Source organism: Clostridia bacterium, assembly GCA_017405765.1.
GTDB lineage: Bacteria > Bacillota > Clostridia > Oscillospirales > RGIG577 > RGIG577.
Window position 1 is genome coordinate 1 of the sequence record JAFQZS010000005.1, and the last position, 89,539, is coordinate 89,539.

An 89,539-nucleotide genomic window follows, 5' to 3' on the forward strand; every position below is an offset into this window, starting at 1 on the left:
GTTGACGGAAATGCGCGCTAGATGCTAAACTGGTCATGGAAATTCATCTCTTTCACGGTTGATTTGGTGTGGTAACTTCATCATACCATGTTCGAGTTGAATTTCCATTCTCTTTTGTCACATATCATTTGTACCATAACAAAATAGTTCATGTATTTTACAAAAGGCGCTATTATGTGTATAATAAAAATAAACTTAGCTTCGTACATAAAGGGGAGAGATTATTATGACGAAGAATATTACGGAAGTAAAAATACTGGGTCAGACGTATAAAATATGTTCCGAAGAATCGGCGTCCGATACGGCCAGGTTCGCGGCCAAAGTAACAGAAGACATAACGGCGAGCATACAAAACAACAAAAGCGCGGGATCGCTTACTGCAGCCGCTTTAGTAGCTATGGATTATCTCAGCCTGCGCGAAAAGGCAGAGCGTGAGCTTGCGCGAATAAAAAACGATACCTCTTCCGGCGCAGGCGAGGCAGACCGCCTTAAAGAGCAGATAGACGCTTTAAAAAAAGAAAACGAGCTTGCCAAAGAGGAGCTTTCGCGCGCAAAGGAAGAGGTAAGCGAATATAGGGCGCGTATAGTTGTGCTTGAGGACAAGCTCAGCCACGCAAAGAAAAAAGGTGCAAAAAAAGGTGAATAAACCGGAGCTTTTATCGCCGGCAGGCTCGCCGGAGGCGCTTCGCGCCGCCGTGGCGGCGGGGGCCGACGCCGTATATTTGGGAGCGCCGGGCTTTAATGCGCGCGCAGGCGCGCGCGGATTTTGTGAAGAGGAGCTTTTTTCGGCTGTTAAATATGCGCACAAATACGGCGTAAAGGTGCATATAGCGATCAATACGCTGTTTTCCGATATTGAGAGGGACGCTTTTTTAAGCGCCGTGCGTCTCTCGTGCGAGGCGGGGGCCGACGCGCTGATCGTTCAGGATCTCGGAGGGATCTCGCTCATACGAAAATGCGCGCCTAATATGCCCGTTCACGCAAGCACGCAGGCGTCGGTGCATTCGCTTGACGGCGCGCTTGCTTTAGCAAGATTGGGCGCGTCGCGCATTATCCTTGCGCGCGAGCTTTCGCGCGGCGATATTGCGTATATCGCGGCGAACTCTCCCGTAGAAACGGAGGTCTTCGTACACGGCGCGATGTGTATGTCGCATTCGGGTCAGTGCCTTTTTTCCGCTATGATAGCGGGCAGGAGCGGCAACCGCGGACGATGCGGCCAGCCGTGCCGCCTTGCGTATGAAAGAGAGGACAAAAGGCGAGGGGATTTTTTAAGCCTCAAAGATATGTGCCTTGCCGCGTATATAGGCGAACTTTCAAAAACGGGCGTCACTTCTTTAAAGATAGAAGGCCGCCTGAAGCGGCCCGAATACGTTGCGCTTGTAACTGCAGTTTACAGACGCATAATAGACGAGGGCACGCCGCCCACCGAAAAAGAGATGCGAGACCTTGAAACGATATTCTCGCGCGACGGCTTTACCGACGGATATTATACGGGCAAAAAGGGCGCTCATATGTTCGGTATGCACAGAGACAATTCGGATACGCCCGAATACAAGGCGGTGCTCTCCCGCGCGAAGGCTATCTGCGAAAGGGAGCGCGAGGAAAAGAAGAAAAGCATAGATATGAGCTTCAGCGTCAAAGCCGGGCAGAACGCAAGCCTTACCGTGTGCAGCGCGGACGGCCTTGCGGCAAAGGTATCCGGCAGTGTGCCCGAACCGGCAAAAACGCGCGCGCTTTCAGCCGATACGGTGCGCGCTCAGCTTATGAAAACGGGCGGCACGCCTTTTTCGGCAAAAGAGATAAGCCTAGATATAGAAGATGGGCTGTCTATGAAGCTTTCGGAAATAAACAGTATGCGCCGAGCCGCGCTGTCAAAGCTTGAACGCCCGACAGACGATCTTTCAAAAAGCTTTTTTGAACTGCCGTCCGCGGCAGCGCATAAAAGACAAAAAAGCGGGAGCGGCGCTTATGCCGTTTCCGTTTATATAGACGATATAGAACGGCTGCCGAAAGCCTTGGCGGCGGAAGCGGACATAATATATATGCCGCTTGAGACGATATTTGAAAAATGCGAAGCGGCAGAAGATCTTGTGCGAGCCGGACGCCGCGTATTTGTAAAGCTGCCGCGAGTATACTTCGACCGCGAAAAGCCCAAAATAGAAAAAATGCTGTTGTGCGCTAAGAGAATAGGTGTTCAAGGCGCGCTGACCGGAAACATAGGCCAGATACAATTTGTGCGCGCGCTCGGATTTGAAGCACGATGCGGCTTTTCTTTGAACGCATACAATTCATATACGCTGGAAGTTTTAAAGGATATGGACATAAGCGGAGTTATGCTTTCATACGAGCTTACTTTACCGAAAATACGCGCTATGGCAAAGCCCGTTGACACGGAGATACTCATATACGGCCGTCAGGAGCTTATGATAACGGAAAACTGCTTAAACGGCGGCGACGGCGCGCACTGCAATATGTGTAAAGAATACCGCACGCTTACCGACAGACGCGGAGAAAAGTTTTTTGTGCGCGGAGAGTTCGGCTGCCGCACGACTCTTTTAAACGGCCACGTGCTGTATATGATAGACCGCCTGAAAGATTTGGAGAGGCTGGGCGTTTCTCATGTCCGCTTTGACTTCACGGATGAGACCTCGGAACAGATCGAAGCAATATATAAACGATTTAAAGAAAAAAGCGCGGTGCGGCCTTTAGATTTTACACGCGGCCTTTATTATAAGGGCGTGCTGTGACGGAGGATACGATGAAAGAACTTGAAGTAAAATTCGTAAAGCTGAGCAAACGCGCGTGCGTTCCGAAGTACGCGACAGAGGGCGCGGCGGGCGCGGACCTCTTCGCCTGCCTGGATGCGCCTATGACTCTTTCACCGCGTGAGCGCGCGCTCGTACCGACGGGGCTGAAAGTAGGGCTGCCGGAAAATACGGCTGGCTTTGTGTTCGCGCGCAGCGGCCTTGCGCACAGAAAGGGCCTTTCGCTTTCAAACGGAGTGGGCGTTATAGACTGCGACTATACGGGCGAGCTTAAGGTCGCCGTGGTCAATTTGTCCGACACGGCCGTGACCGTGGAGGACGGCGAGCGTATCGCTCAGCTTGTCGTAGCGCCCGTATACCGCGTGGAGTTTAAAGAGACCGACACGCTTGAAAAGACAAAGCGCGGCAGCGGAGGATTTGGCTCAACGGGGACGAAATAACAATATAGACCAAAGGCAGAAAAGGCATTTTTTAAATTTTACGTTTTTTCGTAAAAGATATTGACAAACCTGCGCGGATATATTACAATAACACTTGCCTGTTTTGCAGGTTGGGTCATGGCGGCATAGCTCAGTTGGCTAGAGCATTCGGTTCATACCCGAAGTGTCGTTGGTTCAAATCCGACTGCCGCTACCATTTTTGCGGGAAAGCCGTGCGCTTTCCCGCAAAAAAAGTATAATACGGCCCGTTGGTCAAACGGTTAAGACACCGCCCTTTCACGGCGGAGATAGGAGTTCGATTCTCCTACGGGTCACCATCGGGAGCTTAGCTCAGCTGGGAGAGCATCTGCCTTACAAGCAGAGGGTCACAGGTTCGAGCCCTGTAGCTCCCACCAAAAAAACCTCGTCGTCTGACGAGGTTTTTTTATCATGCGGCCAAAAGGCTTGCGCATAGATCATTATGATGCCATAACTACCTGCGTTTTTAAATACCACGCGATAAGCAGATCGGCAAGCTCGCCGTAGCTTGCGGTGCCGTTCTCCTGTCCCTGAGATTTGAGATACGTGTCGTTTACGCTTTCCGAAAAATCGGAAGCTTTGCCCACATATTTTATGGTATGCTCGCGGTAGAGCTGTATATCGAAGGCCACGCGCTTGTCGAGCGTTTTGGAAAGCTCGTAATACTTATTTAGATTAGTATAATAGAGGCGGTTCGAGAGCACCTGATACGCTTTTACAAGCGCTGAATATCGGAAATCCTCATCCGTAGATTCCATGCATGCGAGAAATGCAAGAAAGCTCGCCTCGTCCTCACGCATGACGCCGTACTGGTGTGCCTTCTCGTGACACGCCGTATACGGGAAGTAAAGGCGTCCGTCCCGAACGTTAACATTTGCCTCGCCCGTATAAGGGAAATAAAAGCCCGATATGAGCAGATAGTTCATAAGCTCGCTCAATTCAACCGTTTTAGGCGTTGTGTAATGTCCGTGAAGGAAATATATATGGTCGGCGTAAGTTTCAAAGACCTCCTGAGATGCGGCCGTAAGCTCACGCGCGCTGCGCGAGGGCGTAAAAGCGCCCTTTTGATCGCGCGCCACCGTGTCGGCGGCGGCGTTGAGCTCGCCCTGTATGTACAGTGCCGTATCGAATAAGACCTGCGCGCTTTGCGGCCTGGTATCGAGCCCCATTTGCTCCTTTATCGGTGTGCGCGCATAATCCACGCCGCAGAACACGAGAAAGAAAAGCCTTATAACAAGCACGAGCGCCAAAAGAAAGACGATATAATTAACAAAAAAGCGTCCCTTGCGGCGCACGCGGATAAAGCGCACGATAAGATAAATAACTGCGCACACGGCGAACACAGCCGCTGCAATTATAAACATTTCGGCAAAGCAAAGCTTGGGATTTGAAAAGACGGAAAACATACGGCCCTTAAGCTCAGCCATTCTCTCCAAGGGGAAGATAGTTTCTGTGAACCGCGTATAATGCCTTCCTGCGTCGATAACGGTACAAAGCACCATTGAAAATATAAATACGATAAAGCGCGGTCTTTTGAAAAATCGCTCTTTCATAAACTCACCTGTCAAAATATTTTATAGCCCGCTTCATATCGTCGGGCATATCGCATTCAAATTTGAGCTGTCGGCCCGAAACAGGATGCGTGAATTCTATCTTATAAGAATGAAGCGCATGGCGCGCGATTATCCCGCAGTCTTTACCGTAGAGGAAATCGCCTGTAAGCGGGTGGCCTATGTGCGCCATATGAACGCGGATCTGATGTGTGCGCCCTGTTTTGGGCGTCACCTCCAAAAGTGTGGCCCCCGAAAACCTTTCAAGCACCCGAAAGTCCGTGCGCGCATACTGTCCGCAAATGTTGACCTCGCGCTTTATTACCGACTCTCCAGCCCGCGCGATAGGCGCTTCCACAGAGCCTGAGTCTTCGGCGATCATGCCGTCGGCTATTGCAAGATACTTCCTTATTATAGCGCCCTCTTTGTGCAGGCGCGCCGCCATATCATGCGCGTAGCTGTTTTTTGCAACAAGCATAAGCCCCGATGTGTTTTTGTCAAGCCTGTTTATCGGGCGAAAAGTGAACGAAAGCCCCTTTGTCATGTAATAATACGCCGTGTGATTTGCAAGCGTATCGTAAAAATGGTCTTGGCTGGGATGCGTAGGAACGCCGGCCGATTTGTTTACAAGAAGTATATCGTCGTCCTCGTAAACAATATCTATACTGCCTTTTACGGGCACGATATTTTGCGAACGCTCGCTTTGGTCGGATATTTTAAGTGTGAGCACGTCGCCCGCTTCGACTTTTTTGACCACATACGCTTTTTCTCCGTTTAAAAGTATGCCGTCCTCGCGGTTCTTTAGCTTGGAGATGAGCCTGGCGGACATAAAAAGCTTCGTTTTTAATATATACTTTATCTCGTGCCCCGAGAGGCTGTCGTCTATGACCAGCGAGACGGTCCGTTCCATTTATTCCACCGCCGCAAGCGCGCCTGTGACGGAATCCATCACAAAGCCGTAAAATTTAACGTCCTTCGGGATAAGCGGATGATTCTTTAAAATATCCAAAGACTGCCGGACCGAGGTTTCCACGTTTTCAAAGCCGGAGAGCCACTTTTCAAAGTCAACGCCGCAGTAGCGCATAAGCTCTATATGCTCGTGGTCAACACCGCGCGCCTTCATGTGCTCTATCATCATTTCGGCATTTACTCCCGAAACGCCGCAGTCGGTATGGCCGATCACCATGACCTCTTCGACGCCCAGCTCAAATATGGCAATGAGCAGACTTCTTACGGCGCTTCCGAAGGGATGTGTAACAACGCCGCCGGCGTTTTTTATTATTTTTACGTCGCCGTTCTTTATGCCCAGCGCCGCCGGCAGAAGCTTTGTAAGCCTCGTGTCCATGCAGGAGAGTATGGCAACCTTTTTGTCGGGATACTTGCTCGTAACATACGGCTCGTACATCTTGTTTGCGACAAAGTTTTTGTTATATTCAAGCATTTCACGTACCATTTATTTTTCTCCCTCCGCTTTTTTCAGAGATTTGGCAAAAGCGACGGCCAAAGCGTCGCAGCGTTCGTTATATTCGTTGTCGGAGTGACCCTTTACCCATTTAAAGTTCACATTGTGTTTTTCCAAAAGGGGAAGCATCTGCTCCCACAGGTCCGTATTGAGCGCGGGAGATTTATCGGCCTTTTTCCAGCCGTTATTCTGCCATGAATATACCCAGCCGCGAGTTACGCTGTCAATAACGTATTTTGAATCGGAATACAGCTCCACGCTGCACGACTCCTTTAAAAGAGAAAGCGCCTCTATAACGGCGCGCATCTCCATACGGTTATTCGTAGTATGCGCCTCGCCGCCCGATATCTCTTTTTTGTGCTCTTTATAGAACAGTATCGCGCCGTATCCGCCGGGACCGGGATTACCGAGGCTCGACCCATCGGTATATATTGTGACTTTTTTCATGATGCTCCGATAAAAAATAAAAAATATTACTTATGGTATATAATCATATCACATGACGCGATATAAATGCAAGACTTACATAAACCTTTAGCGACTGTCCCGTTCCCTCCGAAAGTATGGTTTAAAAAATTCGTCTTGTCTGCAAAGGAAGAGAAGCATATCAAATGAAGTTTTAAAAACCGTGATTCTAAAAGCGGGAGACGCCGTGTTCCCATGTCACAGCTCAATGATCGAACCAACGTCCAAAAGAGGATACCCCGCAAACGAAACGGATCTGACGCCGCGTTCGTTTAAAAAGGCCGCGATCTTTTCGCCGTCGGGATGGGCGTACAGATCGCCGTTTATTATAAGTTCGCCGCCTGTGTACCCCGTGCAGCCGCCGAAAAAGCCGTAGGGCAGGCCGGGGAGCGACACGTGTCCCTCGTGTATTTTTAAGACGGGCAGCTTTCCCGAAAGAGCTCTGAAAATGCCCTCGTCCGCCGTTATCACGCCGCCGGGGAAGACGGCGGCGGAGCATTTCGCATATCCCTGGCGCACGTTTACGGGTACGAGTCCGCGTTCTTTTATGAAGGCGAGCAGGCTTTCCTCCGTATATTTAAGATTATGCACGAAGTATCCGTCCGCTTCGAAAGCGTTGTACGGCACGTCGTGCGGATAAGCCGCGCCGGGGCTTTTGCCGCTAACGTGCCCGACCCCCGCCGCCGAAAGAAGCGGCGAGACCTCGGGCGCGGCGAAAACGCGCCCGCCCGCGCGGCAGACGTATATATCGGCGTGGCTTGCCACGGCAGCGCTCACGGCGGAAAAATCTTCGATCTCCAAAAGCATATGGCCTCTTTTTTTAAGATACTCCTTTACCGGAGCGTACGTTTTATGAGATAATATAATATATGACAATGATATACACCCCTTTTGACCATTCTAACACGAAAGGAAGAATTATGACAGCGCTTCGTGACGAGATAACCGCCCTTTGCCGCTCCCTCGGCGCGTGCGATGTGGGCTTTTTCGATACGTCGCTCGAGCTCGGCCACGGCATAACGGTGGCCGTAAGGCTTTCCGATGCGATAATCGACGAGATAGACGGCGCGCCCACGCTTACGTACTTCAATCATTACAGGAGCGTAAACGCGCTCATAGACCACATACTTCTGCGTGCGGGGCTTCTGCTTTCGGAAAACGGATACCGTTATATAACGGTCGCGGCCTCGCAGAGTATGCCGAACTTAGGCAAATACCGGGGCAGGTTTTCTCATAAGACGGGCGCTGTGCTCTCTGGCATGGGACACGTGGGGCGAAACTGCCTTTTCATACATGAAAAATACGGTCCGCGCGTGAGGCTTGGTACGGTGCTCACCGATTTTGACGCGGGCGTAAAACGCGAAAGCACAGACGCGGCGTATATCTGTACATCGTGCAATAAATGCGTAAGCGCCTGTCCGGCGCAGGCGCTCTACGGTATAGACTTCGACCCCGAAGACCCGGACACGCCGCTCATGGACTACCGCGCCTGCAGCGAGCATATGAAAAAGGCATATCAGCATATAGGACGCGGCGCGGTTTGCGGGATCTGTATGCGCGTATGCCCGAAGGGCGAAAAGAGCCGCGCGAAAAAGAACGATAATAAACGATAATATATAAATATTTTAAGGAGGCATAAACATGGCTACGATGACTTACTTCGACCACGCGTCGCTGAAGCTTAGATCCGATAAGGGAACGGTGATCTATATAGATCCGTTCGCTCCCGGCGATTATTCGGAGCCGGCCGACGTAATTTTAGTCACGCACGACCACTTCGACCACAACCAGACCTCGCTCGTCACGAAAAAGGCGGGCTGCAGAACGATAACCTTCAAAGAGGCGCATGAGGGAGGCGGCTACGGCACGTTCGAAGCGGACGGCGTAAAGATCGAGGCCGTTGCCGCATACAACAAAAATCACAAAAAAGAGGAATGCGTCGGCTTTATCGTAACGCTTGACAATGTGACCGTTTATCACGCGGGCGACACGTCGAAGATCCCCGAGATGGCGGCTCTGGCTGCGCGCAAACTTGACTACGCGCTTCTCCCGATGGACGGATACTACAATATGGGCGCGCCCGAGGCGTCGGAATGCGCCGCGATGATCAAGGCGAAGCATACCGTGCCGATACACGTAGTGCCGCGCGGTCCCGACTCGAAGGGCGTGACCTTCTCGCGAGAAGCCGCCGACAGGCTTTCGTGCGAGGGCAAGCTGATAGTTGAGGCGGGCGAGACGATCACTTTATAAGGAGCAAACAAAATGGCTGTGCTTGATACGATATCATACAAAGACGGACGGCTTCATATAATCGACTGTACGAAGCTTCCGACAGAGCTTAAAATAACGGAGCTTAAAACGCTTGAGGAATGCTTTGACGCGATACGGACGCTTAAGGTGCGCGGCGCGCCGGCTATCGGCGTGGCGGCGGCGTATTCCCTCGCGCTCGTGTCTAACGCGTTGAAAGCGAATACGGCCGAAGAGTATTTAAAGGAGCTCAAAGCGGCGGGCGAATATCTTAAAACGTCGCGTCCGACGGCCGTAAATCTGTTCTGGGCCATAGACAGAGTAACGAATAAGGCGCTCTCTTATGCGGGAGAAAACGTGGCCGCCCTTAAAGCCGCAGTCGAAGCGGAAGCCGTTTCGATACAGCGCGAGGATATAGAGATGTGCCGCATGATAGGCGAATATGGACTTACGCTTCTTTCCGACGGCGACGGCGTGCTCACGCACTGCAACGCGGGCGTGCTTGCGACCTCGAAATACGGCACGGCGACTGCGCCGATGTATCTCGCGCACGAGCGCGGCATGAAGCTTAAGATCTACGCCGACGAGACGAGGCCGCTGCTTCAGGGCGCGCGCATGACCGCGTTCGAGCTTAAAGAGGCGGGACTTGACGTGACGCTCATCTGTGACAACATGGCGGGAATGGTCATGAGCCAAGGAAAAATACAGAAGGTGATAACGGGCGCCGACCGCATCGCGGCGAACGGCGACACGGCAAATAAAATAGGCACGTATTCCGTGGCTGTGCTTGCACGGTATCACGGCATACCGTTTTATATAGCCGCGCCGTCCTCTACGATAGACCTAAACACGCGCACGGGGGCGGACATAAAGATAGAACAGCGAGCGCCCGAGGAGATAACGTGCGGATTCGGACGGCGTACCGCGCCGGAGGGAGTAAAAACGTACAATCCCGCGTTCGACGTGACGCCTCATTCGCTGATATCGGGGATAATAACGGAAAAAGGCGTGATTATGCCCCCGTTCGGCGAAAATCTTCGGAAGATCCTGAAGGGATAACGGCGTTTTTTTAAAAAAATGCACGTCAGGGGCTCGTTTTAATTGACAAAACGTCACGCTTTAGGTTATTATATATGATATAAGGAGGGCTTGTGCCTTGCTTTATAAATTGTGCGCTGAATATTATTTTAATATTTTTAAGGAGGAGATATAATTATGCTTCGTACAAGACAACAGTACTATGAGAAACTTAAGGGAATGAGAGACAACGTTTACATCGGCGGCAAGCTTTTAAACAGAGCCGATCCGCTCGTAAGAGGCGGCGTTAACGTTATCGGCGTTACTTTCGACGCAGCTTTCGATCCCGAGACGAAGGACCTCGTAACCACCACCTCGCACTTAAACGGCGAGCCGATCTCGAGATTCCTTCACGTTTACCAGACTCAGGACGACCTTTACAAGAAGCAGCAGATGCTCCGTAAGCTCTGCCACGTTGTAGGCGGCTGCATCCAGCGCTGCATGGGTACCGACGGTTCGAACGCACTTTATGTTACCACGAAGGAATGCGACGACAAGTACGGCACTCAGTATCATGAGAGATTCAAGAAGTGGCTCGACTTCGCACAGAGAAACGACCTCGTTGTAAACTGCGCGCAGACCGACGTTAAGGGTGACCGTTCCAAGAGACCGTTCGAGCAGGTCGACCCGGACCTCTATGTAAGAATAGTTGAGAGAAGAGAAGACGGTATCGTTGTATGCGGCTGTAAGGCACACAACACCATCGCTCCGTACGCTGACGAGATCCTCGTTATCCCGACCCGTCTCATGAGCGAGAACGATAAGGACTGGGCAGTTGCATTCGCGATCCCCGCTGACGCCGAGGGTGTATCGCTCGTTTGCCGCTCGACCTCGAGCCGTCCGAGAAAGCACATCAAGGCTCCTTACAACTACTATGGCATGTGCGACTCCATGACCGTATTCGATCATGTATTCATCCCGAACGAGAGAGTATTCATGAACGGCGAGTACAAGTTCGCAGGCCGTCTGGCACTCTCCTTCGCAAACAACCACAGATTCAGCTACTGCGGCTGCAAGCCGGCTGTTACCGACGTTATCATGGGCGCTACCGCACTCGTTGCTGACTGCAACGGTATAGCTAAGGCGGGCCACGTTAAGGATGAGCTCACTGAGATGGCTATCATCGCAGAGCTCGTTTACGGCGCAGGTATCGCATCGGCTGCTACCTCGAACGTAACCTCGTCCGGCGCTTACGAGCCGAACTTCCTCTACACCAACTGCGGCAGATACCATGCAGGCATGAACATCTACCATGAGTATGACGTTCTTGCTTCCATCGCAGGCGGATTCCCGGCAACCATGCCGCCCGAGGACGACTACTTCAACCCGGCAACGAAGGAATACATGGACAAGTACATCATGAGAAATCCCGAGTTCACCGCAGAGGATACTCACAGACTGTTCAGATTTATCTCCGACCTGTCCGTATCGGCACACTGCGGCGTATCCCAGTATGCGGGCGTACACGGCGGCGGCTCACCTGTTATGGAGAGAATCGGTATCCGCGGCTTCTATGATTTCGAGTCCAAGAAGCAGATCATAAGAGACCTCGCAGGTATCACCAACAAGAACAGCCTCCACAAGGGCGTAATGGAAGACAATAAATAATTGATTTGATAGTCAGCATGCTACATAATCCGACAGGCGAAAGCCTGTCGGATTATGGCATTAAAAAATTAAATATCAGGAGGTAGATTCCAATGTACATTCCCAAGTTTGATCTTACCGGCAAAGTTGCCATAGTTACCGGCGGCGGCCGCGGTATCGGCCTCGCAATAGCTCAGACCTTCGCGGCATACGGCGCAAAGGTAGTTATCGCCGAGATCCTCGAAGATATCTGCGACAAGGCCGCTGCAGACATCGCCAAGGAATTCGGCGTTGAGACGCTGGCAATTCACACCGACGTAAGAAAGATAGCAGACCTTGACAACATGGTAGCAAAGACCATGGAGAAGTTCGGCAGAATAGACATTCTCGTAAACAATGCAGGCGTAGGCATCACGAAGAAGATCGTAAAGGCTAAGCCGGACGGCGACAAGTACGCTGTAAAGGATATGCTCAACGAGGAAGAGTGGCATTATGTTGTTGACACCGACTTAAAAGCTGTTATGTTTGCAGCTCAGAGAGTCGTTAAGGCCATGATAGAGAACGGCATCCAGGGCAACATCATAAATATCGCATCCGTTGGCGGTATCGTTGCATCCTCCGCTATCAACCCGTACCTCGCGGCTAAGGCAGGCGTTATCCACATGACGAAGGGTATGGTTCTTGAGTGGGCAAGATACGGCATTCGCATCAATGCGATCGCACCCGGCTACGTAAGAACTCCCATGACCGAGGGCACCCTCCAGAACGAGAGAGCTTACAACTCGATCACCTCGCACGTTCCGAGCGTTAAGAAGATCGGCGAGCCTATGGATATTGCTGCAGCCGCACTTTATCTCGCATCCGACGCTGCAGAGTGGACTAACGGTATCACCATCCCCGTTGACGGCGGCCGCGTAGTTTGGTAAGACATGATTTTGTCGGCAGAGGCCGACGTTATATGAAAAACGCAAAGCGAAAGCTTTGCGTTTTTTGTTTTTATGCGGGGGCGGGGTGTGTTTGGCGCATAATGAGCGGAGCTTGGGAAAGTGAATCAAATAATTAAACTTTGTAGTTTGTTCCAAAGTTTGCTTTCAATATGCGCCCGTAAATGCCTTTATTTAGTTATAATAAACAAAAAATCATGAATATCTTCAAAAACATATACGCAATTAAAGCAAAAAAAACGATGGAAAACAACTTTTTGCATAAAAATACCAGAAACGACAAAGATTTTGAGATTGACAAAAGTATATCATATACGTTATCATAATGACACGATACGGCAGTATCCCATGTTTGCAGTGTGCGCAAACGAAAACCTATTATTATTTTTAAGGAGGAGATATAAGATGCTTCGTACAAAAGAACAGTATTTTGAGAAACTCAAGGGAATGAGAAAGAATGTTTACATCGGCGGCAGACTCTTGGAAAGAGACGACCCGCTTTTGGAGGGCGGCGAGAATGTTATAGGTATGACCTTTGACACTGCTCTCGATCCCGAGACCGAAGACCTGGTAACCGCAACTTCGCATTTGAACGGTGAAAAAATCTCCCGCTTCCTTCACATTTATCAGAATAAGGAAGACCTTTACAAGAAGCAGCAGATGCTTCGCCAGCTCTGCCACATCGTTGGCGGCTGTGCACAGCGCTGCATGGGTACCGACGGTTCGAATGCGCTCTACGTTACCACGAAGGAAATCGACGATAAGATGGGTACCCAGTATCATGAGAGATTCAAGAAGTGGCTTGACTACGCTCAGAAGAACGACCTCGTTGTAAACTGCGCGCAGACCGACGTTAAGGGCGACCGCTCCAAGAGGCCTTCCGAGCAGGTCGACCCGGATCTCTATGTAAGAGTTGTTGAGAGAAGGGAAGACGGCGTTGTGGTATGCGGCTGTAAGGCACACAACACCATCGCTCCCTATGCAGATGAGCTTCTTGTAATACCGACCCGTATGATGAAGGAAGACGATAAGGACTGGGCTATCGCATTCGCGATCCCCGCTGACGCCGAGGGCGTATCGCTCGTTTGCCGCTCGACCTCCGCCCGTCCGAGAAAGCACATCGACGCTCCGTACAACCACTACGGTATGTGCGACTCCATGACCGTTCTCGATCATGTATTCGTACCGAACGAGAGAATATTCATGAACGGCGAGTTTAAGTTCGCAGGCCGTCTGGCACTCTCCTTCGCAAACAACCACAGATTCAGCTACTGCGGCTGCAAGCCGGCTGTTACCGACGTTCTTATGGGCGCTACCGCACTCGTTGCAGATTACAACGGTATAGCTAAGGCGGGCCACGTTAAGGACGAACTCACTGAGATGGCTATCGTGGCGGAGCTCGTATACGGCGCGGGCATTGCGTCGGCTACGACCGCGAATATAACATCGTCCGGCGCTTACGAGCCGAACTTCCTCTACACCAACTGCGGAAGATACCATGCGGGCATGAACATCTACCACGAGTATGACGTTCTTGCTTCCATCGCAGGCGGATTCCCGGCAACCATGCCGCCCGAGGACGACTACTTCAACCCGGCAACGAAGGAATACATGGACAAGTACATCATGAGAAATCCCGAGTTCACCGCAGAGCAGACTCACAGACTGTTCAGATTCATCGCTGACTACTCCGTATCGGCAGCATGCGGCGTTCACCAGTATGCAGGCGTACACGGCGGCGGTTCGCCCGTTATGGAGAGAATCGGTATCCGCGGCTTCTACGATTTCGAGTCCAAGAAGCAGATCATAAGAGACCTCGCAGGTATCACCGAGAACTGCAAGTTCCACAAGGCAGTAATGAAGAAGTAATTGATTTAATAATCGGAACAGCACATAATCCGACAGGCGAAAGCCTGTCGGATTATGGCATTAAAAAATTAAATATCAGGAGGTAGATTCCAATGAACATTCCTAAGTTTGACCTTACGGGCAAGGTTGCAATAGTTACCGGCGGCGGCCGCGGTATCGGTCTTGCAATAGCTCAGACGTTTGCGGCATACGGCGCAAAGGTAGTTATAGCCGAGATCTTAGAGGACATCTGCGACAAGGCTGCAGCGGACATCGCAAAGGAATTCGGCGTTGAGACGCTGGCAATTCACACCGACGTAAGAAAGATAGCAGACCTTGACAACATGGTAGCAAAGACCATGGAGAAGTTCGGCAGGATAGATATTCTCGTAAACAACGCAGGCGTAGGCGTAACGAAGAAGATCGTAAAGGCAAAGCCGGACGGCGACAAGTATGCCGTAAAGGATATGCTGAGCGAAGAAGAGTGGCATTACGTAGTTGACACCGACTTAAAGGCCGTAATGTTTGCGGCACAGAGAGTCGTTAAGGCTATGATAGAGAACGGCATCCAGGGCAACATCATCAACATCGCCTCCGTAGGCGGCATCGTTGCATCTTCGGCGATAAACCCGTACCTTGCGGCTAAGGCAGGCGTTATCCACATGACGAAGGGCATGGTTCTTGAGTGGGCAAGATACGGCATCCGCATCAATGCGATTGCACCCGGCTACGTAAGAACTCCTATGACCGAGGGCACGCTCCAGAACGAGAGAGCATACACCTCCATCACTTCTCACGTACCGAGCTTAAAGAAGATAGGCGAGCCCATGGACATCGCTGCGGCAGCGCTTTATCTTGCATCCGACGCAGCAGAGTGGACGAACGGCATCACGATACCGGTAGACGGCGGCCGCGTAGTTTGGTAAGAACAACTTATCTTCAAAAACGATATGCGAAAAAACGCAAAGCAATCGCTTTGCGTTTTTTATTTGGGGATAAAACCTCTAAAAGCAGCGCTTTTGCGTCGAAAGCACGCCCCGCCGCAGACGGCAGGGCGGCGCTCGGCACGGTCACGTCCGCCGCGCGTGAGCATCTATGCAAAAAAGCAAAAAACATTAAAAAATTACCTCTTTATATTTATATATGGTATGCTATAATATATAAATATAAAGGGCTTTGCCCAAATTTCGGAAAGGAGAAGATATTATGCTTGACAACATCGGAGGAGACGTAAAGAAACTTTTGCTCGCATCGCTCGGAGCGGCTGCAATGACGGCGGAAAAGGCAAAGGATATAACCGACGAGCTCGTTAAAAAAGGAGAGATCACGCTGGAACAGGGCAAAACGCTCAACGAGGAGCTTTCGCGCCGCCTAAAGCGCGACAGCGCGCCTGCTTCCGACAGCGACGAGCCTACTGCCGACGACGTTATGAAAATGCTCAAAAAGCTTTCGCCCGAAGAGCTGCTCACGCTTCAGGGCAGGCTTGACGAAGTTTTAAACGGCGATGAGTGATACCGGCGAAAAGACTCAGGTAAGCAATCGCGCCCGGATACGTGAAATAATCGCGATACTTGCCCGCCGGGGAGTAATATCGGGCATGACGCCCGAAAAACTGCGGCTCGTTATCGAGGATATGGGCCCCGGCTTCGTAAAGCTGGGGCAGATACTTTCGATGAGGAGGGACATCCTGAGCGCGGAGTACTGCGAAGAGCTGTCACATCTTCGCACCGACGTGCGCACGCTCGATTTCGAGGCCATGCGCGAGGTCATCGAGCAGGATTACGGTATGCCCATCGAGAAGCGTTTTTCCTCGTTTACGACGGAGCCGACAGGCAGCGCGTCTATAGCGCAGGTATATCCGGCCGTAACTAACGGAAAAAATCGTGTAGTCGTTAAGGTGCAGCGTCCCGGCATGCGCGACGCCATGCGTCGCGATATCGAGTTTTTAAAGAGAATAACGCGCCTGCTTTCGCTAGACAGGCGCGCCGGAAACGTATTCAGTATAGAAGATATTCTTGACGAGCTTCTTTTTGCGGCCGAGCAGGAGACCGATTTTATACGTGAAGCCGAAAACATGCGCGAATTTGCCGAATTGAACAGCGATGTAAAATTCATATCGGCGCCGAAGGTGTATAAAAGCCTCACGACTCAGCGGGTCATCGTTATGGAGCGCATTGACGGGATAAAGATCGACGACCGCGAAGCGCTTTTGGAGGCAGGCTACGACCCTGAGGAGATAGGCCATAAGCTCGCCAGCAATTACATAAAGCAAATGTTCACGGACGGCTTTTTCCACGCTGATCCGCATCCCGGCAACATATATATCCGCGACGGGCGTATAGTGTATATCGACATGGGCATGATGGGGCGCCTTACGGAAAGGGACCGCCGCCTGTTTCGAAACGCTGTTTTTGCCATTGTACAGGGCGACGCCGCAGAGCTTAAAAGCCTTTTGCTTCTTTTGGGTTCGGCCCAGGGCGAAATAGACCACGCGAAGCTTTTGGCCGACGTGGGAGACCTGCTCGCGCGCTACGCCGCAGTAGATATGGGAAAGATAAATATAGGCCAGGCCGTGGAGGATTTTGTTGTTATGGCGGGCTCGCACGGGATAACCATGTCGCGCGGCATAACGATGATAGGGCGCGGACTTCTCACGCTTGAGGGCGTACTTACTCAGCTTTCGCCCGATATAAGTATATTGAACATTGCGGCTGAGTATATGCAGAGCGATATCGTTAAGGATATCGACGTAAAAAAGACGCTCATGTCGATTGCAAAGTCGGCGTATTATATAGCGAAGAAGTCTGAAAGCATACCCGTGAACACGGCGGAGCTTTTAAGGCTTGCGATCACTGGCGAGGCAAAGATAAACATAAAGAATACCGAAAGCGAAGAGTATCGGCGTGAGATATCGCGCGGCTCGGGACGCATTGCCGCATCCGTCGCGGCGGCGGGGCTTTTTATCGCTGCAAGCATACTCTGCTTTTCGTCGCTTCCGCAGGTGTTGTGGGGAATGAGCGTGCCGACGCTGGTGGGTTACGCGCTTGCGCTTTTGCTTATGATACGAGTCATAAGAAGATAAAGGATATCGGGCTTTTTTAAAGCGCGGTGTCCTTTATGATTTTAAAGAGAGAAAAAGTATCTCACCACAGGGAAGGCGACAAGAAGCATTTAAAGAGGCGACCCAAAACCGCCGATGCGTTCCAAAGCGGTTTGGCGGCGATCATACGCCTTATATGAAAATAGGAAAAAGTTTCAACTGCAAAATCAAAACTTTTTTCTTAAATTTTTCGTCAGAATATCCGAAAAAGCATTTGCGTGCGTATTTGGCTTGACGGACAAATATTTTTCTGATAAATTACTTATGCCGCAGTATTGCGCGGCAGACGCCTTTTTGCGATAATCAGAGAATAAGCGATGTTTTTTTAAACTAACGAATGGAGCTGATCATCATTAAAGCAAAGAAAAAATCGAAAAAAGTTGTAGGTATAATAATACTTATAATAGTAGTGATCTTGGCGGTGCTGCTTATTGCGAACCGCGATATGTTTGAATATTTTAAGTACGCCCGAACGGATGAAGCCAAAATCGAAGCTGAGCAGGAACGCCTGACAGAAGAGCAGAACCAGATGAAAGAAGATTACGACATCCCCGACATTGCGCTTTCCGATGAAGAGATAGCCGCTATAGAAAGCGGCGAAACGACTGCCGAAGAAGTGGCGCAGGGCATCATCTCCGGCTCGTCTTCATCGGCTCAGACTGACGAAAGCGGCACATCGTCGAATTCGGGCACATCGTCTAACACAGGTACGTCGTCCAACACAGGCACGTCGTCCGGCACAGGCACGTCCGAGGGACAGACCGACGCGTCACAGACTCAGACTGACGAAAACGACGCATCTTCAAACGATGATACGTCGGAACAGGATAGCAGCGATTCGCAAAACAGCGAAAAAGACGAGACACAGGCGCAGATACAGTCGCTCCTTACGCAGATCTATGTGCTTCAGGCCTCGTTCGAGAGCCGCACCGGCGCGCTTATCGAACAGATGAAGCATGAGTTCTGGTCGCTTCCGAAGGATGAACAGACAACTGCGAACAAGATGAAGGTGGTAAGATCGTATATGTCCCAGGTCTCCGCCGTTGAAAACGAATGCGATTCACAGATGAGTTCGCTCATATCAAAAATAAGGGAGCTTGACCCCGATCTCGCTTCGCAGATAGAAAGCAACTACGAAGACATAAAAGCAAACACGAAAGCAAGCCTTATTTCGCAATATTCATAAAAATCGGGCTGAAAATTTGCACATTTGTAACATAATTGTAACTTGATATTTATGACAGTATTATGTTAATATAAAATATATCTCTGTATTATATGATATCAGGGCTTTTTTGACGCGTATTGACGCGTCGCTTATAACGGTTTTTAAAGGATCGAAAATGAAATCGCCGGCGATCCTTTGAAAATATATCAAAAAAACGGATACGCTTTCGCATTACGGAGGCGACCGAATATTAGGGAGGATTTAGTATGAAAAAGAATTTCATGCGAGTTCTCTGCATAGTGTTGACGATAGCAATACTTGCAGTCGTACCTGCAATGGCGGCTGGTCATGACCAGTTTACGGACGTTGTAGACGATTCTTGGTATGTGCCTTACGTTGACTTCGTTGCAGAGCACAATTACATGAACGGCATTTCGGCAACCGAATTTGCACCCGACATGAACATGACCCGTGCAATGTTCGTAACAGTTCTTTCGCGTCTCGAGACTGAGACGGTGAACCCGCAGGCGGAAACTCAGTTTACCGACTGCGAAGTAGGTTCCTGGTACAACGGCGGCGTTGACTGGGCAGTAAGCAAGAGTATAGTAAACGGTACGTCCGATACTACGTTCTCGCCCGATCTCGCTATCACCCGTCAGGAACTGGCAACCATGATCGGCCGCTATGTTTCTTACGTTGAGAAGCAGTACAACAAGAAGCACGTTGACGAAGGTACGGTTATCAACTTCGGCGACGCAGCTCAGATCGCCGAGTGGGCAAAGAATGATGTAAACATCGCAGTTTCCAGAGGCCTTATCGTCGGCGACGAAAACTCCAACTTCAGACCTCTTGACAACGCTACCCGCGCAGAAGTTGCAGCAGTAGTTTACCGTCTGCACTGGTATAAGGTTTCCGTTTCCTCCGGCGGCGGCGGAGGCGGCGGTGGCGGCGGCGGTGGAGGCACCACCTACTACAAGACCGAGTTCACCTTCACTCACCCCGTATCCGGCGTTCCCATGATCAATCTTTACGTGAACAACACCATCGGCGATAACCTCTTAAAGGGCACCGATACCGTAAGAACGGGCGTTGAAGACCTTCTTAAGGACGTTAGCGGCGCAAAGAAGGACTACGACAACCAGACTTATATCGACAACTCGATAAACACTCTTCTCAATAAGACGAAGAGCCGCACCGAGTCCATCACGGCACAGCTTCCCGATGATTTCGGCAAGACGACCGCAACCGTTCCGGCAGGCACCGTTGTTGCTGACGGCACCGTAGCAGCCGACACTGACATCACCATTACCATGAGCGACAAGCGCGCAGCTATCGCGGTTGCGACCGACGCTTCCAACCTCGTTTCCGCTAAGGCATACCTCGAGGTTGACGTAAGCGCTATGACGCTTGCAGACGTTGCTGCAGACAACACCTCTAAGGCAACGCTCGCTCCCGCAAAGCTTGATGCAAACTGCAACCCCTCCGCAACTGCTATCGTTGCAGCGAAGGACGTTGACCTTGCAAAGTACTTCAACAAGCTCGACTCCAAGATCCAGACGGGCATCGATGAAGTTTACGATTACATGACCGACAGTACTGTTGTTGCAGGATCCTTACAGGGTATCATTAAAGAATATGCTAGCAATGCAGACATAAAGACAGCTGTAAACGCACTTTCTGCCGACTTTGTAGTTACCGAGTTCATGCAGTATTCCGGCACCGGCGTTAAGCCGCTGACCGCAGCCCAGTATGAGGCTTGGGCAAATAAGGTGCTTGGCGACATCGAGGCGCTTGCAGACGCTTTTGAAACGGCAGAGAAAGACAAGACTGTCCGCCAGGCCAAGATCCAGAGCATCCTTGACGAGCTGCAGACCGAGCTTGCAAAGGGCGGCGTTACCGTTACCTACGCTCCCAACAGCGCAAAGGTAGCTCAGATAATGGCTGACAAGACCACGAATATGGCTCAGGCGTCCGGCACGACCATAACCATAACTTACACTGCAGCAGGTACGCTTTCGACGGCAACGACCGACAACGGCGTTCTTGCAGATGCAAAGAGCATCCCTGTATTCAATAAGGCATACAACAAGGTAAAGGCTTCTTACGGCCCCGGTCTTGACAACCTTATGAACGCAGTATGCGACGCATTGTTCGATACGACCGGTACCGTTGCAGGTGCAGGCACCTATACTGCTACGCTGGTTATCGACAAAAACTAAATATTGATTGCCGCTTGGCAGCATAGTAAAATCAGAAATATGACATGAAGGCTGGCCGACACTGTTTAGAAGCTAATAAAGATTCAAATGGTGTCGGCTTTGCTCAAAATTGGAGGAAAAACATAACATGCGTAAAAAAATAACGGCAGTTATCGCCGGCGCTGTCTGTGCAGTAATGCTTGCAGGCACGGCGCTTGCGGCCGATCTCCCCTTTACGGACGTGCCGGGCGACGCTTGGTATACGGAAGACGTAACGTATGCATATGAAAACGGACTCTTCTCGGGCACCACAGAGGACACTTTCAGCCCCGATAATTACATGACGCGCGGCATGTTTGTGACCGTATTAAAGAGACAGACAGACAATATGGGCATGAGCACAGAAGTTTCTTCTGCTGCGGGCTTTAACGACGTAGCTTCCACGGCCTATTATTACGACGCAGTCAACTGGGCCGCCGCAAACGGCATAGTTACCGGCAAGGACGCCGCTACCTTTGCTCCCAATGAGAACGTGACCCGCGAGCAGATGTGCGCGATCATCGTGCGCTACATGAGGGATTACTTAAAGCTCGACCTTTCGCAGTACGAGGGCGACGTTTCTTTCGCTGACGCAGCCGACATTTCGTCTTATGCCGCTTCGGCTGTTGCAATAGCTCAGAATGCCGGTATCGTAAACGGCTATGATTTAAACGGCGAGCCCGTATTCAATCCCCGGGGCAACGCTACGCGCGCTGCAGTTGCAAAGGTGATCCACATAGAGAGCCAAGTTGTTGCAGCATTAAACGGCACGGCAAGCGAGGACACGAATAATACAGATACCGAGAACAACACCGACAATAACGACAATAACGACAATAACGACAATACCGATAAAACCGACGCGAAGGATAACTCCGGCTCAAGCTCCGGAGGCGGCGGCGGAGGCGGCTCCGACGAACCGAGCAACGCACCGACTGCGGAAGACATAGCTCAGGAGAAGGTCATCGCCGATTACCTCCAGCAGATCGTTAACAAGTATCCCCGTCTGGCTTCTACCGACGATACCGCATATGCATGCCTCGGCAAGCTTGTAGAGACTTTGCAGGCAGCGCTTGATGCACACAATAACGGAGTATTCCTCGATCGTGCATACATTGACTTGCATTACGGCGCTCAGATGGCCAATGTGAAGGCTGAATACAGATCAATGACCGAGGACCAGCAGGGCGCATTCAAAAACATGGGCGCGCGCCTTGCGACTACCGAGGTGCTCGAAACCTTATTTGATTATTTCGGTTTCAGCACGGCGGCAATATCCTAAACGTATAGAGTTCTCTTGGGGCTGCGCGGGCAGCGCGCGGCCCCAATTTGAACGGCAATGAATTGGACTGATTACAATGGCAGATACGAGCGTACAGATAACCGTTATCGTTACTGTGTTCAATAAAGAAAACGAGATCGAAGCGTGTATTGAAAGTCTTAAAAGGCAAGGTGACAAGCGTTTCAAGGTCATTGTTGCTGATGACGGCTCTTCAGATAGAAGCCCGGAAATAATACGTGCGTCGGCCGAAGGATGTGAATGGATACGCACCGTATTCATGCCGCACAGCGGTGTTTTTGCAGCCCGCAATGCGGCGCTCGCTATGACAGATACGCGGTACGTCGTGTTTTTGGACGGAGACGACCGCTTGACTGAGAACGCAGTATCTCTTCTTAATTCGCTGATTGCCGAGGGTCAATTCGACCTTACGGTTTTCGGCTTTTCTCACGTTATGCCCGACGGAAGCATGTACGCCTGTCCCAAGTTCGAGCGCGAATTTAAAACAAGAGAAGAGATCCTTGATCACTTTGTTGAGATGTGGGATACGGGCCTTATGTATTCCGCGTGCAACAAGCTGTTCGACATGGATATCGTTAAACGTATAGGCCTCTCTTTCGAGCCGATCGATTTCGGTGAGGACGTGGCCTTTTGCCGCAGTTATCTGAAAGAGTGCCGATCGCTTCGTTTCACAGCGCAGAACGTATATCTTTACACTTATCACAAGAGCGGTTCGCTCAGCACGAAATACAGAGACGACCTTTTTGAAAGAAGGCTTAGGGAGCACAAAGAAATGACGGCCTTCTTTAACGAAATGGGTATTCCCCGGAGCGTTTATCGCGAGTTTCTCTCGCGCCGCCATATCGAGCGCGTAGTAGGATGTATAGAAAACGAGAACTCCCCGGCGAATACTCGTTCACAGAGCGAGAAATACAGGCGCGTAAAGCGCATGGCCGCGGACGAATATACGCAGGAATGCGCAAAATACGCCGAAAAATCCGGCAAAAAAATGAAGTTTATTATAAACCTCATAAAGAAAAAGAAATTTTTGATGGTCTACATGATGGGCGTCGTTATGGCGTTCAGCCGCAGCCGACTGCCCCGAATGTTTGCCCGTCTGAAATATACGTCGCGCGCATAAGGCGCGTAAAAACCTGTTAAACGGAAGGAGTAATTATTATGAGCAAACCTTTGGTAAACGTAGTAGGTCTGGGTTATATTGGCCTGCCTACTGCCATGATGATGGCGTCTCACGGCGTAAACGTGGTGGGCACCGATTTTAAAAAGAGCTTGGTAGACACTTTGAACAGCGGGAAAATGACCTTCCAGGAGGACGGTATAGACGAACTGTTTAAGAAGGCGCTTGCAAGCGGAATAAAGTTTTCAACGGAATATCAGAAGGCGGACGTATATATCATCTGTGTTGCAACGCCTTATGATAAGGACACAAAGCGCGTTGACGCATCGTTCGTTGTCGCTGCGGTAAAGAATGTGCTTGAGGTTTGCGACAAGGGTGCGATAGTCGTAGTTGAGTCCACCGTTCCGCCCGGAACAATGGACAAGTACGTTCGCCCCGTTTTAGACCTTTACGGCTTTATCGACGGACAGGACATTCACCTCGTACATGCTCCCGAGCGTATAATCCCGGGCAATATGGTCCGCGAGCTCGAGGACAACTCTCGTACGATAGGCGCGGACGATCCGGCAATAGGTGAAAAGGTTAAGGATATCTACAAATCGTTCTGTAAGGGAGATATCGAGGTCACCGATATCCGCACTGCAGAGATGACTAAGGTCGTTGAGAATACGTACAGAGATATAAACATCGCTTTCGCGAACGAGCTTTTGAAGATCTGCAGAAGCGACAATCTCGACGTATACGAGATAATCCGTATAGCGAACAAGCATCCGCGCGTTAATATCCTTTCGCCGGGCCCCGGCGTAGGCGGTCACTGCATCTCCGTTGACCCGTGGTTCCTCGTTGGCGATTATCCGGAGCTTGCAAACATGGTGCGTATGGCAAGACATACGAACGATGGCATGCCCGACTACGTTCTCGAGCGCGTATACGCGCTGCTTCGCGCGCATAAGCTCACGCCCGACCGCGTTGGCTTCTACGGTCTTACCTATAAAGAGGACGTTGACGACGTTAGAGACAGCCCGGCACTCCAGCTCGTTGAGCTTATGCATCAGCGTCTTGCGGGAACGCCGAAGTGCTTCGACCCCATGCTCGAAACCGAGATAATAGAAGGACAGTATCTCGATTTTGACAAGTTCTTAAAAGACATTGATGTGCTCGTTGTAATGGTAAGACACGCGCATCTTCAGAAAAATCTTGATAAGATAAAGGGCAAGATAATACTCGACACGAGAAAGTGCCCCTTTGATTTCCAGGAGAGCAACGTTGTTACCTTGCTTTAAGTATAGGCGATAGCTTAGGGCAGATGTAGAATTAAAAACTAAAAGGTGAGGAGGGACTGCTATGGCGGCCTTTTCTGCGCCGATAATAGAATTTTGCAGAAAAAACAAGCTGCTCAACACGCTTATGCAGTCCCTCTATTTATCGGTTTTAAAGCCCCCGTCATATTGGGAGAATAAAGCGCAGGGTCAAGAACCTGCAAGTTATCCGCCTGACGGACCGGTACATAAAATAAAAGCGGCGTTTGTATGCGATGAGATGACATGGATCGATCTGTCAGGTCAATGTGAATCCATATTTGTGCGCCCCGGATCATGGAAGCTTCAGTTTGAAGCTTTTCATCCAGATATATTCTTTTGTGAATCGGCATGGAGCGGAGTTGCTCCCTTCGACGGGTGCTGGCGAGGCAGAATATATAACAACCGAGAGGTGTTTTTTGAAAATCGCAGAATCCTGTTTGATATACTCGACTACTGCAGGCAAAAGGGGATACCTACGGTTTTTTGGAACAAAGAAGACCCTATAGGCGCGCTCGACACGCGATTTGACTTCGCCGATACTGCGCTGCACTTTGACCACATATTTACTACGGCGCAGGAGAGTGTGGACGAATACCGCAGACGCGGCGGCGAGAGCGTTCATGTTTTGCCTTTTATGGTAAACACGGCTGTATATTATCCCGATAACGAGATAAAAGACGACAATCGTGTGCTTTTTGCAGGCGCATGGTATGACGACTTGCCGAGGCGCTGCCGAGATACGCGCGCTTTGTTTGATTATGTGCTTTCTTTGGGCATGGATCTGGATATTTACGACAGGCATTCGGAAAGCGTAGAGGAACGATTTAAGTTTCCCGAAGAATACAGAGAGTATATACATAAGTCGATCCCGACAGACCGCGTTCCGGCTCTTATGCGTAAGTACAGTAAAGCGATAAACGTAAACACGATAACTGATTCAAAGACGATGTTTTCACGCCGCGCACTGCAGCTTGCGGCGTGCGGACTGAGTGTAATAAGCAATCCGTCGGAGGCTATGCAGCGCGCTCTGGGCGGGCGAAAAGTTACTGCACCGAACGGCGAATTTCTATTGTCTATTGAGGCAAATTCGGAGATGGTGCGAAGAGAGCACGCGGCTTCAAAAGCGTTTGACTATGTGTTAAACACGCTTTTGAAGGAGGGCGTTTCTATACCCGAGGAAGTGTATGCATAGTGGATATTATCCGAAAGTTATACAGATCTTTTAAGAAAACTATATACTGTGTACGAAGGTTTTTCGTGCTGAAAATGCGTGATGAAACGGAGTATGCGCGCCTTTTGGAGAATCGGGAAAACTTCCTGACAAGTAACGGCTCGCGTTTTTATGAGCGATCGACTTACAATATCGGTATCGTTGCCGACAGATTTATATACGACGGATATAAAGACACATGCACTCTTAGGTATCTCACTCCCGATTGGGACGAAAACGACCTTGCCGATTTAGACCTTTTGCTTATCGTTTCGTCATGGCAGGGGTTGTCAGGCGAGTGGAAAGGCGTTACTTGGGAAGGCTCGAAACAGATGGAGAGACTTGCCGAGCTTATGCGCGCCGCGAAAAACAGAAAAATACGAACGGCATTTTATTCAAAGGAAGATCCGCCGAATTTCAGTGTATTTTTGACATTTGCGAAGGAAGCGGAGATAATTTTCACGTCAGCAGAGGAATGCATTCCGAAATATAAAAAAGAATGCGGACACGATAATGTGCATCTGCTGAGATTTGCGGTGAATCCGCATCTTTACAATCCCATCGGGATGTATAATTCAGACAGGGACAGAGACACTGTGCTTTTTGCCGGTTCATGGATCAAAAAGTACCCGCAGCGTATGCGCGAACAGGATATGCTGTTTGGGCTTATAACAAAAAACGGACTGAAGCTGCACATTTTAGACAGAAATGACAACCGAGGCGAGCTTACATATGAATATCCGATGCGGTGGCAGAAATACGTTATGCCGGCGGTAAAATATGACGACTTGCCTTATATATATAAGCAGCATGGATGGATCCTGAACTTAAATTCGGTCTATGACAGCCGCACGATGTTTTCTATGCGCGCTTATGATGCGCTTGCATGCGGATGCCTTGTCCTTTCTAATCCAAGCGAGGGCATGGAGCTTACGCTTCCCGAAGTGCTTGTAGTAAGAAATGAAGATGATTTTCATATTGTGACCGCGATGAGCGAGGACGAAAAGGAGTCTTTGAGGCTTGCCGGCATATCGAGAGTCATGAATGGAAATACAACATACGATCGCATGGAGTATATACTTGAAAAATGCGGTCTGGACGTTAGTCCGACCAAGAGAACGGCTGCGGTGATCGCGCTCGGCAGCGATGAAGAGATAAAGCGCCTTAGAGAGCAGTTTGATGCGCAGACATATCCCGATAAAATTTTTCTTACTCTAAAAGAAATCACATCAAGAAGCGGTGGATATGACGCCTTTGCGTTTTGGGGCGGCGGCTTAAATTACGGGGCGTACTATCTTGAAGATATGATGAACGCCTTCAAGTACACGTTGTGTTCGTATGTGACGGTTAAAAACAGAGACGGCCATTCTTATACGGATACGGCGGAAGATATTTATAAAACAGTATTTTGGGGCGCATGTTTTTCTCCCGACGAAGCTCTGAAGCTGTCACGTCAGGGAGTACATGCCGAAGGCGGATATGTTGTGCCGATAAACTATATAAAAGATATATGAGTGAAATCAAATTATGGGATATTTTAAATTTTTAAAAGAATCTACGCTTGATATTTTCCGCAACATGCGGCGAATATGGTCGCTTGCGGTATTTGAATATAAAAGAGCCAATACCGATATGTTTTTGGGCGGGCTTTGGAAGTTTTTATCCCCGCTTTTGCAGATAGGCGTGTATTGGGTCGTTTTTGGAATAGGGTTGAGGAATAATTCCGATATGAACGGGTTCCCGTTTGTGCTTTGGCTCACCTGCGGCCTTACGCCGTGGCTTATGATGAATCAGGGCGTGAATACAGGCGCGGCGTCTGTCTTCAGAAAGGCGGGACTTCTTACAAAGTCGAATTTAAAAATGTCTATGATACCCGTAAGTTCGGTGCTGTCGGCGATCTTGAATCAGATATGGACGGTGCTTATTCTGTTTGCAATATTTCTCCTTACGGGAGGCAGGATCTGGTGGACGTGCCTTGACCTGATATACTACGTTGTGTTCATGTTCGTGTTCGTGTCTGCTCTTTCTCAGGTCACGGCGGCATTTGTTGTGCTTGCGCGTGATTTTCAGAAGGTAGTGCAGAATGCAATGCGATTTCTGTTTTTCTTAAGCCCTATATTTTGGGAGGCTAATCCCAATATGCCATATGTGTTCCAGGTTTTTGACAAACTCAATCCTTTCGCATATGTTATAAGAGGCTTCAGGAACGCCATGCTCTATCACGTGCCGTTTTGGCACGAGATGAAGCTCGTCTGCGCATTCTGGCTGGCCGCAATAATTCTTCATATGATCGGCATTGCGCTTCAGATGAGGCTTCGCAACAACGTATTGGATTACGTATAAGGATTATATTATGGACGAATATGTAATAACAGCAAAAAATATTGAAAAAGAATATAAAATATATAGTAAAAAATCGCAGAAGTATCTTGATTTTTTTCTGCCGAAATCCTTTGGCACATCATTTTATGCGCTTGACAACGTTTCCTTTAATGTAAAAAAAGGGGAGTCGCTTGCGCTTATCGGTCTAAACGGCAGCGGGAAAACGACGTTGGCAAATATACTTGCAGGTGCGGCGGAGGTGTCGGGCGGAGAGCTTGAGACAAAGGGCAAGGTATCTATGATAGCCGTAAACGCGGGCGTCGATCAGTTTCTTACCGGTATGGACAACATAGTCCAAAAGGGCCTCATGCTCGGCCTGGATCACAAACAGATACAGGAGCGCATACCCGAGATACTGGAATTTGCCGACCTGGGAGACTTTATCCATCAGCAGGTAAAGACATATTCGAGCGGTATGAGGGCAAGGCTCGGATTTGCCATTTCGATAAATATAGACCCCGATATAATGATAATAGACGAGGCGCTTTCCGTGGGCGACCCCACGTTTACTGAAAAATGTCTTGCGAAGATGAATGAATTCAGAAAAAACGGTAAGACGATAATATTTGTGAGCCATTCGATACCTCAGGTGCGAATGTTTTGCGATACGGCGCTGTGGCTTGAAGGAGGAAGAGTTAGAGAAGCGGGAAACTGCATGGACGTTACGTCGAAATATGTAAAGTTTGTACGCGATTTCAACTCGCTTGATAACGCCACGAGAAAAAAATACGTAAACAGCATTCGTGAGCGTCAGAGAAGAAAGGGCGACGGCGCGGTCGCAAAAGAGATACTCGAAAGCATGGAGGGCAAAGTCGAAGAAGGCGATATCACGGAGGCAAATCCCGAGGCTTACGTTGATATACCGGAATACGAGCTCGAGCTTGAGCATAAGGATAACGGAGAGCTCGTGATGCGGGCGGCGGGCGAACGCTGCGACAGCGTGCGCTTTGCCTGGTATATATATAAAAAAGGAGAGAAGAACCCGACAGTCAAAATGCCATACAAGTATGAACAGGAGAGCACATATACATTTGAAGAATCCGGAACATACAGGGCAAGGCTTTTCCTTTTGGCAAACGGCGAGATCAATATGATCACATCCGATTGGTTTGAGGTGGAGTTGTAAAGAAGGGTAATGTTTTCTTAATTAAAGAATACTGTCAACATTGAAAAAGTCTTATTAAACATACAATATTTTCTCATTATGTGTTAAGGAGAACGATATGTCTTATAACGAAAACGATACCATTAATAAAACGGAAGTCGAATCAGGCAATGAACGCAATATGCAGAGTATTTCTTCGGAAGAAAAAGAACTTGACACTTTAAGAAACGCCTACGCCGAGCTTTTAGATAAAATAAGCGCGCTTAACAACGAAAATTTGCGTATGCAGGCGCAGCTTAAAAAATCAGATGCACAGATGAGAAAACTGCTCGATGAGAACGGCCGTATTAAGAAGCGTCTGTCGCAGGAAAAGGCTGCTGCGGAAAAAAATCTGCGCCGCTATGAGCAGGTCAATGCAAAATATGAAGCGCTTGCGAACTCGAAGCTTGGCAGGCTTACCTTGAACCATTGGGCGAAGCAGTCAAAAAAGAAAGGCGCAGGCAAGGGGATAGCAGGACTTCCCGCAGTGGAGAAGTATTTTGATAAGCTGCCGACTGCGCAGGAGCTTGATCCGGAAATTGCTGCCTTGGATGAAGTTCCTGTAAGCGCGGACGACGCCAATATAGACAGAAATGCGCTTGAAACTTGGGTATATAAATATGATGAGGCGATAGAAGCACTGCCGGACAGCAACGGCATACGATATTACAATAAGGCGCAGTGCAGTATAGGAATTATTGCGGACGAGTTTTTTTACGAGTCCATAAGCGACGCGGCCGATTTCGTTTATGTTACGCCCGAAAACTATGAGAGCGTTATAGCGGGAAAAGAAATCGACGTCTTGCTTTTTGTATCTGCTTGGCGCGGGCTTAACAATGAGTGGACAGGCATGGCTCAGTTAAACTCCAATCGGCGCAGCGTTGCCCTTGACCTTATTGCAAAGTGTAAAGAAAACGCCATACCGACCATATTCTACTCAAAAGAGGATCCGCCAAACTACGAGCGGTTTATTGAATATGCAAAGCAGTGCGACTGTGTTTTCACGTCCGCATCGGAATGTATACCGTATTACAAAGAAGATTGCGGGCATGACAGAGTATATGAGCTTATGTTCGGTATAGATCCCGCCGTACATAATCCCATAGGATTCTATAAAGAAGAAAAAGATAAAACCGTGCTCTTTTCCGGTTCGTGGATGGAGAAGTATCCCAATAGATGCAGGGAGCTTTCTTTGATATTTAACGGTATACTGCGCTCGGATTATGACCTCCATATAGTTGACCGTAATTACGGCAATGAAAGGTATCAATATCCGCCGCAGTACAATCGCTATGCATCTCCCGCCGTAGATCATAAAAAACTTCAGAAGCTGCACAAGCAGTTTGACTGGGCCGTAAACATCAATTCCGTAACGGACAGCGAAACAATGTTCGCAAACCGCACGTTTGAGCTTCAGGCTGCGGGCGTACTTCTTTTATCAAATTACAGTGTCGGCGTAAACAATGTGCACCCGACGGTGTTCATGGCTCATGAATCGCTTGAAGTCGATAAGATACTGCAAGGATTTACGGATGAGGAGCGTTACGAACATCAGATCGCGGGCATACGCTCCGTTATGACAGGGCATACATGCTTTGACAGGATCGAGTCGTTATTGGCGCCTATAGGTATAGACGCCGCTCAACCCAAAAGAAAGATACTTGTAATTGCACAAACGCTTGACGACGGCGTTAAGGCGTCGTTTGAGCGTCAGACGTATGAGAACAAAACGCTTATGCTGCAGTCAGAAATAAACGGCGAAGTTTTATCGCAGTATGATATGGTAACATGGTTCGACGCCGGCGCATATTACGGAGAGTTTTATCTTGAGGATATGATAAACGCCTTTAAGTATACGGCCTGCGACTATATTACGAAGGACGCATATTTTAAGGACGATATATTGAATGCAGGCACAGAACATAATTATGTAAATAAAATGCGCAGTGCTTACCGCACCGTATTCTGGCGTGAAGCGTTCGATTCAGAATTTTTCTTAAGCGTACCCTCCGAGTGCGAGCTGCCAGGCGGATATTCTATAGACCGCTTTTCTTACCGCGAAGGCGCGCACGAGACGCCTGTCCGCGAAAAACCGTATCTTTTATCGGTGATAATTCCTGTATACAATAACGGCGCGCACCTTTACGGCAAGTGCTTTGCAAGCCTTAGACGCAGTTCGATGTTTGACGACATGGAGATAATAATGGTGGACGACGGCTCCACCGATGAGCGGACATTGAAAATTGAAACGTATCTTTCCGACCGATATGCGAATGTAAAAAGATATGCCTTTGAAGACGGCGGAAGCGGTTCGGCTTCCCGTCCCAGAAATAAAGGCGTTGAGCTTGCTTCGGCTGAGCATATCACTTTTTTGGACCCCGACAACGAGGCTATTGATGACGGTTACGCTCAGCTTTATACATATGTGTGTGATGAAAACCTTGACATAGCGTTCGGAAATATATATCGCTGCACAGAAAAAACGCAGTTGTTTAATTATTATTACAATATCGGCAGACGCGCGGGAACGACCTTCTTTGAGCATGGGCTTAAGGAATATATGGCTCGCACCGATTTTTATGCGGTCAGCATTCAGGCCATGATAATACGCCGTGAGATCATTATGAAAAACGGTTTTGAACAGGTGCCGGGCGCAGCCGGTCAGGATACGCTCTTCTGCTGGCAGCTTTTCTCTTGCGCAGACAGAATACGCGCTTTGGAGTTTCCAATACATATATACTATGCGCAGACGAGCGGTTCGGTAACCAATGCCGTAAGTACGAAGTTCTTTGATAAGCTTATGCTGCTTCAGCAGCCAAAGATAGACTGGTTAATAAGTGAGAATCTATTAGAAGATTATATGCGTACGCGTCACGATACATACGTTAAGGGTTGGATATTCCAGAAGCTGAGCCGTGCGAGAGAGGAAGAGCTGTGTACAAAGAAGGTCAAGGAAATACTGGATCTGTACGAACCGTATTATAAGCGGACAGATGAGCTTATAAATGAGTTTATTAAGGATTGCGAAGACGAAAAGTATAACGATGCATTTTCGCTTGTAAAAAAAGAATTTGCAGAAACCAAAAAACGTCCCATGCCTACGCTTGAGGAACTGACAGAACAGATAAAGGCAGATAAACAAAGGCAGAGCACGCCTAAACAGTTCGATATAAGATATACGATAAACGGCAGCAAGGTAAGCCTTACTAATTTAAGCAGATCGAAAAAAGGCGCACAATATGCGTGGTCGGTGTTGTTTGATACTAAAACGTATAAAAAAGTATACGTATCAAAATATACAAACAGTAATAATTTTAGTTATGATTTTTCTGATCTGTCGGAGGGCAAGTATAAAATCAGAGCGTTTATAATGCGCGGCGGCGATAAAATATCTGAGGATACATTGTATATTACGCTTACGCATGATAGAATAATATTCGTAAACAAGAATTTATCATTAGCTGTCGAAGAGTAATTCTGAGAGGAGACTAATATGGAAATAAAAAGTATAGATGCGTTCGACCTGTTTCATAACGGTACGATCGTATTAAAAACCAATACAGAAGAGCTTTCCGAGGGGTATGTTTTCGCATGGCGCGTGATAAACAAAAAGAACGACAAAACGGTATTTAAAAGCGGATATATTTCCGATCCGTTTATATCATGTAAAATCAAAGGTTTTGGCGATTATACGATAACGGCATATGTCCTTAATGAGAAAAACGGCGAAAAAATAAGCGCTGAGACGGAGTTTACGGCAGATAAAAATACGTCGTACGCTCTTACGAGCGGATACAGTGAGATAGCGGAGATAGAGCCGATCGCTGAACATATAAGCGGACCGTTCTGGCGCTTTTCTCCGGATAGTGAACCGCCAAAGGACGCTCAATTTGCATGGTACATATATAAAAAAGGCGATGTCGATCCTATGCATAAGCAGATGTTTACCGAGTTTCCCACATATGAATACAAATTTACACAGGAGGGAACGTACAGAGCAAAGCTGTTTATCAGCTTCAAAAAAGCAAAGCGCAGTGAGTTTTCGGATTGGTTTGACGTTGTGCTTTGATTTTGTTAGGAGTTAAGTATGAAGTATCCCGTTAAAAGGCTTTCCGTGGAAGAACTCAACAAAGAACCCTTTTGCCCGGAACAGCCTACCATTTACGAAATCATCTGGGGAAAAACAAAATATGAGCTTCTCGTAAACTATGTACCCAATTCGCGAAAAATGGCAGCTTTCGGTACGGGCACGGTCAACAGGAACAGAGGTCTGCCTGATTTTAAGCGCAACAGCTGGTACCCTGATATACCGGTCACCTCGATATGGTATGCCGACCCTACGCTTTACGAGGGGGAGTTGTCGCTTTACTGGTATTACGGCACCAACAAAAGATGGCATCTTAAGAATATTGCCTTCTTACTGGCTGCGATCGCAAAAAAGCATATGATCTCTTTGGAGGACTCTCTGTTTTTCGGTTCATCGGGCGGGGGCTACTCTTCGCTCGTGCTTGCGACATTGCTTCACGGCAAGGCTTATGTAATAAATCCGCAGATATTTTTGGAAAATTATTTTGAGGCTCATTATAAAAAGTTCCTTGCAGACGTATTGTCAAAGGGCGAGAAGCCGGCAGAAGAACGCATAAGTATTATTTCTCTTTTTAAGGCTGAGCGTTATATACCCAGAATACATTATGTACAGAACATGCAGTCCGTACATGATATACGTCTCCAGGTGACGCCGTTTCTTCGCGGAATATCCGAAGGAAATATGGACTGCAGCGATACTATAAGCATGGAGTTTTTCTATGCGGAGGGCGGTCATAACGCTATGCCCGACAAGGATCGTTCGCTTGTGCTGATAGCGCGCGGATTAGAGGATAAGGCAACGGGCGTTGCGATAAACGCCGACGAGGAAAAGCATCAAAAGCTCACCTTCTTTGAACGAGTAAGCTGCGCGGATTTTAAAAATACGGGCACATATCTTCTGTTTGACGAGCTTGATGAATTCGGCGCAGTCTATAAGGGCGCGAAAACTGAGATATCGTCGGGAAATCTGTGTTATGATCTTGCGATCCCGAAACGATCTGTGTCGGGATATACGTTTTCATATTATCTAATGGCAGACAAAGTAACGGCGGCCAAGCTTCCATATTCGGACAGCACAAAGGCGGAGTTTAAACTTCTGTCGCCGGGACGATACAAGATAAAATGCTTTGTGCTGAAAGATGACGCAAAGCTTTCATTCGTATCAGACGAGATAACAGTCAAATCAACTGACGTTTAAAAAGGAGTAGTTCTTTGGATTACGATATCAGAGAGTTAAATATAGAAGATATATATAAAGAGACGTTTAAACCAAAAAAGATCACGCTTTATAAAATAATATGGGACGGAGTGACTTATGATTTTCTAATAAATCATGTGTCGGGCTCCAAAGTCATGGCGGCGTTCGGCACGGGAACGATGTCGAACCGTGCCCTGAAGCTTCCGTTTTTTGCAAGGTTGAGCTGGTATCAGAGTATCCCAGTGACCTCGGTGTGGTACGCAGACCCCACGCTTTATGAGGGGAAGCTGAAGCTTTATTGGTATTACGGCACGAATAAAAAATGGTATCTTGAAAACATAGCCTTTCTTTTGTCCGTCATATCGAAAAATATGGGCGTTGATGTTGCCAAGTCGCTTTTTTTCGGCTCATCGGGCGGCGGATATTCTTCGCTCGTGCTTGCAACGATGCTGCGCGGCAAGGCTTATGTGATAAACCCGCAGATTTTTTTGTACAATTATAATGAGATACATTATAAACGTTTTGTGGCGGACAGGTGTCCCGAAGGAGAAAAACCGAAAGAAGAAAGAACGAATCTCTTAAAGCTGTGCGAGCGTGAGCGCTATATACCAAGAACATACTGCCTGCAGAATATACGCGACGTGCGTGACATTGATAAGCAAATAACGCCGTTTCTCTCTGAGATAGCCCATAACGCCTACGATTGCGGTGAGGCTGTTACAATGGACTTTTATTACGACGAAAAAGGCCACAACGGTATGCCTGACAAGGCGACGACGCTTGAATTTATTAAAAAAGGCCTCTTGGACAAAAGAAAAGGCAAGGAGCTCTTGCTTGAGAAAAGATCCGGCAATAGTCTTAGCTTTTTTGAGCGCATTTACGATCTCAACTTAAGAAGCGCTGATGCGCATATAACGTATGCTAACAAAACGAAGCCGCACGAGATCATGAAGGGCGTAAATATCGAGTGGCAGAAGGACGGAAGCCTTTTATGCACTGCCGAAACGTATACGCAGTCAGAGGATTATCTGTTTGCCTTTAATCTTATAAGCTCCAAAAACCGCATATACAAAAAAAGGGCATATTCTCCCGAAAAGTCGTGCCGGTTTGAAGGTATACCCGATGATACATATACATTGAATAGTTTTGTAAAATCCGGAGCCATCACCGAGATGGTAAAAGTCGTTATTCCCCCCAAAAAAACGGAGGTATAAACACGAACCGTTAACGGCGGTGATCTCAATTCCGCAGGACGAGCTGTTTTTTGAGAAACCGATAATCAATGGGTCTAAAATAAATATTGACAAGCAAAATGAAGAATACAGAGTATGAGTTTGTACCGTTTTCGGGTGAAGTTACTCAAAATAATTTCAAAGAAGAATTGAATAATGGCTTTTATATACCTCCTCAGTTCTATTTCAGCAGCAAAGAAATACCAAACACCGCAAAGAGCATTACGGAAGGCGTTTTGTTTGTCCATCGTGCTGTTTCGGGAGTTGAGTATGACCTTGAAACGTTCGACTGGAATTTATCGGTCTCAAAACAGGCGGAAACGTTTCAATTATATCTTCAGGCATTAACACCTGTTGCAGTGTTGGCAAGAGCATATGAGATGACCGGCAACAGGAGTTTTCTTGAGTTTGCAGAAAGAATGATCATAGAATGGTGGAAATATGCTTCTGATAAAAAGAGTTCAGATGAAAACCGCAGAGTTTGGACAGATCATTCCGTTGCGTTAAGAACGGAGATCCTTATGTATTTTGGTCGTGTGATCAAGACGGCCGGATATGGAAGTGACGAGCTATATTCTTCGCTTTATGATATACTCAATATTCAAGGTAAGTGGCTTTACGAAACGCCGGGTTATGCAAAGAATCATAATCACGGCATAATGCACGATAAAGGCTTGTTGTTTTTAAGCGTTCAACTTAAGAAAAAAGAATGGTACCTTAGAGCAAAGAACCGTATTTTAACCCAAGAGAAATGGGCGTTCGCCGCTGATAACGTACATAAAGAAAATTCTCCCGCTTATACCGGCGTGGCAAGAAATTGGTTCATAGATATCGGCACGTTTTTGTCAGAATGGGGAGATCCGGCCGGCGATAAGATACTCAAAGACATGGAAAGGGTGCAGGAATATATCGATTGGGCTACGAAGCCTAACGGTATAATAGCGCAGGTGGGCGATACCGGAAACATACCTGGCAAAAAATACGGTTATCCTGACAAAATGAAACGGCGATCGAAGGATATACACGCCATGTTTCCTGTAAGCGGCATATATTTCTATCGCTCAAATATCGATAGTGAAAGTATGCTTGATACATGGAAAACGATAAAGTCGGGATTCGTCAGAAAAACGCATAAGCATGCAGATGACGGTTCGTTTATTCTTTATTCAAAAGGATATGAAATTTTCGTTGACTGCGGCGTATACGGATATGCAAACGATGATTTCCGAAAATATATAATATCGGCAAAAGCGCATAATACGGTGATCGTAGACGATGAGTCATACGATATAGATGAAAAAAATGCAGAGCGCGCAGGTGTAGAGGGATGGGCGTTTTTTGAGGAATATGACCATATAAGAACGTTTAATAATATATATCCCGGAGTACAGATAAAAAGAGATTTTTGTTCAGCCGATGATCTGACGATCATATATGATTCTTTGGAATCCGAACAACAGCATACTTATTCGCAGCTGTTTCATTTGGGAGAAGATATATCCGTTTTGTCTTCCGATGACAGAGAAGTCGTGATGCAGATTGCCGACACGGATCACATCGTGCGTATAAGACAGCACGGTTCTCCCGTTAAGCTGTCAATATTGTGCGGCGATTTGAGCAAATCCGATTATGGCCTTATATCGAGAGGGATAAATCATTTAGACGTAATATCCACTCTGAAATTTGATATAAGCGGCACAAATGCAGAATTTATTACGTCAATAACAATAGAAGATACTAAAGGCAATATTAGATTGTATGATAAAACAGTTCCTGTTGATAGTCTCGTATATAAGTCCGAAGAACGCACGTTTGAGATAGATTCGCTGAGAATAAACTGCAAAGAGGAGCTTTTTTCGGCCGGTCAGATATCGAAACGAGTATCATATGGCAACGATAAAAGTGACGCCATATGCGGTTTTGTTTACGGATACGGTTATAAAGTCGTTGAAAATGAATTAAGGTTCTCCCTTGATCTAAAAGAAGATAAGCCAAAAGACGTTGAATTTGCCTATTATTTGCTCAGCGGAGGGAAAATACTAAGAAAAGCAGGATATTCAAAGTGCGAAAGTGTGGTATTCGACGAGATAAAGCGCGGCAATAGTTATCGAATCAAATATTTCATAAAAAGAAAAACAGAAAGAATGGCGTTTGTGTTAAAAGAAACTGAAGATTTTAATATATAATATTATCCTTATAGAACGATAAATGATCTGCGTGTTAAATTTGCAATACACTTTTTGAGCGGTAATTTTTTAAATGTATTGCATTTTATATACGGCATATTATATAATAAATATAATATCATTTGTCATTTTATATGCCAAATTGTATAACCTCATAAAAGAAAGGGTTATTTTCATGAAAAAAGTTATGCTTGTCTTCGGAACGCGTCCCGAAGCGATAAAGATGTGCCCCCTTGTAAATGAATTAAAAAAGAGACCTTCCATCGAGACTGTTGTCTGCGTAACGGGCCAGCACAGGCAGATGCTCGATCAGGTGCTCGATGCATTTAACGTCGTGCCTGATTATGACCTCTCGGTAATGAAGGAGCGTCAGACGCTTTTTGACGTTACCTCAAATATCCTGCTTAAGATAAAAGAGGTGCTTGAGGAGGTGAAGCCCGACGTTGTGCTCGTTCACGGCGATACGTCAACTACGTTCGTTACGGCGCTGGCGTGCTTCTATCTGCAGATACCTGTCGGACATGTAGAGGCGGGTCTTCGCACCCACAACATCTATTCGCCGTTCCCTGAGGAGTTCAACCGTCAGGCCGTGGGCATAATAAGCAAGTATAACTTTGCGCCGACCAAGGCGTCGAGGGACAACCTGTTAAGAGAAGGCAAGCCGGAGGACTCTATCTTCGTTACGGGCAATACGGCTATAGACGCGCTTAAAACTACCGTAAAAGAGGACTATACTCATCCGCAGCTTGAGTGGGCGAAGGGAAGCAGACTTATCTTGATCACAGCACATCGCCGCGAAAATCTGGGACAGCCTATGCGAAATATGTTCCGCGCTATCCGCAGAGTTTGCGACGAGCATCCCGATATAAAGGCGATATATCCGATACATATGAACCCTGTTGTACGCGAAACGGCTAATGAGGAATTGGGCGGCGACGAGCGCATTCGTATAATAGAGCCTCTTGACGTGCTTGATTTCCATAACTTTATGGCTAAGAGCTATCTCATCCTTACCGACTCGGGCGGCATACAGGAGGAGGCGCCCTCGCTTGGCAAGCCTGTGCTTGTTATGCGCGACACGACCGAGCGCCCTGAAGGAATACGCGCCGGTACGCTTCAGCTTGTCGGCACAGAGGAAGAGAACATATATCGCACGTTCAAATCACTTTTGGAAGAAGATCAGTTATACCGCGCCATGAGTACGGCAAGCAATCCGTACGGCGACGGACAGACGAGCCGCAGAATTGCAGATATCCTCGAAGGAAAACGAGAGAATATCACATTCGAAGGCTGATAAATAAAGGAGAAAGCAGTATGTGTGGAATCGTAGGCTTTATAGGAAGACATGACGCAGCGCCGATTTTACTGGATGGACTTTCTAAGCTTGAATACCGCGGTTATGACTCGGCAGGTCTGGCGGTACGAGATGAAAAAGGGAATTTTGAAGTTGTGAAAGCCAAGGGGCGTCTTCTCAATCTTTATGAGAAAACGGATTCCGGCAAAGCGCTTCACGGAACGATAGGCATAGGCCATACGCGCTGGGCTACGCACGGCGAACCGAGCGAGACGAACGCTCATCCCCATATATCCGGCTCCGATGTGGATGACTCCATGGTAGTCGGCGTACATAACGGCATCATAGAAAACTATGTCGAGATGAAGGACAAGCTTTTAAGAAAAGGCTATAAGTTTTACTCCGAGACTGATACCGAAGTAATGGTCAAGCTTGTAGACTATTATTACAAAAAGTATCAATGTCCTCCCGGAGAAGCTATTGCCAAGGCGATGGTGCGCGTAAGAGGTTCGTATGCTCTTGTGCTTATGTTCAAGGACCATCCCGACGAGATATGGGCTGCAAGAAAAGATTCGCCGATGATAATAGGCATATGCGACGGGGAAACTTATGTTGCATCCGATGTGCCGGCAATTTTAAAGTATACTAAAAACGTATACTACATCGGCAATATGGAGATCGCGCGCCTTAAAGAAGGCACGGCGGAATTTTTCAATATCGACAGCGAGCCGCTCGAAAAGGAGCTCGTTGAGATAACATGGGACGCCGAAGCTGCCGAAAAGGGCGGCTACGAGCACTTTATGATGAAAGAGATACATGAGCAGCCGCGCGCTATTACCGATACGCTCAACAGTCTCATCAAGGGAGAGAGAAACGAACGCAGGATAGATTTTGAATCTATCGGAATTTCCGATGAAGATATAAAGAATATTTCTCAAATATATATCGCGGCATGCGGCTCTGCATGGCATGTCGGTATGGCGGCGCAGTATGTCCTTGAGGATCTGGCGCGCATTCCCGTTAGAGTGGAGCTTGCGTCTGAGTTCAGATACCGTGATCCCATACTTGATAAAAACGGTCTTGTTATCGTTATAAGCCAGTCGGGAGAGACGGCGGACAGCCTTGCCGCTCTAAGAGAGGCTAAGGAAAAAGGCATAAAGACGCTTGCCATAGTAAACGTTGTGGGTTCGTCTATAGCCCGTGAAGCCGACTATGTGCTTTACACCGTATCGGGTCCGGAGATAGCCGTTGCTACGACAAAGGCGTATTCAACGCAGCTTGTGGCAATGTATCTTGTGGCAATACAATTCGGCGCGGTTCGCGGTTGTATCGATGAAGAAAAGTACGCTTACTATATTTCCGAGCTTTATACGCTGCCGGATAAGATAGAGAAGATTTTTGAAACAAAAGAAAAGCTGCAGTGGTTCGCTGCCAAATTCGTAAATGTTCATGACGTTTTCTTTATCGGCAGAAGTATTGACTACGCCGTATCGCTTGAGGGCAGTCTCAAGATGAAGGAGATATCATACGTTCATTCAGAGGCTTATGCGGCAGGTGAATTGAAGCATGGCACGATAAGCATGATCGAAGACGGTACGCTTGTTATAAGTGTGATCACGCAGCCGCAGCTTTATGAAAAGACGATATCCAATATGGTAGAGTGCAAAGCGCGCGGCGCATATCTTGCGGCTATAACGACTTACGGGCATTACGACGTAGAGGACAGGGTAAACTTTGTTACGTATATTCCCAACGTCGATCCGCACTTTATGGGAAGCCTGAGCGTTATCCCGCTTCAGCTGTTGGGTTATTATCTGAGCCTAAGCCGCGGGCTTGACGTAGATAAGCCGCGAAATTTGGCAAAATCGGTAACGGTTGAATGATCTATACTTTTGAGGCCGCTCTTGTCGGGCGGCCTTTTTAATTGCTTTTTTGGATAAAACTACAGCGGCGCGCTATATTCTAGCGCGCCGCTGTTTGATACTGTTTTAATTTTTATGCCTTAAGTCTGGCTTCTAAGTCGTCAAGCTGCTGCTTTAATTCCTTGGGAAGCTTGTCGCCGAGCTTGTTGTAAAGCTCGCGCACAGAAGCCGTATCCTCAAGCCAGAGCGCGGGATCAACGTTCAATATGTTCTTCATCGTATCGAGCGTTACGTCCGTGCCCTCAAGGTCGATATCCTCCGGCTTCGGAACGTAGCCGATAGGAGTCTTAACGGCGTCGGCCTTGCCTTCGCAGCGGTCGAGTATCCAGTTGAGGACTCTTAAGTTGTCGCCGAAGCCCGGCCATGCGAAGTGGCCTTCATCGTCAAGTCTGAACCAGTTTACGTTGAAGATCTTAGGCGGGTTCTTTATCTTTTTGCCCATCTCGATCCAATGATTGAAGTAGTCGCCCATATGGTATCCGCAGAACGGAAGCATAGCCATAGGATCGCGGCGTACAACGCCTACCGCGCCGGTAGCCGCAGCCGTCGTCTCAGACGCCATTGCGCTGCCTACGTATACGCCGTGCTCCCAATCGAGCGCTTCGTATACGAGCGGAGCAGTCTTTGCGCGTCTGCCTCCGAAGATGATAGCCGACAGCGGAACGCCCTTCGGATTTTCAAATTCGGGCGAAATGCAGGGGCAGTTCATAGCGGGAGCGGTAAAGCGCGAATTGGGATGCGCGCCCTTTACGCCGGAATCGGGATCCCACGGGTTGCCCTTCCAGTCAAGCGAATGCTTGGGCGGATTTTTGTCAAGTCCCTCCCACCATACGGTGTTGTCGTCGAGATTGAGAGCCACATTAGTGAATATCGTATTCTTTCTCGTAGCGGCAAGAGCGTTCGGGTTTGATTTTTCATTAGTGCCGGGAGCTACGCCGAAGAAGCCGAATTCGGGATTTACAGCCCAAAGTCTGCCGTCCTCGCCTATGCGTATCCATGCGATATCGTCGCCTACGCACCACGTCTTATAGCCCATATCGCGATATTTCTTCGGCGGAATGAGCATGGCAAGGTTCGTCTTGCCGCAGGCCGACGGGAATGCGCCGGCGATGTATTTTACCTCGCCCTTGGGATTCTGTATGCCAAGGATCAGCATATGCTCGGCCATCCAGCCCTCGTTCTTGCCTAAGAACGAAGCAATTCTAAGCGCGAAGCACTTTTTGCCTAAGAGCACGTTGCCGCCGTAACCGGAGTTTACCGACATTATCGTATTCTCTTCGGGGAAGTGCACTATATAGCGCTTTTCGGGGTCGAGCTGCGCTTTTGAGTGAAGACCCTTGATAAAGTCGGGGCTGTCGCCTAACTGCTTAACTACAGCCTCGCCGACGCGGGTCATTATTATCATATTCAGAACAACGTAAATGGAATCTGTAAGCTCTATGCCTATTTTTGAAAATTCGCTGCCTACCGCGCCCATTGAATAAGGGATAACGTACATTGTGCGTCCCTTCATAGAGCCGTCGTAAATACCTTTAAGCATCGACTTCATTTCATCGGGAGCCATCCAGTTATTAGTCGGTCCTGCGTCTTCTTTTTTGGAGGTGCAGATGAATGTGCGCGCTTCAACACGGGCAACATCGTTGGGATCTGTGCGATGCAGGTAGCATCCGGGAAGCTTCTCCTGGTTAAGCTTCATCATTTCGCCGGTCTTTTCGGCAGCCGCGCGAAGCTCGTTTGCCTGCGCCTCGCTTCCGTCGATAAGCACTACATTGTCGGGTTTGCACAGAGCGACCATTTCATCGACCCAGCTTTTTACGGCCTTGTTTAATTCCATGACTCATTATCCTTTCTTTTTATTTGCAGGCGGCAAAGGGAACCTGCGTCTGCTATTTTGTTAACATGTCTGAAAGTCTTGCAAAATCCGCAAGAGACATACGCTCGCCGCGTATATCTTTATTTTTCCCCATAATTAGAAGATACTCATAAAGCTCGTTTTTGTCAAGTCCCGTCATATTGGAAAGGGCGTTTGCAAGCGTTTTTCTGCGTTGGGAGAAGGCCGCCTTTATAAGGCCGAACATATGAGCCTCGTTGTGCACAGAAACGCGGGGCTTGTCTAAAATATTCAGCCGTATTACTGCCGAATCCACGGATGGGACGGGATAGAAATCACGTGCCGGCACGTCGAAAAGATACTCCGGCTCGCAAAAGTAGTGCACTGTAAGCGAGATCGCACCGTTATCCTTTGAATTTTCATCGGCGCAGAGACGCTTCGCCACTTCACGCTGGACCATTACGGTCAGCGCTTTAAGCGGCAGGCGCTCTTCTATGAGCCTCATTATTATCGGCGTCGTGATGTAATACGGAAGATTTGCGCAGACGCATACTTCCATACCGGCAAATTCGCGCTCTATGAGCTCTCGTAAGTCAAGCTTCATTATATCATTGTATATGATCTTTACGTTAGGCGCGTCGGACAGCGTTTCGGAAAGTATGGGCGCAAGCTTTCTGTCTATTTCGATCGCTACCGTTTTTTCGGCTTCCTTTGAAAGCTCGCGCGTAAGGCTGCCTATGCCGGGGCCTATTTCAAGCGCTCCGCGGCCGGAGAGCTTGGCGCTTTTTGCAATATTTTTAAGAACGTCGCCGTTTATAAGAAAATTCTGGCCGTAATCTTTTTGCGCCTGAAATCCGTGGCGCCTAAGAAGTGCGCGCACCTCGTCAAAATCGCAAAGGTCCATTATTTTTACCTCTATTCAAGAATGTACACACGAGCGTCGCGTATACCGAAAAGAATACACTCATCCTTCGTTTCCAGGAAGAGATCTATCTTGTTTCCTTTTATCAGTCTGCCGGTATCCTCGGCAATGCAGTAACCGTATATCCAGCTTTCACCGTCAGCGCTCTCTATGTACAGCTTGCTGCCAAGAGGTATTACGCTTGGGTCAACGGCTACGGTGCCGACCTTCGGCCATGTGCGTGTGGCGGTAACGTATCCGGTGTGCGTATAAGCCGTTGCAACTACGTCTATCGTTTTTGTATAACGCTCAATGCGTCCTTCGGAGGCAATAAGCCCGCTTGAGGCGCCGGGCGCGTCCGGCCTGTTATCGCAGACGGAGACCATACCTTCGTCTGTTTTCAGGAGTATGGCCTCGTCGGCAAGAAGCCGCTCTGTTTCAACGCCGTTCACATAATGCACCTCATACGTTGCGCGCTTTACCGCGTCGTTTAAAGAAACGGGGGTGGCGTTTTCGCTGTTTTCGCCCGCGTCAAATGTGGAAACGTCAACATTATATGTGGTGTTCAGATAATTTGTAACAGAAGGAACTATTACATCCTCTGTTTCTATCCTGACTTCTATAAAATCGACATTGAGCGTACTGCTTTCGGTCAACATTTCATCTTCGGATATCGAAAGAACATCGTCCTCATCGTAGCTTATGCCGTTATTTTCAAGGATATTTTTAACCGTATCGGGTACGGTGCGCACAATGCGGCTTTCGCCGCCTGTTATTATTTCCACATCGAAGCTGCGGGTTATATTTATTTTTGCCTCTCTTGTTAATAGAGCGGGTGCATCGAGGACGTCGCCGTCGTTGATTATTATTCCCTCATCCTCAAGGAAGCTTTGCGTATCGCGTATATTGGTGGTATAAGTTTGAATTTTTCCGTCGTCGTTTACCGTAACGGGTATATATGTGCCCGCGTACACGTTGAAAACTATCGCACATACAGCTACGACGCCCCATACCACAATGAAGAACCAGCCTTGTCCCACAATCTTTTTTGGAAAATTAGAGCTCATGGTATTTCCTCCTGTTTTCACAAAAACCGGGGCAAATATCAAAAATGTTTTAAGATAAAAACAAAATTCGCCCGTTTTGATTATTATTCAAAGCGAACGAAAACAAAAAATATTAAGCTTGGAAAGGAACAAAGGAATAATAACCAAAACAACTGCCGTTTTTATATAATAATTATTTGCTGCGCATACTTCAAAGAATACGCCCGCCGCGCGCTGCGCGGCGAGGTATTCTTTTTTAGCAAAAACAATCGCAAAATTATCTCTTCGAGAACTGCGGCGCGCGGCGTGCTGCCTTTAAGCCGTACTTCTTTCTTTCCTTCATACGCGGATCGCGCGTGAGGAAGCCGGCCTTTTTAAGCGCCGGACGAAGCTCTGCGTCGTACTGGAGAAGCGCACGGGAAAGACCGTGTCTTATTGCGCCTGCCTGGCCGGTAAAGCCGCCGCCCGAAACCTTTGCAATAATGTCGAACTTGCCTAAGGTATCGGTGAGCGCCAGAGGCTGGCGAACGATGAGCTTTAACGTCTCCAGACCGAAATAATCGTCGATATCTCTGTCATTTATCGTAACATTACCGGTGCCGGGAAGGATCCTTACTCTTGCAACGGATTTCTTTCTTCTGCCGGTGCCGTAGAAATATGTCTTATCGCTTGAATACATTTATATTATCCTCCCTTATATTTTTCCGGTGTAAAGCACGGGCTTCTGAGCTTGATGGTTATGCTCCGCGCCGCTGTATACCTTTAAGCGTCTGATGGACTTTCTGCCTATAGAATTCTTAGGGAGCATACCCCATACTGCAAGTTCAACAGCCTTTTCGGGACGGGAAGCCATAAGTCTCTTATACTGTACTTTTTTGAGACCGCCGATCCAACCGGAATGGGTGATGTAATATTTCTTTTCAAGCTTCTTGCCGGTAAGGATGACCTTATCCGCATTGATAACTATAACGTGATCGCCGCAGTCCACATAATTTGTAAAATCGACCTTGTGCTTACCTCTGAGCATCGACGCAACAACGGCCGCAACTCTGCCGAGGGGCTTGCCTGCCGCGTCAACAACGTGCCATGCGCGCTCAACGTTTTCAACTTTTGCCATAGTCGTTGACATTAAAATAATCCTCCTTAAAGTTTCATCTGATTTCTGATTTATCAGGAACGCCGCATATTACAATACGGCCTATTCTTTTAAGCATGACTTATTATACATATGGTTTCTCAGCTTGTCAACACCTTTTTTCTGATTTTTTAATTTATACTGCGCGTTCTCTTAAAATCTCTCGTTTTTGCGTTATTTCTCTCTCTGGTACGTTCGCCGTTTCATATTTTTGCGGATTTTTATGGCGAGATGCGTATCTGTTTTTTGCTTATTTTCATAAAGACAGTCACAAAAAAGGGGAACGAATATTCGATCGTTCCCCTATGTTTCGTAATCTCTTTAAGGTTTGCACGTGCCGCACGGCTTGTATCCCTGCGATACGGCCTCGTCGCGCGTGCCGTGGAAGAATATCTTGTTCTTTTCGGCCATCGTTTTTACGCCGGGACACGACGGCAAATGAAATATACCGGAGTTTTTGTTTATTATGTAGTCTGCATCGGCGTCGCCCGACGTGTTATTCTCCTGTACGGCCGTTTGTGCGGCCTCGGCGCTTTCCTTATCGCCTTCCTTTATGTCGTCCGAGACGGGTTTTACATAATTCGGATCGCGCTCGCTTTCTCCCGTCGCATGGTCAATTATCACGCCGGGCTGCTCGTTAAAGCAGTATACACAGAACATGACGCCTGCGCCGTTGTCTTCAACGGAGAGCGCCTCCATAATAACGCCGCTTGCCACTAAGTTTTCGCCCTCAAAGACGGGCGTTACGCGATAGAGCACGTGATTTTTTGTTCTTTTTACGTAATTCGCAACGATATTTTCAAACGGGAGCATCCCCTCTATGTTCAAATAGCGCGTGCCGGTGATGAGGTTCTTTTCGTTTGCGTTTTCGCCCGCAAGCATGAACGCGATAAGATGGCATCTGTTGTAGAGGTATTTATCGGATATAAGGTCGTCGTAGCGGACCGTATGCCAGCCTGTCGGCTTTATCATGCCTATTTCGCCGCGCGCCTCATCGGGCATTATATCTATGCACACGTTAGCATAGGCGGGGCCGCATCTGCCCAGCTGATCAAGGTCGCTGTAATACTCAAAGGCGGTGAGCGCGTCCGGTGAGGACGCATCAAGATCGGGCACGTTGTTATTTAAAACGGCGTAAGGCCGGCCCGCGTATTGCGGGAGCGCCGATGCGGGCGAAAGGTGACGTTTGGACACCGAAACACGCGCATCCATATCTACCGCGCGCGTGATTATAGCAGCTGCGGCCGCGCGCGTTATCTTAAGATCGGGATAAAACGTTCCTGCTTGGTCGCTTCCGTTCAATATGCCGGCGCGGTAGAGGCATTGTATCTCGGCGGCATAGGGAGTATCCTCGCTTACGTCGGGTATATCGGAAAGGCTTACGTCATTTATTTCGGCGTAGGCCGACTGCGGCAGCGCGTTATAGAAGATATGCGCCATCTGCGCGCGCGTTGCGGGCGCAGATGGATCTGCGTATTCGCCGTCGAACGATATGCCGCTTTCGTAGGCGTATTCAAAGTAAGGCTCGTACCAAGGCTCGCCGTTTTCAAGCGTTGAGCGTCCCGTTTTATATATTTCGTTCACGCGGTCGGCCATTACGACGGCCTGCGCCACGGTGAGGCTCTCGTCAGGCGCGAAGCGTCCGTCGGGGAGACCTTCCATAAGACCGTAGGCCGAGCAGTCGTAAATGCTTTCGTAAGCCCAATGCGAGGCGGCTACGTCCGAAAATCGCACGGCGTATGTGTTATTCTTATCGAAGTTGTTAAGTCCCGCCGCATATGCGGGCATAATGAGCACAGATATTATAAGGATCACAGCCATGATCCGAGAGATATGTTTTTTCATTTTTATCCTCCGAAGTTTGTTTGGGGCGGCGACGCCAAGGTCAAGTTAGCATATTTGCGGCGTCGTGTCAATGTATGGGTGATACGCTGCGCTTGACTTTCACGAAAGGCAGGCATTTTTTATGACATTGGTTCTAAAAAATGCGCGCAGCGCCGCGTTTTCCCTTGAAAAATATAAAGTATTGCTTTATTATATAAATATCAGAGTTTTTTTAAAAGAGAAAGTCGTAATTTATATGAATATCGTTCTTATTGAGCCCGAAATACCGCAAAATACGGGCAATATCGCGCGTACCTGCGCCGCGACACATACTCCGCTGCATATAGTGAAGCCGATGGGATTTACCGTAGACGACAAAAAATTAAAGCGGGCAGGTCTCGATTACTGGTACATGCTTGACATAACATATTACGAAAATTATGCACAGTTTTACGAAAGCCATAAGGACTGCGAGCTTCATTTCTTTACAACAAAGGGTAAGCGCGTCCATTCCGATGTAAAATACGGGCCGGACGCCTATCTTATTTTCGGCAAGGAGACGGCGGGCATAGACGAGCATATATTAAAAGAAAATATGCATCGATGCGCGCGTATACCCATGTACGGCGAGGCGCGAAGCCTTAACCTTTCGAACAGTGTTGCCGTGGCGCTTTACGAGGCGCTCAGGCAGAATGATTATGCGGGATTAAAACTTAAAGGTAAGCTTCATAATATAGAAGACGACGATTAAAAGATAAAAGAAGGAGCGTGGAAAAATATGAGTAAAAAAAGCATCAGAGATATCGATGTTGCCGGCAAAAAGGTGCTTGTGCGCTGTGATTTCAACGTGCCGCTCAGCAAGACCGACGGAACGATATCTGACGACAAGCGTATACGCGAGAGCCTGCCTACGATAAAGCATCTGCTTTCGCAGAACGCGCGTGTTATCCTGTGCTCGCATATGGGACGTCCCAAGGGCGAGAAAAACGAAAAGTATACTTTAAAACCGGTGGCAGAGCGTCTTTCCGAGATGCTGGGCTTTGAGGTGCCGCTTGCATCCGATGTAATAGGCGAAGAGGTGACCGCTCTTATAGATGCGCTGGAACCGGGACGCGCCGTGCTCCTTGAAAACGTGCGCTTTTATAAAGAGGAAGAAAAGAACGACCCCGCATTTGCAAAGGCGCTTGCCGATATGGCTGAAATATACGTAAACGACGCTTTCGGCACGGCTCACCGCGCTCACGCTTCCACTGCCGGAGTGGCGGCTTACCTGCCTGCGGTATGCGGTTTCCTTATTGAAAAAGAGCTTTCCGTTATAGGCGGCGCAATAAGCGATCCCAAGCGCCCGTTCGTAGCTATCTTGGGCGGCGCGAAGGTTTCCGATAAGATAGGCGTTATCGACAATCTTTTAAATATTGCCGACGCCGTAATAATAGGCGGAGGCATGGCGTATACCTTCCTTAAAGCACAGGGGCTTGAGATAGGAAAATCGCTTTGCGACGATGAGCGCATAGACGTGGCGAAAAAGGCTATAGAGAAGGCGAAAGAGAAGGGCGTAAAATTCTATATGCCGATAGATGTGGTATGCGCAAGCGAGATATCCGACGACGCAGAGGCGAAGACTTACGACGCGGACAAGATACCTGCGGATCTCATGGGCCTCGATATAGGCGAAAAGACGATAAAATTATACGAGGACGTTATAAAGGGCGCGAAGACCGTTATATGGAACGGTCCTATGGGCGTTTTTGAGGTTGAGAAATTTGCAAACGGAACGCGCGCCGTGGCAAACGCCATGGCCGCTTCAGACGCCATAACCATAATCGGCGGCGGCGACAGCGCGTCGGCGGCAGGCAAAATGGGTATCGCCGCAAAGATGACGCATATATCCACGGGCGGCGGCGCAACGCTTGAATACCTTGAGGGTATAGAGCTTCCCGGTATCGCCGCGCTTAATGATAAATAGAGAGTGAAATATAAGCGGGCGGACTTTTAAAGTTCGTCCGCCATGCCGTTTTACGGCGTTTATATACTTTGCTGCGGAGGGGAAACATGGAGAACAAAAGGAAAAAGCTCATTGCAGGCAACTGGAAGATGAACAAAACGTACGATGATGCAAAAACGCTTCTTTCGGAACTTGCCGTACTGAAATCGCCGCCGTGCGACGTGGCGGTATGCGTACCGTTTATTTACATAAAAGAAGCGGCCGATATAATGAAGGACGCCGCAGTTTCGGTAGGAGCGCAGAATGTGTGCAATAAAGAGAGCGGCGCATATACGGGCGAAGTGTCGGCGCCTCAGCTTTCATCGGTCGGCGCAAAGTACGTTATCATAGGACACTCCGAGCGGCGCGCATACTACGGCGAGACTGACAAAAGCGTGAACGAAAAGATAAAGATCGCGCTTGAGCACGGCCTTTTCCCGATAGTCTGCGTAGGCGAGACGCTCGAAATGCGCGAGCAGGGCATAACGGGAGAGCATATAAGCATACAGGTAAAGCTTGCGCTTTCGGGAATTGCGAAGGACGATATGAAGCGTATCACCATAGCTTATGAGCCGATATGGGCTATAGGCACGGGCAAGACGGCCACTCCCGACGAGGCCGAGGAGGTATGCGCCCTGATACGCGGCGTTCTTCAGTCGCTTTACGGCGCAGATACGGCCGAGGCGACGCGCATACTTTACGGCGGCTCGATGAACGCGAAGAATGCGGCCGAGCTTTTGAAAAAGCCCGACATCGACGGGGGACTTATCGGCGGTGCGTCATTAAAGAGCGCCGACTTTTTAAAGATTGTTGAGGCGGGCAGATCGTGAATACAGGCGAAAAAAAGAAAATAAATCCCGTAATGCTGATAATAATGGACGGCTACGGGTTGAATGAAGAGGAAAACGGAAATGCGATAAAGGCGGCATATACTCCGTGTCTTGACAAGCTGTTTTCAAAGTATCCTCACAGTGAGCTTCAGGCGTCGGGCCTTGCGGTCGGACTGCCCGAAGGCCAGATGGGCAACAGCGAGGTGGGACATACTAACATAGGCGCGGGACGCGTAGTATATCAGGAGCTTACACGCATAACGAAAGCCATAGACGACGGCGTTTTTTTTGACAACGACGCATTGAGAAGCGCTGTGTTGAGAGCAAAAATAAAAGAACAGACTCTGCACATTATGGGCCTTTTGTCCGACGGCGGCGTGCACAGCCATATAACGCACCTTTACGCGATCTTAAGGCTTGCAAAGCGTTTAGAGTTAAGGGACGTTGCAGTGCATTGCTTTTTGGACGGACGTGACGTGCCCCCGAAGAGCGCGGCGGCTTACATTGCCCAACTTGAAAAAATGATAAAAAAGATAGGCGTGGGTCGCATCGCCACGATAAGCGGCAGATATTACGCAATGGACCGCGACAACCGATTTGAGCGCTTAAAGCTTGCTTACGATGCGCTCGTATACGGGAAGGGAAAGCATGCCCGGACGCCTTTAGAAGCAATAGAAGCTTCATATGCGGACGACGTGACGGACGAATTCGTTATCCCGTGTGTGATAGGCGCGCCCATGCGAATAGCCGAGGGCGATTCCGTTATATTTTATAACTTCCGCCCCGACAGGGCAAGAGAAATCACGCGCGCGCTGGTCGATCCCGATTTTGCCGGTTTTGAATGCGAGCGGCTCGATCTTAATTACGTCTGCATGACGCAGTACGATGCGCTTATCCCGAATGTGCGGGTGGCCTTTCCGCCCGAGAGCCTTCATAATACGCTGGGACAGTACGTTTCAAAACAGGGCATAGACCAGTTCCGCATAGCGGAAACGGAGAAATACGCTCACGTTACGTTTTTCTTAAACGGAGGCGTGGAAGCGCCGTATGCCGGCGAGGACAGGAAGCTTATCGCGTCGCCCAAGGTTGCGACTTACGACATGCAGCCGCGCATGAGCGCGCCTGAGGTCACATATGAGGCGAAACGGCGCATAGAGATAAAAAAGTACGGCCTGATAGTCTTGAATTTTGCAAATTGCGACATGGTAGGACATACGGGAGTTTTTTCTGCGGCTGTTGAGGCTGTGTCATGCGTGGACAGCTGTTTGAACGAGATCGTGCCTACGGCTCTGGAAAACGGCTACACGCTTATGATAACGGCAGATCACGGAAACTGCGACAGGATGTACGATACGGACGGTTCGCCTTTTACGGCGCATACGACGAACCCCGTTCCGCTCATTGTAACAAGAGAGGATATCTCGCTCAAAGACGGCCGCTTATGCGATATCGCGCCTACGCTGCTTACGCTGATGGGGCTTGAGATACCTCCGGAAATGACAGGCGAATGCTTAATAAAATAATAAAATAATAAAATAATATAAAGGAGCCTAACAAACATGAAACCTTATCTTGAAATAACCGACGTATTCGCGCGTGAAATACTTGACTCGCGCGGCAATCCGACAGTTGAAGTGGAAGTAATAGTGGACGAGCAGTTCGTAGGACGCGCAGCCGTTCCGTCGGGAGCGTCTACCGGCGCGTTCGAGGCGTGCGAGCTTCGCGACGGCGACAAGTCGCGCTATATGGGCAAGGGCGTGCTCACCGCAGTTGAAAACGTGAACGGCGAGATAGCAGAGGCCGTTATCGGTATGAACGCGCTCGACCAGATAGAGATAGACAATACGATGATCTCGCTCGACGGCACTCCGAATAAGACAAGACTCGGCGCTAACGCTATCTTAGGCGTATCGCTTGCAGTTGCAAAGGCTGCCGCAGAGGCGCTTGACATACCGCTTTATCGCTATGTCGGCGGCGTGAACGCAAGCGTTCTGCCCGTGCCGATGATGAACATAATAAACGGCGGCAAGCACGCGGACAACTCCGTTACCTGCCAGGAATTTATGATAATGCCCGTAGGCGCAGACAGCTTTGCGGAGGCGCTGCGCTGGTGCGCTCAGGTGTTCCACACCTTAAAGGGCGTACTTAAAGAAAAGGGATACTCCACTGCAGTAGGCGACGAGGGCGGCTTTGCGCCGAACTTAAAGAGCGATGAGGAAGCCGTTGCAACTATCGTCGAGGCGATAGAGAAGGCCGGATTTAAGCCGGGCAACGATTTTATGATCGCGCTTGACCCCGCCTCCACCGAGATGTATGACGAGGCGAAGAAGATAGGCAAGGAAGGCTCGTATTACTTCTGGAAGAGCGGTATAACGCGCACGAGCGACGAAATGGTCGAGTTCTGGGCTGACTGGTGCGAGAAGTATCCGATAATCTCTATAGAGGACGGCATGGCCGAGGAGGACTGGGAAGGCTGGAAGAAGCTGACCGAGCGCGTAGGCAAGAAGGTACAGCTCGTGGGAGACGACCTGTTCGTTACTAATACCGAGCGCTTAAAGAAGGGCATAGACCTTGAGACGGCCAACTCCATTCTTATAAAGCTCAATCAGATAGGCACGCTCACCGAGACGCTCAATGCCATCCAGATGGCTAACCGCGCAGGATATACGGCAGTTATTTCTCACAGAAGCGGCGAGACCGAGGACACGACCATCGCCGACCTTTCCGTTGCGCTCAACGCGGGCCAGATAAAGACGGGCGCTCCGTCGAGAAGCGACCGTGTGGCAAAGTATAATCAGCTTATCCGTATAGAGGAAGAGCTTGAGGGCGCAGCTCAGTATTTGGGAAGAGATGCATACTTTAATTTAAAGAAATAAGGCGATTTGACAAAAAGAGCGCTAAAGCGCTCTAAGACTGAAGATAAAGGGTCACAGAAATGTGGCCCTTTTCTCATAAAAAGGCATTTACTCATAAACGCGGGGCGTTTTTTAGAGCGTGTTCTTATATTTCAAAAAAATAATAAACAGATTTTTTAAATTTTTATTAAATATATGCTTGCATAAATCAATACTTTATGATATCCTTTACTTTGCGCTATCAGTTTATTTATGTTTAAAATCAAAAAATAACAGTATAATATAATATGGAGGAAAGAAAATGACCACTCTTCAAATCGTAATGGGTATAGTGCAGATAGTGCTCTGCGTTTTACTTATCGCTATAATCCTTCTGCAGTCGTCCAAAACGGCGGGTCTTGCCGGCACGATAGGCGGCGGTGCAGAGACGTTTTTCGGAAAGAACAAGCAGAACACGCTCGATGCAAAGCTTCATAAGTTTACATCGGTATGCGCTATTGTATACGTTGTCATAACGCTCATACTCGTATTTATTGCGGTATGATGATATAATACGGAGGTTCCTTTGCCGATGAAGAAAAAGCGCGCGCCAAGTCAGCGTAAAAGAAACACACATGCGCACGGCAGGAGCTCTCTTCGGGCGCAAAGCAGAAGAGCTTTGCCGTCCGCTAAATCAATATCGAAAACGGCAGCCGACGCCGGGGATAAAAGCTTTGTCGGCTCTTTTTCACGTACAGATAAAGGTTACGGCTTTGTGACTTCGTTTGCAGTCTCAGGCGGTGACCTTTTTGTTGCTCCGAAGAATACTCGGGGCGCGCTTTCGGGCGATACGGTACGCGCTCGCCTTGTAGCCGATGCATCGGGAACAAGGCGAGCCGAATGCGAAATAATCGAGGTGATCTCACGCGCCGTAACGCGCGCGGCGGGAGTATACAAAAATCATAAAACGCACGGCTTTGTCAATCCGCTCGACGGTCGCCTGCCTGAAATATATATACCGCAAAAGCTCTCGCACGGCGCAAAGAGCGGACAGCTGGTCGCCGTAAGAATAAAAGACTATGATTACAACGGAGGGCTTTTAGGTGAGATAGAAAAGAAGCTGGGGCGCTCAAACGACGAGCGCGCAGTTTATGACGCTATCCTCTACACATACGATATTCCGACGGTGTTTTCACGTGAAGCGATGGCTTTTGCAGAGAGCCTGCCTTATGAGATCTCGCCTTTTGACATAGAAGGACGGCTGGATCTGCGCAGCGCGCGCATATTTACCATAGACGGAGAATATGCAAAGGATTTCGACGACGCCGTTTCAATAGAAAAAACGCCGCGCGGCAATTACTTGCTCGGCGTACACATCGCGGACGTATCGCATTACGTGCGCCCGTTTTCCCCGATAGACAACGACGCGTTTGAACGCGGAACGTCTGTTTATTTTACTGACAAGGTGATACCCATGCTTCCCGAACGCCTCTCAAGCGACATGTGTTCGCTCGTGCCGCACAAGGACAGGCTTACGCTTTCATGCATAATGGAAATAGACGGCGAGGGAGAAGTTATAAAATATGAGATATGCGAATCCGTGATAAGAAGCGCCGAAAGGCTCATTTACGGCGATGTTTCAAAAATAATAGACGGCGAAGATGAAAAGGAACTTAAGGCGCGATACGCGCATATACTTCCCGATATCCTTTTAATGGACGAGCTTAGGCTTATATTGCAAAAGAGAAGGATACGCCGCGGCAGTCTCGATTTCGACCTGCCGGAATCATATATAGAGCTTGACGAGGCGGGAGAGCCCGTGGATATCGGCCCGCGTGAGCGCGGTTCGGCAGATGATCTTATAGAGGAGTTCATGCTCTGCGCAAACGAGACTGTGGCGCGCCATATGCGAACGCGGGAGATACCGGCGCTTTACAGGACTCATGCGGCGCCGTCCCCCGAAAAGGCGGATGCGTTTATTGCGCTTGCCTCGCTTTTTTCGCTTCCTCTGCCGAAGAACAGAAAACTTACGGGAGAATATCTTAAAAGGATAATCGAAGCGGTAAAGGGCGAGCGCTTCGCGCAGATAATCCTCTCATCCATGCTTCGTTCGCTTATGAAGGCCGAATACGACACGGAGCCGAAAGGACATTTTGGCCTGGCGCTTGAGGATTACTGTCATTTCACGTCGCCGATACGCCGTTATCCCGATCTGTGCGTACACCGTGCGCTCAAGGCGGATATTCGTTCTGTGGGCGGCGCACGTCCGCGCCGTATGCGCTCCGTGAAGGATGCGGCGGCACAGTCTAACCTTACGGAAGTTCGTGCAGTCGAATGTACGCGCGCGATAGAAGACCTTTACAAGGCTGTATATATGACAAAATTCATCGGAGATACGTTTTCCGCCATTATTTCGTCTGTAACGAACGCCGGATTTTTTGTTGAGCTTGAGAACACGGTGCGAGGGCTCGTCTCGATGGAGGAGCTGAACGACGATTATTATATTTACGACGATAAAAAATTATGTCTTTTAGGCAAACATAAGGGCAAAAAATATCAAATCGGTGATATAATAGATGTGGTACTTGTAAGAACGGACATTAAACTGGGTAGAATAGACTTTTCACTTGCATGAAAAATATGTATGGGAGGAATTATTATGGACAAGTATAGCGCTATAATCCTTGCCGGGGGAAAAGGCAGCCGCATGAAGTCGGAAAACTCAAAGGTGCTCTTTGAGCTTCTTTCAAAGCCTCTTATAGATTGGGTGATCGCAGCCCTGAAGGAAAGCGGGGCAGGCGAGTTTTGCACCGTTGTGGGACACAGGCGTGAGCTTGTAAAGGAGCACCTTCAGGAGCAGTGCGAATTTGCCGTGCAGGAGGAGCAGTTAGGAACGGGGCACGCCGTAATGATGGCGCGCGATTTTCTTAAAAAGCATAAAGACGAGTCTGTTGCGATCTTAAGCGGAGATGTGCCGCTCATTACGCCCGAGACTTTAAAAGGCGCTTTTGAGGCGCATAAATCGAGCGGCGCGGACGCTACGATAATCACATCGCGCCTTGCGGACCCGTTCGGATACGGCCGCATTACCAGAGATGCGAGCGGCAAAGTGGAAAAGATCGTCGAGCAGCGCGACGCGACCGAGGAGCAGAAAAAGATAGACGAGGTAAATACGGGCACGTATTTCTTTAAGGCAGAAACGCTTCTTTCGGCGCTAGACAACTTAAAGACGGACAACGCTCAAAACGAGTATTATCTGACAGACGCGATAGCTTACATAAACAATACGGGCGGCACGACCGACACGTTCGAGGTGGACGACATTACCGAGATGACGGGTATAAACGATCGCGCTCAGCTTTATGATGTAAGCGTTATCGCAAAGGACAGGATACTTACCGCACTTATGAAAAGCGGCGTTACGATAATGGACAAGGCGTCAACATTCATAAGCCCCGACGCCGAGATAGCGCCGGACACCGTTATACTGCCGTCTACGATAATAAAGGGACAGACAAAGATAGGCCGCGCATGCACCGTGGGGCCGAATGCCGTTTTGGAGAATGTGACACTTGGCGATAACGTTACCTTCAACGCTTCTCAAGCGTACGATTCCGTTATAGGCAACAACGTAAAGATCGGTCCGTTTTCGCATATACGTCCCGGCTGCGATATTGCGGATGACTGCAAGGTCGGCGCGTATGTTGAATTAAAGAAGGCCAAGTTCGGAAACGGCACAAAGGCGCCGCATCTTAGCTATATAGGCGACGCGGAGCTGGGCAGCGGAGTAAACTTCGCCTGCGGCTGCATTACGGTAAATTACGACGGCAAAAATAAGCATAAGACTATAATAAAGGATAAGGCGTTCATCGGCTGCAACGTAAACCTCGTTGCGCCCGTTACGGTCGAGGACGGCGCGTATATAGCTGCCGGTTCAACGATAACCGATACCGTTCCGCGCCGTGCGCTTGCGATAGCGCGCGCGCGTCAGAGCGTAAAGCCGGGATGGCGCGACAAGAGTAAGCTTGAAAAATAATTAAATATATGCATTTGTTTACGGAGGATGAGAAAAAATGGTAAGCAAAGGAAAAAACATAATGCTCTTTTCCGGCAACTCGAATATTGAGCTTGCAAAGGGAATAGCAAATGATCTGGGATTGTCTTTAGGTGCGGCGGACGTTAAAAAATTCTCCGACGGCGAGGTTTCCGTAAGCCTTGGGGAATCTGTACGAGGACGCGACATTTTCGTTATACAGTCGCTTTCACAGCCGACAAACGACAATGTAATGGAGCTCCTTATTATGCTGGACGCCTTAAAACGCGCCTCTGCGGGACGCATAACGGCTGTTATCCCGTATTTCGGATATGCGCGTCAAGACAGAAAGGCAAAGGAACGCGATCCCATTTCTGCAAAGCTGATGGCCGACATTATCACCGTTGCGGGCGCTAACAGCGTACTGACTATGGATCTTCATGCAGCTCAGATACAGGGATTTTTCAACATTCCCGTAGACAATCTTTTGGGCGTATCGGTGCTGGCGCCTTATTTTGCGGAAAAATTCGGCAAAAAGCCGGAAAACCTTGTGCTCGTTTCGCCCGATCACGGATCGGTCACGCGAGTAAGAAAATTCTCGAAATTCGTTGACGCGCCGCTGGCAATAATAGACAAGCGCCGTCCGGAGGCAAACAAGGTCGAAGTAATGAGCATAATAGGCGATGTGCGCGGCAAGGAAGTGCTGCTTATAGACGATATGATAGATACTGCCGGAACGCTTTGCAAGGGAGCGGAGGCGCTTATCGAGGTCGGCGGCGCAACTAAAGTATATGCCTGCGCTTCTCACGGCGTGCTTTCCGGTCCGGCAATGGAGCGCCTTGAAAAGAGCCCGATATCTGAACTTATACTGCTTGATACGATAAAAGCGCCCGAGAATGCCCCCGAAAAAATAAAATTCCTTTCCTCGGCCCATGTTTTTGCAGAGGCGATAAAGAGGATATATGAGGATGAATCTGTTTCTGAGCTTTCGAGCGTACAGGAGACCGAAAAATAATACATAAAAGCTTAAAGGGGCGGACGGGAAACCGTCCGCCCCGCGTTTTTGGCGACCGTTGAAGCAGCGAAAGCCTTCTCCCCGAGGGAAGGCGCCCCAAAACCACTGTTCTAAAAACATACTGCGCCCGGGAGGGCGAGAAAATCACAGAGGATACACGATATGAAAATAATTGCAGGTCTGGGAAACCCGGGCCAAAAATACGCGTTTACGCGCCACAACGCCGGATTTCTTTTTATGGATTACATATCACAGAAGTATAACATATCTATCGACAAACTGAAATTCAAGGCGCTTACTGGTCAGGGCATGATAGCAGGCGAAAAGGTAGTGCTGTTAAAGCCGCAGACGTTCATGAACTTATCGGGCGAAGCCGTATCTGCCGCGCTCGACTTCTACAAGCTTACGACAGACGACCTTATTGTCGTTTACGACGACATAACCATACCTACGGGACGTATGCGCATACGCCCGAAGGGCAGCGACGGCGGTCATAACGGTATAAAGTCGATAATATACTTAACGGGGAGCGATGAATTTGACCGTATAAAGCTGGGATGCGGAGCGCCGCACCATGAGGATTTTGATATGGTCGATTTTGTGCTGTCGTCATTTTCACAGGAAGAACGTAAGATCCTGTTTGAAGTAATAGAAAATGCGGCCGACGCGCTTTCCCTTCTCGTGCGCGGAGAGAGGCGCGAGGCGCAGAACAAGTATAACGGGCTGGACCTTTCACCTAAAAAGGAGGATAAAGAAGGTTAAGCCCTTCGTTTTGGAGAAAAACATGTCGCTTAAAAATATACTTGATAAAACAGGCGAATACAAAGAGGCGCTTTCCCTTATAAAAAAAGGGAGCGTAAGCGCCGTAGCCTTAAACGGATTGTCACAGGTGCATAAGGCGCATTTGTGCGCCTTTTTTTATAAGAACACGAAAAAAAATCTACTTGTGATCGTGCCTGACGCCATAGATGCGCGCGCATTGGCCGCCGATATTGAGGCCTTTTTGGGCGAGGAGCCGCTTATGTTTTTGTCGCGCTCACTCTTGTTTGAAGACGCGCTCTCTCGATCGTTCACAGACGAGTACGAGCGTATAAGCTCGCTTTCTGTGATGAACGAGGGAAAGAGCATAGTTATTGCCGATGCGCCCGCGCTTATGCAGCGATTGCCCGCCCCCGCAGATTTTAAAAGGATGTGCCGCTCGTTTCATGTGGGGAATGAATATGATATCGACGAGATAGTAACATATCTTTTTGAGGCGGGCTACGAATATGCCGACGCAGTTGAGGGACGCGGCCAGTATTCGCGACGCGGATCGATAATAGATATTTTCCCGCCTGCGTTCGACTGTCCCGTAAGGCTTGACTTTTTTGATGAGACGCTTGATTCGCTCTCTACATTCGATCCGATAGGTCAAAGGCGAATCGACGAGATAAAAGAGGCGCACATAACGCCTGCGCGGGAGGTCTTTTTGCCAAAGCCTGCAAGAGACAAGCTCATAAAAAAACTTACGTCAATGTCTCATAAGGCCGATGCACAGGGCGATGAAAAGTTTTCCTCGCGCTTGTCTGACGAGGCGGAGCGTCTTAAATCGGCAATGCGCACCGTTGCGCTCGACAAGTATCTGCCTCTGTTTTCGGGCGCGTCGCTTTTCGATTATCTTGACGATGCGGTTGTTGCCGTATCGGAGTATAAGGCCGTAAAGGGCGTGTGTGAGCGTTATGAAACCGAGACGGCCGAGGATATAGCGCGCGCCGAGGAGGAGCACGCGATAGGTAAAAATACAAATAATATACTTTGCGGTTTTTATGATATTCATGCGCAAATGATAAAGCGGCCGATAATACATATGGAGTCGCTGGCGCACAATTCCTACGACCACAAGATAGGACGCGAGTTTGACGTTTCGGCATCTGTCATGCCCGCGTTTAAGTCGGAAGAGGGGCTTTCGGACGATATAAAATACTATAAGCGGCTGGGTTATGCCCAGATAATAACGGTCAAGGATGAGGCGCACGCCAGAGCGCTTATCGACCGTCTTTATGAGTACGACGTAGCGGCCTCGTATGAGGAGTCTCCGAAGCCTGCACCGGGCAAGGCAGTAGTGACGTCCGGTACGCTTTCGACGGGATTTATATATAAAGGCGCCTTTTTATGCGTATATGTGCAAAGCTCGGCCACGAAGCCGCGCCGCCGCACACGCGCGCCGCAGTCAAAAGATTACGATCCCAAGGCGCGCCTTCATTCGTTCACCGATCTTAGGGAAGGCGATTACGTAGTCCATCAGAATTACGGCATAGGTCAGTTTGTAGGCATTGAGCGCATGGAGGCGCACGGCGTACAAAAGGATTATCTGAAGATCGTATATGCCGGAAGCGAGGTACTCTACGTTCAGTGCGACAGGCTCGACATGATATCTAAATATATCGCGCCTTCGGGCAACGGGAAGGTGCGGCTCGGAAAGATGAGCACGGCGGAGTTTTCAAAGACGAAGGCGCGCGTTCGCGCCGCGCTTGAAACGCTGGCAGATGAGCTCATAAAGCTTTACCGCGCGCGGCAGACGGCTAAGGGGCATGCCTTTTCGCCCGATTCGGAATTGAGCCGCGACTTTGATATGAAATTCGAATATGAGGAAACGCGCGATCAGCTGAGGGCGATAGACGAGATAAAAGCCGATATGGAAAAGCCCGTGCCTATGGACAGACTTCTTTGCGGCGACGTGGGTTTCGGCAAGACAGAGGTGGCGCTTAGGGCCGTATTCAAGTGTGTGCTCGAGGGCAGGCAGGCGGCGATACTCGTGCCGACAACGATACTCGCAAGCCAGCATTATGCGACAGTTGTAAAGCGTTTTGACGGCTATCCCGTAAGCTGCGAGGTATTATCACGCTTTCGCACGGCGGCTCAGCTTAAAGAGTCAGTCGCGCGCATAGCCGACGGCCGTGCCGATATCGTTATTGGAACGCACAGGCTTTTGTCGCAGGATATTAAGTTTAAGGATCTCGGTCTTTTGGTAGTTGACGAGGAGCAGCGCTTTGGCGTTATGCATAAAGAGCGCTTAAAGGAGTTTGCGCTCGGCGTGGACGTGCTCACGCTTTCGGCAACGCCCATACCGCGCACTCTCAATATGGCGCTCTCGAACGTGCGCGACATGTCGGTCATCGAGACTCCGCCCCAAGACAGAATGCCCGTGACGACTTACGTTATCGAGGAGGACGACAGAGTTATTGCAGACGCGATAAGGCGCGAGCTTTCGCGCGGCGGACAGGTATACTTCCTTCACAACCGCACCGAAGACATAGAGAGCGCCGCCGTGCGTATTGAGACGCTGGTGCCGGAAGCGCGCGTTGCCACGGCGCATGGACGCATGACGGAGCTTGCGCTTTCACGCATAATGAGCGACTTTATAGGCGGCGAGGCCGATGTGCTGGTCTGCACGACGATAATCGAAACGGGCATCGACATACCTAATGTAAACACACTGATCATAGAGAACGCCGACTATCTGGGGCTTGCCCAGCTTCATCAGATACGCGGGCGCGTGGGGCGTTCCTCGCGACGCGCCTACGCCTATTTTATGTATAAGCGCGGTAAAGTCGTATCCGAGGACGCGCAGAAGCGGCTTTCCGCGATACGCGAGTTCACACAGTTCGGCGCGGGCTTTAAGCTTGCGATGCGCGACCTTGAGATAAGGGGCGCGGGCAATATGCTGGGCGTAAGCCAGCACGGCCATATAGGCAATGTCGGCTACGATATGTACTTAAAGCTTTTGTCGGAGGTCATTGACGAAAAAAGCGGCAAAAAAACCGCCGTGAAGCCCGAATGCAGCGTGGAGCTTCAGACGGACGCATATATTCCGAAGGAATATATTAAGAATTCCGAGCAGCGAATAGACGTATATAAGCTTATTGCGGCGATAGACGGATTTGACGCCTCGTTCGACGTGTGCGACGAGCTTATAGACCGTTTCGGAGAGATACCGAAGCCCGTTTTAAGCCTTATAGATATCGCGCTTATACGCGCTCTTGGTGAAAAGTCGGGCATTACCGAAGTTTCGGAGCGCAGCGGCGTCATTATATTTACTGCGCCTGAATTTGATATGAACGCGGCAGGGCGGCTTTCCGATAAATTCGGACGTAATTTTGTTTTAAGCTCCGCGAAGGACGGCGCTCTCTCATTTATGGTGCGTCCCGCGAAGGGGGCGGGCGTGTCCGACACAGCGCTTGAGGTAATGAAGACGGTAGCGGGAGAAGAATGAGCGGCGGGTAAAAAAATAAAAAGCCGTCCGGGGTCGCCTCCCTTGCGGGAAGCCTTGCCTCGACGGCTTTTTATATATAATGCCTTCGTTACGCTTTTACTTCGTCGGGTCGTTTATAATACCTACGAAGAGCGGAAGGTCGTCCGGGCTGCTTATAAGGAACATGAACGGCCTGTCTAAAACGAAGCCTGCATTAGGATCGGATGCGGACAGCTCGGCTTTTGCGGCCGCGCCGCCTTTCGTTCCGTTTTCATCGACAACTATGCGAAGGCTGCTTTTTATGTTCGTGATATATATACCGCCGTTTGAAGAAAGGGGCGAAAAATCGGCGGCTTCGGGGTCGAGCGCAAGCGTAACGCCGAGCTCCGGAAGCGAACGCGCAAGGTCCGAGGTGTATGTCACGTCAAACTTCGGTACGCGAAGAACGAAGGTGCCTTTTTTCAGCTCATACGCCTGCTTTTGCACAGTGAGAAAGGCTTTAAGCTGATCGTCCGCAAGGAGCGATTCGGGCGTTATGCCCTCGTTTGGCAGGATGTACCAAATCGTACAGCCGTCCTTATAGCTTTGCGCAAGCGCGCGAAACTGCGAAAACTCGTAATATACATTTGTATACGTATCGTTGCACATAAAGTCGCAAGTTACGTCGCCCTCGGGCGTGTGGAAAACGGATTGCGAAGTGTTGCCGGAGTCAAACTTTAACAGCCATTCGTTCTCAAAGCGGAGCGTAGATATCAAGGCGGCGTACATATCGGCGTCAAACGCAGCGCCGTCCCCTCCGTTCTTTATAAGGCCGCCCGTCTGTTTGTTTATCCAGCTTGCAAGCGCCTTTTGATATGCGCCGCTCTCCGCCTTGCCTATAAACGACGAGGCATGATATGTTTTCGCAAGACTTTCAAGAGGATTCTCATTAAAGTTTACGCGCTTGTCAAGCCAGATCGAGGCCGAGGGTATACATTTTGTGTCCGATCCATCTTTATAAAGGGATCTAAAGAGGCGGTCCGCGCGTGTGCGCGAGGTATCAATGTCGGCGGAGTCGAGAAGCGAAAGCGCCTGAGAGCGCGTTTCCCCGTCTGTCAGCTCTGCGATCATACAAAGCTCCGTATAGGAGGCCACGGGCGAGCATAGGCGGTTTTTGTTGTCAAGGCCCCAGATGAGAGACGGCACGCTGCGGCTTACGAAAGCGTCCATGAAATGAGCGTCTGTGGTCTCTGAAACTATTGCGGATTCTTTGGGATGTTCGGCTTCGAATATGGTGTAGGCGGAAAACGATCCGCCCGATGAAGCTGATATGGCGGCTATAACAGCGACAACGATAAGCGCGAATACCACAATGGCTATAACCGGTCCACGGCTTCGACGTCTGCGTTTCTTTTTCATAAAAACAGCCCCTTTGTTTGATTCTTTTTTTGCGGCGCGAGCCGCTGATTATTTACATATAAAAAGTGACGATCATTATTTTCTTTCTTTTAAAATATGACGTATATCGTCTCCGTAAAGCTCCAATACGGTAAAGCTGCCCATAATGCGCGAATATATGCGCTCGTCATAAAGCTCGCTTATGTCATTGGGAGAAAGATTTGTGCTGATGATCATTTTTTTGTTGTTCATAAGACGACCGTTTATTATTGAAAAGAGCGCGGCGCGCACAAACGGAGTCGTAAACTCACTGCCGAGGTCGTCGATTATAAGAAGGTCGCACTGTGAAAGGCGTTCGGTGCGGTAAAGCGCTTCGTCGCTCGTGCGCCCGAATCGCACGTCTTCCATAAGCGCGAAGATAACTCCCGCAGTCTCATAGACTACGTCGAATCCGTCGTCGATAAGGGCATGGGCTATGGCGCTGGAAAGATGAGTCTTGCCAAGTCCGTTTTTGCCCGTAAAGAGAAGGTTTTGGCGTGATTTTGAAAAATCACGCACGAAAACACGGCAGGCCTTCAGCACAAGCTCTGCGTTCTCGCGCGGGGTATAGTCGGCGGACAGCGCTTCGCCCGTATAGAGCGAGGTGTCGAAGCTTTCAAACGTTGTGTCGGGCATATGCATTGAAAGATTGAACGTCTTGTGCGCTTCTGCCCTTAAAGCGTCGGCATAGCAGGAGCACATCCTGGAGCCGATGAAGCCGGCGTCATTGCATTTTTCGCAGGAATATTTAATGTCAAGATAATCCGAAGGATATCCGTATGACGACAAAAGATCAAGCCTTTCTTTTTGAAGAGCGAGGCTTTTTTTCTCGGCCTCTTTCGCCGCCGAAGCCGTATCCTTGCCGGAAGCCACGGCGCCGATAAGCTCGGATGCCGCAGAAGAAAGCTCATACTCGATCTGTGAAAAGCGCGCGTCTTTTTTTGCGGCTTCGGCGCGGTTGGCTATATACCGCTCCTCGGCCGAAGCGCGTTTTTTTTCAAAGGCGTCGTTTACGTTTTTAAATATCTGTTTTGAATATCTTATACTCATATATTCTCATCCTTAAGACTTTTTAAATACTCGCGGTCGAGCTTGCGAATCCGGGCGTAATCGTATCGCTTTTTTGCGGGGTTTTGAGGGGCAGAAGCCTCTTTTATATTTGCTGTTTCGCAAGGCGCGCTTTTTTTTGCGTTTGCGTCTTTTATAATTATTTTATTCATATATGCGAACGGGCTGTTGCCCTTAGTATAGGGCAGACTGCGTCGGTATGCGTCGATTATGGCCTCGTCGCTTATACAGAGCTTTTCCCATGAGGCGGCAGTGCGTCGCTCGTTCTCGTTCATCGTTTCAAAGGAGATACCAAGCGCCTTTGATATGCGCTCGGCATATGCGTCGCCGCGTGTAAGCTCGTCTATATAGGCCTCCGCCGCTTTTGCGTCTTTAAGGCCGCGCTTTGACCAGTCAAGGGCGGCGCGCTCGAAGTGTCTTAATTCCGTCTGGCCCGTATCCTTTAAACGGCGCAGGAGCAGGACTATCGATTCGATCGAGAGCCCCATATTGTTATGGGCGAAGAGGAGCGCGTTGAGATGTGTACGGGAAAGCGTGCCCCAGACTGACTCCGCCTCGTTTTTTGCGAAGGAAAAATTGCTGTTGTACAGGGTTTCGGCGATCTCTTTTGCCGAAGGAGATATGTGCTTCGAAGTGGGCGGGCGAGGCACGTCGGCTTCGGAGAGCACTTTTTCGTCACGCCAGAAGTCAAGAGCGCACACAAGACGCTCCCTGTCAAAGCCGAGAGTTTTTCGCAGCTTTTCAAAGGAGACGTCGGGCGACTGTCCCAAAACGATAAGCACGCGCAAAGAATCCGCAGACGCTCTTAAAAGAGTGTCGTATGAAATTTTAGGCAGTATAAAAAAGCTTTCAGTATTCATGGTTTATGAGACTCCGTAGTTTTACGCTTCGACATTTTTTCGGCGCATATGCTTAAAAAAGACCGTAAAGCGGCTCTATATACTTCATTGTATCAGAATTTGTCATACAGAGCAAATGAAAAAGAAATTTGCCGTGTTGCTTTTTTCGGAGAATATGGGTAATATTAAATTACAGACTATGTTGCGAGGTGGATTTTATGATATACGTTGCCGGAGATTTAAACGGTTGTCTGAACGATTGGAAGAGGCTGATACAAAAAATAGATCTGAAGAGTACCGACATGGTGTTTTTGACGGGCGACGTTATCGGCGGAGACGAGGAGCCTATAGCGCTTCTCTTTGATTTGATGACGCGCACAAATGTTTTCCCGCTTATGGGGTATAAGGAATTTCGCTTCGGCGAATGTATAGCGAAGATCTCACCCGACGCGGGAAAGGACAGCTTTTTTAAGGGACTTGACGAATATACTATGAACGCGCTGGCCGAATTTGTAAAGTCGGGCGGACGCACGGTCTTTGAACAATACCTTGATCTTTCGCCCGAAGACCGGGAAAGCGTGCGGGAATACTTGGAGGAGTTTACGCTGTATGAGGAGCTTAATGTAAAAAACAGAAGCTTTATTGTAACGCACAGCGGTCTTTCAAATTTTGATAAAACACGCGATCTGAGCGATTATAAGCTGTTCGACTATCTTTTGTCCAGTCATGAGCCGGGAGAAAAGCTTTTCGACGATAAAATACTTGTATTCGGTCATACGCCGACGTTTGAATTCGGCAAAAAATATGTCGGACGAATAATAAAGACCGACAGCTTTATAAACGTGGACTGCGGCGCCATGTATAAGGACAAGGGCGGCCGCCTGGGCTGTGTGCGCCTTGATGATCTGGAGGAATTCTACGTATAGAGGACCATATTCAATAAAAAAGTGCCGACCGCAATGCTTTTATTGCGGTCGGCGTCATTTTTAGAAGCGAGGTACCGATATTTTTCACATCGCTATATTCCGCAGACCGCAGCCGCGAGCAAAGGAAAGACTTCCGCATAAATACCGTCGAAGTCGCGAAGAGGCAGCGGGTTTTTCCCGAATCCCGCCTCTATCGTAAAGGCCGGACGTGAAAACTCGCGCACGAACCAATCGCAAAGGCCGCGGTATGCGGCGATGCCCGATGCTTTCGCGGCGGGGTATCCCGAAAGGCGCGAAAACTCGCGAAGCCATTCGTCCGACTCCTCGGACTTAAAGGGAGAGTAGATCTCACGCCCCTGCGCATGAAGAGAGACGAGAAGCTCACAACGTCTTGCGCGAAGAAAGCGGCAGACGGCGCGCGTTTCGGGTTCGCTTTCATAATACTGTCCGCCGAATCGCGTGGGACCGGGTCCTTCTATGCCGTATTCGCTCTCTAAGCGCTTGCCTTCGTCAAAATCTGCGTTGTAATTGTGATTTAAGTCAACGCCGTGTGCATTGGCCTGCCAGATCGCGGCGGCCGTTCGGCCGCAGAGCATGTCTTCAACGCTTTCTTTAAGCGAAAGCGCCGAGCGCGTTCCGTTTATCACGATATCGACCCCGTCGGGATTTAAAAGCGGCGCAATGTAAGCCGACGTATTTGCAAAGGCCTCGCTCACGCTTTTTTTGCCTAGTCTGCCGCCGCGCGTCTTTACGGCGCAATAGTCGGCAATGAAGCGCAGAGCTATAAGCGATGTCATCCATTCGAGCGCATGATGCGCCGCGCATATAAAAACGCGGCGCGGGCCGTATCCCAGCCTTACAACAGGGATATCGCGCCCGAGAACGCTCTTTCCGATGCTCTCGCATGAAAGAAAGGGATACGCTTTTTTCAGTCGTTCCAAATAATGATACGTAAGCGCGCTGTCCGTGGGATATTTTGAGCTGATTTGCGTAACATTCACTCCTTTTTGTGATATAGTATATATATGTTTATTCGTTAAGTTAGGCAAATAGGAGTGATAAATATGGATTTTACCGAAAAAACGATTTCCTCAAAAATTGTGTTCAAAGGAAAGATACTGACCGTGAAGGTAGATGAGGTGGAACTTCCGAACGGAAGACGCGCAGCGCGCGAGGTGACAGAGCATTCCGGCGCCGTAGCGGTTCTTCCCGTGACGGACGACGGCAAGGCGATACTTGTTCGCCAGTTCCGTTATCCGTATAAGCAGCACCTTATAGAGATACCGGCGGGCAAGATAGACCCGGGAGAGACGCCCGATGAAGCCGTGCTGCGTGAAATGCGCGAAGAGATAAACCGCTCCTGCGGCGAGATAACGAAGCTAGGCGTCATGTACCCGGCGCCCGGAGCGCAGTATGAGCCGGTGTATATTTATCTTGCCAAAAAGCTATCGGTATGCGACGGTAAGCCGGACGAGGACGAATTTGTGGAGTCCGTATTTATGGATATAGGCGATCTTACAGATAAAGTGATGAGCGGAGAGATACGCGACGCTAAGACGTGTGTTGCCGTCTTAAAATATGCTCTTATGAATAAATGAGCCGAAAATCAAACAGCCGGACGGGAAGCGCCGTCCGGCTGTTTTTAAATCGTATCAAATCTATTTTTCTATTCCGGCGATCTTCTTTGCAAGCTCCTTTTTCGCCTCGATGTTGCCTTGGCGCGCTATCATTACGCGCTGAGCCTGCGGGCTGCCCGCGCCGTGCATGGATTCCGTGCGGTATCCGACGGCGGCAGCTCCGAGCGTCATGTTCTCGATAAGGCGCATCACGCGCATTCTGTCCTCAGTGGAGCATATGTCGCTGCCCTTGTAATATTTCTCGATATATTTGCGCGTTGCGGGGTTCTTATAGTCGCGCTCGCTTGGCAGCGTTACCATCATGCCGCCTGCGATATCCTCGGCAAGGCGCGTTATCTCATAGGGGAAGCGCGTAACATTCTGTTTGCATACATTTGCAAGAAGAAGGTCGATAAGGAAATTTCCCGACGCCGTCTTCTTGCCCTCGCATGAGCAGGCTATGCCCGATGAATAAAGCGTTTCGTTAAGATGTACCATCTCGATAAGCTTATCCTTTATGTGCGAGGCCTTTGCCGCGCCGTTGTAGTCCGCCGCCAGCGCCGCAGCGCCAATAAGCACGTCGCCGACGCCGACTTTGCAGCCGCCGTAGCTTTGGCGGTGGTAGCCTGCAAAGCGCTCTACCATAACGCCGGAAAACTCGTATTCGCCGTCCATAAATATGCGCTCGTTCGGTACGAATACGTTATCGAATATCGTCATGGCCTCATGGCCTCCGAAGTTTTTATTACCCAGGTCTATGTCTGCACCCTCTTCAAGCTTTCTCGTGTCGCACGACTGGCGGCCGTATATGAGCGTTATGCCTTTAGTATCGGTCGGTACGGCAAACGCTACGGCGTAATCGCGGTCGGCCTCCTTCATTGACATAGTGGGCATAACTATTACTTCATGCGAGTTTATAATGCCCGTCTGATGGAACTTCGCGCCGCGAACGACTATGCCGTCGGGACGTCTTTCAACGACGTGCAAAAAGAGATCGGGGTCCGACTGCTTGGAGGGTGCGAGCGAGCGGTCGCCCTTAGGGTCGGTCATAGCGCCGTCTACAACGAGGTCCTCGCGCTGAACGCGCGTCCAGAATTTTTTAAAACGTTCAAAGTAATTTGTACCCTTAGCGCGGTCGATCTCATATGTGGTCGAATATATGGCGTTGGCTGCGTCAAGCCCTACGCATCGCTGGAAGCAGGAGGCCGTCTTTTGTCCCATAAGACGCTGCATTTTAACTTTTTTGATAAGATCCTCAGTGCTTTGGTGGATATGCGTAAAGCGGTTTATCGTTTCGCCCGTGAGATTCGATACAGCAGTCATAAGATCGCGGTATTCGGGATCCTGCGCAAGCTCGTAAGACATTGCTACAGAATTCAATGAAGGCCTTATTACGGGGTTATCAACGGGTGAGGTCACCTTTTCGCCGAACATATATACGTTGAGATTGAGCTTTCTTAAGCTTTCTATGTATTCGCTGCGCGTCATCATAAGAATATCCTCCCTGAAAGTTGTTTGTTATTTATATTTTAAGCCCAATTTTAGTAAGCGTCAACTTTAAGTTTTAAGATATTCTTTGGAACCTCGGTTCTAAAATTTCATCTTGCTTTTAAGCAAGATAAACGTTTCAAAAGCAGCGCTTTTGAAAAAACTCCCCTTGCTGCGAGAGCAAAAATATCCCGCGCAATATAGCACTTGAAAAAAACAAAATGCTATTATAAAATGAAGATAAATAAACAGGGGAGGTGAGTGCTGTGGCGGATTCTCAGATAACAAAGCGCGTGCTTGCCGAAGCGATCAAGGAGCTTATGGCGCATAAGCCGCTTTCAAAGATATCCGTCGGGGATATAGCTCAGCAATGCGGCGTAAACCGCCAGACCTTCTATTATCACTTCAGGGATAAATACGACCTTGTAAACTGGATATATTATACGGAAACAATACAATATATAGGCATACTTACGGATAAGGACTCGTGGGCCGACGGCCTTATAAAGCTGTGTCATTATATGCAGGACAACAGGCGTTTTTATATAAACGCGCTTAACACGCCGGGGCAGAATTCGTTTCCAGAATATCTGACGCAGTATCTTCATGAGCTGGTAGCGGTGCTGTTTTCCGGCCCGCTTGAGCGCGGCTCCATAACAAAGGCACAGCATGATATAATAAGCGATTATTATACGTTTGCCATAGTGGGCGTTATCTCAAAGTGGGCTAAAAACGGCATGAAAGAGCCGCCGGAGGAATTTATCGATACGATACGAGATCTTACATTTCCCTCATTTATAAAGAACGAATAAAAGCTGCCAAAAACAGGCAGCTTTTATTATTTATTTCTGTTTCGTCCTATTTGAAAGTCGTCAAGCCGGCGCGCGCCGCTTTTGCGTCTGCGCTTTCGCAGCTCGTGCCGCCAAAGATAGTCGGCTATCTCTTCTTCGTCTTCTACTTCCAGATCGCGCTGTCCCGCAAGTCCTTCAAGATGATGGCGAAACTCATGGCGGAGCACCTGGCGCAATTCTTTTTTAAGACGCTGCTCGGAAATATTGGGATAAAGCTTTTCAAACGAGCCGTAAAATATTACTATCTGCCGCCCCATCTCGCTGCGCCTGTATTCTCCCATGATATAAAGATCGTCGGCAACGCTTTGGCTGTGATACGGAGCCTCGTCGGATATTATTATGCCGCCGTTCAGATCGGCGTAAAATTCCTCGGGCAACTCGCAGGCGACCTCGTCCAAAAGGCGCTCAAAAACATCTCTGTCCATATTATTTCACGCTCTCTCGTTTTACAAACAGAAGTACAGCTATCGCATAGAAGCATTCAGCTGCGCCTAAGATCCCCTGAAGGCTTGCCGCAGTAAATTGACCGTTAAAAACGGCATATAAAAGAGGAGCGATGTAGGCAGCGCAATTGGCAACCGCCGCAAAGGATGATGAAACGATCGCTCCGCGCGCGCACGACGCGCCGCTTAAAAACTTCGCCAGATAATAGAAGCAAAGCACGTTTGAAAGTTGGGCGATTATAAGGTATCCATACTGCGCGGGAGTAGCCATCTGAGTTACCGAAATGTAATTTACTATGAGCATAACTGCAGTTATGAATACGGGTACGAGCGCTGCGGGTATCAGCGACGTTTTATATTTGCCCGAGCCGAAAAACACGGCGAGAGGCAAAAATGTAAACGCCATTACGGCCGACAAAAGCACCATTACCGCAATGCGCATTTCAAATCTTTGTCCCATTCCCGCCGCTATATAGCCTACGGCTGAGATAATACAGGACGCGAGCATAATAAACGACATTGCTTTGCCGTATTTATATACAGAAGACTGTTTTTTTATATCGAATGCGCCGAATTTATCCTTTTTTAAGTTCAAAAGTATAGAAAGCACAAAAAACAGCAAAAGTACTGCCGAAAGCGCATAAGTGAGAGGATGCCCCTTTATAAACAGACCGTCGGGCTCCATGGCGATATTTAGCCTCAAAATAGAGAGCACGAGCGCCGCCGCGGAAAATATGACCGTAAGTATGACCTGCAATTATATCATCGTCCTTCTTTAGTATTATTAAAGCTTCTTTAATTTTGTGCCGTTACCGAAGGGCTTTCGTAATCGGTCCTTTCGCTCATAGGCATATAAACGCGTGTTTTTGCAATATTTTTGTACGCCGGACGGATTATCTTAGTACCCGACAAAAGCTCCTCAACTCTGTGCGCCGACCAGCCGGCTATTCTCGCAATTGCGAAAAGCGGAGTATAGAGCTCCATAGGTATGTTGAGCATACGGTAAACAAAGCCCGAATACATATCGACATTTGCGCATACGACCCTGTGCGCGCCCATCTTTTTATTGAGTATTGCCGGAGCAAGTCGCTCGACCCTGTCGAGAAGCTCGAATTCGTCAAGCATGCCTTTTTCCAATGCGAGCTCGCGCGCGGCCTTCTTTAAAAGCACTGCTCTGGGATCGCTTTTCGTATATATCGCATGTCCCATGCCGTAGATAAGGCCGCTTTTGTCGCCGACTTCTTTTCTGAGTATACGCTCAAGATAATCAGAGACCTCATCGTCGTCGCGCACGTCATGCACGTCCTGTTTCATCGTTTCAAACATATTATGGACCTTTATATTGGCTCCGCCGTGACGATAGCCGCGAAGCGAACCTATTGCGGCCGATATCGCGGAATATGTGTCGGTGCCTGCGCTGGTAAGTACTCGCGTGGTAAAAGTGGAGTTGTTACCGCCGCCGTGCTCTGCGTGCAGAACGAGCGCGAGATCGAGTATGCTCTCTTCGCTTTCGGTGAACTTTTTGTCCGGGCGAACGGCGTTTAAGAAGTTGCCGGCCGTTCCGTATTTCGCCTTGGGCAAATGTATATAAAGACTCTTTCTGTCATAGAAGTGGCGTTTAACGTGAAAGGCATGCGCCGCGATTATTGGCAGCCTTGCCGTAAGCTCTATGCACTGCCTAAGTACGTTCTCTACCGATAGATTGGACGGGTCGGGATCGTAGGAATACATTGCAAGTACGCTTCTCGCCATCTTATTCATTATGTCCGAGCTGGGCGCTTTTATTATCATGTCCTCGGTAAAACCCTTGGGCAGATCGCGAAGCTTTGTGAGCATGCTGCCGAATATTTCAAACTCTTCGGCGTTTGGCAGGCTGCCCAAAAGCAGAAGATGAGCCACTTCCTCAAAACGGCGGTTCTTGGGACCGTCGTAGCCTTCTACCATATCCTTTATATTTATACCACGATAATAGAGCTCGCCGTCAATGGGCATTCTGTCGCCCTCATTTATAAGATAACCGTGTACGTTACCGATAACCGTAACGCCGGCCATGACGCCCGTGCCGTCGGCGTTTCTGAGGCCGCGTTTTATATTGGTGTTGTCAAAAGCGCTTGGATCTATAGTAGTATAGTCCGTAAATTTCTTATAAAGCTTATCAAGATACGCCTGGTTAATCATATAGTTCTCAACTGGCATATTTTCACCTCCGGATGAGTACATAAAAAAATATATATAAAAATATTTTAACTGAATAAATATAAAGCGTCAAGCACAACAGAGAATCGGAAGGAGAAAATATGAAAAGAATTTTGCTGTTTATTACGTTTATTTGGATGGTGTTACTTCTTTTACCGCCGATTTTGTGCAGAATTACGCAAGACGCTCCCTCTCGGGCGGAGAATATTTCGGGTGATGAAAGAATAATTATAAGTCTTATGCACACGGATACCGGCGAGCTCGAGGATATAAGCTTAAGGGATTATTTAACGGGCGTCGTTATGGCGGAGATGCCTGCTTCATTTGAGGATGATGCGCTTATGGCGCAGGCTGTAGCCGCGCGCAGCTATACTTATAATAAATATATTGAAAACAGGGCGCAGCCGGGAATATTCCCCTCGCACAACGGAGCCGACGTATGCACCGATCCCGCCCATTGCAAGGCTTATATGACGCTTTCGGACGCACGGGGAAAGTGGGGAGGAGAGTGGGAGGAGAAGTATTATGAAAAAATATGCGACGCTGTGGAGAACACCGACAAAGAGATACTTACATATGACGCTAAGCCGGTAAACGCCGTTTTCCACAGCGCGTCATATGGGCGCACGGAAAACTCACGCGACGTCTGGGGCGGCGACCTGCCTTATCTTAAAAGCGTGGAGTCGCCGCTGGGCGAGGCCGCCGAAGGGCAAATAACGAGAGTAGTTCTGAGTGCCGATGAATTTAAGGCACAGTTTTGCGAGGCTTATCCTGAGGCCGTTTTCGGGGACGACGCGTCCGAATGGGTGAACCATGTTGTAAGGAGCGAGGGCGGCAGTGTGCTTTCGGTAAGTATAGGCGGCGTAACGCTCAGAGGCAACGAGGTGCGCGCCTTGTTTTCGCTTAAAAGCGCGAACTTTATCGTGACGGTGGGCGAGAATGTATGCTTTGAGGTGTATGGTTCGGGACACGGCGTAGGCATGAGCCAGTACGGCGCGAACGCGCTTGCAAAGGACGGATACGACTACCGCGCGATACTTGCGCATTATTATACAGATACGCAAATATCGCAATGGGAGTAAATTTTTGATTTTTGCTTGACTTTTTAAAAACATGTGGTATCATATGTATAAGTCATATGAATGGGGCACACCACCGCGGGTGTGAACTTTCGTATGACTTTTTTTGTTAAATAAGAAAAACAATATTACTCGGAGGTATATATCATGTCCAAGACGAGAAAGCTTGCGATGTCGGGCATACTTATTGCGGTGGGCGTAGTCTGCGCTCCGTTTTCGATACCTATCGGCGCGGCGCGCTGCCTTCCCGTGCAGCATATGATAAACGTGCTGGCAGCAGTTATCTTAGGCCCCGGATATGCTGTGGGAATGGCGTTTATAACTTCTCTTATACGCGTTGCCACAGGCACGGGCACACTTTTGGCGTTTCCGGGCAGCATGGTCGGCGCGCTTTGTGCGGGACTTATGTATAAATACGGGAAAAAGCTGGGCTTTGCCTTCGTGGGCGAGGTCGTCGGCACGGGAATTTTGGGCGCGATCCTCGCATATCCCGTGGCTACGCTTCTTATGGGACGTGAGGCTGCGCTTTTAGGATTTGTTGTACCCTTCCTTGTAAGCACGATAGGCGGATCGATAATCGCAACTATAATAATTCTTGCTCTGGAAAAGACGGGGCTTATGAAGAAGCTTAAAAGCTGATGATGAATAAATGCGCCTCCCACGGTAAATGATACCGTGGGAGGTGTTTTTATATGAACGATAACAGAGATAATGACGGATCCTCAAGGAAGTATGGACTGCATCAGGCGGGATTTTACGCTGTTTTGCTCGTTTTGGTGGCGGCAGTATGCATAACGGCGCTTGTATTGCAGCAAAACGAGCGTTCCAAAGAGGCGCTGCCCGATCCTTCGGAAGTGACGCTTGACGCAGAGGGCAGTCTGCCCGGCTTGCCTAAAGCCGAAGAAGCAGTCGGGCTGAATGAAGCTTCAAGAGAAAACGAAGCCGCGTTAAAACACGATGATGAAAAACCCGGGGCCGAAATAAGAGCGCGTTCGGATGAAAATGATCGAGCGGAGAACGCTGACAAGGAGAGCATACCGACTTTTGGGATCATTACGGCAAATCAGTATTCGCGTCCCGTTGCGGGCGCGCTGATATGGGGGTATTCTAAAGATGAACTGGTGTATTCAAACACTTTTGATGACTGGCGCGTACACACGGGCGCAGATTATAAGGCTTCTCCCGGCGAGGCGGTGAGGGCAATAGCCGACGGCACGGTAAAGAGCGTTTACAGCGACGAAATGTGGGGCAAATGCATAAGCGTTTCGCATGAGGGCGGGCTTGTGTCATACTACTGCGGCCTTGCGCCCGAGGTCGGTGTAAAAGAAGGGGCGCGTGTAAAAGCCGGAGATACGCTTGGCGCGGCGGGAACGAGCGCTGCGGCAGAGGCGGCAGAAGAGCCGCATGTGCATTTGGAGGTCACTAAGGACAATAAACGGATAGACCCGGAATCACTGTTTGCGCCGCTTGAATAAAATGAGTCTGCCGCGTGCGGCAAGGCGGGTGAGGCGAAGAAAAGCGGGATCAATAAAGCGGCGTTATGTGATATTGGCATAGATGAGCTTTTTGATTTATTATCTTCATTAAAAGAAAAAGACGCAAAGGCTATTGCCCTTGCGTCTTTTATAATATCAGAGTTGATTATTTTGCAAGTTCCTTTAAAGCTGCGAGGTAGTCTTCCTTGAAGGGATAGAGATACTTCGGGCCGGTGTCGCCGAATGCGGACGGAGCGTTGTGAGCGCCGACACGCTTTACGGGCTTCTTTAAGGACTCGAGGCAGTTCTCTGCGATAAGAGCGGAGAGGCACTGCATCATGGAGTTTCTCTCAGGAGCTTCCGTTACGAGAAGAACCTTACCGGTCTTCTTTACGGACTCGAATATCGGAGCCGTATCGAACGGAACGAGCATTACGGTGTTGAGGATCTCAACGGAGAGGCCGGTCTCCTTCTCGAACTCTTCAACAGCTGCGGTAGCGTTTACGAGTGCGGAATGATAACCGATAAGGGTGATGTCCTTACCTTCCTTCATCTTGAGAGTACCCTGCTCAAGAGTCGGAACCGGAAGATCGTCCGGTACTTCGCCCATAAGACCTAACTGGCTCTTATCGAAGTAGAAGCATACCGGGTCGTCGTCGCGAACTGAAGCCTGCAGATAAGCCTGAACCTCTGCGGGATAAGTCGGAGCGCATACCTTAAGACCGGGAACGTTTGCGAACCAAGCCTCGTTGTTCTGGGTATGCGTGCAGCCGCTCTTACCTTTACCTATCGGGAGAAGGTAAGTAACGGGGCAGGAGAACTGACCGCCGGTGTTGTATCTCTGCTTTGCAGCGATGTTAGCGATACCCTCGTAACCGTAGGTTGCGAAGTCACCGAACATGAACTCAACGATGGGTCTGAAGCCTGCCATTGCAGCGCCGATTGCGAAAGTGGTGTACATGGTCTCAGCAAGAGGCATGTCAAGGACTCTGTCCTTACCGTACTTCTTGTCGAAGCCTACGAAGTAACCGTATGCACTGCCTGCGGAAGCAGCAAGACCAAGAAGGATAACCTTCTCATCTGCATCAAACGACTTGGTTAAACCAGCGTTTATAGCTCTAATTAACGGAATAGTAGCCATTAGATTGCACCTCCTGCTTTATTCGACCAAACAGCAGAGAAGGCAAGAGCCTGCTCTCTCGTAGGATCGGGCTGCTTGAAGCCTTCCTCGAAAGCGGCAACCATAATGTCGTCCTGCTCTTTAGCTATCTTCTGAAGACCTGCGTCGTCTATGATACCCATTTCCTTGATAACCTTCTCGTATCTTGCAACCGGATCAAGATCAGCAAGCTTCTCTCTATACTTGGGATCTCTGTAACCCTGCGGGTCGCCGACGAAGTGACCTTCGAATCTGGTGCACTTAACTTCGAGTACGTTCGGCTGGCCCTTAGCTGCGAGGTCAATAGCCTCAATAAGAGCTTCTGCAACTGCAACGGGGTCGATACCGTCAACGGTAACGCCTCTCATGCCGCAGCCCTGTGCGCGGAGCGCAAGGTCTTCAACCGGATACTCTTTTTCAGCGGAGCTCTGCATAGCAAAGCCGTTGTTCTCGATAAAGAATACAACGGGGAGCTTGTAGATAGCAGCCACGTTCATAGCCTCGTAGGTTACGCCCTCGGAAGTAGCGCCGTCACCGTAGATAGCGATAACAACTTCAGGATTGCCCTGTGCTCTTCTTGCCCAAGCATAACCAACTGCCCACGGCCATGCGCCGCCGAGGATACCCTGTGCGGGAAGGAAGCCAACGTCGAGCTTCATTACGTGATACTCGCCTGCGAGGCCCTTGCAGGGACCGGTCTGCTTGCAGAGCATCTCGTTGATGAAGTTCTGAAGACCCATTCTCTTGGAGTTAGCGGGCTGGTCTCTGTGAGTACCAACTGCTGCGGTCTTGTGAGGAGTGTACTTAGCAGCCATGATAAGACCTGCCTGTACGCCTTCCTGGCCATAGGGGGAGTGGATAGCACCGGCTATTTTACCGGCCTTGATGTAGTAAATTATTCTCTCACCGAAAGCTCTCGCGTATCTTAAATACTCGTAAATTTCGATGTATTGCTCATTAGTAAAGCTCATTTACTCTTGCACCTCCATCTTAATTTTTGATTATTGTTATTTAACGGCATAAGCTGCGCAAAAGGCGTGCGCCTTTTGCGCTTTTTATCAGTACGCTGACGGCTAGCCGTTTAGCCGCTGAAATTATTCGATTTCAGCAAGAAGATCTCCGTTAGCAGCGGTTTCACCAACCTGCTTGTAGATCTTGGTGAGCGTACCGGATACGGGAGCCTCGATCTCCTGGGTCAGCTTCTCGGAAGAAAGCTCATATAAGGGCTCGCCCTCCTTAACAGCATCGCCTACGTTCTTGAACCACTTCTCGATGGTAACGTCGAGATTGGTCTGTCCCAGCGTGGGAACGATTACCTGAGTCATTGTCGATTGCACCTCCTTCTCATAACACAATATTATACCTTAATGATACATTATCGTTCCGTTCTTTCCAATAGGAAATAAGTATGATATTTATTTTTTAAAACTATTTAAAAAAGCTTATAAAAACTCAAAAATCCATGCGGACATTTCGGAGGCGGGCTTGCTTTTTGGGCAAAAAATACAGTGACTGCGCGCATATTGGGCAGGCTTCGCTTGTTTTTTATTATAGCATACTATCCGCATAAGAAAAAATGAGTATAAAACGTAAAAAATATAAGTTCGCATTAAAAAAACGCGCAAAAGCGCGTTTTTTTAATACTAAAGTATTACTAATTATTTTACCTCGACAGTCCAATTAAAGCGGTCGGCTATTTTGCCCGTCTGAATGCCGGTTATTTCATTGTAGAGCATCTGAGCTACGGGACCTATCTTGAAATCGTTTATAACCATCTTATTGCCCTCGTAATTTATCTCGCCGACGGGGGAGATAACGGCAGCCGTGCCGGTGCCGAACGCCTCTTCGAGCTTGCCGTTCTTATGAGCCTCCGTAAGCTCCTGTACGCTTACTCTGCGCTCCTCAACGGTATAGCCCTTGTCGCGCAGCACGTTTATAACGGAATCTCTCGTAACGCCCGGAAGCACGCTGCCCTCAAGGAAGGGGGTAACTACCTTGCCGTCTATCTTGAAGAATACGTTCATCGTGCCTACCTCGTCGATGTACTTGCGCTCAACGCCGTCGAGCCACAGTACCTGAGTATAGCCAAGATCGTGCGCTTTTACCTGCGACTTTATCGAAGCGGCGTAATTCGCGCCCGCCTTTGTAAAGCCCAGACCGCCGCGAACGGCGCGCACATACTCCGTCTCTATGTATATCTTAACGGGATTTATGCCTTCCGGATAATATGCGCCGACAGGTGAAAGGATTATTGCGAACAGATATGTGTCTGAGGGCTTAACGCCGATGAACGGGTCGGTGGCGATCATAAAGGGCCTGATGTAAAGCGAGGTCTCGTCGCCTTCGGGGATCCAATCCTTTTCCACCTTTATGAGCTCCAAAAGCGCCTGCAGGAAATCGTCCTCGGGCACTGCGGGCATACATAAGCGGTCGAGCGAACGGTTCATACGAGAGATGTTTTTGTCCGGTCTGAAAAGAAGCACCTTGCCGTCCTTCGTTTTATACGTCTTCATACCTTCGAATACTTCCTGAGCATAGTGGAATACCATAGAGGAAGGATCTAAAGAAAGGGGACCGTAGGGAACGATACGTGCATCGTGCCAGCCTTCCTTGGAAGAATAATTCATAAGAAACATGTGGTCCGAGAATAATCTTCCGAATCCGAGAGAATGCGGGTCCGGCTTCGGCTTGGGAGCCTTCGTTTTTTCGATCCTGATATCAAGTGACATAAAAATTCCTCCGTCCTGCTTTTAATATATATTTTCAGCATATATAAGCTTAAAAATTCTATTTTTTATTTTATACCAACGTTTAAAAAAATGCAACAAAACGCGCTATTTTTTCGTCGAAAGTTGAAGTTTTAAAAAAAATATGAGATAATTTAAAAGTATAAATACATAATAAGTTAAGAGATGAGACGGTGAACAATGAATAAGAAACGCCACATCGCGCTGTTTGCGCTTGCGGTTTTCGCGCTTTCATGCGCCCTGTCTTCGGGCGGCGCGTTTGCGGTCATGGATATTTCGCTGGGAATAAATGATTCGCTCGTCGATCCGCCCAGGGGCATACGCCCCGTTTTTGCGGGCAACGTGTGCTATGTGCCGATAGAGGTCTTTACGGGCAATTTTGCGCTTTCATACAGCTACGACGGCGTATCGAAGACTCTTTCGGTATCGGGAGGGCGTCATTCGCTGACGTTCAATATGATCCAGAATATAGCCACGGATGAAAACTACGAAGTATATTATGTTACGTGTTACTATGAGAATTCGACCTTTATGGTGCCGGCGCGCGTGATGTGCGAAGTGTTCGGCTTAAGATACAGCTTTCTTTCATCAATAAATACGGTGAGGATATCCCTTCGCGCAGCAGCTTTGAGCGACCGTGAGTTTACGGAAAAATATAAGGCCGAGCTCCTTCCCAAGGAGCCGGAAGCCCTGCCGCAGACGCAGACGGATACGTCCGCGGCGCAAAGTCCTCCCCCTGCGGTCGAGGACGAGCCGAAGGAAGACGAGACGCCGGACGTTTATCTTATGTTCGCTTCGCCGCAGCATGAAAGCCTACCCGTGATACTGGACGCGCTCGACGCCGCAGGCGCGCGCGCCACGTTCTTCCTTTCGGAGGAGTATCTTAAAAGCGATCCCGAAAGCGCGGCGCGCATACTTGCTTCGGGAAACGAGCTAGGAATAGACCTTTCGGGCGAGGATGTGTCAGACGCTTCGGCGCTTGCGGCGAAAGCGGAGGATACGGCCGAGGTCATGGCGCTTATTTATAAGGCCTGTGTAAACTCCGTGTATCTTTCTGCGGCGCAGTATGATGCGCTTTCTGCAGACGCCGCCGCAGCTTTAAACGATGCGGGCTTTAAGATCTGGCGTGCCCGCGTGACTGCGGGCTTAAGCCTGTCGTCGGTAACGGACAGGCTAAAGGGTACGGCGCGCACATCCGTACTTTTAAAGGATGAAAGCCTTATTTCGGGCATATCGGGATTTGTTGCGGAGAAGGACGCCGCATTTATAACAATAAAGCTCACATCAAGACCGTAGAATAAGTACAGGAGGTGCTTTTATGATGAAGGTAACGAGAGCTGAGATGAAAAGGAACGCGAAGGCCTCGCTGAAAGGGCGCTGGGGCCTTGCGATAGGGGTCACGGTATTATTCACTGCTATAATCCTCATTTTGAGCTGGATAGTGCAGATGCCGTTTAAGGAAGAGCTTGACCTCTACACATACTATATGCTTAACGGGATAGAGTTTGAGCCGGACCCCGCCGTTATGAGCGGATATTACATCCTCACTATAATTATGGACATAGTGATATCGCCCATAGTTATCGGCGTGATGGTCGTGTTCATGCGCATTTCACGCGGGCAGGAGGCGCGCGTGGGCGATATGTTCACTCCGATAAGCAGGTTTTTAAAGATAGCGGGACTTTTCCTTTTGGTATTTATTAAAACGTTTTTATGGACGCTTTTATTTATAATCCCCGGCATAATTGCGGCGTACAGATACTCGATGGCGTTTTATATCATGGCGGAAAACCCTGATATAGGAATAGTGGAAGCCATTGAACGCTCCAAAGTCATGATGAAGGGCAACAAATGGCGCCTTTTCGTGCTGCAGCTCAGCTTTATAGGCTGGATGCTTCTCGCGCCGTTCACCTTCGGTATACTGCTTTTGTGGCTCTTACCGTATATGGAGACGACGTTCATGAACTTCTACAATGCGCTTATTTTGGAGCAGAGCGCGCGCATCGATATAGGAACGCCGAACGCCGAAGGTCAGTCGTTCGGCGGCGGACAGAATGAAAACAGGGGATATGACGAAACGGACCGCTATGACAGAGACGGCGACCGGGGCGACAAGTATTCGGAATCTGAAGATGCGGACGACAAAAACGACTGGTAAAGCATTTTTGGTCTGAAAGGAGAGGGACTATGGATCATATGAAAAAATATAATACGTGGCTTGCATCCGTAAAAGACGAGGCGATCCTTAAAGAGCTGCGTATGATGGCAAAAGACGACGGGGAGATAAGTCAGAGATTCGGGCGCAGTCTTCAGTTTGGCACGGCGGGACTTCGAGGCATAATGGGAGCCGGCACTTCGCGCATGAATATATATACCGTAGGTCACGCAACGCAGGCAATGGCAAGGCTTATAATGTCAAACGGCAGCGAGGCCATGGCGCGCGGCGTGTGCATAGCTTACGACAGCCGCAGACACTCGGAAGAATTTGCGCGTCATGCCGCCTGCGTACTTGCGGCAAACGGCGTAAAGACTTATATTTTCGAGTCGCTCCGCCCAACGCCGGAGCTTTCGTTCGCAGTGAGATACAAAAACGCGATAGCAGGTATAAATATAACTGCAAGCCATAATCCGAAGGAGTACAACGGATATAAGGCTTACTGGGAAGACGGCGCACAGATGTCGCTTGAAAATTCGAAAAAAGTATCGGACATAATGGAAGCGACAGACATTTTTTCGGATGTCAGAGCTGTCGATTTTGATACGGCTCTCGGCAAAGGGATAATAGAGCTTTTGGGTCGTGAAACAGACGAGGCGTATCTTAAGTGCGTTCTTTCGGAGGCCGTGGATATTACAGATGTTGAAAAAGCCGAGCTCAAAGTAGTATATACGCCGTTTCACGGCGCGGGGTATAAGCTCGTGCCCGAGGTGCTCGGGCGTATAGGAGTAAAGAATATCATTCCGGTCGAGGCTCAGTTTATGCCGGACGGCGATTTTCCCACGGTAAAATCGCCGAACCCCGAAAATCCGGAGAGCTTTGAACTGGCGCAGAGGCTTGCCGAAAGCGCACACGCCGATATCGTGATAGGCACGGACCCCGATTCGGACAGGATAGGCGTGCTTGCGCCGCGCGGGGGAGAGTATTGCCATTTGAACGGAAATCAGGTGGGCGTGCTGCTTTTGGATTATGTTATTAAGGGATTAAAAAGACAGGGCAAAATGCCTGCGCATCCTGCGGCGATAAAAACGATAGTAAGCTCCGAGCTGTTTAGACGCATTGCCGAAAAAAACGGAGTTAAGCTTTTTGAGGTGCTTACGGGCTTTAAGTTTATCGGCGAAAAGATACTCCAGTTCGATAATACGAAAGAATACGAATATATATTCGGCTATGAGGAAAGCTACGGCTATTTAAAGGGCACATACTGCCGCGACAAGGACGCCGTTGTATCTGCTATGCTCGTGTGCGAAGCGGCGGCGCATTACAAGATGCGCGGCATGACGCTTTGGGACGCGCTCGATAAAATATATGACGAATACGGCTGTTCTCTGGAAGGGATAATAAACGTGACAGATCCTGCATTCGTTACGCCTGCCCAGATGGGCGAGGTCATGGCGCGTATAAGGAAAAACACGCCCGAGAGTATCGGCGGATACAGGGTCTTTGCGGTGCGCGATTATAAAAAGGGCATTCGCCGCGATATGGCAACGGGAGAAGAGACGCGCCTTAAGCTTCCCAAGTCCGATGTGCTTTACTATGAGCTCTCCGACGACTCGCGGTTTATTATGCGCCCGTCCGGTACTGAGCCTAAGGTAAAAATATATTTCCTCGTAAACGGAAAGGACACGGATGAGTGCGAGGCGAAGATAGAGCGGTTCAAGGCTTACGCCCGTGAGATAATAAAGTAGGCTTTGAGATCCATTTTAATATGTTTTCTGCATTTAAATAAGGCGGACGCTTTTTTGCGCCCGCCTTAAAAGCATCATCTTATTCCGGCTCGTTTTCCATGTTGTGATAAACGTTCTGTACATCGTCGTTGTCGTCGAGCATCTCAAGGAGCTTTCGCATTGATTCTATGTCGTCTTCGCTTTCGACGGTGATGTAATTCTGGGGCACCATCTCTATCTCGGCATATTCCGTAGCGAAGCCCGCATCGGAAAGGCCTGCTCTCACCGCGTCGAAATCTTCGGGAGCCGTGAGTATCTCATAGGATCCATCCTCTGTCGAAAAGTCGAGCGCGCCCGCATCGAGCGCCGCCATCATAACGTCGTCTTCGCTGCCTGCATCGGCCGATACAACGATGACGCCGCGTTTATCGAACTGCCACGACACCGCTCCGGGAGCGGCAAGTCCTGCGCCGAATTTGTCAAAATAGTGGCGCATTTCGCCTGCAGTACGGTTTTTATTGTCTGTAAGCGTTTCCACGATTATGCCGACGCCGCTTTTGCCGTAGCCCTCATATGTCATCGATTCGTAATTGTTGGAATCCTTGCCCTCCTGCGCGCGCTTTAAGAGACGCTCTATATTGTCGTTAGGCACGTTGTTCTGCTTTGCCTTGGCGATAAGGTCTCTGAGCTTGGAGTTGGAGGCGGGATCTGCGCCGCCGTCTCGTATTACTATTATCATTTCTTTTGATATCTTAGTAAAAACCTTTGCTCGCTGGGCGTCCGTTTTGCCCTTTTTATGCATTATATTTTTCCATTTGGAGTGTCCAGACATTCATTTTCCCACCTTAATTTTATTCATAAAGTCATTTTAACATAGAAACATGTTTATTTTCAAGTGAAAAAGAGTCCTGATGCGAGAGAACGTGTATTTTCTGACATTTTCACGGCAGTCGGCGCGTGCAGGCGCAGCGTATTAGAATAAACTGCATACGGGCCTGCGTGCGCTTATGCGCGAAGATGCAGTTACATACGCTTTTTTTACCGTGTCGTAATACAGCCTGTCGAATGTAAAAAGACCGTATCCGTAGCTTTCGTCACGCCCGATGTCTCCCAGGTTTTCGGCATACATATGTAAAAGCAGCCTTATCTCCGAAGGCGTGAGCCTGCGCCCGTAGCGGACACGCGCTTTTGCCTGAAGCAGCGCTATTGAGCCGGTAATAACAGGCGTAGCCATAGATGTGCCGGAAAGCGTTGCGTATGCGTTGCCCTTGTAGCAGGAATATATATCGGTGCCGGCGGCGCAGACCTCGGCCTTTTTGCCGGCTGTGGAGAACGGCGCCCGCCGCTTTTTGATATCGACTGCCGTTACGGCAACGCATTCCTCAAAGCGCGCGGGATAGCCCATCATATTTGCTCCCTCGCCGTCGTTGCCGGCCGCAGATACGATGCAAATGCCGCGCTCATACGCCATACGTATAAGCGCGGCGAAACGTTTTGTTGTGCGCGAGGCACAGAAGGACATGTTGATAACGTGAACATCCAGGGAGATGAGCCATTCCAGCGCGCGCTCCACATTTTCTATTTTTGCGCTGCCGTCCGCCTCAAACGCGCGCGCGACGTAAAGCGAGCACAGGGGAGCTACTCCTACCACGCCTACGCCGTTCTGCCTTGCCGCTATTATGCCCGCGACGTGTGTGCCGTGGCCGTTTGGGTCGGCGGGGAGCGCTTCGCATGCGCTTGTAAAATCGCGGTTTTCAGCGACTGCGCCCAAAAGGTCCTCGTGGTCAGATTCGGCGCCCGTATCTATCACGCCCACGCGTATGCCCGCGCCGCCCTGCGTTTCCTCCCATTCGAGCGGCGCGCCCACCATCTGCACGCCGTAGTCTATCACTTCTTTTTTGCCGTTTGTCGATATTTTGACCACGCCGAAGTCGGTAAGTTTAAAGCACATAAGACGCTCCGTTAAGTTGATAAGTCTTTTGTATAATATGTTCGCGCCAGAAAAACCGACACCGGGTTTTATGATCCGTATCGCTTGAATCCTTCGCCAAACACTTCTCCCGCGCTTATTATTACGGCGAAAGAAGATGGGTCGGCATTTTTGATTATTTCTTTAAGACGCGGCGTCTCGCGTGTTTTTACCACGACCATGAGTACACTGTACTCTTCGCCCGAATACATTCCGACCGCGTTTATGGCGGTAGCGCTGCGGTGAAGCTCATTTATTATGTTTAAAGACATTTGAGTTGGCTTTTTTGTGATGATATACGCCGCTTTTGACATGTCAAAGCCCGTAAGGAGCGCGTCAATGACCTTGGTTTCGATAAATATCTCTATCGCGGCGAAAAGCGCGGCGTTGATATCGCCGTATACGGGTATTGACAGAAGTACGACTATGCTGTCAATAATAAATATAAGCCTGCCCATGGATATGCCCGAGCGTCGGTTTATGAGGCGCGCGGCAAGGTCGCTGCCGCCGCTCGTTGCGCCTCCGTAGAATATGAGCGACATTCCTGTGCCGGCAGCCGCGCCGCCGTAAACGGCACAGAGCGCGCGCTCATCGGTAACGGCGGGAAGAAAGTCGAGAAAATCAATGAAAAACGACATAACAAGAGTAGCGGCAAATGTTCTCAGCGTAAAATAAACGCCCATCTTTTTTGCTGCGGCAATATAGAGCGGCACGTTCATAAGCAGTACGAGACCGCCTGCCGGAAGATCCCAAAGATAATTCATAAGCGCGGCCACGCCGGTAAGGCCGCCGGGAACGACGTGCGCGGGACGCAGGAATATATTGAAGGCAAGCGCGAATGATGCGCCGCCCAAAAATATGAGAGTATAGTTTTTAACATGGCGAAGAACTGTTTTTTTCAATGGTCCCACCTCCGTATTTATTTTTGTGCATAAGGAGAGAATATATAAGCGAAGCGGCGGTATAAAACGGAGTTTTGATCAAAGCAAGTTTCTAAAGAGCGCGGAGCTTTGCCTTAAAGGTTTTTTAAGCTCTTGTCGGCGGTTTAGAGAAAAATCAAATGTTTTTCTTTTAAAAGCAAACTCCCTCGATTTGATTTGTACGCAAGCCTGATGTAAAATAAACCATAATGTTATGCACAGCGCGCCGCGCATTTTGCGGCAGGGAAAAAGGAGAACGATATGATGCAAAAAAGAATACTGGCCGTTTTGCTGACGGCCGTTATGGCGTGCGCACTGTTCGGATGCGCCGCAAAGGACGGCGATACGAAAGCCGAAGAGGACGCTTCGCCAAAAAGCGGCGTTTCGCCGCAGAGCGGCGCTTCATATTATTTTATCGGCGGAAATCTTGTGGGAAGCCTTGAAAACGGCGTGTTTGTAAGTGCGGTCGATACCGAAAGAGCATACGACGATGAGCGGCGTTATCATAAATACACCTTAAAGGAATTGTTTTCGCATGGATATATTTATTTTGACCGAGACCGCGCCTGCGGAAAAGCAAACGAAGCCGCCGTGTATACGGGCGAGGGACCGGGCGGCTTCGGCGAGGATATGAGCGCGTCGTTTGCACCGTATGCGTCAAGAACGATGCAGGACGGTCCGTTTGCCGTGCTTTCGCTGCCGTGCGAGCTTACGGGGGAACTTGCCGCGACATATGCGCCGGAGTATGGGTTTTATGTAAACATATACAAGGATATCGACGATCTGTCGTATTATCCTGCGCTTGCGACCAATTACGAAGACGCGCGCCTGCCCGACGCGCTGTCGTGGGATAACGGATACTCCCGCCGCGATGAGAGAGAAATCGAAAGAACGCTTTCATATGCGGGCATAAGCTACGGCGAGGCCGATATATTAACTGTATCGGGTGATTTTGACTCCGACCAAAGAACGGAAAGCGTAATATTTGCAAACACCGCCGTTGACGCCGAGGGCTTTTTAAAGCTCGACGCCTCAAGGGACGAAGCGCCCTTCGGCCTTATTCTTTTTTGCGACGACAATGAGGAATACGAGACAGTATACCTTCGCACGGGAGAGCCGCTTTCAGATGTGACCGAGCATTTTCGCATACTTCCCGTGGGTATTTTCGACCTCGACGGCGACGGCGATTTTGAAATAGCAGCCGCGTCGCATGAATGGGAATGGGGCTCGACATTTGTGCTTTCAAGAAACGACGCGGGAGCATGGGACATAGTTATGACTGCCGAATGGGGCACTTGACTCAGGGTTTCGCGTTGAGGTATGATCTTTTTAGAAGCTCTTTTACCGGAGGATATATTATGTCAACAAAACATGACGTGCTCGATATTTTAAAAAAGAATACAGACCGCGAAATGTCCGGCCAGCAGATAGCCGATATTTTGGGCTTATCACGCGCCGCCGTTTGGAAGGCCGTAAAAGCGCTGAGGAGCGAGGGCTTTGAAATAGAAGCGGCAACAAAGCGCGGATATGTTTTAAAGGGCGGTGCGGACGAGCTTTCATCACAGAATGTGAGAAGTTTTCTTCCGGATAAATATAAGGATATAAGCCTTAATGTGTTAAAAAGCGTAGATTCGACAAATACGCGCTTAAAGGAGATGGCCGCCTCGGGCGCGCCGTCAGAGAGCGTGCTGATAGCGCAGACGCAGACAGCGGGACGCGGCCGTCAGGGAAGGAGCTTTTATTCTCCGCCGAATACGGGACTTTATATGAGCATATTATTAAGGCCGAAGGGCAGTTTTAATGACGCGCAGCTTGCAACTATACGCGCCGCCGTAGCGGTAAGGCGCGCGCTGTTTAACACTGTCGGCATAGAAAGCGAGATAAAGTGGGTAAACGACGTATATTACAAAAATAAGAAGGTATGCGGCATACTTACAGAAGCCGCAATGGATTTTGAGAGCCAAGGAGTAGATTATCTGGTAACCGGTATAGGAATAAACTGCACTACAAAGGAGGAGCAGTTCCCATACGACGTGCGGTCTGTCGCAGGCTCGATAGAGCTTAAGAACGCGACGCGCGCCGAGCTTGCCGCTTGTGTAATAAAGGAATTTTTAGATCTGCAAAGCGTGCCTTCGGGCGAGCTTATAAATGAGTACAGAAGCTGCTCCATGATGATGGGAAAGCGCATTTCATTCGAACGCGCCGGACGTACATATATTGCGACGGCTGTAGATATAAACGACAGCGGAAATCTTGTAGTACGATTTCCCGAGGGAGAAAAGGAGACGCTTTACTCAGGCGAGGTGCATATACTTAAAGGATTTATAAGCGACTGACGCGCGCGATCTATTGAGAAAAGTACTGTCAAGAGCTCCGAGACTGTTATGGTACAAATGATATGTGACAAAAGAGAATGGAAATTCAACTCGAACATGGTATGATGAAGTTACCACACCAAATCAACCGTGAAAGAGATGAATTTCCATGACCAGTTTAGCATCTAGCGCGCATTTCCGTCAAC

General features: G+C 49.1%; 76 protein-coding genes and 3 tRNA genes. 53 read left to right on the top strand and 26 right to left on the bottom strand.

What is annotated here, in order from left to right; translation table 11 throughout:
- The first annotated feature begins 226 nt into the window (after positions 1 to 226).
- The 6 genes from zapA (at position 227) to IJG50_01105 (ending at position 3,600) form a co-directional block, all read left to right on the top strand.
- The gene (zapA, locus tag IJG50_01080; GenBank protein MBQ3378440.1) at positions 227 to 646 is read left to right on the top strand and encodes a cell division protein ZapA; all 420 of its coding nucleotides are present in this window, start codon (positions 227 to 229) and stop codon (positions 644 to 646) included.
- The gene (locus tag IJG50_01085; protein MBQ3378441.1) at positions 639 to 2,747 is read left to right on the top strand and encodes a U32 family peptidase; all 2,109 of its coding nucleotides are present in this window, start codon (positions 639 to 641) and stop codon (positions 2,745 to 2,747) included. Before zapA ends, IJG50_01085 begins: the two co-directional genes overlap by 8 nt.
- An 11-nt stretch (positions 2,748 to 2,758) precedes the next feature.
- Positions 2,759 to 3,205 (top strand): dUTP diphosphatase, encoded by a 447-nt coding sequence (dut, locus tag IJG50_01090; GenBank protein ID MBQ3378442.1) that lies wholly within the window; start codon positions 2,759 to 2,761, stop codon positions 3,203 to 3,205.
- Between the two features lie 119 nt (positions 3,206 to 3,324).
- Positions 3,325 to 3,401, top strand: a tRNA-Met gene (locus IJG50_01095).
- Positions 3,402 to 3,447: 46 nt separating this feature from the next.
- Positions 3,448 to 3,522 (top strand) — tRNA-Glu (locus tag IJG50_01100).
- Between the two features lie 2 nt (positions 3,523 to 3,524).
- Positions 3,525 to 3,600: transfer RNA gene (locus IJG50_01105), tRNA-Val, on the top strand.
- Positions 3,601 to 3,663: 63 nt separating this feature from the next.
- Here the strand turns inward: IJG50_01105 and IJG50_01110 are convergent.
- The 5 genes from IJG50_01110 to IJG50_01130 form a co-directional block, all read right to left on the bottom strand.
- Positions 3,664 to 4,776 carry a DUF3810 domain-containing protein gene (locus IJG50_01110; GenBank protein ID MBQ3378443.1) on the bottom strand — a complete coding sequence of 371 codons (1,113 nt, stop codon included), beginning with the start codon at positions 4,774 to 4,776 and terminating at the stop codon, positions 3,664 to 3,666.
- A gap of 4 nt (positions 4,777 to 4,780) precedes the next feature.
- A complete protein-coding gene (locus IJG50_01115) occupies positions 4,781 to 5,683 on the bottom strand; it encodes an RluA family pseudouridine synthase (protein MBQ3378444.1) in 903 nt (300 codons plus the stop codon).
- Complete coding sequence (locus IJG50_01120) at positions 5,684 to 6,226, bottom strand: carbonic anhydrase (protein MBQ3378445.1); 543 nt, start codon at positions 6,224 to 6,226, stop codon at positions 5,684 to 5,686. It abuts the gene before it with no gap.
- Entirely contained in the window at positions 6,227 to 6,682 is a 456-nt protein-coding gene (gene rnhA / locus IJG50_01125) for a ribonuclease HI (GenBank protein MBQ3378446.1), read from the bottom strand.
- A 216-nt stretch (positions 6,683 to 6,898) separates the two neighbouring features.
- Positions 6,899 to 7,576, bottom strand: a complete 678-nt coding sequence (locus IJG50_01130; GenBank protein ID MBQ3378447.1) for a hypothetical protein — start codon at positions 7,574 to 7,576, stop codon at positions 6,899 to 6,901.
- Positions 7,577 to 7,620: 44 nt separating this feature from the next.
- On the opposite strand from IJG50_01130, the gene IJG50_01135 reads away from it, so the two are divergent.
- The 25 genes from IJG50_01135 (at position 7,621) to glmS (ending at position 41,241) form a co-directional block, all read left to right on the top strand.
- Complete coding sequence (locus IJG50_01135; protein ID MBQ3378448.1) at positions 7,621 to 8,313, top strand: epoxyqueuosine reductase; 693 nt, start codon at positions 7,621 to 7,623, stop codon at positions 8,311 to 8,313.
- A 28-nt stretch (positions 8,314 to 8,341) separates the two neighbouring features.
- Positions 8,342 to 8,950, top strand: coding sequence for an MBL fold metallo-hydrolase (locus tag IJG50_01140; protein ID MBQ3378449.1), 609 nt, complete (start codon positions 8,342 to 8,344; stop codon positions 8,948 to 8,950).
- 12 nt (positions 8,951 to 8,962) lie between these two features.
- Positions 8,963 to 10,006, top strand: a complete 1,044-nt coding sequence (gene mtnA, locus IJG50_01145; GenBank protein ID MBQ3378450.1) for an S-methyl-5-thioribose-1-phosphate isomerase — start codon at positions 8,963 to 8,965, stop codon at positions 10,004 to 10,006.
- Positions 10,007 to 10,162: 156 nt separating this feature from the next.
- Entirely contained in the window at positions 10,163 to 11,632 is a 1,470-nt protein-coding gene (locus IJG50_01150; GenBank protein ID MBQ3378451.1) for an aromatic ring hydroxylase, read from the top strand.
- A gap of 92 nt (positions 11,633 to 11,724) precedes the next feature.
- Entirely contained in the window at positions 11,725 to 12,537 is an 813-nt protein-coding gene (locus IJG50_01155; GenBank protein ID MBQ3378452.1) for an SDR family oxidoreductase, read from the top strand.
- Between the two features lie 423 nt (positions 12,538 to 12,960).
- Positions 12,961 to 14,424 (top strand): aromatic ring hydroxylase, encoded by a 1,464-nt coding sequence (locus IJG50_01160; protein MBQ3378453.1) that lies wholly within the window; start codon positions 12,961 to 12,963, stop codon positions 14,422 to 14,424.
- A 92-nt stretch (positions 14,425 to 14,516) separates the two neighbouring features.
- Complete coding sequence (locus IJG50_01165; protein MBQ3378454.1) at positions 14,517 to 15,329, top strand: SDR family oxidoreductase; 813 nt, start codon at positions 14,517 to 14,519, stop codon at positions 15,327 to 15,329.
- A 280-nt stretch (positions 15,330 to 15,609) separates the two neighbouring features.
- Positions 15,610 to 15,915 (top strand): aspartyl beta-hydroxylase, encoded by a 306-nt coding sequence (locus IJG50_01170; protein MBQ3378455.1) that lies wholly within the window; start codon positions 15,610 to 15,612, stop codon positions 15,913 to 15,915.
- Positions 15,908 to 17,485, top strand: a complete 1,578-nt coding sequence (locus IJG50_01175) for an AarF/ABC1/UbiB kinase family protein (GenBank protein ID MBQ3378456.1) — start codon at positions 15,908 to 15,910, stop codon at positions 17,483 to 17,485. The genes IJG50_01170 and IJG50_01175 overlap by 8 nt, the downstream gene beginning before the upstream one ends.
- Before the next feature lie 355 nt (positions 17,486 to 17,840).
- Entirely contained in the window at positions 17,841 to 18,689 is an 849-nt protein-coding gene (locus tag IJG50_01180; protein MBQ3378457.1) for a hypothetical protein, read from the top strand.
- 248 nt (positions 18,690 to 18,937) lie between these two features.
- Positions 18,938 to 20,890 carry an S-layer homology domain-containing protein gene (locus IJG50_01185; protein MBQ3378458.1) on the top strand — a complete coding sequence of 651 codons (1,953 nt, stop codon included), beginning with the start codon at positions 18,938 to 18,940 and terminating at the stop codon, positions 20,888 to 20,890.
- Between the two features lie 127 nt (positions 20,891 to 21,017).
- Positions 21,018 to 22,190: an S-layer homology domain-containing protein gene (locus tag IJG50_01190; protein ID MBQ3378459.1), complete on the top strand. Its 1,173-nt coding sequence runs from the start codon at positions 21,018 to 21,020 to the stop codon at positions 22,188 to 22,190.
- A 76-nt stretch (positions 22,191 to 22,266) separates the two neighbouring features.
- Positions 22,267 to 23,328 carry a glycosyltransferase family 2 protein gene (locus tag IJG50_01195; GenBank protein ID MBQ3378460.1) on the top strand — a complete coding sequence of 354 codons (1,062 nt, stop codon included), beginning with the start codon at positions 22,267 to 22,269 and terminating at the stop codon, positions 23,326 to 23,328.
- A gap of 50 nt (positions 23,329 to 23,378) precedes the next feature.
- The gene (locus tag IJG50_01200) at positions 23,379 to 24,608 is read left to right on the top strand and encodes a nucleotide sugar dehydrogenase (protein MBQ3378461.1); all 1,230 of its coding nucleotides are present in this window, start codon (positions 23,379 to 23,381) and stop codon (positions 24,606 to 24,608) included.
- A 61-nt stretch (positions 24,609 to 24,669) separates the two neighbouring features.
- Positions 24,670 to 25,818, top strand: a complete 1,149-nt coding sequence (locus IJG50_01205) for a hypothetical protein (GenBank protein ID MBQ3378462.1) — start codon at positions 24,670 to 24,672, stop codon at positions 25,816 to 25,818.
- A 65-nt stretch (positions 25,819 to 25,883) separates the two neighbouring features.
- The gene (locus IJG50_01210; GenBank protein MBQ3378463.1) at positions 25,884 to 27,350 is read left to right on the top strand and encodes a glycosyltransferase; all 1,467 of its coding nucleotides are present in this window, start codon (positions 25,884 to 25,886) and stop codon (positions 27,348 to 27,350) included.
- Positions 27,351 to 27,363: 13 nt separating this feature from the next.
- Positions 27,364 to 28,179, top strand: a complete 816-nt coding sequence (locus tag IJG50_01215) for an ABC transporter permease (protein MBQ3378464.1) — start codon at positions 27,364 to 27,366, stop codon at positions 28,177 to 28,179.
- A 10-nt stretch (positions 28,180 to 28,189) separates the two neighbouring features.
- Complete coding sequence (locus tag IJG50_01220) at positions 28,190 to 29,344, top strand: ABC transporter ATP-binding protein (protein ID MBQ3378465.1); 1,155 nt, start codon at positions 28,190 to 28,192, stop codon at positions 29,342 to 29,344.
- A 97-nt stretch (positions 29,345 to 29,441) separates the two neighbouring features.
- Positions 29,442 to 32,837 carry a glycosyltransferase gene (locus tag IJG50_01225; protein ID MBQ3378466.1) on the top strand — a complete coding sequence of 1,132 codons (3,396 nt, stop codon included), beginning with the start codon at positions 29,442 to 29,444 and terminating at the stop codon, positions 32,835 to 32,837.
- 18 nt (positions 32,838 to 32,855) lie between these two features.
- On the top strand, positions 32,856 to 33,431 hold the full coding sequence (locus IJG50_01230) for a hypothetical protein (GenBank protein ID MBQ3378467.1): 576 nt from the start codon (positions 32,856 to 32,858) through the stop codon (positions 33,429 to 33,431).
- Positions 33,432 to 33,449: 18 nt separating this feature from the next.
- Positions 33,450 to 34,646, top strand: a complete 1,197-nt coding sequence (locus IJG50_01235) for a hypothetical protein (protein ID MBQ3378468.1) — start codon at positions 33,450 to 33,452, stop codon at positions 34,644 to 34,646.
- A gap of 14 nt (positions 34,647 to 34,660) precedes the next feature.
- Positions 34,661 to 35,860 carry a hypothetical protein gene (locus IJG50_01240; protein MBQ3378469.1) on the top strand — a complete coding sequence of 400 codons (1,200 nt, stop codon included), beginning with the start codon at positions 34,661 to 34,663 and terminating at the stop codon, positions 35,858 to 35,860.
- 98 nt (positions 35,861 to 35,958) lie between these two features.
- Positions 35,959 to 38,064, top strand: coding sequence for a heparinase II/III-family protein (locus tag IJG50_01245; GenBank protein MBQ3378470.1), 2,106 nt, complete (start codon positions 35,959 to 35,961; stop codon positions 38,062 to 38,064).
- A 175-nt stretch (positions 38,065 to 38,239) separates the two neighbouring features.
- Entirely contained in the window at positions 38,240 to 39,358 is a 1,119-nt protein-coding gene (gene wecB / locus IJG50_01250) for a UDP-N-acetylglucosamine 2-epimerase (non-hydrolyzing) (protein ID MBQ3378471.1), read from the top strand.
- Positions 39,359 to 39,378: 20 nt separating this feature from the next.
- Positions 39,379 to 41,241, top strand: a complete 1,863-nt coding sequence (gene glmS / locus IJG50_01255) for a glutamine--fructose-6-phosphate transaminase (isomerizing) (GenBank protein MBQ3378472.1) — start codon at positions 39,379 to 39,381, stop codon at positions 41,239 to 41,241.
- 112 nt (positions 41,242 to 41,353) lie between these two features.
- Here glmS and IJG50_01260 read toward each other — a convergent pair whose 3' ends face one another.
- From IJG50_01260 to IJG50_01285, 6 genes are all read right to left on the bottom strand, one after another.
- Positions 41,354 to 43,114, bottom strand: coding sequence for a phosphoenolpyruvate carboxykinase (GTP) (locus IJG50_01260; GenBank protein ID MBQ3378473.1), 1,761 nt, complete (start codon positions 43,112 to 43,114; stop codon positions 41,354 to 41,356).
- A 52-nt stretch (positions 43,115 to 43,166) separates the two neighbouring features.
- Entirely contained in the window at positions 43,167 to 44,015 is an 849-nt protein-coding gene (rsmA, locus tag IJG50_01265) for a 16S rRNA (adenine(1518)-N(6)/adenine(1519)-N(6))-dimethyltransferase RsmA (GenBank protein MBQ3378474.1), read from the bottom strand.
- Positions 44,016 to 44,026: 11 nt separating this feature from the next.
- On the bottom strand, positions 44,027 to 45,079 hold the full coding sequence (locus IJG50_01270; protein MBQ3378475.1) for a DUF348 domain-containing protein: 1,053 nt from the start codon (positions 45,077 to 45,079) through the stop codon (positions 44,027 to 44,029).
- Positions 45,080 to 45,335: 256 nt separating this feature from the next.
- Positions 45,336 to 45,737 (bottom strand): 30S ribosomal protein S9, encoded by a 402-nt coding sequence (gene rpsI / locus IJG50_01275; GenBank protein MBQ3378476.1) that lies wholly within the window; start codon positions 45,735 to 45,737, stop codon positions 45,336 to 45,338.
- Positions 45,738 to 45,752: 15 nt separating this feature from the next.
- The gene (gene rplM, locus IJG50_01280; protein ID MBQ3378477.1) at positions 45,753 to 46,187 is read right to left on the bottom strand and encodes a 50S ribosomal protein L13; all 435 of its coding nucleotides are present in this window, start codon (positions 46,185 to 46,187) and stop codon (positions 45,753 to 45,755) included.
- 327 nt (positions 46,188 to 46,514) lie between these two features.
- Entirely contained in the window at positions 46,515 to 48,038 is a 1,524-nt protein-coding gene (locus IJG50_01285) for a DNA/RNA non-specific endonuclease (protein ID MBQ3378478.1), read from the bottom strand.
- A 235-nt stretch (positions 48,039 to 48,273) separates the two neighbouring features.
- On the opposite strand from IJG50_01285, the gene trmL reads away from it, so the two are divergent.
- The 11 genes from trmL (at position 48,274) to mfd (ending at position 62,965) form a co-directional block, all read left to right on the top strand.
- Entirely contained in the window at positions 48,274 to 48,768 is a 495-nt protein-coding gene (gene trmL / locus IJG50_01290; protein ID MBQ3378479.1) for a tRNA (uridine(34)/cytosine(34)/5-carboxymethylaminomethyluridine(34)-2'-O)-methyltransferase TrmL, read from the top strand.
- Positions 48,769 to 48,795: 27 nt separating this feature from the next.
- Complete coding sequence (locus IJG50_01295; GenBank protein ID MBQ3378480.1) at positions 48,796 to 49,983, top strand: phosphoglycerate kinase; 1,188 nt, start codon at positions 48,796 to 48,798, stop codon at positions 49,981 to 49,983.
- Between the two features lie 86 nt (positions 49,984 to 50,069).
- Complete coding sequence (locus tag IJG50_01300; protein MBQ3378481.1) at positions 50,070 to 50,831, top strand: triose-phosphate isomerase; 762 nt, start codon at positions 50,070 to 50,072, stop codon at positions 50,829 to 50,831.
- A gap of 32 nt (positions 50,832 to 50,863) precedes the next feature.
- Positions 50,864 to 52,354, top strand: coding sequence for a 2,3-bisphosphoglycerate-independent phosphoglycerate mutase (locus IJG50_01305; protein MBQ3378482.1), 1,491 nt, complete (start codon positions 50,864 to 50,866; stop codon positions 52,352 to 52,354).
- Positions 52,355 to 52,390: 36 nt separating this feature from the next.
- Entirely contained in the window at positions 52,391 to 53,707 is a 1,317-nt protein-coding gene (gene eno / locus IJG50_01310; protein ID MBQ3378483.1) for a phosphopyruvate hydratase, read from the top strand.
- A 280-nt stretch (positions 53,708 to 53,987) separates the two neighbouring features.
- Positions 53,988 to 54,230 (top strand): preprotein translocase subunit SecG, encoded by a 243-nt coding sequence (gene secG / locus IJG50_01315; protein MBQ3378484.1) that lies wholly within the window; start codon positions 53,988 to 53,990, stop codon positions 54,228 to 54,230.
- A 114-nt stretch (positions 54,231 to 54,344) separates the two neighbouring features.
- A complete protein-coding gene (gene rnr, locus IJG50_01320; GenBank protein MBQ3378485.1) occupies positions 54,345 to 56,300 on the top strand; it encodes a ribonuclease R in 1,956 nt (651 codons plus the stop codon).
- Positions 56,301 to 56,324: 24 nt separating this feature from the next.
- On the top strand, positions 56,325 to 57,701 hold the full coding sequence (gene glmU / locus IJG50_01325) for a bifunctional UDP-N-acetylglucosamine diphosphorylase/glucosamine-1-phosphate N-acetyltransferase GlmU (GenBank protein MBQ3378486.1): 1,377 nt from the start codon (positions 56,325 to 56,327) through the stop codon (positions 57,699 to 57,701).
- Positions 57,702 to 57,738: 37 nt separating this feature from the next.
- Positions 57,739 to 58,713, top strand: coding sequence for a ribose-phosphate pyrophosphokinase (locus IJG50_01330; protein ID MBQ3378487.1), 975 nt, complete (start codon positions 57,739 to 57,741; stop codon positions 58,711 to 58,713).
- A gap of 162 nt (positions 58,714 to 58,875) precedes the next feature.
- A complete protein-coding gene (locus tag IJG50_01335) occupies positions 58,876 to 59,475 on the top strand; it encodes an aminoacyl-tRNA hydrolase (GenBank protein MBQ3378488.1) in 600 nt (199 codons plus the stop codon).
- A 22-nt stretch (positions 59,476 to 59,497) separates the two neighbouring features.
- Positions 59,498 to 62,965 (top strand): transcription-repair coupling factor, encoded by a 3,468-nt coding sequence (gene mfd, locus IJG50_01340; protein MBQ3378489.1) that lies wholly within the window; start codon positions 59,498 to 59,500, stop codon positions 62,963 to 62,965.
- A gap of 96 nt (positions 62,966 to 63,061) precedes the next feature.
- Here mfd and IJG50_01345 read toward each other — a convergent pair whose 3' ends face one another.
- The 3 genes from IJG50_01345 to IJG50_01355 all read right to left on the bottom strand — a co-directional run bounded on the left by IJG50_01345 (position 63,062) and on the right by IJG50_01355 (position 66,288).
- Positions 63,062 to 64,342, bottom strand: a complete 1,281-nt coding sequence (locus IJG50_01345; GenBank protein MBQ3378490.1) for a hypothetical protein — start codon at positions 64,340 to 64,342, stop codon at positions 63,062 to 63,064.
- Positions 64,343 to 64,417: 75 nt separating this feature from the next.
- On the bottom strand, positions 64,418 to 65,410 hold the full coding sequence (locus IJG50_01350) for an ATP-binding protein (protein ID MBQ3378491.1): 993 nt from the start codon (positions 65,408 to 65,410) through the stop codon (positions 64,418 to 64,420).
- Entirely contained in the window at positions 65,407 to 66,288 is an 882-nt protein-coding gene (locus IJG50_01355; GenBank protein ID MBQ3378492.1) for a DnaD domain protein, read from the bottom strand. Before IJG50_01355 ends, IJG50_01350 begins: the two co-directional genes overlap by 4 nt.
- Before the next feature lie 197 nt (positions 66,289 to 66,485).
- Between IJG50_01355 and IJG50_01360 the strand changes: the two genes are divergently transcribed.
- Positions 66,486 to 67,193 (top strand): hypothetical protein, encoded by a 708-nt coding sequence (locus IJG50_01360; protein MBQ3378493.1) that lies wholly within the window; start codon positions 66,486 to 66,488, stop codon positions 67,191 to 67,193.
- Positions 67,194 to 67,285: 92 nt separating this feature from the next.
- On the opposite strand, the gene IJG50_01365 is transcribed toward IJG50_01360, so the two are convergent.
- Entirely contained in the window at positions 67,286 to 68,194 is a 909-nt protein-coding gene (locus tag IJG50_01365) for a hypothetical protein (GenBank protein MBQ3378494.1), read from the bottom strand.
- A gap of 63 nt (positions 68,195 to 68,257) precedes the next feature.
- Between IJG50_01365 and IJG50_01370 the strand changes: the two genes are divergently transcribed.
- The gene (locus tag IJG50_01370) at positions 68,258 to 68,791 is read left to right on the top strand and encodes an NUDIX hydrolase (protein MBQ3378495.1); all 534 of its coding nucleotides are present in this window, start codon (positions 68,258 to 68,260) and stop codon (positions 68,789 to 68,791) included.
- 60 nt (positions 68,792 to 68,851) lie between these two features.
- Here IJG50_01370 and IJG50_01375 read toward each other — a convergent pair whose 3' ends face one another.
- The gene (locus IJG50_01375) at positions 68,852 to 70,306 is read right to left on the bottom strand and encodes a 4-hydroxyphenylacetate 3-hydroxylase family protein (protein MBQ3378496.1); all 1,455 of its coding nucleotides are present in this window, start codon (positions 70,304 to 70,306) and stop codon (positions 68,852 to 68,854) included.
- Between the two features lie 257 nt (positions 70,307 to 70,563).
- On the opposite strand from IJG50_01375, the gene dhaS reads away from it, so the two are divergent.
- Entirely contained in the window at positions 70,564 to 71,109 is a 546-nt protein-coding gene (gene dhaS, locus IJG50_01380; protein ID MBQ3378497.1) for a dihydroxyacetone kinase transcriptional activator DhaS, read from the top strand.
- A gap of 26 nt (positions 71,110 to 71,135) precedes the next feature.
- Here the strand turns inward: dhaS and IJG50_01385 are convergent, their stop codons facing one another.
- The 3 genes from IJG50_01385 to IJG50_01395 are packed head-to-tail and all read right to left on the bottom strand — an operon-like array spanning position 71,136 to position 73,769.
- Positions 71,136 to 71,573 (bottom strand): metallopeptidase family protein, encoded by a 438-nt coding sequence (locus IJG50_01385; protein ID MBQ3378498.1) that lies wholly within the window; start codon positions 71,571 to 71,573, stop codon positions 71,136 to 71,138.
- Position 71,574: 1 nt separating this feature from the next.
- A complete protein-coding gene (locus IJG50_01390; protein ID MBQ3378499.1) occupies positions 71,575 to 72,348 on the bottom strand; it encodes a hypothetical protein in 774 nt (257 codons plus the stop codon).
- A gap of 38 nt (positions 72,349 to 72,386) precedes the next feature.
- Entirely contained in the window at positions 72,387 to 73,769 is a 1,383-nt protein-coding gene (locus IJG50_01395) for a citrate synthase (GenBank protein ID MBQ3378500.1), read from the bottom strand.
- Positions 73,770 to 73,888: 119 nt separating this feature from the next.
- Between IJG50_01395 and spoIID the strand changes: the two genes are divergently transcribed.
- The 3 genes from spoIID to IJG50_01410 all read left to right on the top strand — a co-directional run bounded on the left by spoIID (position 73,889) and on the right by IJG50_01410 (position 76,341).
- The gene (gene spoIID / locus IJG50_01400) at positions 73,889 to 74,869 is read left to right on the top strand and encodes a stage II sporulation protein D (GenBank protein MBQ3378501.1); all 981 of its coding nucleotides are present in this window, start codon (positions 73,889 to 73,891) and stop codon (positions 74,867 to 74,869) included.
- A gap of 144 nt (positions 74,870 to 75,013) precedes the next feature.
- Complete coding sequence (gene thiW, locus IJG50_01405; GenBank protein MBQ3378502.1) at positions 75,014 to 75,505, top strand: energy coupling factor transporter S component ThiW; 492 nt, start codon at positions 75,014 to 75,016, stop codon at positions 75,503 to 75,505.
- Positions 75,506 to 75,558: 53 nt separating this feature from the next.
- A complete protein-coding gene (locus IJG50_01410; GenBank protein MBQ3378503.1) occupies positions 75,559 to 76,341 on the top strand; it encodes a M23 family metallopeptidase in 783 nt (260 codons plus the stop codon).
- 166 nt (positions 76,342 to 76,507) lie between these two features.
- On the opposite strand, the gene IJG50_01415 is transcribed toward IJG50_01410, so the two are convergent.
- The 4 genes from IJG50_01415 to IJG50_01430 all read right to left on the bottom strand — a co-directional run bounded on the left by IJG50_01415 (position 76,508) and on the right by IJG50_01430 (position 80,229).
- Positions 76,508 to 77,482: a hypothetical protein gene (locus tag IJG50_01415; protein ID MBQ3378504.1), complete on the bottom strand. Its 975-nt coding sequence runs from the start codon at positions 77,480 to 77,482 to the stop codon at positions 76,508 to 76,510.
- Positions 77,482 to 78,471, bottom strand: coding sequence for a thiamine pyrophosphate-dependent dehydrogenase E1 component subunit alpha (locus tag IJG50_01420; GenBank protein MBQ3378505.1), 990 nt, complete (start codon positions 78,469 to 78,471; stop codon positions 77,482 to 77,484). The genes IJG50_01415 and IJG50_01420 overlap by 1 nt, the downstream gene beginning before the upstream one ends.
- A 123-nt stretch (positions 78,472 to 78,594) precedes the next feature.
- Positions 78,595 to 78,825, bottom strand: coding sequence for a hypothetical protein (locus tag IJG50_01425; GenBank protein ID MBQ3378506.1), 231 nt, complete (start codon positions 78,823 to 78,825; stop codon positions 78,595 to 78,597).
- A 333-nt stretch (positions 78,826 to 79,158) separates the two neighbouring features.
- Positions 79,159 to 80,229 (bottom strand): branched-chain amino acid aminotransferase, encoded by a 1,071-nt coding sequence (locus tag IJG50_01430; GenBank protein MBQ3378507.1) that lies wholly within the window; start codon positions 80,227 to 80,229, stop codon positions 79,159 to 79,161.
- A 198-nt stretch (positions 80,230 to 80,427) separates the two neighbouring features.
- Between IJG50_01430 and IJG50_01435 the strand changes: the two genes are divergently transcribed.
- From IJG50_01435 to IJG50_01445, 3 genes are read left to right on the top strand one after another with little or no spacing between them, the layout of a single operon-like run.
- Positions 80,428 to 81,543: a polysaccharide deacetylase family protein gene (locus IJG50_01435; protein MBQ3378508.1), complete on the top strand. Its 1,116-nt coding sequence runs from the start codon at positions 80,428 to 80,430 to the stop codon at positions 81,541 to 81,543.
- A 22-nt stretch (positions 81,544 to 81,565) separates the two neighbouring features.
- A complete protein-coding gene (locus IJG50_01440; protein ID MBQ3378509.1) occupies positions 81,566 to 82,405 on the top strand; it encodes a DUF975 family protein in 840 nt (279 codons plus the stop codon).
- A 29-nt stretch (positions 82,406 to 82,434) separates the two neighbouring features.
- The gene (locus tag IJG50_01445; protein MBQ3378510.1) at positions 82,435 to 84,150 is read left to right on the top strand and encodes a phospho-sugar mutase; all 1,716 of its coding nucleotides are present in this window, start codon (positions 82,435 to 82,437) and stop codon (positions 84,148 to 84,150) included.
- A 79-nt stretch (positions 84,151 to 84,229) separates the two neighbouring features.
- Here IJG50_01445 and IJG50_01450 read toward each other — a convergent pair whose 3' ends face one another.
- The 3 genes from IJG50_01450 to IJG50_01460 form a co-directional block, all read right to left on the bottom strand.
- Positions 84,230 to 84,961: a YebC/PmpR family DNA-binding transcriptional regulator gene (locus tag IJG50_01450; GenBank protein MBQ3378511.1), complete on the bottom strand. Its 732-nt coding sequence runs from the start codon at positions 84,959 to 84,961 to the stop codon at positions 84,230 to 84,232.
- Between the two features lie 141 nt (positions 84,962 to 85,102).
- Entirely contained in the window at positions 85,103 to 86,080 is a 978-nt protein-coding gene (locus IJG50_01455; GenBank protein MBQ3378512.1) for a S8 family peptidase, read from the bottom strand.
- A gap of 68 nt (positions 86,081 to 86,148) precedes the next feature.
- Positions 86,149 to 87,000, bottom strand: coding sequence for a YitT family protein (locus tag IJG50_01460; protein ID MBQ3378513.1), 852 nt, complete (start codon positions 86,998 to 87,000; stop codon positions 86,149 to 86,151).
- 279 nt (positions 87,001 to 87,279) lie between these two features.
- Here IJG50_01460 and IJG50_01465 point away from each other — a divergent pair, with 279 nt between their 5' ends.
- Together IJG50_01465 and IJG50_01470 are read left to right on the top strand one after the other, a co-directional pair.
- A complete protein-coding gene (locus tag IJG50_01465; GenBank protein ID MBQ3378514.1) occupies positions 87,280 to 88,317 on the top strand; it encodes a hypothetical protein in 1,038 nt (345 codons plus the stop codon).
- Between the two features lie 59 nt (positions 88,318 to 88,376).
- Positions 88,377 to 89,354 carry a biotin--[acetyl-CoA-carboxylase] ligase gene (locus IJG50_01470; protein MBQ3378515.1) on the top strand — a complete coding sequence of 326 codons (978 nt, stop codon included), beginning with the start codon at positions 88,377 to 88,379 and terminating at the stop codon, positions 89,352 to 89,354.
- Positions 89,355 to 89,539: the final 185 nt, after the last annotated feature.

Excerpts from the sequence above, each read along its gene's own strand:
- zapA (MBQ3378440.1), top strand. The coding sequence starts at position 227 with ATGACGAAGAATATTACGGAAGTAAAAATACTGGGTCAGACGTATAAA.
- dut (MBQ3378442.1), top strand. The coding sequence starts at position 2,759 with ATGAAAGAACTTGAAGTAAAATTCGTAAAGCTGAGCAAACGCGCGTGC.
- IJG50_01110 (MBQ3378443.1), bottom strand. The coding sequence starts at position 4,776 with ATGAAAGAGCGATTTTTCAAAAGACCGCGCTTTATCGTATTTATATTT.
- IJG50_01115 (MBQ3378444.1), bottom strand. The coding sequence starts at position 5,683 with ATGGAACGGACCGTCTCGCTGGTCATAGACGACAGCCTCTCGGGGCAC.
- IJG50_01120 (MBQ3378445.1), bottom strand. The coding sequence starts at position 6,226 with ATGGTACGTGAAATGCTTGAATATAACAAAAACTTTGTCGCAAACAAG.
- rnhA (MBQ3378446.1), bottom strand. The coding sequence starts at position 6,682 with ATGAAAAAAGTCACAATATATACCGATGGGTCGAGCCTCGGTAATCCC.
- IJG50_01135 (MBQ3378448.1), top strand. The coding sequence starts at position 7,621 with ATGACAGCGCTTCGTGACGAGATAACCGCCCTTTGCCGCTCCCTCGGC.
- IJG50_01140 (MBQ3378449.1), top strand. The coding sequence starts at position 8,342 with ATGGCTACGATGACTTACTTCGACCACGCGTCGCTGAAGCTTAGATCC.
- mtnA (MBQ3378450.1), top strand. The coding sequence starts at position 8,963 with ATGGCTGTGCTTGATACGATATCATACAAAGACGGACGGCTTCATATA.
- IJG50_01150 (MBQ3378451.1), top strand. The coding sequence starts at position 10,163 with ATGCTTCGTACAAGACAACAGTACTATGAGAAACTTAAGGGAATGAGA.
- IJG50_01155 (MBQ3378452.1), top strand. The coding sequence starts at position 11,725 with ATGTACATTCCCAAGTTTGATCTTACCGGCAAAGTTGCCATAGTTACC.
- IJG50_01160 (MBQ3378453.1), top strand. The coding sequence starts at position 12,961 with ATGCTTCGTACAAAAGAACAGTATTTTGAGAAACTCAAGGGAATGAGA.
- IJG50_01165 (MBQ3378454.1), top strand. The coding sequence starts at position 14,517 with ATGAACATTCCTAAGTTTGACCTTACGGGCAAGGTTGCAATAGTTACC.
- IJG50_01170 (MBQ3378455.1), top strand. The coding sequence starts at position 15,610 with ATGCTTGACAACATCGGAGGAGACGTAAAGAAACTTTTGCTCGCATCG.
- IJG50_01175 (MBQ3378456.1), top strand. The coding sequence starts at position 15,908 with ATGAGTGATACCGGCGAAAAGACTCAGGTAAGCAATCGCGCCCGGATA.
- IJG50_01180 (MBQ3378457.1), top strand. The coding sequence starts at position 17,841 with ATGGAGCTGATCATCATTAAAGCAAAGAAAAAATCGAAAAAAGTTGTA.
- IJG50_01185 (MBQ3378458.1), top strand. The coding sequence starts at position 18,938 with ATGAAAAAGAATTTCATGCGAGTTCTCTGCATAGTGTTGACGATAGCA.
- IJG50_01190 (MBQ3378459.1), top strand. The coding sequence starts at position 21,018 with ATGCGTAAAAAAATAACGGCAGTTATCGCCGGCGCTGTCTGTGCAGTA.
- IJG50_01195 (MBQ3378460.1), top strand. The coding sequence starts at position 22,267 with ATGGCAGATACGAGCGTACAGATAACCGTTATCGTTACTGTGTTCAAT.
- IJG50_01205 (MBQ3378462.1), top strand. The coding sequence starts at position 24,670 with ATGGCGGCCTTTTCTGCGCCGATAATAGAATTTTGCAGAAAAAACAAG.
- IJG50_01215 (MBQ3378464.1), top strand. The coding sequence starts at position 27,364 with ATGGGATATTTTAAATTTTTAAAAGAATCTACGCTTGATATTTTCCGC.
- IJG50_01220 (MBQ3378465.1), top strand. The coding sequence starts at position 28,190 with ATGGACGAATATGTAATAACAGCAAAAAATATTGAAAAAGAATATAAA.
- IJG50_01225 (MBQ3378466.1), top strand. The coding sequence starts at position 29,442 with ATGTCTTATAACGAAAACGATACCATTAATAAAACGGAAGTCGAATCA.
- IJG50_01230 (MBQ3378467.1), top strand. The coding sequence starts at position 32,856 with ATGGAAATAAAAAGTATAGATGCGTTCGACCTGTTTCATAACGGTACG.
- IJG50_01235 (MBQ3378468.1), top strand. The coding sequence starts at position 33,450 with ATGAAGTATCCCGTTAAAAGGCTTTCCGTGGAAGAACTCAACAAAGAA.
- IJG50_01245 (MBQ3378470.1), top strand. The coding sequence starts at position 35,959 with ATGAAGAATACAGAGTATGAGTTTGTACCGTTTTCGGGTGAAGTTACT.
- wecB (MBQ3378471.1), top strand. The coding sequence starts at position 38,240 with ATGAAAAAAGTTATGCTTGTCTTCGGAACGCGTCCCGAAGCGATAAAG.
- glmS (MBQ3378472.1), top strand. The coding sequence starts at position 39,379 with ATGTGTGGAATCGTAGGCTTTATAGGAAGACATGACGCAGCGCCGATT.
- IJG50_01260 (MBQ3378473.1), bottom strand. The coding sequence starts at position 43,114 with ATGGAATTAAACAAGGCCGTAAAAAGCTGGGTCGATGAAATGGTCGCT.
- rsmA (MBQ3378474.1), bottom strand. The coding sequence starts at position 44,015 with ATGGACCTTTGCGATTTTGACGAGGTGCGCGCACTTCTTAGGCGCCAC.
- IJG50_01270 (MBQ3378475.1), bottom strand. The coding sequence starts at position 45,079 with ATGAGCTCTAATTTTCCAAAAAAGATTGTGGGACAAGGCTGGTTCTTC.
- rpsI (MBQ3378476.1), bottom strand. The coding sequence starts at position 45,737 with ATGTATTCAAGCGATAAGACATATTTCTACGGCACCGGCAGAAGAAAG.
- rplM (MBQ3378477.1), bottom strand. The coding sequence starts at position 46,187 with ATGTCAACGACTATGGCAAAAGTTGAAAACGTTGAGCGCGCATGGCAC.
- IJG50_01285 (MBQ3378478.1), bottom strand. The coding sequence starts at position 48,038 with ATGAAAAAACATATCTCTCGGATCATGGCTGTGATCCTTATAATATCT.
- trmL (MBQ3378479.1), top strand. The coding sequence starts at position 48,274 with ATGAATATCGTTCTTATTGAGCCCGAAATACCGCAAAATACGGGCAAT.
- IJG50_01295 (MBQ3378480.1), top strand. The coding sequence starts at position 48,796 with ATGAGTAAAAAAAGCATCAGAGATATCGATGTTGCCGGCAAAAAGGTG.
- IJG50_01300 (MBQ3378481.1), top strand. The coding sequence starts at position 50,070 with ATGGAGAACAAAAGGAAAAAGCTCATTGCAGGCAACTGGAAGATGAAC.
- IJG50_01305 (MBQ3378482.1), top strand. The coding sequence starts at position 50,864 with ATGCTGATAATAATGGACGGCTACGGGTTGAATGAAGAGGAAAACGGA.
- eno (MBQ3378483.1), top strand. The coding sequence starts at position 52,391 with ATGAAACCTTATCTTGAAATAACCGACGTATTCGCGCGTGAAATACTT.
- secG (MBQ3378484.1), top strand. The coding sequence starts at position 53,988 with ATGACCACTCTTCAAATCGTAATGGGTATAGTGCAGATAGTGCTCTGC.
- glmU (MBQ3378486.1), top strand. The coding sequence starts at position 56,325 with ATGGACAAGTATAGCGCTATAATCCTTGCCGGGGGAAAAGGCAGCCGC.
- IJG50_01330 (MBQ3378487.1), top strand. The coding sequence starts at position 57,739 with ATGGTAAGCAAAGGAAAAAACATAATGCTCTTTTCCGGCAACTCGAAT.
- IJG50_01335 (MBQ3378488.1), top strand. The coding sequence starts at position 58,876 with ATGAAAATAATTGCAGGTCTGGGAAACCCGGGCCAAAAATACGCGTTT.
- mfd (MBQ3378489.1), top strand. The coding sequence starts at position 59,498 with ATGTCGCTTAAAAATATACTTGATAAAACAGGCGAATACAAAGAGGCG.
- IJG50_01345 (MBQ3378490.1), bottom strand. The coding sequence starts at position 64,342 with ATGAAAAAGAAACGCAGACGTCGAAGCCGTGGACCGGTTATAGCCATT.
- IJG50_01350 (MBQ3378491.1), bottom strand. The coding sequence starts at position 65,410 with ATGAGTATAAGATATTCAAAACAGATATTTAAAAACGTAAACGACGCC.
- IJG50_01355 (MBQ3378492.1), bottom strand. The coding sequence starts at position 66,288 with ATGAATACTGAAAGCTTTTTTATACTGCCTAAAATTTCATACGACACT.
- IJG50_01360 (MBQ3378493.1), top strand. The coding sequence starts at position 66,486 with ATGATATACGTTGCCGGAGATTTAAACGGTTGTCTGAACGATTGGAAG.
- IJG50_01370 (MBQ3378495.1), top strand. The coding sequence starts at position 68,258 with ATGGATTTTACCGAAAAAACGATTTCCTCAAAAATTGTGTTCAAAGGA.
- IJG50_01385 (MBQ3378498.1), bottom strand. The coding sequence starts at position 71,573 with ATGGACAGAGATGTTTTTGAGCGCCTTTTGGACGAGGTCGCCTGCGAG.
- IJG50_01395 (MBQ3378500.1), bottom strand. The coding sequence starts at position 73,769 with ATGATTAACCAGGCGTATCTTGATAAGCTTTATAAGAAATTTACGGAC.
- spoIID (MBQ3378501.1), top strand. The coding sequence starts at position 73,889 with ATGAAAAGAATTTTGCTGTTTATTACGTTTATTTGGATGGTGTTACTT.
- thiW (MBQ3378502.1), top strand. The coding sequence starts at position 75,014 with ATGTCCAAGACGAGAAAGCTTGCGATGTCGGGCATACTTATTGCGGTG.
- IJG50_01410 (MBQ3378503.1), top strand. The coding sequence starts at position 75,559 with ATGAACGATAACAGAGATAATGACGGATCCTCAAGGAAGTATGGACTG.
- IJG50_01415 (MBQ3378504.1), bottom strand. The coding sequence starts at position 77,482 with ATGGCTACTATTCCGTTAATTAGAGCTATAAACGCTGGTTTAACCAAG.
- IJG50_01420 (MBQ3378505.1), bottom strand. The coding sequence starts at position 78,471 with ATGAGCTTTACTAATGAGCAATACATCGAAATTTACGAGTATTTAAGA.
- IJG50_01425 (MBQ3378506.1), bottom strand. The coding sequence starts at position 78,825 with ATGACTCAGGTAATCGTTCCCACGCTGGGACAGACCAATCTCGACGTT.
- IJG50_01430 (MBQ3378507.1), bottom strand. The coding sequence starts at position 80,229 with ATGTCACTTGATATCAGGATCGAAAAAACGAAGGCTCCCAAGCCGAAG.
- IJG50_01435 (MBQ3378508.1), top strand. The coding sequence starts at position 80,428 with ATGAATAAGAAACGCCACATCGCGCTGTTTGCGCTTGCGGTTTTCGCG.
- IJG50_01440 (MBQ3378509.1), top strand. The coding sequence starts at position 81,566 with ATGATGAAGGTAACGAGAGCTGAGATGAAAAGGAACGCGAAGGCCTCG.
- IJG50_01445 (MBQ3378510.1), top strand. The coding sequence starts at position 82,435 with ATGGATCATATGAAAAAATATAATACGTGGCTTGCATCCGTAAAAGAC.
- IJG50_01450 (MBQ3378511.1), bottom strand. The coding sequence starts at position 84,961 with ATGTCTGGACACTCCAAATGGAAAAATATAATGCATAAAAAGGGCAAA.
- IJG50_01455 (MBQ3378512.1), bottom strand. The coding sequence starts at position 86,080 with ATGTGCTTTAAACTTACCGACTTCGGCGTGGTCAAAATATCGACAAAC.
- IJG50_01465 (MBQ3378514.1), top strand. The coding sequence starts at position 87,280 with ATGATGCAAAAAAGAATACTGGCCGTTTTGCTGACGGCCGTTATGGCG.
- IJG50_01470 (MBQ3378515.1), top strand. The coding sequence starts at position 88,377 with ATGTCAACAAAACATGACGTGCTCGATATTTTAAAAAAGAATACAGAC.